We start from the raw sequence: 91,843 nt of genomic DNA on the forward strand, positions 1-91,843 counted from the left end.
GAAATATTCTTCTCTGTCGTGACTGATTACATTATTCAATCTGTTAAGGCATTTAAAACCCGTTTAAAACGGAAAGCTCGTAGAGGAAACAGGAGAAAAAAGCGAAGATCTTAGGGACACCGACCGAGGCGCAATGAAAAAAAGAGAAACAAGCCCTTAGCGTCCACCTCTGAGATACCTCACTGAATGGACGACTTTGGACGCGGGTTTCGCTTTTTTTCATGGAGCCGGGCAGTCAATCCCACAGGGGGTGGCCCTAGAAGCTGAGCGTTTTCTCCTGTTTCCTCCCCACCACGACAGCCCGACCAACGCATGCTTTTAAAAGGTTGCCTAGTTAAAGTTTAACCTAAAGAAATAGTTGCCACGGAAAGAAAAACATCGTATAGTTTTCATGTGATAAATTTCGTACACGAAATATTACTTAAGAAAGGAGTGCGCTATGAATAAATCACTGCATATTCGGGACTTGTTAAAACGGTTGAACAAGACATTTGGAACAATGGCCACAAAAGAACTGTCCCAATATGGTGTGACTGTCCCGCAGCTAATGGTCATTCGAGAAATACATCCTGATCCCAAAACGATCGGTCAGATAAGCAAAGCCGTGGACTTATCGTACAGCACCGTTTCTGGCATCATTGATCGTTTGGAACGTGAACAACTCGTAGAACGTGTACGTGATGAGAATGACCGGCGTGTTGTCTGGATTCGTAAAACACCGAAGATTTCCGAGCTGTTCGCAAAGGTTGATTTTTTCTCAGAGAACTTTTACAAGCGTATTTTCCATGGATTTTCCGATGAGGATTTAGACATCATTATTCAGTCGATGGAAACATTGATTGCGAAACTAGAAGAACGAGAAAGTTGAGGAGAAACCATGAAGCGAAAACTGGTTTTGTATGTCATTTTGCTCCTGTTCGTGGCAGGTGGTGGAGGAATCGGTTACTACTATTGGTATCAAGGTGCACATTATGTGACCACACAAGATGCCCGGATTACGGGAGACATTTATCGCGTCATGCCGAAAATGACAGGCAAATTGACCGGACTCGCTGTCAAAGAAGGCGACACCGTTATAGCGGATCAAATCGTAGGGCAGCAAGATACAACCAACGTAGCAACAACGATGCTGGAAAACAGCGTGTTGCGTTCCCCCATTACAGGGACGGTAATTAAAACGCAGGCAAAAGAGGGAGAGATTGTTTCGACAGGGCAATCGGTAGCTCTCGTGATTGACGAAAGCAAATTGTACATCTCCGCCAATTTGGAAGAGACTGAAATCGAACGGTTGAAACTCGGCCAAAAAGTCGATTTTACGGTTGACGCTTACCCAGGTAAGAAATTGGGCGGTCATTTGATTGAGATCGGAAAGGCGACGAATTCTACATTTTCCTTGATGCCAGCGACCAACACGAGTGGGAACTTCACCAAGGTAACCCAGCGTATCCCGATCAAAATCGCCATAGATGACACAGCAGGCCTGGACCTCGTAGCCGGATTGAACGCCGAGATCAAAGTGCACGTGAAGGAGATGTAATCAAGCATGAAAAAAACAACACAATGGAAAACAATCGCTGCAGTCATGGCGGCCGTTTCGCTTATTGCGGCGGGCTGTAGTGAGACATCTTCTGCATCGCAAACGAGCGAGAATGTCCCTGTCGTGAAGACGTGGAAGGTGACCTCTGCCTCTACGGGTGTCATTGCCAGTGGTAAGGTGGCGGCATCTGAGGAGATCCAAGTCGTTTCTAAAGTATCTGGAAAAGCAGCGAGCGTGAATGTAAAAGAAGGCGCAGTCGTCAAGCAAGGAGATGTACTGGTCACACTGGAGGCGGCCGATTTTCAGCAGCAAATCAATCAGGCACAGGCAGCCATTGCAGGCGCTCAAGCAAAGCTGAGAGATACGAAAGCAGGTGCACGCAATGAGCAGCTGACACAGCTTGGAAGTATTGTCACTCAGGCAGAAGCCAGCCTGAAGGTGGTCGAGAGCAACTACAATCGGATGAAAGCTCTGTTTGATGCAGGCGCATTGTCCCAAGCTGAGCTGGAGAAATCTTCTCTGGAATTGGAAAAGGCGCGCACAGGTCTTGAACAGGCGCAAGCCCAATACGATCTGGCAAAAGCAGGCCCAACGGCCGACACGGTAGCGGCTCTGCAAGCAGAAGTAAGCCGTTTGGGCTCCAATCTGGAGCTGGCAAAAAGCAATTATGACAATACCATTATTCGTGCGCCAATCACAGGTATCGTCGCCAAGCGCTCGGTTGACCCGGGAGAAATGGCAGCAGCGGGGACACCTCTCATGGTGCTAGTGAATATGGCAGATGTTAAAGTAGAAGCAAGCGTACCGGAAAACCAAATCAACCAAGTTAAGGTTGGCTCTACTGTTGATGTGAAGGTAGGCAGTCTGGGTGGGAAGGTGCTGAAAGGTACCGTTGAGTTTGTTTCTCCGATTTCGGATACCAACAGCAGTTCGTTCCCAGTCAAAGTGAAGGTAAATAATCAGGACGGTTTGCTGCGCGCAGGTATGGTAGCAGAGGTCATGCTCCAAGGCCAGGCAACAGCAGGAACAAAATTACCGACGTCAGCCGTGCTGGAAAAGGACAGCAAGCATTACGTCTATACTGTAGACGACAACGTTGTACATCAGGTGGAAGTTGCCGTAGAGAATGCAAGCGGCGACTGGACAACTGTCACGAATGGCGTCAAAGACAATGATCAAATTGTGCTGAACCCGACAGACAAACTGTCCGAGGGCAGCAAGGTGATCGCAAACTAACGGGGGTGTTGACACATGGCGGAAGCGGTGGCACACCGAGAGGAGAAAAGCGGAAACGGCGGCATGTGGCTGTCTCTTGTCGCCATCCTCTCAGGAACCTTCGTTGCGATTCTGAACAATAGCTTGATTAACGTTGCCCTGCCTGCCATGGTCAATATTTTTGGTTCAACTACTGAGACCATGCAGTGGGTATTGACCGGATATATGCTGGCAAACGCCGTCATGATTCCTATGAGCGGCTCGTTGTCCGCAAAATTCGGGGCGAAAAAAATATTTGTACTCTCCTTATCCGCATTTACTTTTTCGTCCATCCTTTGCGCCTTGGCGTGGAGTGACTCTTCGCTGATTGCCTTCCGTGTCGTGCAAGGTGTCAGCGGGGGGATGATTATGCCAATCGGGATGTCGATGATTTACATGATCGTTCCGCGTGAAAAAATCGGAATGGCTTTGGGGATATTCGGGATTGCTTCCATGACAGCCCCTGCGTTGGGTCCGACATTGGGTGGGTATCTCATCGAATTTTTAAACTGGCAATTCCTTTTTCTGGTTGGTGTACCCTTTGGTATTTTTGCGGTGATCATGAGTATCGTTCTGCTCAAGGAAACGCCGAAAAAGCCAGAGCTGAAGTTCGACTTTTTGGGAGCATTTCTTGCCATCGTCGGTTTCGGTACGCTGCTGCTCGCCTTAAGTAAAGGGCAAGCAGAGGGCTGGACCTCCTTTTTCATCGTCAGTCTGTTTTTCATTGCGGTAATGAGCTTGATCCTGTTTGTTTGGGTCGAGCTGGGCAAAGAAAGTCCGTTGCTCGATTTGCGGCTTTTGAAGATTCCTACCTTCACCATCAGCATTTTCACTTCCGGCTTCGTCATGATGGGGATGATGGGCGGTATCTTCCTGATGCCGATTTTCCTCCAAAACATTCAGGGCTTAACGGCGATGGAGTCAGGAATCCTGCTGATGCCGCAATCAATTGCCATGGCGATCATGATGCCAATCAGCGGAAAGCTGATGGATAAATACGGGATCGGTCCGATTGGATTGATCGGCTTGACCATCATGAGCGTCACGACGTATGAGCTGCACAATCTATCTGCTGACAGCATGCACTCGTGGATTGATATGATCTTGACCATTCGCGGGATTGGAATCGGATTGTGCATGATGACGCTGTCTACTGTAGGGATGAACGCCGTTCCGCGTGCAAGTGTGGGGGATGCTTCTCCGCTGTCCAACGTATTGCGTCAGGTCATGAGCTCGTTTGCCATTGCGATTTTGACCGTGATCATGCAGGCGCGTCAAAATTTCCACATGGCTTCCATCTCTGAAAACTTGAATACGGATATGGCGATGCAGTTTATCAGTGGTATTTCAGGAATGTATGGGCAAGTAGGGGTAGATGCGGCGAGCGCGTCAGGGGGAGCCAGCGCGATTTTGTATGGAATGATGGCAAAAGAATCGTTGGTCCAAGGTATCGGGGATACTTTCCTCGTCTCCGTTATCCCTATTGTTCTCTCGATTCCACTTCTGTACTTCCTGCATAAAAAGCCGAAAAAAACGCAACAGGTGCCAGCAACCGAGAAGGCAACAGCCTAATAGCAAGGGGCAAATTCCGCAAGTCTTATTGAAGACTTCATTGGAATTGCCCCTTTTGTCTGTCAGGACATCATTTTAAATAACCAGTACAAAATCCGTCCTGCAATGTAGCCAAGCAGAATCGTCCAGCCAATCTTCGCCCAAATACTCAGTCCCTTGACGAATTCACGCAAGCTTTTTCGGTTCTCCGGTTGCTTGTTCAATGGAGGACACTCCTTTAGCAGGTTGGTTAAAACGAATGAACACATAAATGCCGGAGATAATGATCAAGCCGCCGATCCATTGCGGAGGCGTTACCACTTCACCCAAGATGAAGTAAGCGAGAATCGCAGTCCCGATCGGTTCTCCCAATATCCCCATGGATATCGTCGTCGTATTGAGCCACTTAATGATCCAATTAAAAATAGAATGTCCAAGCAAGGTCGGGAACAGGGCGAGACAGAAGAACCAGCCCCAATCGGCCGCAGGGTAACCGATGAGTGAATATCCGAGAGCCAGGTCATAGGCGACCAGAATCACGCTGGTGGCCGTATAGACGACGAGTGTATAGGCAAAGGAGGACATATGCTGGCGAACGTACTGCCCGACCAGCCAGTAGCCCGTCACGGTGACAGCTCCCATCAATGCGAGGAAATCACCCCACAGAGCCATGCCGCCTACTTGAAAATCTCCCCAGCCAATCACGAAGCTGCCTGCAATCGCCAGCAAGCCGCCGGATAGAGCCAGAAATCGAACTTTTTCTCCAAAAAAGAAATAACCTCCAATGAAGGCAAATAATGGCTGCAACGTAACGAGCACAGTCGAACTGGCTACAGATGTGTAGTTCAGCGATTCAAACCACAACAGAAAGTGGCTTGCTAAAAAGGCTCCGGATAAAAGACAGAGTAGCCACACTTTTTTGGACATTTTTCCAATCTCTGCAAGGGCACCACGATTCCAGAATAAAAAAGGAAGCGTTAAGAGAACGGAAAAAATCAGGCGATACGTAGCAATAATCGGAGCAGGCGCATCCGATAGCTTTACAAAGATCGCAGAAGAGGAAATGGCGATTACCCCGATTAAGAGAGCCAAATACGGGGGGAATAACGGTTTTTCTAAAGATTGATTCATCAGTACACCTTCTTATGCGGGTAAGGTCATGGTTCATTATTGTAATTGTACAGTTGGATTAAAAAATTCACAATGTTATGTGTACCTCGCAGCTTGAAAGGTTTCTTTTCAATCCGGTTATCCTACTGGCATGAGAAACTTACATGCTATTTTCCGTATCGCTTTCATGCTTATCCTCATCTGTATCCCGACACGGAGCGAGGCATTGCCGCTCACGCCCTTTCATATTTTGATTGATGTTGGACATGGAGGTGTAGATTCGGGAACATCTTTTGGGGATTTGTACGAAAAAGACATCAATCTGCAAATTGCCAAAAGACTGTATCAACAATTGACAGCAGCGGGATACACCGTGGCTTTGAATCGGAACAAGGATGTTGCCCTGAGTGATGACAATCGTTGGTTGGACAACCGATCGCGGCATATACGAGACTTGGCACAGCGCAAAAACTTGGCAAAAGAAATCGGCCCGCAGATGATGCTCAGCTTGCATGTAAACTGGTCACCCAGTCCTCGGCGCAGGGGAGCGATTATTTTGCATCAAAATACAGAAGAGAGCTACCTGTTGGCAGAGCTGCTGCAAAACTCGCTGAACAAGCTTACAGGAACAAACGAAAAGCCAGTCAGGGGCAAGACGTACTATATGCTCCGTCATAACTACTGTCCGTCTGTCATCGTAGAGATGGGGTTTATCAGCAACGCGCAGGACCGCGAAATGTTAACGAATCCCAAAGCACAAGAAAAAATCGCTCAGGCCATTACAGAGGCAGTGAGCGAATACGTAAAGCTGTCGGGAAGCAAGAAAACGGAGACGAGCGTTGAGGAGAGCTGGTGGCGAAAATTAATGAGCAGTTTGCTGGATAAGCTTTGAAATGGTTACAAATTCGGCCTCCTTCTGAATTCGCGGGATGTACTGGCGCAGAACGGAGGCTGTTTTCTTGCCAGGGGGTCCGACATGGCCAATCGCGATACATATGGGATGGTTTCCGATTCTTTGGCAGATTTTTTCCATTTGCTTGGTAATATGGGGGACCGTATAGATATCATCCAGAAAATATAGATTTTCTGCAAAAGGCACGCCCATTTCAGCTGCAACCTTTCCTGCAACGCTCTTGTCGGTCGTTTTGCTGTCCAAATAGATCAGCCCGCGTTCTTTGACCACTTTCATAATGATGCGCATGATCCGCTCATCAGCCGTTATTTTTGAGCCCATATGATTGTTCATGCCAATCGCGTGAGGCACATCGTCAATCGCTTTCTCGACGCGACTGCGAATTTCTTCGTCGGACAGATCAGCGGTAATGGCACCAGGACCAAGCCAGGAGCGTTTTCCTTTCATCGGCTCCATCGGCATATGCAAGATGACATCATGACCTTTTTGATAGGCGAGCTCGGCATCCTTCTTTGTACTTGGCAGAAACGGCATGACGGCGATAGTCAGAGGGACGGGCATCGATAAAATTTCCTCTGTCCCTTGCATGTTGTTTCCGAAATCATCGATGACAAATGCGATCGCCTTTTTTCCAGCGGGTTTGTGCTCCCCACTAGGGTTGGCCGTCGCTGGCAACGAGCCAAAGGATAGTAATAAGGCGAGCAAGAGAGGCAGCGATTTCCTCCAATTCATCGAAACACCTTCCTTGTCTATTTTTTCATAGTCTGTTCAATCACCTTGTGCTTTACCCGCCATATCTACGGCTTGGCTTTGATGTTTGCCCTATGTTACGATTAAAGATAGTAGTTTTGTAACGAGAGGGGTCGAATTCCTTGAGTCATTTTGTGTTGATTGATGGAAACAGTGTTGCGAACCGGGCGTTTTATGCGCTCCCTTTGTTGTCTACATCGGCAGGACTGCATACGAACGCAGTGCTGGGCTTTACGACTATGCTGTTAAAAGTGTTGGAGGAAATGAAGCCAACGCATATTATGGTTGCTTTTGACGCGGGAAAAGTCGTGTTTCGCCATAGCGAGTATGCAGAGTACAAAGGGGGACGCAGCAAAACTCCGCCGGAGCTGTCTGAACAGTTTCCACTGATTCGGGAGCTGTTGGATGCCTTCTCAATCAAACGCTTCGAGCTGGAAGGCTACGAGGCGGATGACATTATCGGTACGTTGACGAAGCAAGCAGATGAGCAAGCGTGGAAAACGACTGTCATTACCGGAGACAAAGATATGCTGCAACTCGTGTCCGAGCATGTATCTGTGGCTTTGACGCGCAAGGGAGTCAGCGAAATCGAGCTGTACACTCCGCAAGAAATTCACGAAAAGTACGGCCTTAAGCCGCTGCAAATAATTGATCTGAAAGGCTTGATGGGCGATTCGTCCGACAACATTCCAGGTGTACCTGGTGTCGGGGAAAAAACAGCGCTAAAGCTGCTGCACGAATACGGCTCTGTCGAGCAAGTACTGGAAAATATCGATAAAGTATCAGGCAAAAAGCTGCAAGAGAACCTGCGTGAGAATGTAGACAAGGCGAACATGAGTAAAGCCTTGGCAACCATTTTGCGTGAAGCGCCTGTGGAGCTGGATGTGCAAGAGACTGGCTTTGAAGGCTATGATGGCGTACCTGTCAGCGAGTTCTTTAAAAAGATGGAGTTCAAATCGCTCTTGTCCAAGATCAAAGTGGCACAGCCAGCAGATGGAAGCGGACAATCAGACGCCAAGCCGTTTTCGTTTGAGAGGATTTCAGAGGAAAACAAAGCGGCGTACGAGTCCAAGCTGACTTCGCCAATGGCTCTTTACATCGAAATGGACGGGGAAAACTATCATCATGCGCCTTTCCTCGGGATTGGACTGGCTGCGGAAGATACAGTGATGTTCGTTCCATGGGACGTAGCCAAGGAATGGAAGGTGCTCTGTGAGTGGCTGGCTGATCCGGCGAAGGAGAAGTGGGTATTTGACGGCAAGCGAGACACGGTTGGACTCGCTTGGCATGATTTGGCGATAAAAGGCATCAGCTTTGATGTGTACCTCGCTTCTTACCTGCTGAATGCGGCTGAGAGCAACCCGACCTTGGATAGCATTGCGTCACAATACGCACAGACACGGGTATTGTCAGATGAAGAGGTGTACGGCAAGGGTGCCAAGCGTCTTGTTCCTGAAATGGACGTGCTGAGCGAGCATGTGGCACATAAAGCGGCAGCAATCTGGCAGAGCGTGCCTGTATTGCGCGAGCAGCTGGCGGAAAACGAAATGGAAAAGCTGCTCGGTGAATTGGAAGCCCCGCTGAGTATGGTATTGGCTCTCATGGAAAAGCAAGGCGTGAAGGTAAACAGTGAGCGTCTCATGCAAATGGGGGAAGACTTGGATAAAAAGCTCGCGGGTCTGACAGATCAGATTTACGAGCTGGCGGGTGGGGCATTTAACATCAACTCGCCGAAGCAATTGGGTGAAATTTTGTTTGACCGCTTGTCTCTGCCTGTATTGAAAAAGACCAAAACAGGGCCTTCTACCAGTGCGGATGTATTGGAGAAGCTCGCCCCTTACCATCCGATCATCGATGCGATCCTGACCTTCCGTCAGCTCGGCAAGCTCCGCTCTACGTATATTGAGGGCTTGACCAAGGAAATCCATACGAAGACGAGCAAGGTGCATACGCTTTACAACCAAGCGACTACGGCGACAGGGCGCCTGTCCAGTACGGACCCGAATCTGCAAAATATCCCGATCCGTATGGAAGAAGGACGCAAGATTCGCGAGGCGTTTATCCCGTCAGAGGATGGCTGGTACATGCTGGCGGCCGACTATTCCCAGATTGAGCTGCGGATTTTGGCCCACATTTCACAAGACGAAAACTTGATTGACGCCTTCCAAAAGGGAATGGATATTCATACCCGCACCGCCATGGACGTATTTGGTGTGAGTGAGGAAGAAGTGACCTCGCTGATGCGCCGTCAGGCCAAGGCGGTCAACTTCGGGATCGTATACGGCATCAGCGATTACGGTCTGTCGCAAAACCTCAATATTACCCGTAAAGAAGCCGGGGACTTCATTGAGCGTTACTTTGATGTCTTCTCCGGTGTGAAGCGCTGGATGGACGAGATCGTCCAGCAGGCGAAGGCGGATGGCTATGTGACGACCTTGTTGAACCGCCGCCGCTACCTGCCTGATATTCGCAGCAGCAACTTTAACCTGCGTTCGTTTGCCGAGCGTACTGCGATGAACACGCCGATCCAGGGGACTGCTGCTGATGTGATCAAGCTGGCGATGATTCGCATGCAGGAGGCAATAGAGGAGAAAGGTCTCGCTAGCCGCATGCTTTTGCAGGTGCACGATGAGCTTGTATTTGAAGTGCCAGAAAATGAGCTGGAGGTCATGCGCAAGCTGGTACCGGAAGTGATGGAGAGTGCGCTGTCCCTGAACGTGCCGCTCAAGGTAGACGTTAGTGACGGACGCACCTGGTACGATGCGAAGTAGGCATGCCTGGAACATAAAGATGGATAGACAGCGAGAGGAGGAGGGCATATGCCAGAATTGCCGGAGGTAGAAACCGTCGTACGGACTCTGCGTGGCTTGGTTATGGGAAAAACGATCGAAAGAGTCAGTGTTCATTTGGCGCGTATCGTGCGTCAGCCAGATGACGTGGAAGCTTTTAAATCTCTCTTGGTAGGACAAACCATCCAGGATATCCAACGGCGGGCAAAATTCATTCAGTTTTTCTTGAACGAGGACGTACTCGTGTCCCATCTGCGCATGGAAGGGCGTTATGGTGTGTATCAGGCGGATGATCCCGTTGAGAAGCATACCCATGTCGTCTTCCATTTTACGGACGGAACAGAGCTGCGATATCGGGATGTTCGCCAGTTCGGGACGATGGATCTGTTCCCTAAGGGAAAGGAAACAACCGTCGGACCTTTGGCAAAACTGGGGGTAGAACCGCTAGATAAAAGTTTTACTCCTGAGGTTTTGGGGAAATTGTTAAAAGGACGGTCAACAAAAATTAAGCCGCTTCTCCTAAACCAGGAATGTATTGTAGGGTTGGGGAATATTTATGTGGACGAGTCACTCTTTAAAGCAGGCATTCATCCGGAGAAACCAGCAGGAAAGCTGACCGATAAAGAAGTTAACCGACTGCACGAAAGCATCGTCTCCACTTTGCAAGAAGCGGTAGAACAAGGTGGCAGCTCCATCAAGTCGTATGTGAACGGACAGGGCGAGATGGGAATGTTCCAGCAATCTCTATTAGTTTATGGACGAAAAGATGAGGCGTGTACGAAATGCGGGACCGAAATCATTCGGTTTGTAGTCGGTGGCAGAGGGACGCATATTTGCCCCGATTGTCAAAAGCTATAACAGTTCGACCAAGGGAGGAGGATGGGCATGATACTAGGGTTAACAGGCGGAATTGCCACTGGGAAAAGCACGGTGACAGGTATGCTTCGAGAGCGTGGAATTCCTGTCATTGACGCTGACCAAATCGCCAGAGAGGTCGTAGAACCAGGTAAATTGGCCTATGAAGCGATCGTGCGCCATTTTGGAAGAGAAATCCTATTGGAAGATGGTCAAATTGATCGAAAAAAACTAGGTGAGATCGTGTTTTCGGACGAGTCCGAGCGTCAAAAGCTGAACGCCATCGTCCATCCCGAGGTACGCCGCGTCATGCGGGAAGAGGCCGAATTAGCGGAAGCGAATGGAGCCGAGATCGTCTTTATGGATATTCCTCTGCTGTATGAGAGCAAGCTTACACATATGGTAGAAAAAATCGTGGTCGTCTATGCCCCCTACGAGATGCAATTGGCGAGAATGCTGGAGCGCGATGAATTGGAAGAAGAACAGGCACGAAAAAGACTGCGGGCGCAGTTTCCCATTGATCAGAAGAAGCAGGGCGCAGATTTTTTGATCGATAATTCTGGTTCACGTGAAGAAACCGAGCGTCAAGTGGAGGCGGTATTAGCCGCGATTCGATCGGAGCGTCAATCATGAGTTTTGGCAAACGTGCAGCATTAATCGTGCTCGTTTTGGCGAGTGTATTTTTGCTGCTAAACACGCCATTGGTGTGGAAATGGATGTACCCGATCAAATATGAACAGCAGATTGTGACGGCTGCACTGAAATATGAGGTGGACCCTCAATTGGTATTGGCCGTCATTCGTTCCGAGAGTGGGTTTGCGACAGATCGCGTTTCGAAAAAGGGTGCGATCGGGCTCATGCAAATCATGCCAGAAACAGCGCAATGGATCGTCAAGGAAGCAGGCTTCCTTCCAAAGGACAGTCAATACTTGTACGACCCTGTCATGAACATCGAGATTGGGACATGGTATCTCGATTTTTTGCTGTCCCGCTATGATGGCGATATCGTCAAAGTCATTGCCGCCTACAACGCCGGTCCGGGAAAAGTAAACGGATGGCTCGCGAGTGAGCAATGGAACGGAACTCGAGAGACGATTGAGGACATTCCATATGGAGAGACCCGTCAATATGTCCAGCGAGTGCTCTATTATCATGATCGGTACAAAAATATATACGACTTTCAATTACGTTAAAAATCATGAAAAGCCGCTTCTCTTACGGATTAGAGAGCGGCTTTTTTCTCTTTTTTTGGGTAGGGTAAATCGTCCAAATATTTATTTTTCAGTAAAACACATTGATAATTGTGTCATACTTATTATAATAAAAGTATCAGATAAGCGTAACTCAATTCGAAAGGGGTTTCTATATATGACAATTAAAATCGGTATTAATGGTTTCGGACGTATTGGCCGCATGGTATTCCGCCGCGCTATCCAGGACCCCAACATTGAAATCGTTGCAATCAACGCCAGCTATCCAGCGGAGACGCTTGCACATTTGTTGAAATATGACACAATCCACGGACGCCTGCAAAATAAAGTGGAAGTCCAAGACAACAAGATTATCGTAGATGGAAAAGCAACAGTTGTACTGTCTGACCGTGATCCGCTGAAGCTGCCTTGGGGTGACCTCGGAGTAGAGATCGTTGTAGAAGCTACAGGCAAGTTCAACAATCGCGAAGGCGCTGGCAAGCACCTGCAAAGCGGTGCGAAAAAAGTTGTGATTACAGCACCAGCGAAAGAAGAAGACGTGACGATCGTGATGGGTGTAAACGAAGGCACCTACGACCATGCCAATCACCACATTATCTCTAATGCTTCCTGCACAACCAACTGTCTCGCACCTGTGGCAAAAGTGCTCAACGATGCATTTGGTATCGAACAAGGTCTTATGACTACCATTCACTCGTTTACAAACGATCAGGTGAATCTCGACAATCCGCATAAAGACCTGCGTCGTGCACGTGCAGCTAGCGAGTCCATCATTCCAACGACGACAGGAGCTGCTCGTGCAGTAGGAATCGTTCTACCAGAATTGAATGGCAAGCTGAACGGTTTTTCCTTGCGCGTACCGACTCCAAACGTTTCTGTAGTAGACTTGGTGGTCAATACGAAGAAGCCAGTTACATTGGACGAAGTAAACCGCGTCCTGCGTGAAGCGAGCGAAGGCAGCATGAAAGGCTACCTCGAGTTCTGCGACGAGCCACTCGTTTCCAGCGATTTCAATGGCAACGATCACTCCTCGATCATCGACGGTCTGTCTACGATGGTAATGGGAGACAATCAGGTAAAAGTGATTGCATGGTACGATAACGAGTGGGGCTACTCCTGCCGTGTCGTAGACCTGGTCCGCCACGTATCTGAGCAGAACAATCAAGCTGCAACAAAAGAAGCTGCTGCTGTTGGTGTAAAATAAAAAGCATAAACAAAACCCCTTTGCCGAATTTGGAGCAAAGGGGTTTTTCGTTGCTTCGTGTTTACGATGAGGTAGGAGATTCTTCTAATGAGTTCACGTTAAACAGATCATCATCTTCAAAGCCCACAATAAACAGTCGGATGTTCGCCTTGAGATCGAGGTCATAAGGGCTAGGGACGTCGTTTCCTCGGCCGTCTTTTATCACACGCACAGTAGGACGATGCGAATAATCCGGATCAACCCGACTCACTACCCCGACTTCTCCGGTATTTAAAACGACGCTGCTTCCAATCGGGAAGATAGCAATGTGCTTGATAAAGGCATTTACTAGATGGTGCTCGAATAGCGTACCTCCAGAACCAAACAGGTATTCCACAGCATCCTGTGGCATGTACCGCTTGCGCCATGGACGCGGGGAAGTCAATGAGTCGTAAATATCACAGAGACCGACGATTTGCGCGAATTCGTGAATTTGCTTGCCGGATAATCCTTGTGGATAGCCACTTCCATTTAGCCGTTCATGGTGCTGCAAGCAGACGTGGGCTGACAAAAGCGAGATGTCATGCTGCTTTCGCAACAAATTAAAGCCAAGCATCGTATGTTGTTTGGCGATTTCCTTCTCTTCGTCCGTCCAACGCTCTGTTTTTTGCAACAGCTCTTCAGGCAGGCTCACTTTGCCGATATCGTGCAGCATCGCGCCTATCCCTAGGTTCATGAGCTGTGTGCGATTGTAGCCCAGAGACATGCCCACAGCAGTCGCCAGCACAGCCACATTCACGGAGTGATGGTATAACGATGGCGAATGAGAAGAGATCGTCGTCAAATGGCCAACCATTTGCTTGTTTTGCATCAGGTCGTCCAAAATTGAGCTAAAGGCACGCTGAAAATGAAGGCCCATTTCTTTTAAGGAAATTTTCCGGGCCAGCTTGTTTGAATTTGTAATTTGTTTGATCGTCTTCTCGATGGCTTCTACAGCTACTTGTCTGGTTTGTGGGCGAATCACTTCTTCCACAACGATGTCATTGGTACGGGGATCATCGATATACACCGAATCAACGCCAGCTCGCTCTAATCCGGAAATGAGTCGTTCCGTTAATTGCATACCGGTTCCAAGTAGCACCTTTCCATCTTCCGTGAAGACCGTACGTCCCAATTTCATTCCAGGCTGTAGGTGTTTTAAAGATACTAAACGCATGACTATCCCTCCAACAGTACCATAATTGTACTCCATTCGACTTATGCTTTAAATAGGTACAAGGATTGACTTGACTTCTGACAGGAATATGAGGGACACTGTAGACAAGTATTGTCAGTATTGGAGTTGATTCTGATATGCGTTGTCCATTTTGCGAATATAATGGGACTAGAGTCCTGGATTCACGTCCTTTCAATCATAATAAATCCATTCGTCGCCGCCGTGAGTGCGAAGCCTGCGAACGCCGTTTTACTACCTTTGAAATGGTAGAAGAAACACCTTTGTTAATTGTGAAAAAGGACGGAACACGCGAGGAATTCAATCGAGACAAGATATTGCGCGGGTTGGTGCGCGCTTGCGAAAAGCGTCCCGTACCGTTGGAAGTGCTTGAAAATGTCGTGAATGACATTGAAAAAGAATTGCGCAGCTGCGGGCAAGCAGAGATCCCGAGCAATGACGTTGGGGAGAAGGTCATGGAGCGTTTATACCATGTCGATGAGGTCGCCTATGTGCGCTTCGCTTCTGTTTACCGCCAATTCAAAGATATCAATGTATTTATGAAAGAGCTGGAGGAGCTTTTGGCTCAAGCGCGAAACAGCTCGTTTCCAAAAGAATAGACAAGCTTTTCTCTGCCAGACTCGCAACCTCTCCCTCGCTCTTGCGGCCAATCCGCCAGGGCTTCTTTGGCTTTCCAGCTGATTTTTCCGCGAATGAATAGGTAGTCGTGCTATAATAAAAGAATCGAATTTTGTCAGGAAGGAAAGATCTGATGCGTCGTTTAGTTTGGAACGAGTTGTTGCCGAAGGATCGTTATCTGGTGCGGATGGCAAGACCGATTGGCTTTGCCGAAATGGGCTTTGTTACGCAGCTATACTTGCCGATCATCGGTGTCGAATCGTACGCTCTCTACCAACTGCTCGCTCATGGTGTGCAGGAGGTGAGCGGAGCCTCCTCGGAGGGGACCCATCGCAGTTTGATGCTGACGACTTCACTTTCTCTGGATCGGCTATTGGATGCGCGTGAACGTCTGGAGGCAATCGGGCTAGTCGAGGTGCGCCGCAGGGAAAATCAGCAGCGTGACTATTATTACGAGTATTTGATCAAACCGCCGCTTAGTCCGGCTGAGTTTTTTGCAGACTATGTACTGTCGTTGATGTTGTTAAACAAAATCGAAAACGTTCGCTATTCGCAACTGCGCCAGCATTATGCAGATACGCTCGGCAGTCAGTTGGATCAAGAATACACCATTGTGGAAAACGTCACGAAGGACTTCCATGATGTGTTCCAGTCGTTGAAGCCATCGGAGCTGGAAGTGAAAAAAGGATCGGAGCGGGATCAGTTTTTAACCGAGATGGACACCAGCTTCCCGCAAGCGCCGATGAAATCTGGCTACGAGGCACAAGTCAACCATTCGCTGAGTGTATCGTCCTTGCGCCTGTACCTGCCGGATAATGCCGACTCGGTTAAAGTTTTGGAAGGCAAGAGCATGGAGCTGTTGTTCTCACTATGCCATTTCTATCAGCTGGACAGCTGGGGGATGGGGCAGGAGCTGCGTGATTGGACGTTGTACAAATCGGATCGGAGTTTGGACGGAGAAGTTCTGCGCAAGCGTTTGGTACAACGCTACACGGAAGACAAGCTATACCGAACGGCACCTGCAACCGACACGGCAGAGGAGGGCTTTGGACCTGGCCGCTTGCCAGAGCCTGGCAGCGAAGCCTTTATCCGTGCTTGTCGCCAGCTATCTCCGGTGACCCTGCTGGAAAAGGTCGTCGGTGGCAGAATCAGCAAGGTCTTTTTGGAGCGGGCTGAAACGCTTGTTTTTACAGATGGGATGCAGCCGGAAGTCGTCAATGCGCTGCTGCTCCATACGCTAGCCAGCATGCAAATGGAACTGCCAAAAGCGTATATGGAGACGATTCGTGACAGCTGGAAAGCGAAACGGATTGCAACAGTTGATGAGGCAGTCAAGCAGATCCTCGAACGTGCGGATCAACGGGCACAAACAGCCGAGAAGGCAAAAGCGGGCAAGAAGGAATCGACCCCTGTCAGACGGAACGGTAGAGCCATCTTGCAGGACAAGCTGCCGGCATCTGTCGAGTGGCAGCTGTCGCAGGAGAAAACCGCACCAGACGCTGAAAAGAAACAGTCCATTCAGGATTTTCCAGACTTGCAGAAAAGACTGGAAACCTTGCGAAAACGGAAATAAGGAGTGTGAGGGAACGTGGAATCTATCAGTGAGTTCATGCAAGAGCTCGCCAAACGAACGCCGCGTCAGTTGCTGACACCGGATCAGCAGTTAGATAAAATGTTCCGTTCGTCAGCGTATTTAAAAGCATTTCAACAAGAGCATCCCGCATTGACCAGAGACGATTACCTTCGCTCGCTCTCCAACATCTATACGGCAGTCAAGGAGCAGTATTGGTGTGAGCGTTGTCCAGGTCTTGGCGAATGCCCGAATCTGGTCAAGGGGCATAGCACGCATTTGGAGCTGGTTCACCAGCATATTATCAGCTCGATGACGCCCTGTTCCAAGCAGCTGTCGCACGAGGAAGAGATTCGCCGCCGCCGACTGATGCGCAGCTACTACGTTTCCGAAGAGACCTTGAACGCGAGCTTTGAGGGCTTGGTCATTGACTCCGGGAATTTGGCTACCGTAGATGCGGCGATTCAGTTCTGTGAAAAAGTCGGAACAGGCGAGCGGGTAAAAGGACTTTATTTACACGGTCCGTTTGGTGTTGGAAAAAGCTACATCATGGGAGCAATCGGTCGTGAGCTCTCTGAGCGCAATGTCGCTTCCTTGCTGGTGTATGTGCCTGACTTTATCCGGGAGATGAAGGATTCTATCTCAGATCAATCGTACGCGGGGAAGCTGGAGCTGCTGAAAGAAGTGCCGGTCCTAATCCTCGATGATATCGGTGCGGAGAACTTGACGCCATGGGTTCGGGACGAGATTTTGGGGGTTATACTGAATCAGCGGGCAAACAACCATTTGCCTACGCTGTTTACTTCCAACTACTCGCTGAATGAACTGCAAGAGCATTTGTCTATCTCCAACGGAAATCGGATCGAACAAACAAAAGCGGCTCGCATCATGGAGCGAATCCGCCATTTTGTCGATGTGTATGAAATTTTACGCGAGAACCACCGTTCCTAGCACTTGTGTAAAGAGGCGAGAGAGCTCCCAATATGTGAGAGCGAGTACTTCTCTCGCCTTATGATACGGTCCGAATAGGACGTGTGATGTCGTCCCTACAGGAGAGGCGACAATTCCCAGTGAATCAGCCATGATCATGGCACGGGCCAAATGATAGTCGTGGCTGATGATCAGGGCGTCCTGAATATGATGTTCCTCCAAGACCTGCTGGCCGTACAGCAGGTTTTCGTATGTACTGGTAGACTTGCTTTCTAGCAAAATGTCCTCTTCGGGAATTCCCTTGGCCACCAAGTAATTTCTGCTCACAGCAGCCTCCGTGATCGTTTTGCCTTCACCAAGGCCGCCTGTAACCAACAGCTTCGATACATAGCCTTCTTCATACAGGATCGCCGCCTGCTCCAGGCGTTCGCGCAGACCAGGACTAGGTCCCTCACCCCAGACCGCTGCACCGAGGACAATGCCGACGGTTGCATGGCGGGCGTTGGCCTTCTTAATTGTCTGTTCGATGCGGTACCAGTTGTAGCCCGACCATATCAGACCGAGCAGCGTGACAAGCCCCAACACGATCCATATCCCGCGCCAGCAAGGACGCTGTGCGTTTATCGTTCGATTTTTCATTCTTCGAAATCTCCCTCGTAGTCGCTCTCTTTATTTAGACGTTTGAAATGGGAGCTAGTTACAAACCTTGACACACGCCTGACACGAAAAACTAGTAAATTGTTCCTTGCACTTTGCCGATATACTAATGGTGGAATGGTTTCGAAGAACAGCAAATTTCATACTTGCGAGGGAGGCTAGCAATGTTCTGGAAAAAAACGATGCTCTTGTTTCTGGCCGTCCTGCTATTAGTGGGGACAGGAAACGCAGGGGTAGGATTGGCTGCCGATGAAATCAGCCGACTCGTTCTGTCCAAGAACGAGGTAACATTGGAAAATGGAGATTCTACCAACCTGACGGCTACCGCTATTTATGTGAGCGGAAAAACGGAAGACGTCACCGTCAAGACAGAATGGACGACACAGGATGCCAATATCGCTTCTGTTTATGCCGGACAGATCACAGCCAAATCGGTAGGGAAATCTACCATTACCGCTACTTACATGGGTAAGCCTGTGGTAGTGGGTGTGAATGTTACCAAAAAGGTAAAGGCACTGACAACAGAAGATCAAACGTTGAACGTACGGATCGGCAGCACGGCAAACGTAAAGCTGACAGCTGTATACAGCGATGGGACAACAGAAGACGTAACGACTAAAGCAGACTGGTCCATCGATAATCCTGCGATTGCGACAGTAGTCAACGGTGCAATCAAAGGTCTGAATTCAGGATCAGGTACTGTGACAGCAAAATTCGGAAGCCAGTCGACAACGATCTCTGTAAACGTCGAGATCGCCCACAGACTGGAGCCTAGCAAAAACCAGGTGTCACTTTTGCTGAACGGCGAAGAAAAAATCAAGCTCAAGGCCATTTTCCCGGATGGAAGCGTAACGGAAGATGTATCTGACAAGGCTGATTGGTCTTCAGACAATACCGCTGTAGCCGATGCGCTCAAAGGCACGATCAAGGCTTATGGTGCAGGTACAGCAACCATTACGGCGAAGTATGGAACAAAAACAGCGACGATCAAAGTCGATGTGGATACAACGCAAAAGCTGGAACTCAACAAGCAAAACATTTTCATGAATGTAGGCAAGGAAGAAGACATCGAGCTGAAGGCAACCTATGCCAATAACGGCGGTTCCACAGTAGTGAACGATAAGGCCGAATGGTCCTCCGATCGCGAGGATGTTGCTTACTACAGCAACGGAAAAATCCATGCGGTGAAGTCCGGTGAAGCGGTGATTACTGCGAAATACGGAAACAAATCCGTTCAGGTACGTGTAGATGTAGAAGTACCTCGTTCCTTGTATATCGTTCCTGCTTATTTGACGATGAAAAGCGGATCAACGAAAGACGTAATTGTAAACGCGTCCTTCGCAAATGGTACGAGTGAAGACATCACTTCAAAAGTTGAGTGGTCTTCGGACAATGCAGATGTCGTATTTGCAAGCGGCAAGACCGTATCCGCCTACAAGGCTGGAACGGCGAATGTAACGGCTAAATACGGTGGGAAAACAGCGACACTGGTTGTCGATGTAGATGTACCACAAAACTTGACCGCAGATATCACGACAGTAGCAATCCCGGTGGGTGGCGCGAAGCAAGTGACGGTAAAGGCTTCGTATCCAGATGGAAGCTCTGCCGAAGATGTCACACAAAAAGTCGTATGGTCATCGAGTGCACCTAACGTAGCAAGCGTGCGTCAAGGCTTGATCACAGGTGTGTCCACAGGTGCAGCGACTGTAACAGCAACATACGGAACACGAACAGTAAACATTTCCGTATCCGTTGGCGTCATGCAGACATTGACGGTAGACAAGAAAAAGATCGTGCTAGGCAATGGCAAGTCCGAAACCGTTAAGCTGACAGCAGCTTACGCAGATGGAACGACCAAGGATGTAACAGATACAGCGACATGGAGCACAGCTTCTGCTGCTGTAGCAGAAGTAATGAACGGAAAGATCACGGCGACAGGAGCAGGGAAAACGACCGTAACAGGTACCTTTGATGGCAAGTCGGTTACCATTGCAGTAGAAGTAGACCAAGCGACCAATCTCTCTGTTGATCCTCGTATGCTGATCCTGAACGTCAATGAATCAAAAGACATCAAGCTGAGCGCAACAGACTCCGCTGGTAATTCGGACAATGTGACCAACGATGCAGAATGGTCCTCGTCCTCGCTGAAAGTAGCGGATGTGGTAAACGGCCGCGTAACAGGTCTCTCAAACGGACGTGCTACGATCACCGCGAAATACGGCGGCAAATCGATCAGCATCCCGGTAGAAGTCGGAATCGTGAGCAAGCTGGAAGCAAACAAGCGCTTTGTATCGACGAAGTCGAACAGCAACGTACAAGTAAGCTTGACCGCTACCTTCTCCGATGGCCGCACTATGGATGTGACCAATCTGGCTGACTGGAAAACGAGCAACTACAAGGTAGCTGACGTAACCAAAGGCCTCGTTTCAGGACGTGCCTACGGAAAAGCTACGATTACAGCGAAGTACAACGACAAGAGCGTGTCCATCCCAGTAGATGTTGATACGTTGAAATACTTGAAGACAGATGTCGTTCAGCTCGTGATGAGCAAAGGTGAAACAAAGCAAGTGAAAGCGATCGCGACGTACATGGATGGCTCTGAGCAAGATGTCTCCAAGCCAGCTCTCTGGACCACTTCTCGCTTGTTGGTAGCCGATGTGAAAGACGGCGTGATCAAGGCGACAGGGTCGGGTAAAGCGACGATTTATGTGCAGTATGGTGGAAAGAAGACACCGATTGTGGTGACGGTGAGATAGTGGGTTGATGGGGAAAAGAGGAAAGCCAACCGGGTGGGATCGGTTGGCTTTTTTCGAGGTTTTTTTCAGTAGGGACGGGGATTTATCAGTTTTTTTCGCTTGCAGTGTACGGCGGGCGTATGCTATACTGATTTCACTGAGGCGGTAAACGCTGGAAGTACTATACATATGGGCCCTTAGCTCAGCTGGGAGAGCGCTACACTGGCAGTGTAGAGGTCGTCGGTTCGATCCCGATAGGGTCCACCATATAAGTAACTACGGAAACGGCAGAGATGCCGTTTTTTTGTTTTGAAGTTATGTTTCTGAATTAAATAACAGATGTGGAGTGCTTTGAGTTGCTAGTAAGAAAGTAGTGTCTGGATCCATATTCCAATACTATGTCAGGGTTCAATCCCTTAGTTACATTCCACTATAAAAATTTGGAAGAAACTTGACAGTCAGTGCTCTTTTTGAGGCGCTTACAGGCAATGCTCCATATTACAGTAGTAAGGGAAAGATAGCGATAAGGTACATATGATGAATATTAGTTGTCGGAATTTGTTGATTTAATTTCGTTACTATTTAAACTACCATGATATACTAAGTCTAAAATACTAAGCCTAAAGTGCGATAATTATATCACATATAACGTTAGGTGATTATGTAAATAAAATGGAGGGTAGTCAATGAAAATTAGCGAAATTTTCAATCTTGGAGTACAACAAGTTCAGCTTGATTTTGTGGATATCAATCTAAAAAAAGATTACCCATTGTACATAGATCCATACTTAATTTCAACTAGAACTGATCCATGGTCTATAGAGGTAGATCGAACAATAAAAAGTTTTTTCTCAAAAATAGCAGAACATATTCGAAATGATGAGCATGCTAAAGCAATTGAACTGTTTCAATTTATGTCAGAGCCTAAAGAGACTTGCCTAGGTATCAGCCGTACAGGTACTGATAACGGTAGGGGAGTAGGTGAAGAAAATGCAACTGGAATAATAAAGGAGATTATTAGAAGTAAAGCAATTGAAACGGGTGTTGTTCAAAATATTGAAGATATTATTGTATTCGTTGATGATGTAGATAAAGATAAACTTTCTGATATGACCACAAATATTATCAGGAAGCACTTGATAGATTATACAAAAGAACAATGTAAAATATGGGGTATCCCTTTAACAATAAACGAGTCTTTACCTTACTGGGATCCTATTGAAGAAGATTGGGTTACTTGCCAAGATGAATTGCTTTTCTATAAAGGACGTGAGTTAGTATTAGTTCCAAAAGCGATCGTGTCTTATATCTCCGAGTATAACGCCCAGAAGTATGGCTGGCACTTTGTTATAAGCGAAGAGCGTGATGAACAGTTAAGACGAAGAAGTGCTCTGGTAAAATTTAAGAAATACAAAAACGGAAAAGAAAAGTATTTTCTTCCAAAGAAAGATGTCGACAAAGCAATTAGTAAACAAATTGCCGATGGTGAGTTTGAAAGTAGAAAAGATTTTTTAAGACAGTACACTCAAAATAAGCCAGAGCTTTTTGAGAGGTTCAGAAAAACACGAACAGGGACAGTGAAGTCTCTGTCAAACGATGAAATAATGCAATTTACAGGGCATGAGGATATAAATAAAATTATTGATGCGTTAGTAATGAATCTTAAGAGTATCCCAATTGGCACAAAACATGCTTCAGAGTATCACAAATTTATCAGATCAGTATTGGAAATACTTTTTTATCCTCATCTTAACAACCCAACTATTGAAGAAAAACTTCATCAGGGAAGAAAACGAGTAGATATTGTGATGAACAATATTTCTTGTAGCGGCTTCTTTTATAGGCTACAAGACATAAATAAGATTTTTTGTCCTTATGTTTTTATTGAATGTAAAAATTATGGAAAAGATATCGCAAATCCGGAATTGGATCAGTTGTCTGGGAGATTTGCCTTTAATAAAGGTAAATTTGGAATATTAATGTGCAGAACTATAGTAGATAAGAAGTTACTTTATCAGAGATGCTCAGACACCTTTAAAGATGATAGGGGTTTAATCATTCCTTTGGACGACAATGATATAATTGAAATGCTTGAATCAATAAAAAATGAAGAAAAAGATGGGATCGAAAAATCTCTCGAAATGATTAAAAGAATAATAATCTTAAACGGGTAGTTCTAAAACAATATTCCTGTTTTTTTATCCAGTCGATCTAAAGCTACTGTTCCAACCGCAGCCAACACTTCAATCAAATCGTAACTAAAATAAACTGTTCAAAAGTATTATGCATACTACGTAGTCAATTATGTAAATTGGCAATCTTGTGTGCGTCCGGCATGGGTGATAGTTGAGAGTCCTGAAAGGGGAGTTTATTTGTGAATAAGGATATGGGCCAGAAAGGAATGACAATCACACAAATTTCCAACGGAGTTGGGGAGAGATCTAAAGACAATCCGTAACTGACTGAAAAAAGCAGAGGCAACAACCTACTAAGGAAAATCTGCAATCGGATGTATTTACCCCCTTTCAAAACTTATATTCGTTAAAAGAAAAGTATGTCTGTAAGCGATGGTGCTGTTAGATGAAATCAAGGGACAAGGATATCCTGGAGAAATAACTACACTACGCCTGTCCATGAATCCAATTCGACATACTTTTATGGTTGATTTTTTAAGAAGGGCTCCATTAAAAAGATTATATAAAGAGGGTGTGATTCTACTTAAATCATACCCTCCTTCTGTTAAAATCAATTTGCCATTCGAATAATATATTTCTCAACTTCATACTTTTTCCAAATTGGAAATAATAAACTCTTTAGCTCATCTAAAATAGCTTGATTTATGGCTAGAGACGGCTGTCTTATAGTATACCTAATGACCTCAAGAATGCATCTACATATTAAATCAATAGTGATTTCATTATATTCATGTTGATCAATGGTGTTTATCTTATGCTTGAGAAATTGAAGTATGCCTGATTGAGTTCGAATTTTATCACAAGATAATTTCCCTCCTATATAATCATATGCATAATCAGGTAATAATGTATGGAGAACTAATAAGGAAAGGGCTTCGTAAGTTTTTTTTGCTTCGATAGGAGATATATAAATGTTTTGATTACTAGTGAAAAAGACTTGTAAATTTCCAACTAAACTATTTAATTCAGAAAGGTTAGTTATTGTCCCTAAACTATGTTCAAAATGAGCGAAACTTGAGAAATTGATGTATTGATTTATATCAAATTGATTTTGAAATTCGGCATATGTAATAGTTCTCTTAAACGATTTCTTTTTTTTTACGATCTCAGTGTAATAAATTACATAAGGAATAAACTTTTTCGTCATCCATAAGTAAGCCTCTTTAGCCCCCCAAGCAGTTTTCATATTTATTAAATCTGGCTGTTCTATTGGTTCCCAAACAATACAAACCGATTCATCTAAGTGCATAAAAGAACTATATACGTTATTTTCAGAATGAACGGGATAAAAACGTGATAGTATTGTATTATTTGGATAAATAACAATAGTGCCGTTTGTTGCATTAAAAATATGCCACTCTGTATTACCTTTAGCATAATCGAATTCCCATGAAAATTGAACAAGCAAATTCCAAAGATGTCGATTCATTTCAAACATGTTAACAGAGAAATTTATTGGGTTAATTTTATTGAAGTTGCAAGTTTCGTATTGTTTCTCTAGAGACTTAAATTTATTAATGTATACGTTAGAAAATTCATCGACTATTTGACACAATTCCTCAACTTCATTTTCTAATAATGTAAACCGATTATTTCCTATTTGAACATAATAAATATTCGGGGAGTACTGATTTATAAATGGGATAAAGCCTCTTTTACCCAATTGTGGTTTAGTGTTAAGACCTTTAAAAAGTTGTTGAATAATTTGATGGTGATTTAATGTAATCATACAGTCACTCAAAAATAGACTGCGAAACATCAGCAAACAACAACCTTGTTCCTTAAATGATCTAGGTAAATAAGCATCTAAACTTACTGAAGGCAGGCTGAGTACAAAATGATCATCTGAGACGAAATGCTTTTCTTCAAAGCTATCTCTTTCATTATTAATAAACTCAATTAACTTTGATATTTCTTCTCTGGGATTAGTAGAAGAAATCACATGGTTGCTAATAATGGCAAGAGATCTTTCAATGTTTTTATACGTTTTAAGTTGTTCTATGCGTTTTGAAATTTTTTGAACTTTAGATTTTGCTTGTTCTATATAGTGCAACACTGTATTAACATCATATTCTTTATCTCCTTTGGCAGTATTAGCATCAAAACTAGACGGGACTAAATTATCAAGATTATTAATATCAAACTCCCCAGTATAATTTTTGATATACTTCAATAAGATGTCAGATTTATTCTCGAATGACTGAGGTATGATATGGTCTATGGTACAATTTAATAAATTCAATCTTTCTTTAGTATAGAAGCAAACAAAATTGTGAGCCTCAAGTATTGCAAATTTTACTATAGGATCTCTTGGATTTACTTTCATCTTTTCACCAGCCTTAATTAATAGTGCTTTAATTAATTTAATTATAATTTTTGGAGGAACATCTCTATTTTAACAGTTCAATCGAAAGTAGTTGTTAAGTCTCAATTTTTGATCAAAAGGTTTACCATTTTCCATATATGAAATGAAAAAACTTTATCAGGTTTAATATCGTTTCTTTTAAAAATTGATATTAATAAAGGCTGAAGGAGTCTGATATTAATGCATTACTTAAAATTCAAAAGAGAAAAAATAGATAGATGTAATATATGTAGTCAGATAGCTCAACTAACATGGGATCACGTTCCACCACAAGGAGGATATAAAGTTACAGAAGTAGAGCAAGAATCTATTATTCAATATTTAACTGGCGGAGCAAAAAAGAGTTATACATTTTCACAAAACGGTGTAAAGTATAGGAGTATTTGTGGAAGCTGTAATAACGGACTACTTGGTTCAAGGTTTGATACTGTTTTGAATGAATTTACGACTGACATTATGTTAATGGTAAAAACATCCATTCAATTACCTAAAGGTATTATAAGAGTTAAAACCAGGCCCGGGCTCTTAGCAAAGGCTGTTATTGGCCATATGCTTTCAGCATCTGGAGAGTACGGAGAAAGTAAATTTGATGACCGATTTAGAAAATATGTGTTAGATGATTCGCTAATATCTCCTGAAGGGCTAAGAATTTTTTATTGGATTTACCCCTATTCAAGTATAAAAATAATAAGAGATGTGGGGATGCCAAAATACAGGGGATCTTGGGAGGATTTCAAAAGAGGCATTGGAATTTTTAGTATAATGAAGTATTTCCCAATTGGTTTTATTGTTTCTGATGTGGAAAAATATGAGGGACTTGAAGAGTTAACTCAATACTGTGGAAGTAACTTGAGCGATGAAGCATTTATACGGATTAATTTGCATGATGTTAGAGAGGAATATTGGCCTGAGGTTGGGGATGATAATATTTTGTTGGGTGGTAACGGATTAGGGAACGGAGTTTCCGCACTTCCGAGAAGACGAAAGAAAAATTGAAATAGGAAAAAGAAGTGAGTAGTACTAGAAAGACCTATATAGAAGAAGTCTAGGTCAACTAAATAAATTCGTAAATATTAATAAGCAAAACAGGAGATTGTTATAAGAATGGTAGAAGAACTCATTAAATATTATAAAGATAATGTATCAGCTTATGCATTGGTCTTTAGACATTTTAAAATAACATATACATTTAGTGCCATTATGCTGATTTTACTAATATTAACAGGGTATTTAGCAATAATAACAGTTCCACTTGTTTTTATCAGTATCTGGATTTTTTCTTCTATAGTTGTACTATTCTTGGCTACATTAGCCGTTACTATAATAACTGTAAGCATACTCGATTTAAAGGCAAAAGATGTGGTGCGGAGAAGATATTCAATTAGGCCAAAGAAAGGTATGTGGAGAACGGAAGAGTTTAACAGGATACAAGATCAAATCTTCGTCGATTATCTAAAGGAAAAGGGTCTATATACTAGTGATAAACTCGAACTACTAATAAAGTATATTGATAAAGATATTGAACGAAGCAAGTTACCTCCATTAGTAGCTCCAGGTATATTTATTGCACTTTTTGTGCCAATTTGGTCTCAGTATGTAATTTTATTGTTTAAAAAGATAGCAAGCAATAATGCTGAAGAAACCTTACTCCTTATTGTTTTTTTGGCTCTAGGGATATTATTCATAGCAATATGTGTAGGTTTTTTTAAGCGGATTTCCAATTTTATTTTGGACAATTTAATAGTTAATGTAAATATAAAAAAGAGACTACTGGAGAAACTTGAAGATAGTTTGATTAAATTTAGAGATGAATCCGATAAAGTATGAAAATAAGTAACTCATTAATGCTCATAGATCGTGGTTTCGTGGCGTCTTGGGTAGTAGTGAGACTGCCTATTTCGGGAGAGCGCTACACTGGCAGTGTAGAGGTCAGCGGTTAAATCCCGCTATGCTCCACCATATGAAAGACATTAAAACCCTTGATAAATCAGGGGTTTTCGTCATTCTTGGGGAAGGTAGCCAATACAGAGGATTGGGGACGGATTTTTTCACCTTTCTTCAACCCGCTGAACACGACTGTAGCTCTTTTGTTCATTTTCTGGCAAGGAAGTGAGTATACAGTTCCCCTGTGATCCGGATATTGGAGTGACCAAGTAGCTCCTGGATCTCTGTTAGCTAGTAAACTTTGAAAAGTAGATATGTTGCATAACTGTGACGCAATCCGTGAAGAGATCACGTTTTTGTGATTGAGTCCATGCCGCTTGAGAAATATACTAAACCAGTTAAGTGGAGAGTCAGGGTAAGTGGGTAGGCCGTTGTCTTGTCCAAAGAGCAGCATTTTGTCGTTTTCCTGCAAACCGGTACCGAGTATAACTTATTTTTCTTTACCGCATTAGTCAGCTTCTGGATCAGTGGAACAACCTCGGGAGGAACAGCGATGGAGCGTCGGGATTTTTTTTCTTATCGTCCTTGACGATATAACCTGACGTGCAGCTTTTGCTACTGATTCACGAACCTCAATGAAAAGTGTTTCCTCTTCATCAACCATCTCTCAACGTATCCCCATAGTTACTGCAGGCTCCAATGAAAGTTCTCCATTTTAATGGCTCGTCCGACAGCTCTCTCAAAAACATACGAAGTATTCGGTGTACATAGCGCCGCGCGATGCAGACATTTTTGAATATCACTAAAAAATTTAAAAAAAGAGAAACAAAATACAATTCTTAAACGTCTAAGATAAGGATTTTCAAAAATACCACATTATGGCATAGTGATTTTCAAAATAAATAAAATGAAATTATCTAAAGAGGATATTATGAGAAAAAAGCCACTAATAATTGGTACTGCGTTTGTTCTTTTTATCTTTATACTACTACTCTACATGAACAACGAAAGTACGGAAAAACCAATATTGCAGTCAAATGAATCCACTTTTGAATTTGGAACAGTTGTGGAACAGAAATATCAATTCAGGAATAATGACTTGTATTGGATAAAAAGAATCGAAGCACACAAGGATTCTTCCCCATATGTTTTCCATTTAAGAGTTCCTGGTAATAATGCGGTGTTTAGATATAACGAATATCAAGATAATAAATTTGAGAAAAGTGTCTGGAAGATAATAAAACTAAATGACGTTCAGTTTTTGCCATTGTCAACAGGTTTCATTGAAACCGAAAATAGAAACATTTGGATCAGCATGCCAAATGTGTATGCAAATTTGGGAAAAGGCACGATTGAAGAAAAATTTGATCTGCAAGAACAGATACAAGTAATAAAAGATGAAGAAGGATACTTATTAGAGATTACCTTACCAGTTTATCAAGGGTTAATTAGTGAAATTTGGGCACTCGAATCTAATGATAAACTTGTTCGTTGGGATTATGGACGGATGTCAGACATCTGGCTGACTTTAGATTTAAATAGAAAAGGGAAATGGTCCTATGATGGTTATTATGTCAAATCTCCTTCGACATATTTACCATATAATAAGAATTCATTTTGGAGGATTCCAGAGAATTACATCTTAAAATCATTCATATACACCGGAGAAAGTAGAATTGCCGAAGATATGGGATATGTAATGTTGGAAACAGCATTGAAGAATCAGGAAGCGGAAGGGTATTGGAAATCCTTGCCGGCCTCTACTTGGCTCCAAAACGATTATGGGATCCAAGACGGTTTTTTCGATACCAGGTTTAATATAGGGCAAGCTGACCTGTTATTAGAAGGATGTAAAAAATATCAAGAAGAGAAATTTTGTAAAGCAACACAAAGATTCGCCGATTATTTCAGTAATCACGCAGAAAAAAATCATTTTAATGTATTAGGTGGTAAAGTTGGTTGGCTTGTAGAAGACTATGCCCACCCAAACGGAAATTGGCCAACTCATGTTTCTCTAAATCACCAATTAGCAGAGATTAATTACTTGTATAAAATGTACAACCATTTTCATAATGAAAATTATAAAGTCCTTGCCGAAAAATTATTGTACGGTATAGAAAATATAGGAGGGAAATGGATTACAGAAAGCAGTGATTTACATTATGCGTATTTTCCAAATGGTACGCTAGGAAGGCCAGATTATCCATATCTGACCTTTAATGATTTGCAAGAAACCCAAAAGTGGCAGCGTGAAATTTATGGTACAGAAAATGATAAGCTCAATCAGCTTATTCAAAGCAAGAAAAAATGGATGCAAAGTAACAACATAAAAAATCCATTTGGTAGACTTTGAAAAAATACCTAGGCTGCAAGCTGAACTGCACCCCAAGTGTTAGACACATCTAACAGTTGGAGGTGCAGTTTTTTGTTTAAGTTTACTGTAAAAGATCATTATTAGCAGTTCTCCATACAAAAGTATGGGAGTTGAGGTATGCAATGCGAGAAACACGGTCCCCCAAACTCACAAATTCATCAAACCCCGAAACGCTTTCATCTTCCCCCTGCTAACAGGAATATCCGTCTGACTGTCATCATTCATCTTAATCAAATACGTATTATTAAACCAAGGAATGATTTCTTTAATCTGCTTCACGTTCAAAATATAGTTCCGATGACTTCTAAAGAAAGAGCGGGACCGGTTCAAAATCTCCTCCAGCTCATTTAAGGACAAATCACACTTGTCGATGCTCTCTTTTGTCGCAATATATAAATCTCTCTCCCGCACAAACGCAAAGTAAATCTGACCTACAGGGATCGGGATGATCTTGTTGGTCTTGCGGATGCAGACATGCTCTTCCAGCGGGGGAACTGTCGGGGTGCGGTCTTTCATGGCCGAACGGTTCCTCAGTGTCCTCACTTTTTGGATCACGTCGTCCAATTTCGATTCCATGATCGGTTTGGTCAAATATCCCACAGCCAGCGTGGAAAAAGCCTCCAGAGCGTGTTCATGATAGGCAGTCGAAAAAACGATCAAGGGGGGATTGGACATCTGATTCAATGTTTTGGCAAATTCAAGACCATTCATTCCGGGCATCTGAATATCGAGCATAAGCAAATCAGGCTCGGAATTGATGATATGAGGCAATGCTTCCAAGGGATTGGTATAGATGGCGTCCACCTGGATATCAATATATTTTTTCAGCAAATATTCCAATTCGGAACAAATTGCTGGCTCGTCATCAATGATGATCGTTTTCAGGAGCATCTGGATGCACTTCCTTTTCAAATGCGGATAACGGAGCGACAAAGGATACGACTGTTCCCAAACCAGGCTTGCTTTGAATCGTGAGGCCATATTTTTTGCCATAAATAGATTGCAGTCGTGAATGGACATTGACAAGGCCGATGCCTTTCATTTGGCTGTTCCAGATTTCGGCCAAGCGTTCTTCACTGATTCCGACTCCATTGTCTTCAATGCTGATTTTCACTTCATGGTCGTACGGTTCCACTCGAATCGTGAGCAGACAGTCGCTAACTTTTGGAGAAAGTCCATGGTGAATGGCATTTTCCACGATCGGCTGCAAAGTCAGGACAGGCAATTTGCTCTCCAGCAGAGATTCGTCGATCTCCATGTTCACCTTTAATCGGTTGCTGAATCTGACCTTCTCAATTTCTAAATACGATTTGATTCCGTCCAGTTCTTCCCGCAGGCTGTGATGATTTCCCTTGCTTTTCAAATTGCGCCTGAAGATGTCACTTAAATGACCGATCAAGCTTCTCGCCTGATCAGGGTCTGTACGACAATAAGACATAATCGTCCCCAAGGTATTGAACAAAAAATGCGGGTTGATTTGTGCTTGCAGGGCGCTCACTTCAGCCTGCTTCCGCATTTTCGCTTGATGCTCGATCTCCGCCAGTTCAATCTGGACAGACAGCAGCTTGGCCAGGCCGTCCACTAGCTTCTCGTTGATCTGGGACGTCTTGGAGGAAGAGGTTTTATAGTAGAATTGCAGCGTCCCGATTTTCTGGTTTTGATGGTACAACGATGCGGCGCTGATCGATTTTAGGCGAGGCGGACGCGGAAGAGCAAAATCTTTGTCGCACCATACCCCAGTAGGGTGGGTCAAAACAGCCTCCGCTACTCGTGCGCACAGCGTCTCTTTCTGCACATGATTCTCCAGTTCATGGCCTTTTGCGCTGAGCAGCTTTTCGCGGTCGGTAATGGCAACTGCATCCACCCTGGCCATTTCACAGATCAGTTCAGCGGTTTTTTTCGCAGAATATTCATTTAGCCCCGTCCGCAGATGAGGCAACGTCTGGCTTGCAATCGACAAGGCCAGGTTTGCCCCCAATGCGCCGGACTGGTCTTGCATCATTTTGAGATTTTGGAAAACGCGCGTGAAAAGCAGCAGTCCCGCAATGGTCATAATCGTGGTCGGGATCGCGATTTTTACTTCCAGTTCGAGTGCCGCAGAAAAAGGCTTGGCCATGATAAGCACCAACACTTTTTGAATAAGCTCGGCTGTAATGCCAATCAGTACGATATGCTGCCATTTCAGACGCAGCATATTCATTTTCGTACTTACGATTCCGGCCAAGTAGCCGTTCAATACGGTTGAGATGGCACAGGCGAATGCGGTAAATCCACCTAGCGAATAGCGATGAATGCCTCCGATAAGGCCGGCAAAAAATCCAACAACTGGCCCTCCGATCAACCCGCCCGCGACGGCACCGACAATGCGCGTATTGGCGAGTGCGTCATTGACCCGTAGCCCATTCTCCGTTCCGATTACCGACAGGAACCCAAACAGCGTAGAGAGGATTACGATCCGCATCCAGTTGTTTTTCCCGTACACAATGTTCCGAAAGTAATCTAGTTGGCCGATGATAAGGGCGATGACTGCAATTACAGAGATGTTTTCAAGCAGTCCCAGTAGCATAGTGATTGTCATAACAGCCGCCTCCCTATGGAAAAGGGTAGCCCGATCCGAGCGAAAAATCAATGTAACTCAACTGGGTTTTTCGGCAGCTCAGATGCTGTTTTTGCACATCTGGAAGTATTCAATAGATTCTAGCAAAACAAACAACTTAGAATGAAAACAGTTCTTCGAGAATCCATCCGGGTAAATATGTAACCCCTTTCAAATGGATTGTTTCTTTTGTAAGCGGTTAAACGATCCCAATTGCGAATGGATTCGGGTCAAACATAAGGAGGGGGCAGCAATGAAGCCAACGAGTGATCGTGAAAATACGCGGCGCATCACAAGCAACATCTTTAAAGGTTCACTGGGGAACCTGATTGAATGGTATGACTGGTATGTCTATGCAGCTTTTGCGGTGTATTTCTCGTCTCAGTTTTTTCCAAAAGGAGACCCTACCAGCCAGTTGCTGAATACGGCCGCTGTTTTTGCTATCGGATTTTTAATGAGACCGATTGGGAGCTTGCTCCTGGGTCGATACGCTGACCGTCATGGGCGCCGTGCCGCGCTGACGCTGTCTGTTACCATCATGGCAGGTGGTTCTCTGGTGATTGCCGTAACACCAAGCTATGAAACCATCGGCGTGTTTGCACCTATTATTCTCGTTCTTGCCCGCCTGCTCCAAGGTCTTTCGCTTGGCGGGGAATACGGAACATCTGCCACGTACCTGTCCGAGATGGCTTCGAGTGGTCGCCGAGGGTTCTATTCTAGCTTTCAGTACGTCACGCTAATCAGTGGACAATTGCTGGCACTGGGTGTGCAAATTATCCTGCAGCAAATGCTTACGGAAGAAGCGATGATGGCATGGGGCTGGAGAATTCCTTTCATCATCGGAGCATTTGGTGCAGTAGCCGTGTTGTGGCTTCGCCGCAGTATGGACGAATCAGAGCAGTATACCAAAATGGAGTCGAAAAACAAGGAGAAGGCGGGTACGCTTCGAGAGCTGATGAAGCATCCAAAGGCGGTGCTGGCAGTCGTCGGCCTTACACTCGGGGGAACCATTGCCTTTAACACCTACACGACCTATTTGCAAAAATTCATGGTGATTACGGTAGGGATGCCGAAAGATGTAGTCAGCTGGATTAACTTTACCGCATTGCTCGTATTCGTCGTCTTGCAGCCGCTTGCTGGTATGCTGTCCGACCGAATTGGACGGCGTCCGCTGTTGATTGGCTTCGGTATTCTTGGAACATTGTGGACTGTACCGATGTTTATGCTCCTGGAACAAACGACTAGCCCTTATGCCGCTTTCTTGTTAATGCTATCGGGACTTATCATTGTTACCGGCTATACGTCCATTAACGCGATCGTGAAAGCCGAGATGTTTCCTACCGCGATTCGCGCTCTGGGCGTAGGCTTTCCATACGGGGTGACCGTCGCGATTTTTGGTGGTACAGCGGAGTTCATCGCGCTATGGTTCAAAAGCATCGGGAACGAGTCTCTGTTCTATTACTATGTAGCAGCTTGTATTGCCATAAGCCTCATCGTTTACTGGCGCATGGGTGAGTCGTCGAAAAACTCCCAGATCGAAGCTGAGCTGAATACTGTAAAGGACTAGATTGGAGAATAGAGGGGCAACGAAAAACGGCAGAGATGCCGTTTTTTTGCATGTACCGGACTAGAAAAACTCAAAAAAACGAGGTCCCCCAATTCCCCGCACCAAAGAACAATACGAACAAATGAGCAACGCAACCAGTGACAACATGCCTTCGCGCTACAGCCCAGCTTATCAAAGGAGGTCAGTCACTTGGCGAGCCGGACTCTTTTTGAAAAAAGAATCAGGTACATAAACAGAAGTTAATAGAGTTGGAATAAAAGTTCGATGAGCAAATCAAGTCGTTTTGTAAGCAGATATGGCACTGGTTTAAGAGCAAGAAGGAGAGATTACGGTCATACGCTGAGAGGTAAGAGAGTGTATGACTAGCCCAATGACTCAAGAGGAACTTGCTTGAATCGACTTGCCACCTAAACCTCAACAAAAGAGTGGATCATTGGCATAAATGTTACAACGATAAGGTTATGAAGATAAGCGCGGCCATAGCTGCGGAATTATTCATAAATATGACGATAAACCCTTACATGCATATCAGGGGGAAAAAAGCAACATCTCCAGGAACAAGTTTCAGCTAATCTGACGGATGTTCTCCACGAGACCAACTCCTTTGTGGACATTACGCTACGAGGAGACAGGAACAAAAAGAAGAAGACTGTCGAAAAATCGACAGTCGAAATCTCAATGCCTGAACTTACACCATAAACGAAATTAAAACCAAAAACGCCAATTGTCATTTTGTTTTGCTTCAAAATCTTTATACCATGATTGTCCGACTTGATTACCGTACTGGTCCAGAGCACGAACCATAATACTGTAATAATTTCCAACTTTTAAGCTGCGAGCCGAAAAGTCTGTAGCTGTTTGTCGGCTTTTTTCCAAAACATAGCCATCTGTAATATTTGTAACAATAACTTCAAATCTTGTTGCAGTTGGTGGTTGATTCCAATATAAGTTTATGGTGACAAACTCAGCGAAAGGCTTTACCGCTTGTTTATCAGACGCCTTTTTGGTGCTGGCAACATTGGCTACTGGTGCAAGCTGCTGTCCTTCTTGCGCAAATGCAGGTGTCGCTGAAGTCAATAATGCCAGTGTTGCGAAACCAGTAATAAACTTCTTCATTCTAACCACTCCTTCTATTTTCTTATCGCCCGATCCAAAACTAGTTTGATTGGACAACCTTAATATACATGTTTTGCCAATATATGTAAATATATGGGATTTTTAATTTTTTGTTACAATTTCTTTTTGCGTAATATTTTCCAATAATCTCTGAGAGTGTGTAGAATAGTTTAGCTGTCCAAATTTACCATGACTTATAACCAGTTAAACGCTATCCGAGCTTGTATCGGAATGCCAAACCAACAAGCATTGTGGCTGATGATGAGCAATATTACCGCAATGCGTTGAACGAGAGAAATTATACAAACTCTCGTTTTCTCCCGATTTCTTCAAAAGTACTCCTCCCGTAACAAATATGGTAATGTTAATAACAAAACAAAGGAGGATCTGTAGATGATGGAAAAATACATAAAAGCACTGCTATTTATCCTTCTATTTTTTGTAATCGTTGGTCTTCTTAATTGGGGTATTGATTTAAAGTAAATAGCATAAAGTACTCTCTTGGTAGTTGCCGAATTTAAATTCCCAAGCGCTTGGGAATATCCTTTCTATGCCCTTATAGATTCTTGTCTAGGGCTTTGACCCTCTAGTTCCATCCTAGTTTTCTTCTGGTACAATAGCGTTAGTAGCTCTTTTTCAAGGTATGGTTATCGTTGTGATCGGGGGCGTTCCCGATCTTATGATTATTGTAAAAAGGAAGGATGGAGCTCTGCCCCATCCTTCCTTTTTTACCCTTGCCCTACAATCTTCTTCAAGCGTCCCACCAGCGGGATAACAATAACCGCTGCTACAACCACCTGCAAAACATTCCCCGGAATGGAGCCAAACGGCTGAATCCAGTTCCCGTAAAGAATAACCTCAACAAAGTAGTAGCCCACGATCTTAATCACCAATGCAGCGACAACTGCCAGTGCGTACACAAATACCCGATTGCCAGGCGTCTTCTCGGCGATGAGGCCAGCTACATAGCCCATTGCACCTACGATCACGAAGGTAAACGGCGCCCATGCCGTCCAACCGGAGATAAGGTCAAAGAGGCCCATACCAAAAGCTCCAGCGATAGCTCCTGTTTTTCTGCCATACACAAAGGCTGCGATTAAAAGAGGCACGTTACCGAGATGGATGAGGCCGCCGTTACCCATGATCGGGAGTCGTAAATTGATAAACATGGTGGCTGCGAGAGTAAAAGCGATAAAGAGTGCGTTAATAACTAAGATTTTCGTCTTTGATGCTTTTCTTGCTGAAAAAGTAGAATCCATACGATAGCCTCTTTCTTATAATTTTACTATTATCATACTCACAATCAGCTACATAATAAATACACTTTGCACGATTTATTTGCCTAGGTAAATCATTCCAACGGGAAAGGTACGCTGGAGAAAGGCTAGGAAGCAGGTGCAGTACAGTGGCACATTTGGATAAACTAGCTTATCCGCTGCTGAAAGATGGCCCCGTATTTAGCCGCATGAAGTTTTAAGAATGTGTGCAAAAACACCTCGATAAGTAAAACAACAGGAAAAACTCAAGCTGAAATAGCCTTGAGTTTTTGTTCTGTCGCTCTGTCCCTGCTTTTTCATCGTACGCTTAGGCAAGCCTCTCCCCAAGCTGTTTCACTTTCTCCAGCCACTTCTTGCGCTTTTCCTCCGCCGAGGCATTCACCCCACTGATCTCCGTAACCTTCACATGCTTAATCCCGCAAAACTTCAAAATGTTGCGTTTCATCACGAGATGTCCGGCTTGCCAGTAGATCAATCGGTTATACCAAGACGGAGTATCCATGGTCACAATCAGATGCGCGGTTTTGCCCGTTAACAGCTTATCCCATAGAGGAGAGCCTTCCCGATATTTATAGGCGAATCCGGGGAGTAAGACACGATCGAAAAATCCCTTCAAGATAGCGGGCATCGTGCCCCACCAGGTCGGATAGACAATAACCAGATGATCCGCCCAACGGATGAGATCCTGCGCCTCTTTTAAGTCATCCTCCAGCTCCGTTCTTTTCCGATATCCGTACTTCAAATTTGGGTCGAAAGCGATTTGGCTCAAATCAATGGTGCGAATCTGTGCTGCTTTCCCTTTCGCTCCTTTCATATAGGCATGCGCCAACGCAGAGCAGTAGCTCTCGGTATCTGGATGTCCGATAATAACGAGAATGTTCATTTTCATATCCCCCTGTAGAGTTGATTCCATAAGCGACAGATCGTGGTAAACTGAACTGTATTCAGCATATCGTGTGGAAGGAAACAGAGGAATGATCGAGAGCGCATAAATGTTGTGGATTCACGCAAAGGAGGTTCCGTACTTGGAAAATGCGCATGGGTTTGCGATTTCGATGGTGTATCCGATTATGAAGACAATTACTCACAAGAAGCTTGATTTTGAACGTTTTTGTGAGCATATTTCTTTCGATAGCAGCTTGCTAAAAGATGTAGAGGCGCGCATTGATGAAGCGGAGCTCGAGCGTTTGATGAAGGAAGCGGCCATTTACACGCAGGATGATCATCTCGGACTGCATCAAGGGCAGTTAACCGATATTGCCGATCTGGGCATTCTTGGCTATGTCATGATGCATTCGGAAAAAATCGTCGATGCATTGAAGGCTTATCAGCGGTATCACGTGATCCTTTGCAGCGGGTACGAGCTGGATTGGGAAGAGCGGGGGAACCATGTTTTCCTGCGGTTTCATAGACAAAGCCCTAGGAGCGTTTCTCGACATTGCATGGAGGACATGGTCAGCTCCTTGTACCACTTGATCGTTCGTATGAGTCATCGGTCTATTCCGTTACAGGCGATACATTTCACACACGACGCTACGGATGATATCGCTCCGTATTTGAATTTGTTCGGAATGGAGCCTCACTTTGGTGAAGAAGAAAATGGGCTCTTGGTAGGCAAAGAAGTTTTGCAATACCCGATTCTGTACTCGGATGTCCGGCTGCGTAAAGCTTTTGAACCAATCGCGGAAGAAATTAGGGAGAAGCTGATCAGGGGGCGGGAATTTTCGGACCGCGTGTTTCAATGGATGATGGGATGTATGCCTGCGGCTTTTCCGACTTTACAGCAGACTGCTGCTGCTTTTCATATGAGTACGAGATCCCTGCAAGCGAAACTAAAGGCTGAGGATACTTCCTATCATGAATTGTCCACGAATGTCCGTAAAGAAATGGCGATGGGGTATTTACAGCAAGCGGAGCATTCCATTGGAGAGATTGCGTATTTGCTGCATTTTTCAGATCCAAGTGCCTTTCAAAATGCTTTCAAGAAATGGACGGGGCTGACACCGGGGCAATATCGGATCAGTCGCCAAGCGATTGCCATGTAACGTCAGGATGGAACACGCTGTGTAAGCGTGTTTTTTGTGTTGTGGAGCCTCTTTATTTGACAGACTGGAAAATCATGGTGTACACTTTTTTTATTCCGACCGTACAGTATAAATAAATTGAGGTAAAATCATGCCCAAATTAGGAATGGAACCAAAGCGCCGAGCAGATGTCATCAACGCGACCCTCACTTGTATTAGCAAACACGGGATTGATGGCATGACGCTGGATAAGGTGGCGGAGTATGCGGACTGCTCAAAAGGTGTTGTCACGTATTATTTTAAGAATAAGGATAATTTGACGAGTGAAGCTTTTCAGGCATTCTTGGCCTACTATGGCTTGAAAATCGGGTCTGATATTGAGAACACCATGACCGCCCAGGAAATGATGGATGTAACGCTTACGCATATCTTGCCGCCATACGTGAACGACAAGGAAAAACGGATCAATGTTTCGCAGCTGGATGGCATCGCTGAGATGTACATCCCCCATGAAGATCAAGCAAGGCTCTTTGTCCAATTCTTCTCCAAAGCCGCATTGGACCCCAAGCTGCAAGAAGTGGTTGCGAACAGTTATGCGAGAGATTTGCAGGGCATCACCAAGATTTTTGAATACGGCAAGCAAACCGGGCTTATGTCCGTAGAGGATTCGCAAAGCGCTGCCTACGGGCTCATGGCGATGGTTGTGGGCTTGAGCTTCTTTCGAGTGGCGGGCGTTTCGCCAGCAAACAGTGAAGACAACCGATATATTTGTGAGGATTTTGTAAGGCAGATGACCAATAGAAGATGAGGAGGGTACACATGAATATTACAAAGGTAGAAGCTGGCGGGAAAAATATCGCCATTGTGAGTGGTAGCGAGGTAATTATTGAGGATGTGCAGTCTGCATTGGACCTGATTGCGACGGTACATTATCAAGCAGACAGTGAGCGTATCGTTCTCAACAAATCATTGCTGAACGAAAGCTTTTTCGATTTGAAAACGCGCTTTGCTGGGGAAATCCTTCAGAAGTTCATCAATTATCGGGTGAAAGTGGCAATTGTAGGAGATTTTTCGGTGTACACAAGTAAAAGTCTAAAAGACTTCATCTATGAATCGAACAACGGAAACGACATCTTTTTCTTGCCGACCGAAGAGCAGGCGATCGAGAAGTTAAGCCAGGTGAAGTAGAGATGGAATGGGGGGTTGCAAAATCCAAAAGAATCCATTACATTTATTTTAGTTAGATAATCTAATTATATGTAAGGTGGATCATGAGCAGAAAAAACAAGTGTGAGCATACATCCGATCAATTGCCGAAACTTGGTATTCAGCCGTATTTGAATCTGATGGAAAAAACAGCTCTGCAAAATACGGATCGCAAATTGGCTCATTTGGGGTTATTGATGCTATGGCTGGGGGATAACGCCATAGACGTCATTGATTTGAATTTGGAGAAATTCGGCATAACGGAGTGTAAATGGGACGTATTGCTGTTGCTTACGTTACATGAAGACAGAGAACTTATCACTCCCTCTTCGCTTGCAGACAGGCTGGGCATTCGGCGTGCTTCTGTTACAGCTTTGCTTGACTGGCTGGAAAAAAGGCACTGGATAATCAGGGAGCAAAGCACGCTGGATGGTCGCAAGATTCATGTCAAAATAACTCAAGAAGGCAGAGAATTAGTAGCCAGAGCACTGCCAGTTTTTTGGTCTGCATGCTCCTCCATTATGAGTGAATTAGAAGAGGAGGAACGGATGCTGCTGGAAAAAATCTTGATGAAGTTGAATAGTAGCATGGAAAAGAAACTGGGGGTGGGAAGATAAGATCATATTTTTTTGTGCATATAATTAGATAATCTAACTATAATGTGTGTACATATTTGAAAAAGAGGTGTGCGATGTCACAGCGAAACTACTCACTCATGACGGCAATCCTATGCTGGTCTGGAATCGTCGTTATGTCGAGCTTATACGTTACGATTCCCCTTATGACCATATTTGCCGATCTTTTTAGTATTACATTGACACAGGCTGCAGCAGTAGGCAGCGCATTTTCGGTTGGGTTTGCCATTGGGTGCCTGATTTATGGACCGTTGTCCGAAAAGTATGGCCGCAAGAACGTTATTGTGATCGGGATGATTGCCCTGGCTCTCTTTTCTTTGTTGCTTGGTAGTGCAAATGATTTCGCATGGATCATTGTCCTCAGGAGCTTGCAAGGTGCTGCCGCTGCTACGTTCTCGCCTGTTGCGCTCGCCTATGCTGTGGAAATGTTCCCTGCGGCAAAACGGGTAACGGCAATCGGATTTATCAGCACAGGATTTTTGGCGGCAGGAATCATTGGTCAAGTGATCAGTACCGTAATGAGTCAACAATACGGTTGGCACGCCGTATTCTATATGCTTGCTGCTATCTATTTCGTGACGCTGCTCGTGGTGATGAGGTGGCTGCCAAAAGAAGAGAGTCCCCTTGCTACCGTTCATATTTGGGAGCCGATTAAGCAAATTCCCTCCCTATTCAAACAAAAAAATATCGTCTTGGGCTACATAATTGCTCTTGTATTGCTTATGTCATTCGTTAATATGTATACGGTTTTGGGCAGTTATTTGGCGGGATCTGATTTTGGGCTTAGCAACAAGGAGATTCTGTTTGTTCGAACGATTGGCGTAGTGGGCATGCTCATTTCTCCGATGGCGGGCGGGCTGGCAAAACGGTTTGGTTTACGTACCGTGCTACGCTGCGGATTAGGTCTGGCAGTGGTCAGTATGGCTTCCCTCGGTATGATTTCTAACTTGTCTCTTTTAATCGGTACGAGTGTGCTTTTCGTTGCCGGAATTGCGTTATCCGTTCCTTCCCTGATCACGCTTATTGGACAGCTAGGGGGCAAATCGCGGGGAATTGCGGTTTCAGTTTATACGTTTATCCTGTTTTCGGGAACAAGTCTTGGGCCGATATTGTCCATACGTTTTATGAATTTTGGCAGCTATGGACTTACTTTTGTACTGCTTGCAATCGTACTAGGGATTGGTCTGTTGGCTGCATGCCTGATTCGCAGTGATTCTGCGCTTGAAAGCATTAGCACAAAACCTCCTTCGCCACTAGCTTAGTGGTTGAGGAGGTTTTGTTGTTACAAATGAAGGCTACTATTGATTATTTTATTGATTCAACAATCGTTCTCGCTGCTTATGCATGGCAATGAAAGCGGCAAACACGAGAAGCAAGCTTCCTGTGAACAGAAATCCTTCCTCGATGGAGAAGGGCAGCCAACCTAACAGGCCTGAGCCTACGACCACACCGAGAGAGAAAAAGGCGTATAAGTAACCGTGTGCTTTCCCCCGCAATTCTTGCGGCGTCGATTGAATGAGCATCGTATTGACAGAGGGAAACAAGAGAGCAAAGCCTATCCCATATAGTCCCAACATGCAGTACAGTGCCAATGTCGTGTTGGATTGACCAATAAGCAGCTGACTCACGCCCATGAAGCCAATTCCGATGGCCATCGTTTTCGAAGGGGCTACACGATCAAAAATCCGATTGGTCGGAAGCACGAAAAGCAGGACGGCAATCATCCCAAACGTGCTCATTAATGTACCGCTTAATTTCGAATCGTATCCAAGCGATTGCACATGCAAGGGCAACAGGTAAGCGATCACACCTTGTGAAAACATAAGCAAAAAGGCACCGCCGTAAGCCTTGATGATCCCGGCATTGAAGATCAAGGCTGAGGTTGGAACGTCCTTCTTAAGCTTCTCTTTCTTGCAGGCCTGAGTGGATTTCAGAAAAATAACGGACAGGATGGCTAGGAAAAAGCCCATAACAGCTACACATGTAAAGACAAAAGGCACGGAGGTTTTGCTTGCCATAATGCCGCTGAATGCAGGTCCGATAATCGCTGCGAGTCCCACAAAGGCACCGGTGAAAGCAACCTTTCGCCCTTGCTGCTCATGTGTAGTGTTATTCGCAGAGAAAGTAAAAGCAGCAGGAACGATCAAACCAGCGACAAATCCGTGAACGATTCGCACGATAATCAACAGAAACGGCTGATCGACGATGTGATACAGCAGCAAGGCACAGCTTGATAAAACCAATCCGATCAACAGTGGTTTGGATGGACCAACCTTATCTGTCAGCATGCCTGAGATAATATTGCCAAAGGTATTGGCTAGCGAATACAGACCGATGACAAAGCCTATAACAAATGAGCTGGCACCTACGGAAGCAGCAAATGTACTCATGACCGGAAGTTGCGAGAACAAATCAAAGAACGAGAAAAAAACGATGCCGTATACGAGCAGCACATTATTAAATGGCTTCAGAAGATACACATCCTGTGCCGTTTTCAGTCTGCGATCCAGAAAGAAGTTCCCAAACGGTACAAAAGCGGCGAGTAACGCAGCAAGAGACCAGAGCAGGCTCCATCTCACGCGAATGGCCGCATAAAGTATCGCCAGGGCATACAAGCAAAATATCCCGCCGTGAATACTTCCTATGATGGTTACGGCTTTGTCTAAGCCCCACACGTATTTCAAGGGCATCGCGATGCCCATCAATACTAATAAGGAAAGACCATCGAGTAGGCCTGTAAGACGTAAAAAGTAAATTGGATGTACCCGCACTTGTGACTCTCCTCATTTTTTATGAAGTGATGCCTCTATCCTAACATTTTTTTTGATGAAGAAAGTGAACAAATTCGGGTCATTCCTGTGTCGATATCATGAGGGCGGTGTATTTCTTTTGCCATGTTCTTAACTGTAATCTTCAATCAGGGAGACTTTGCCTTCTTTCATCATAAATATCGATTTCCCTTTTAATTGGAGCGTATCTCCAGCCTTGAGTCCATTTGGCAAATCAATCGCGAGGGTTCCTTCATAATCAATCTGCACTTCTGCTTTGTCATCCATCACGAGGCAGGTGAGAATAGTCTGACGCCGACTCGAGAAGATTTTCGCAGACTTTTCAGCTAGCTCTCTAAACGCTTCTATTCCTGTTGTTTCTGTGTCCAGTTCACCGTTGGAATAATTCCTGAACACAATATCCGAATGCAAGAGTTTCACCATACCTTCGACATCAAATGAATTATAGGCCCGCACATAATTTTCAATGATTCCTTTTACCTCTTCATTCGTCATGGTCATGCTCCTCTTCAGGGATATATCATGCGTATTCCTTAGATTTCGTTCGAATGCAGCTTTTCTCCTCTAAAAACGATAAGAGAACAAACCATCCGGCAATTACCTTGATGCAACGAAAGAGCTGTTAGCAGTTGTCATCCTTTATTTGATGGTCATGAAAAACCTTTAAAAAAGGAAACACGCCAATCTTGGGCGTGTTTTTTGTAGGATCATGGGATCAAAAGGCGTTCTGCGTAATCAGGGTCTTCCAAGAGAGGGCGACCAATCGCGACACTATCGACGAGTTGGTCTTCGAGAATTCGATTGGCGAGACTGCGGCTATATATTTTTCCCACGGCAATGACCGGAATGCTGAAATGTTGTTTGATCGCGGCTGCGTGAGGCAACTGATAAGCCGTGTAGACGTCACTAGGCTGGATTGGGAGCAGTCCCCCTGTAGAGACATCGATCGCGTCCAATTCGGGCTCAAGCGGCTTTAGCATTTGCACCCAGTCTTCTGGGGTTAGACCGCCTTGGACAAAATCTGTAGCGGAAACACGGATGATAACCGGATAATCCCGTCCCACTTCGGCTCGAATGGCCAGAAGTACGTCTTTCAGAAATCGTGCCCTGTTCTCGGGAGTACCACCATACGCATCCGTCCGCGTGTTGGACAAAGGCGATAAAAATTGATGAAGCAAAAATCCGTGCGCCGCGTGAAGCTCAATGCCATCAAAGCCTGCTTCGACGCTTCGCTTTGCCGCCAAACGGTATTCTTCGACGATGCCCTTCATTTCGGCAGGAGTCAGCGACTTAGGCGTTCCGTAGTAATCATCGTACGCAATCGCACTTGGAGCGACCAATTGCTTCGTTACATCAGGCGAAGCCTTCCTTCCGCCGTGTGACAGCTGGATAAAGATCGGGGTGTGCTGAGAGTGAACAGCTTCTGTTATTTTGCGCAAAGGCTCCACATGTTGGTCTGTAAAAATGCCGATGTCGTTGTGAAACAGTCTACCGTTGGATGAGACGGCGGTCGATTCCACAATCACCAGCGACACATGCTTGGCCCTGCGGCTGTAAAATTCGATATGATGGTCCGTGGCAAAACCTTCAGGAGTCCCCCTATACTGCTGCATGGGCGACATGATGAGCCGGTTTTTTAAGCGCAAGCTGCCAATGTTTATGGGGGCGTTTACGGTAAATGTCATGTTCTCATTCTCCTCTTCTGTTTATGAGTGACATTTTATGGGAGATCGCATACAATTTACATAAGCTTTTGAAGGGATTTCAAGTCATATGCCTTAGAAATTCATTTGTTTTAGGTATTCTACTTTCGAAAAGTGAGGTGTTGTGTGGATGGACCAAATCGATCATAAAATTTTGTCGGTGCTTCACGATCATGCCCGGATCCCCATTTCCGAGTTGAGCCGCATGATCGCGATGTCGCAGCCAGCTGTAACGGAGAGAGTGCGAAAAATGGAGGAGCAAGGCGTCATAACTGCTTATCGGACGGAGCTTTCTCCCCAGAAGCTCGGCAAGCACACAACTGCATTTGTCCTGTTTAAAACGAGTGTGTGTAAGGATTTCATTGCATTTTGCGAACGAGCACCTGAGATTGTCGATCTCTACAGAATCAGCGGGGAGTACAATTATTTGATGAAGGTGCTGACTGAGACGACCGAATCACTGGCTGCCTTTTTGGATACATGCCATGCTTACGGATTTTCAACACCTTTAATTGTGCTCTCGAAGACATTCGAGAATAAAAGTTTGGTTCCAAGTACGGAGTAAAATCAAACAAGATTGGCGAGGTGTCCCGATGAAGGATCAAAAAACCGAATCAAGCAAAATCGTTGGACAAACGGCAGCGACAGGCTTCCAAGTAGGTGTACGCAGGACGATGCCCATTACCCCAGAACAGGCTTGGGCGTTTTTAACCTCGTCCGAAGGGGTGAAGTTATGGCTTGGACATGTATCGAATCTTACCTTTAGCGAGGGGGAGACCTTTACTTCCAGCGATGGAATATCGGGTCAATTTCGTGTTGTAAAGCCGCTCCAGCAGTTTCGTTTAAAGTGGTCGATGAAGGAATGGGAAAAGCCGTCCACATTGCAAATCCGGCTGCTATCCGACAAGCCTGACCGAACGACAATTAGTTTTCATCAAGAGAATTTGGATCACATGAACACAAGGGAGCAAATGAAGCTTCACTGGGAAGAAGTTCTGAATGAAATCAGGCAAAAAGTCTCCATGATATAGAGGGAATAAGCTTATAAACTGCACCTTTCGTTTATGTGTTTCACAATGGGGTGCAGTTTTTTTGCGTGGTCGCACATGATGAAAATACGACTTCTTTCCAGACAATGATGAAGTGGCGGGTAAGCAATTCGATCCAGATCGCAGCACGCCTGCTTCTGAAAGCTTCCTCTGTTCATAATGGGCAAGCGAATGCACATAGCTTAATCAGTAGCGGGCGGATAAGTCCTTGCTGGTGAACGAAGTGGGGGGAGACAAATGAGCAATGAAATGATAAGGAGTGAAATAGAGAGCAACCTGAAGGCAAAAGTAGCTTCTGATCCACGACTGCACAATGTGTATCTGTTAATCCATTCCGATAAGCTGGATATCCACTGGACAATAGCGGCTGGCAATACAGATGGAGCGACAGCCAACCCGAATCAACCCTATCACACGGCTAGCGTGGGCAAGGTTTTTACGGCTGTTATCGTATCGATCCTAGCAGAAAAAGGTCTCGTTACGTTTGAAGACCCCATTGCCAACTATTTACCCACTGAGATTCGAAAAGATCTCCACATCTGGAAAGGAAAAGATTACACAAACGAAATTCAGATCAAGCATCTACTCAACAATACTTCTGGATTACCTGATTTCTTTGAAGAAAAGCCGAAGCGGGGGAAAGGTTTCCTTGAAGAGATTTTGGAGGATTCCTCACGATATTGGACGCCGCAAGAAACCATACAATGGTCGAAAAAGCACTTACAGCCGCGCTTTGAGCCTGGGAAACGCGTTCATTATACAGACACAGGGTACAATCTGTTAGGGCTCGTGATTGAAAAGGTGACTGCCAAGCCCTACCACGAAGTTCTCCATGACTACATTTTTAAGCCCCTACAAATGAATTACTCTTATTTATCGCAGTATTCCAAGCCCGTCATCAAAAGCGAGCATCCGGTAGCCCATCTCTATTTGGATGGGATAAAAATAAACGTAGAAAACTACCGCAGCTTCAGCAGTTTTTACTCGGGAGGGCAAACCGTAAGTACAATGGAAGATCAGCTGCGTTTCATGAAAGCACTCGTCTACAATCAGATGATCAAAAAAGAAACGCTCGAGATTATGCAGCAGTGGAACAACATGCGGATCGGCATGGATTATGGCTATGGACTCATGCAGATGCGTTTTCTTCCGTTTACGCAAAAGTATACGGGGTGGGGACACTTAGGGGCGAGTGGCAGCTACATGCTTTATTTTCCCAACTTGGAGGTATATCTGATCGGGAGCTTCAATCAGACTGCCTATCAAGCAAAAGGGATGAACTATCTCTTTTTTCACGTTCTGCGCAAATTAGCGAAGGCAAAACCTCGTGAAGTTTCCAATATTGACAAGTAGAAGAGAAATGACTATAGTAGTTGAGTGATTGAGATTGATAATCACTATCGTAAAATTAGTATCAGGAGTAAGGAGATCGCTTACCATGAAAAAAGCATTCATTCCTTTCATTATGATGTTCATGCTCTTGCTTGGCGCTTGTGGGTCTCAACAGGCTCAACCTGCACAGCCCGCGACACCAGCGGAAGGCAACGAAGCGAAAGAGGGAACCGTAATTTACAAATCTGAAAAAGGACCTGTTGAGGTTCCGGCACAACCGAAACGAATCGTCGGACTTACAAATGCCCCGAATATTGTATCGATGAAGGGTACACTTGTCGGAGTAGATCAATGGACGAAGCAAAATCCGCTTTTTACAGAAAAATTAAAAGATGTGGAAGTCGTATCGGATGCAGATTTGGAGAAAATTCTTGCTCTGAAACCTGATCTGATTGTAGCGGGATCGGAAATGAAAAATCTTGATCAGCTTAGCAAAATTGCGCCGACTGTCGTGTTTACGTGGGGCAAGCTGGATTACTTATCGCAGCAGTTGGAGATCGGCAAGCTGTTGAACAAGGAAAAGGAAGCCCAGGCGTGGATTGATGATTTCAAGAACCGTGCAAAAACAGCCGGTGAACAAATTAAAACGAAAATCGGTGAAAATGCAACAGTATCTGTCATCGAGTATGACACGAAAGATTTTTATGTTTTCGGAAATAACTGGGCGCGTGGTACGGAAATCCTCTATCAAGCGATGGGCTTAAACATGCCGGACAAAGTAAAAAAGGACGTTCTCGGTCCTGGTTACTATAAGTTGTCGACGGAAGCAATTCCGGAATATGCTGGTGATTATCTCGTCCTTAGCAGAAGAAACGGTAGTACCAATGATTTCTTGGAATCTGCGACATGGAAAAACATTCCGGCTGTCAAACAAGATCGTATCATTGAGATTGACACAGAAGCTTCCACTTATAGTGATCCGATCACACTCGAATATTTGCTGAAAATCTTTACGGAACAGTTTCTTGCCAAATCTTAAATGCTTGGGAATCCAAGCATTTTTCTTTTTGCTTTTTGTTCATTTCCACTGTATCTGGAAATTGAAGTAAAATAGATGAGGAGTCCTATGCTTTGAACAAAAACAACAGAAAAAAAGAGGTGTGACGATGGTAGAAGAGTTGTCCAATTACCTAAAGGAATGTGACATAGAAGTGGTTGCTGCGGAAGAGTTCTCGGTACCTGCTACAAAGGCAGATAAGCACAGCATCTTGGTCCTGCCTAGCTATAATATACTAGAGATGATAGAAGAAGCAGTGGACGAAGAGGGATCACTCTCTGATTATGTACATAACCAGCTCGAGGAAGTTCACCGTTTATCCGTTGAGGATGTCTTTCGGCGAATTGTGGAATCTCGCCTTTTGTATACAGACATTGCATCTGAGTTGAAAAGCTTGGAAGGAAAGAACTTTGAAGGCATCTATAAGGCATATTCCCTTATATGGGAAGGGAATGAACTCCTCAATGAACAACTCAGTGAAACAGAGACGGAGTCTTTTCTCATAAGTGAAAAATGGGTGCAGGATCGGTTAGAAGATGATGCCCTGATTGTCATGGAATTGCCGTTAGCATCCGGTTATGAAGCACCGTTGTGGGTCCCAATGGGCGGCTACAATGAATGCCCATTACCCGTTTACCAGTCGGTGATCGTGAAGCACTGGCAGGAGGCGTATGGAATCAAGATTCTCGCTGTGACAGAAGATACTTGGATTTTTCAAGCCGGTTCAAGACCGCAGACCTACGAGGAGGCCTTAAAGCTGGCGCAAGAGCATTTCATCTTTTGTCAGTACGTCTTGGATGAGTTGCCTTCATTAGGGCATTACGCTGATTATTTAATGAAACAGGATGTTTGGTATTTTTGGTGGGATTAACCTGCCATATTCCTGAAATATCTCCCGTGTTCCGACAATAAACATAACAAGATACCAAAGAACACTGGGGAAGGAATGAGCAATCATGCCTCAAGGAATACATGATGTGGAGCTGAACTTGCCCATCGGGGCGGTATGGCAGTTTGTGAGTATAGTGGAGAATTGGGTTCCACTGGTACCTGGCTACATCAGCCACGAGGTAATCAATGAACGTCGTGTCGCTTGGACGTTTACAGGAGATATCGGCATCATGAAGAAGACGATCAGCCTGCAAGTGGATATCACCGAATGGACGCCTCCGACCGAGGTGAAGTTTACCTTGACGGGGATAAGCGGGAATTTTACTGGACATGGCTACTTCAAAGCAAAAGCATTGGGGGAGGCACGTACGAAAATGACGGGGTGTCTCGACATCACTGCCCATGGTGTGAAGGGCCCCATGATTAACTCCATTCTGAAATCCAATCTTCCCAAGACAACAAGAGAATTGGTGGAAGCGATCGCCAAGCGCCTCCATTCCGTTACCAGGTAAAAAAACACGCCTTCGAGGCGTGTTTTTTGCTTGTCGAGACACGTTCACTCACGGACAACAGGAAGTGCTGGCAAAAACACCGAAAACGTCGTACCTTTCTCTACCTCGCTATGTACTTCAATCCACCCGTGATGCACGAAGATGTTTTGTTGTGCGATCGCGAGCCCAAGACCCGTTCCGCCGCTTGGACGAGCTCTGGAATGGTCTGCTCTGTAAAAGCGGTTAAAGATAAGGGGAAGGTCCTCCTCCGGTATGCCCGTTCCGTTATCTTCTATCATGATTCGGACATACTCATTCTGGCGGTCTTGCCTGTACACCCGGTCAACATGCAGCTTTACGTATCCCCCTTGGTTTGTGTAATGGAGGGCATTGATCAGGAGATTGTAAAGAGCTTGAAGAATACGTTGCTTCTCTACGGACACCTCAATGACTTCCTCTGAGATATGCGTAATGAGACAGATGTGCTTATCTTCCGCCAAGAATTGGGTCTTTTCCACCAATTGATTCAGAATCATGACGATATTCTCGGTTTTTGGATACAGTTGCGTGCCGCCAGCCTCTAGCTTGGACAGATCCAAGACTTCATTCACCATGCGTGATAACCGCAACACTTCATCGAGAAGAGACGATTGCTTTTCAAAGGAAAGCGCGGTCCCCGTATCCTGGGCGAGCTCCAACTCCCCCTGAATAATCATGAGCGGCGTTTTCAATTCATGAGTGACATCGGATAGCAACTGCTTTCGGGATCGTTCCAGGCTTGCGAGGCTGTCGTTCATCTCCTGTAAAGCTCGCGAGATCGCCCCGAATTCATCCTTTCTGTGAATGGGAAAGGAAACCTCTTGATTTCCGCCTTTGATCAAATCGATTCCTTTGATAATCTCGCGTATTGGTTTGGTCAGCCTCCAGGACAAAATGAAAATGGTGACCAAAGCGGCAAGACAAGTGAAGAGGATCGATACTCGGGCGATGGCAGGTAGAATACTGTACCACATCGTTTTGAATTCGTACGTCTTATATTGGGCGTCATTCATGACAAATAGCCGGCCGATTTTCTGCTCATTGTTACCGTATAACGTCAATTTATAGCCTTGGTCCCGAAGGTCACGGAGATGTAAGCTCCCTTGCTGATAAAGCATCTTATCTTCTATAACTAATCCAATTTCGACAAAATCACGGCTGTGCTCGAATGCTCCGGCCTGAACCCCAATCCCATCCCAGGATTCACCGTGATTCACATAGTATTGCTCGAACTCATCCCGTAACGAATCAAAAAGTGCTTTCTCCTCCAAATAAACAAGATCGCGATCAATGTAAAACTGAATGTGCGTGACAGCGAGTAGGCTGAGCATGATGAAGACGATCAAAATGCTCATCGACAGCATCAGCTTCGTTCTAATTTTCATGGTTTGCTCCGAACCGGTATCCAAAACCGTAAACCGTTTGGATGTACACGTTATGGTCGGCATCGTCCTCTATTTTCTTGCGCAGCTTGCTTATATGAGAATCAACCGTTCGTTCGTCGATGACGAATTCTTCCTCGAAGGCGTGTTGAAGTAATTGCATTCGACTGTATACCCGACCAGGCTTTGATGCCAGCAGGTGAAGGAGCTTGAATTCGGTTGGAGTTAACCGCAGTTCTTGTTTGCCTTTAAATACTTGCAAGCTTTCCTCGTGAATCGTTAGTTCGCCTCTTCGGAGGACAGAAGGCAGCTCGTGGTTGTTTCCACCCTTGTTCATTCTCCGTAATAAAGAGCGGATTCGGGCGGATAATTCTCGCAGGCTGAAAGGTTTCGTCAAGTAATCGTCCGCTCCCATTTCCAAGCCAACGATTTTATCTGTTTCCTCTGTTTTGGCCGTGACCATGATAATTCCCGGCTCGCCTTGCTGTCTGAAGTGACGACATACATCCAGACCGTTCATATGGGGGAGCATCCAATCCAGGATGACGATTTCCGGCTTGATTTGGGTAAAAAGCTGTACAGCGGTTTTCCCGTCCTGTGCGGTAAAGATATCGTACCCTTCCGACTGAAGGAAGGTTTCCATCAGCGACAAGATCTTCTCCTCATCTTCCACGATCAAAACCTTGATCCCCATTCTCAAACCCCTATCTTTTTTAATTTTTTCCTATTATACAACAGGTAAGGAGCGTACATAGAGTCATCATAACCTCTCCAGATCATCACCATAAGTTCGCAACATTTTGGTGGTAGCATCAACAGCAAAAGGGGAGGGTGGGAAAATGAAATACAGATTCTCGATCAAACAAAAGCAATGGATGATTACGATTCATGTTCTGTCAGTTGTATGTTGGCTGGGAGGGGCCATTTGCATGTTTGTCCTTGGCTCTTACATGCTCATGTCTGGTAATGGAGAGCAGCTATATTACACTCTCGACAATATGCATTTGATCGATGTGGTCTTGATTCGATATACGGCGTTGGTCGCTTTAGTATCAGGGATTGCCTTATCCATATGGACACAATGGGGGCTCTTCAAACATTACTGGATTGTCATCAAGCTCATTTTGACGGTCTTCTTGATTTTGTTTGGAATCAAGTTCATGGGCAACTGGTTATCCACTCTCATTCAAGGGGCAGATCAAATGAGAATTGTCGCCCTGACAGATGCAGGGTTTCTCACGACGAGCTATTCCTTGCTCGGGGGTGCCATTGCAAATATCGCGGCACTTGTCTTTATGACCGCCATTTCCTATCTCAAACCGTTCGGTAAAATCAAAAAACGAGGGGAAAGGAATGAAAAGCAATAGATGCGATGCTTGAAACGATTACAGGTATCATCGTAACTCTCGTGATGACGGTGCTATGGGGATGGGCCAGCTTGATTGTGACGATGCTCCCCACTTCGAAAAACAATCAAAGACTGAAAAGCAGGAAAACCTTGCTCGTATGGGTGAGCTGTATTGCCTTTGTAGTCGATCTGATATGGTGCCTCTTGGTCGTGAGTCAGTTTGTACGGTATGGCTGGTTTTTCGTCGAAGGCATCATCAAAGTGATCGTCCCAGTCATGCTGATCGGTCATCTCCCTGTTGCCATGTACGTTTTGCCTAAACTACGAGGCATCCAGCCAGCACAACAAGAAAGCATATCCGTAGACACGCTCGCCAAGGTCTCGCATCCTGCCATGGTCATCCCGTTCTATGCAGCAGCAATAACATCTGTCATGAATGTCTCCAGTCACATCTTCGCCCAACCGGTTATGCCCAGCATGTATGAACTCGTCCAACTCCCTTTCCTGCTCTTGCTGATTTTGTTCATTCCGTTCCTTTTCCTAAAAAGAAAATATCAAGCTGTTCGCAGAGGCGAATTCGTCCAGCAAAAAAGAGGGAGAGAGCTGCTCAGATTTGGGCTGATGAGTGTGATAACCGCCAGTATTGTCATCACGGTCATGGTTGTACAAGTTCTCGCAGGAACCCAGTCGTCCAAATTACCGGAAGCCTCCGATATGATGAATCATCATTGGATAGACGAAGGCGGCGGAGTCCCTACCATGCTCTCCCACCATCAAAACCATGGGAACCAATCCAATATGGTGGAGGTGGCGGCACTCACAGGGGATATTTTTGCTCCGGCAGATAGCAAGTTTGAGCTGGTTGCACAGTGGAAGGAGGTAACACTTGCATCCGGTGCTAAAATCGATGCCTGGACTTACAATGGAGAAATCGCTCCTGAGATACGCGTGAGGCAAGGAGATATTGTTGAAGTGAAGCTGATGAATAAGGATATCGACAAAGGAGTTACGATTCATTGGCATGGCTACAATGTCCCAAACGCAATGGACGGTGTACCGGGCATGACCCAAAATGTCGTCAAACCCGGGCAAAGCTTCACGTATAAATTCCAGGCCAAGCAAGCAGGTACGTATTGGTTCCACTCTCACCAGCAAGCCGCAGAGCAAGTAGTAAAAGGCCTTTTTGGCTCGCTCATTGTCGACCCTCGTAGTGAAACAGAGGCATATGAGCAAGAGTTTACGGTAATGAATCATAGATGGGATACAGATCAAGGAAAAAAGACAGCTATTGGGTACGAGGATCAAGCACAATGGAAGCAAATTCAATCAGGGAAGAAAGTAAAGCTGAGAATCATCAATACGCATAATCAATCGCAAAAATACCTGCTGCAAGGAACTGACTATCAAATCACGAGCATTGACGGTGTACCGATTCAAGACCCGGATCGACTATCGGACCGAACCGCATTCCGTTTGGGATCAGGTGGAAGATACGATGTCACCTTTACGATGCCTGACAGACCTGTTTTGTTTAAGATTGGCGACTATCAGGATGATAAAAAGCCGAGTATAATTTTTTATTCGGATGCTCCCCCTGCGAACCCGAGCTTTCAAGCAGAATCAGACATGTTCGATCCGTCACAATACGGGAAGCCAGCAAAAAATGAGATAACTCCCGCAGCTGAATTTGATCGTGAATTCAAGATGATACTTGGCAACAGGATGGGTTTTTACAACGGTCAAATTCATTTTCTTTGGACGATAAATGGAGAGGTCTACCCCCATACCCCAACGTTCGTTGTCAAACAAGGAGAAAGGGTGAAAACCACCTTTGTGAATAAAAGTCTGGCCGAGCACCCCATGCATCTCCATGGGCACCATATGACGGTGTTGAGGAAGAATGGCAAGCAAGTAATGACGCCATGGCTGACTGATACATTAAACGTGATGCCAGGAGAAACCTACGAGGTTGCTTTTGTCGCAGACAATCCAGGCATGTGGATGGACCACTGCCATAACCTGGACCATGCTGCTACAGGGATGGTTTTGCATTTGATGTACGACCACGTACGTCCTTCGTATGAAGTAGGGACGAAATCTGGAAACTTGCCAGATTGACAATCGATGACTTGTGGCGCAGGAGTCCATCGACACTTTATTGACGCTGTAAGAGTGCGATTATTATAATTCCAGTATGATGATGCCAATGATAACCACAAAAATATTCATGCAGCTCATCGAAAAAGGATTATCGAATCGTGACATTGCCCAGCAGCTGTTCCTCGCACTCAGCACGGTGAAAGGGCATAACCGGAATATCTTTGACAAGCTGCAAGTTCAGCGGCGTACGGAAGCAGTCGCACGCGCTCGCCATTAAGTATCTGTATACCAATACCGTGCTCCCGCTATACTCATGGCAAGCACGATAGGAGGATGTCAATGAGAGCCGTGGTATGCACAAAATACGGATCGCCCGATGTTTTGGAGCTAAGAGAAGTAGAGAAGCCTATCCCTAAGGAGAATGAAATCCTGATAAAAGTGCATGCAACAACGGTTACATCAGGAGACTGTAGAATACGCGCCTTCAAAAGTCCGTTCTTGCTCTGGATTCCCATGCGCCTCGTGCTCGGTTTCACAAAACCGAGAAATCCGATTCTCGGTGTGGAGCTATCTGGGGAAGTCGAAGCGATCGGAAAACATGTAAAACGATTTAAAACAGGCGACCAAGTCTATGCATTAAGCGGGATGCGATGCGGTGCGCATGCGGAGTACATCTGTCTGCATGAAAACGCAATCGTGGGGTTAAAACCGACAAATGCTACACACGAAGAAGCCGCCGCGATTCCTTTTGGGGGAACGACCGCCTTGCATTTTTTTCGAAAAGGGAAGCTGCAAAAGGGACAGAAAGTGCTAATCTACGGGGCTTCTGGATCGGTCGGGACCTCCGCGGTGCAGCTTGCCAAGTATTTTGGCGCTGAGGTGACCGCGGTATGCAGCTCTGCCAATTTTGATTTGGTGAAATCGTTGGGAGCCGATACCGTCATCGATTACACGAAAGAAGATTTTACGAAAAAAGAAGAGCGGTATGACGTTGTATTTGATGCCGTTGGGAAAGCAACAAAGTCCCATTGCGTAAAAGCACTGGCGCCCAACGGGATATTCCTGACAGTGGATGGGCAAGGGATCGCAAAGGTGCGGATGGAGGATTTGGATTTCCTCAAAGAGTTGATGGAGGAAGGACAGATAAAAGCGGTTATTGATAGACGTTATTCGCTGGAACAAGTACCGGAGGCACATAGGTATGTAGAGACGGGGCGGAAGAAGGGGAATGTCGTGATTAGGGTAGAAGAGGTTAAAAAGGAAAATTGAAAAAGAGGAAATAACTGTATTATGATAGTTTTAGGGAAGGCGTTCCTCGCCTTCTTTTTTTATTGTCTACTACTTGCGAAGGATTAGGAGAATGATATGGGGGCAATAGGTAAAGAAATCACACGGTATTTCAGGAGCGTAGTCGCGGCGAATACTCATACTGGAATTGATTTTAAGGTGGACCCATTTTATATTTTGAATCCAATTGAGCTTATCAACGGACAGTTGGAAGCCGACGTCTGTAATAAAATCTTCTCGGAAGGAAACAAGGGTTTCGCAAATGAAGAAAACAGGTCTCAAAAGGACACTATCAATGTCCTGATTTGTGCCAAAACAGTGAAAACTGTCTTTGAGGCTTATGTCAAGATTCAAGAAGAAATAGAAGAATTGACTGGCCTATTTTTTATTCCAGCGATTCTTCATAGAGATGGAAAGCTAAGGTATGATAGCAGCGATAAGAAACTGCCATGGTTTCCAAGAGAGTACCTTCAGCCCATGGTGGAGCCAAAGCTGTCTGTTGGCTATGCGGATGAGGTTGACCAATTTATTAGTAACCATGTAGATCGAATAGAACAACTCAAGACTTGGTCTGATTACGTTGAATTTTTCAAAGCGTTTTATGAGTCTATTACCGGAGCTAAATTCGAACAAAACGAAATTCCAAATCGAGGAGGCGATGATTTACCGATCGAGTTGGAGAGTAACGTGTATCTTTTTGTTGATAACACTGTAAATTCTACCTATCATGTCATGAATTTGTACAATCATTTGTTGGAAAATGATCTACCTAAGGGTCTATATGAACGTTTCATTTCAACCAAGCCTGCTAAACTTGATTCACTAATCGAGAATAGTCTGTCGAATATGAAGCTGCACGCTGGTCAAATGGGGGGAGAATTTCCTTTATCCCCTTCGCAAAGAGAGGCAGTCAATCATTTTAATCACATGAGAGACGGCGATATTCTGGCAGTCAATGGGCCACCGGGTACGGGGAAAACGACCCTCTTGCAATCTATTGTTGCCGATATGTATGTCAAAAGGGCAATAAAAAAAGAAAAAGCGCCGCTTATTGTAGCGACATCGACGAACAATCAAGCAGTTACGAATATAATCGCTTCATTTGGAAAAATAAATAAGGTTGGGCTTTCTAATCTAGAGGAACGTTGGATTGAAGGGGTAACTAGTTTTGCTACATATTTTCCATCGGGACAAAAAGAAAAGGAAGCACGAAATAATGGTTATCAATTCACGAATTCTAGAGGAGAGCATTTTGTTGCCAATGTTGAAGCGAGAGAAAATCTCGAAAAATCAAAGAGCAAACTGCTACAAAATTGCAATAAATATTTTGAAACTGAATATGTACAAGTAGCTGACTGCCAAACAAAGCTACACGAAGAATTATTGTTTTTTGAAGAGAGAAAACAAGCCTTACTGGTATTGTGTGACACGTTAAATCAATTTGAATGCAATGGAGAGAGAATAGATAGTTACCTCAATTTGTTGGAGGAAGGGATCGAGCAGATTCAAAAGTCGATTCGAGACATTCCCAAGAGAGTTAAGGAGTGGGAAGGGTGTTACAAAAGGATTCCATTTTTCTTTAGATGGTTCTCGAAGCGTGTACAAACAGAGTTCACGCTATTCATGAACGAAGAAGAGTGGACTTTCTTGCAAGGCACTATGAAGCTAATCGAAATCAAAGAAATTTACAGCGTGCGCCTTGCTGAATGTAATCAAAAGCTTGCTGATCTCCAAAAGAAACGAGATGCTGTAAAGAAGTGGATCGAGCGGTATGATAACGAATTAAAGCTATTAAATCAACATGGAATCGAATTGCATGATGATGAAGCAAGCAAATACGATGTTTCAATTGACAAGATGAACGAGCTGATAGATAAAAAGATTCGATACGTAGAGTTTTGGCTAGCCGTTCATTATTTTGAATGTCGGTGGGCAAGCGGGGAAGATGCATTAACCGAGAAGCAAGTTGGGAAATCTTTTAAAAATGTTTTGGAGAAGTTCTATAACCGTCTTGCGATGATTACTCCCTGTCTGGTAATGACTTTTTTCATGCTTCCGAAACAATTCTTAGCATATGGCGACCAAACTAATTTTTTTCTTTATAACTACATCGATTTGCTAATTGTGGATGAGGCGGGGCAAGTATCCCCAGAAATCGGTGCAGGTGCATTTGCACTGGCAAAAAAAGCGATCGTTGTTGGGGACGTCTATCAAATTGAGCCAGTGTGGAGCATAAACCGGGCATTGGATAAAGCACTTGCCCTTTCCAGTGGAGCGATTAAAGAATTGGGCAGATATGAACAACTAGAATTATGTGGATTAAATGGATATGGCTCAAGTGTGATGAGAGTGGCCGCAAAAAGCTGCCGTTATCAAAAATATGAAGAGAGGGGATTGTTTCTATCTGAGCATCGTCGCTGTTATAACGAAATAATTGATTATTGTAACAAGCTGGTTTACAAAGGGAATTTGGAGCCGAAACGAGGAAAAGGGACGGAACATGCAGGGCGAGCCTTAAAACAGTGGCCTCAAATGGGATTTCGACAGATTAACTCTGAAAACTCTAGCAAGCAAGGAACGAGTCGATACAATCGACAGGAGGCAGCCAAGATAGCTGAATGGTTGAACGAGCATTTTGCACTCATTCAGGCTGCATATCCAAAGGAAGCAGAGCACAATTTGATTGGAATCATTACTCCGTTTAAGGCACAGGTTCGATGCATCCAAACAGAAATTGGAAAGCAAGCTCCTCATTTACGTTCGAAGATAAGTGTCGGTACCGTTCATACTTTCCAAGGTGCCGAACGAAATGTCATTCTCATGTCCACCGTATATGGAAGGAATGAAGGTTGCTTTTTTATTGATGCAAACAAGAGTTTGATGAATGTTGCTGTTTCTAGGGCTAAAGATCACTTTTTTGTATTTGGCGATAATCAGTGTTTGAAAGACGAGCCAAGTAGTGCAAGTGGGTTGCTTATGGCAAGTCTAGTGGGGAATTCCATATAGAAGTTCAAGAAGCAAGAAAAAGTCGCTTAGGTATTATCTTTCAATACCTGAGCGACTTTTTATGTTCAAGCCCTATTCATTTCTCCACGCAAGTGCCAATGTCCCCATCCCAGCATGCGCCCCAATCGTGGAGCTGATCGGCCCAACCAACACCTCGACATCGGAGTATTTGCTCTGAATTTTCTCTTTCAGTTCCAACGCTTTTTCCAAGACGTTGCCATGCAAAATCTGCACGTGCTTCACGGAGTAATTCTGTTTGGCGTTCTCCAGCTGTTCCAGCATGCGCTTGACCGCTTTCCCTTCGGTGCGAACCTTTTCATATACTTCAAACAGCCCGTCTTTAATTTGGAAAATCGGCTTGATCTGAAGCAGATTGCCGATGAAATATTGCAAACCGGTCATTCGGCCGCCCTTGTAAAACTGGTCGAGACTGCCGACCAGGATGTAGTTCTCGAAATTTTTGTACTCTTCTCGCAAGGAAGCCGCGATCTCTCGATAGCCTTTTCCTTCTTTGGCTTGCTCGATTCCGTTTAAGATAATCGAGGTAATCGGGTACGACATCAGCTTGGAATCTACCGACTCGACAGGGAAGTCTACCATCTTGGCTGCTGTTGCGCTTGTATTGTAGGTCCCACTCAGATTAGAGGAGAGGTGGACAGCAATCGCGCATTCATACTCTTCCTTTAATCGTTCGTAGAGCGTCACAAATTTTCCTAAGCAAGGCTGCGACGTTTTGGGAGCATAATTGGCCTGCACAATTTTTTGATAAAGATGTTCAGGCTCTAAATCAATGCCGTCTTCATAAGTGCCATCTTCAAAGATAATCTCCAGTGGAACGACGTAGATGTCATGCTCTTCCATGATGTGATCAGGTATGAGTGCGGTACTGTCTGTAACCCAGGCAATTTTTTTCTTCAAGGAAACATGTCCTCCCCCAATTTAGTAGAAACCTTGCTATCTCTGTACTAGCGAAAGCTTTGGGTCATAGTGGTCCGATCCTGACGGTCTATAAGCAAACTCGCATATACTATCATAATACGGAAACTGTCGTTTTTTGTCGTAAATAGAAGAAGTTTTATTGAACAAATGAAAAATCCCATGTTTCTTCGAGAGGAAGAGACATGGGATTTGTATCGTCTACTCAACCAACGGCTTGATTTTGGGAAACACCTTCAATGCTGTCTTGTAAAACACATCCTCGTGATACTCCACGGGGATCAGGTCCTGGACAAACTGGATATACGGCTTCACTGGTGCCAACGGCCAATCTGTTCCGAACAAAAACTTGTCGTAATGATCACAATAGGTGATCGCGTGGCGCAGATGGGAGAAGAAGAGAGGGGATTCGGCAAGTCGCTTGCAATTGGCTGCGTCACCGACCATTAAGCCGGAGAGATCTGCAAACATATTGCGGTTTTTATAAACAACTTCTGCCCCATCGAGTACCCACGGGTCGCCAAAATGGGCCATCATGAAATTGACGTCTCGATGCTTCACCGCCACCTCGTCCAGTGTGAGAGGGTGGGAGTATTTTAAGAGTCCGCGCTCCGAGTACGTATCGCCGGTGTGGAAGACGACAGGCATCTGGTATTTGGCTGCGAGCGCATAGACGGGATCGTAGACGCAATCATAGGCGTAGAAGGGATAATAGCCTAGATAGATTTTCAACCCGACCACATTGGGCTTTTGCAGGTTAGCTTCCAAGCGTGCCACTGCTGCTTCATCCAGTTTAAACGGGTTGATTCCTAGACAATAGACGAACTGCGGCGGCAGCTCGTCTGTCAGGTCTAGTCCCATAGGAGTGACAGCTTCCACATCGGGAAAGCCGTCTGGCTGAGTCTCTGTCAAGCCCATGCCGATCCCGAGGACTACGCCATTTTCGGCATATTCTTGCAAGAGACCAGCGGCGGAGTAATCGACAAACGACTTTTCTGCCGCCGTCCGCTTGAATTCCTCGATATGGGATAAATGCATGTGCGCATCAATGATTTTCATTGTGAAGCCCTCCCTTATTTGGCAAAGCGTATTGCACGTAAGTCAGATAAGGCATTGGATGGAAGCGTGTTGTCGGCAAACAGGAAAAAGACGGGCGGAGTAAAGGCAGTGCTGTTGTTTGGCAGATTCAGCTCGCGTATGACAGAAGCTACGGCCACTTCCTTGTTTGCGTATACTTGGAGGTCCGCAGTATCGAGGTCAGTAACGATATGCATCTGATCCTTGCTGTTAGCTCGCCCGAGGACATAATCGGAAACTTCAAGGACATCCAATTCACCTTGTGCCAGCTTGTAGCTGAGCTCCTCGCCATTCGTACCGACGGTTTTCAGCCATACCACATCGTCCTCGGTTCCTGGCTGCAACAAAAAGATGTCCGTGGACAATTCCTTGCCAGCAAAGTACGTTCCGGTATTCTGCTCGATCTCAACGGTATGACAGAGGACAGGTGCTCCTGGCAGCAGCAAGTAATACTGGTGGCAAGTCAAACCGCGATACTTCTCCTGCTTTTTCACATGGTAGCTGACCTTGATTCCCTGCCACGCATTTTGCTTGTTGTCGACTAGCTCGACAAAGGAAGCCGTACGTTCTTCCTTAACCAATGAAAACGCGCTTAACTCCTCAATATAGTTGCCAATTCCACCTGTCCACGGATTCCACCAAGATTTCGGCTTTCGCTCAGGGAATGAGCTGTCCAGCCACTCCTGCCCATTGCTTGTGAGCGAGTAGAGTGTCGGAGCAAAATCTGGAGCGGCTTTGATCCGCAATCGTCCATTGTCGGCGATATAGACCTGCTGTCCCTCTTCTACTGTTTGCTCCTGGATGATCTTGCCTGGACCGATTGGAAAAATCGCACTTTGCAATTGCGATACATGCGTGGCAAAACGTCCCTCTACTTGCACGAGGTCATATGGTTTTTCCGGCGTCTTGAAGGTAAAGCCAGATTCCGTCTCTTCCTCATCTTCTGTAAAGCTCTGCGTTTGTCCGGAAGCTGACTCGCTCAAAAGAGATGCCATCAGTTCTCCGTCCAAATATTGCTGCTTGTATTCTTTTACTTGTACACCCAGTTCCTTGCTTGTGACAAACGGATTTTGCCCATTCGCACTCAACTCCAGATGAGAGGTCAAGCTCAAGTCTGCTGGTAGTGGTTCTTTACGGGCAAAGGCGCGGAATTCTTTCCAGTCGGCATAGCTGCCGTGCGAGAAGTGAATCGGGCCAAACGATTTTTTTTCCTGCGGAGCAAGCATGCCGAGATTGGTTTCAAGTGTGACGTACCAGCCTTGAATGTCCAAACGGTATTCAGGAGGCCAGCACATTCCCCATGGGGCCGTTTCATCCTGTGTAAACAGCCAGTTTTCACTGACTAACTCAGCATCCCAATAGTCCATATCGCTGCCGTAGGACGACGGTGTTTCCACAAAACGGCCTTGGTACGGCACAATGGGGCGATGAAAACTGTGATGAAAGCCTTGGTTTAGCCACAGCTCAGCAGCCAGCTTGTCAGCAGAGTGGTTTTCTATCTCCAATCCGTGTTCTACGGTACCATCTCCGAACAGGAGCGTTTTGCTAATCAACGCAAATTGCGGGTATGCACCGGAGCGGTACGTTGCCCGGATTCCGATGGCTCCCCTTTCTGAGATAAACGCAACTTTCTCGGCACGTTTCTTCGAGAACTCGCTGGAAAACGGTTTGCCGAGCTTGGGATAGAAGAGATTGGTTGGCTCCCCGCCTGTCCCGCTGACAACGGTCATCTCATTATCTTCTTTGTTCAAGTAGAGCGAATGGCGGCCATGGTGAACCTGCCAAGCCTGTTCCGTTTCTCCCGACACCATCGCACCGAGTCCCGTAAAGGCAGCTCCGATTTTTTTGGCAAAAGAAACCGATCTGGCATCTGCGAGCTTTGCCTCCACCTGTACGTTGGCTTCGTAAAAGCCGTGTTCATACAGATCAGCTTTAAGCGGAAGCGACATGCGCTCTTTGCCAGACAGTTTGAAAGTGTGGCGTTGCTCTTGTAAGCCGAAAAATGAACATGCGGGCAGCTCGAATGAAAATTCGGCTTCTTCCGCAAAGTTGTTTTCCACGTCCAAATAAAACAGTTTTGTCTGTCCCGGATAAGAGAGGCCAGGTACATGTAAGGAAAGAGTAGCAGGGAACTTGGGAAGGATTCCTACCTCAAACAGCGCTGCCTTGCCGTTGATCAGCAGGTGGGTGCAGACACGCGGATGCGTACGCCAGATGCTTTGCTCTTCTGAGATTGGATAGACAAAAAAGTTTGCTGACAGTGTGGTTTCCCCTGTTACAGCCAGCTCGTGCTGATAATCAAAGCGGATCGTGTCGCTCGGCTGCCCGTTTAACGAAATCTGTAACGGCTTGCCTGATTTGTTGACGATTCGGTAGTGAATCCGATACTCCCGTCCAAAGACCAGCTCCAGCTTTTCCACTTCGGCAGACACGAGATAATCTTCCGTCTCGATGAGGCGCATGCCTCGACCGCGCCGCTCAAACTCCACGCGCAAGCGCTTTTCTCCTTTTGCCCAGGAGTAGGTGAAGTAATCAAAGCCATTTTCCTTGCGTCCGTCTGGCTCTACGACGATCTCCCGCGTGGAGTCCTGATACCAGTCAAGCTCCTCAAAATAGTGGGCGATCGCCTCGGTACGGAGCACAGAAGGAATCATATTCATTAGATGGGTGGCGTCGTCCCGGTCTTCCCAGAAAAAGCCGAACTTCTTATACAACGGAACAGCCTTCGTGTTTCCTGCCCATGTATACAGATCGAGTCGCGGCCAGCCGAGCTCAATCGTTTTCTCCAGTGCGCATGAAAGCAGCATCCGGCCGACCTTTTTTCCGTGATAGTCAGGACGTACATTGAGCAATGGGATGTAGAGGGCACCGGTATCTTCCCGATATTCGGCCAGGCTGCAATAACCAACGACCGTTTCGCCTTCCATTGCGAGATAGACGGTGATAGCGTCAGAGGCTGCTTCTTCTTGTCTGATTTGTTCGGCTGTCGTAATCGAATTTCCGCCTCCCCAGCTATCTCGGCTGGCATTCCACATATCTGCGACTGCTGCGGCCAGCTCAGGGCGGTAGGTGACAATTGAGATTGATGCTTCCATGCTTGTTTAACACCTCGATTACATTGTTAAATGATGGATCTTCTAAGAGTAGTACGTTTGATCCATAGAATTGTTGCTAGTTTTCGGAAAAAGAATCTGAATATGAGATAATGAGAGTAAGCAGGAAGGAGGTAGCTATGAAACGGAAACTTATTATTGGTGATATCCATGGATATTTTCATGTACTTAAGCAGCTACTGGAAAAAGTAAATTATAGGCCTGTACAGGACCAAGCTATTTTTATTGGAGATTATATAAGTAGAGGACCTGAATCTTTAAAAGTTGTTTCGGAGATAAAGAGAATGGTGGAGGAGGAAGATGCAATTGCTTTAATGGGGAATCATGAATATTCTTTGATTGAATTTTTGGACTCTCGGAACCCTTCCTTTGATTTGTTTTTTCTACATAAAATGGGTGGCATGAACGCAATAGAGAGTTTTCTTCAAGGTGTTGATGATTCGGTTTTTAACGACATAGAGCTTGTTAAAAGAACACTCAAAGTAGAGCGCGAAGAAGAGATTGATTTTATAAATCATTTACCTTATTACTTTGAAGATGAAGGACATATTTTTGTACACGCAGGAGTTCGTCCAAGGAATTGGCGAGAAACAACACCTTCTGATTTTGTCTGGATAGGTGAGGATTTTATAGAAAGTCCAACAGGCATTGACAAAGTTGTGGTATTTGGACATACCCCAACTTCTAGAATAAAATCGAATCCAGAACCCAATCAAATTTGGTATTCAACAGAAGGTGATAAAATAGGAATAGATGGCGGGTGCGGCTATTCTGGTGGACAACTAAATGCGTTGGAAATCAATACGGAAGGATACAGGAATCACTTTGTCAAATGCTAAAATACACAGCCCCTACCCTAGTTAAAAGGTGGGGGCTGTTTGATGCTTCTTGCCAACTAACCGGCCATTTCCCTACTTTACAAGCCCCTTCAGGTAGTCCAGGAGCAGCGGATAGAAATGAGGTTTGAAGTGAACGCCGTTGTCCGCGTATTGAATCTTGTTGGCGGCGAAGAGGGGTGACAAGTCCACGTAATCGACTTTGACTTCGCCAGCCAACTGTTCAAGCGCTTGGTTGAAGTCCGTAATGTTCGCATACTGCGGCACTTTCTTCAGGGTTTCCTCGGCGACTGGCGGGATCGACAGGATGTGGAGGTTGGCCTTCGGCAGCTTGCTCCGGATGCTGTCGATCAGCTGGCGATATTGCTCGACGAATTCCTGCTTGTCCGACAATTTAATGTCATTGCTGCCCAGCAGAATGAATACATGCTCCGGTGCCCGGCTGGCGAGTTTCTCGACATTCATGAGGGCGAGAGAGAGCGTCGCGCCGCTCGGGGCGATAACGTTCGCCGTATCCACTTTGTTCAGATAGGACAACGCCCCCAGGATGGAATCCCCCAGGAAAACAGTGTGCTTGAACGCTGCTTTGTAGGCTTCGTTCGTATCGGTGACCGCCGGACCGCGCGGCTGATTGGCGAGATCCGTCCGCTCCTTCAAATAGCCCAGCAGGATTGGGTAGAATGCGTTCTTGAAATGAGAGCCGTCTTCATCGTATTGAATCTTGTGCTGCTGGAAAATGGGGGCAAGGTCAATGTAGTCTATTCCCTTCTCCTTCGCCATCTTTTGCAGGGCTGTGTTGAATGTTTCAATCTGCGGGTTCATGGATGCACCGAACGGTGATGCGGCATCTACCGGCGTAATCGACAGCATGTAGACGCGGGCTTCCGGTAGGAGCTCCCTTATACGATCGACCAGCCGAGTGTATTTCTGTATGAATGTCTCCGTCGCTTCCTCCAGCGGTTCCCCGAGATCGTTCTGTCCCATTGATAGGAACACATGCGAAGGCTTGCGGCTCATGATCTCTTCGACGTTGTCCAGCGTAGATTGGACCGTTGCGCCCAATCCCCCCATGACATTCGCTTCAGGCAGCAGGTCATCGTTCGTCAGTCCTCCGATAATGGAGTCGCCTACGAACAAGCTGCTGTCGAACAATTCTTGGACGCTGCCTGTAGCCGCCTGTGTCGTAGCGAGCTGAGTCTGCCCCTTGTCGTCGGCCGCACCACAGGCGACGAGGGCCGATAGCATCGCCACTGACAGAAAAATACTTACCCATCGTTGTACCATCTTCATACGCAATAACTCCTTCTTACAAGATAGCCATATCATAGAATAGAGAAATCAATATCGGGTGCAGATGAGATCAATATTGGGTGCATACGAGATCAATATCGGTTGATAATGTAACAAGCATGCAATTGGCTGGCTGTAGTAGCTTTTAGGGAAAAATTGGTATACTTGCAGAGAAATCATACAAGATTTATGATGCGATGTTTTATGTGGGAGGAATGACTATGAATTACATCATCTTTGACCTGGAGGCTACGTGCTGGGAAAACGACAGGACGAAGCAAAATGAAATCATAGAAATTGGGGCGGTAAAGCTGAATGAGAACCTTGCCGTGATCGGTGAGTTTCAAACTTTTATCAAGCCGAAGCTAAACCCCATTCTCTCAGACTTTTGCAAAAAATTAACATCCATTTCTCAAGAAGAGGTGGATCAAGCACCGAGCTTTGGTGAAGCAATCAGCCACTTTCAAAATTGGATAGGCAGTGAGTATCACCTTTGTTCATGGGGCTTCTACGACAAGAAGCAATTGAAAATGGATTGTGAATTACACCATGTGCCGTCAAGCTGGATTCGTCACCATATCAGCATCAAGCATCAACACGGAAAAATGATTGGAGCCGAGCGCGGTGTCGGGATGGGGAAGGCATTGCAGATGTTGAATATCCCACTTGAAGGTACGCATCATCGTGGAATGGATGATGCCAGAAACATCGCCAAGATATTCGTCGCGATATTTGATCGGTTGAAGTTCTCCTGATCGTCCACCATACGCAAGCCACGATAAATGTGAAATTAAGGTAACGATAAGGTGCGATTTAGAAGCCATTAAGCTTAGCTCGTTACAATCAGGCTTGAGGTGATAGTCATGGAGCTAAAGCAGAACCGCGTTCGCATCATCGATGGCTTGCGGGGATTTAGTCTACTAGGGATTTTGATGGCGAATATGCTGATTTTCCAGTATGGGATTTGGGGAAGCCAAGAAATGGATTTGTACGCCCTCCCCGATTATGAAATGACTGCTTACAAGCTTGTGAAAATAATTGTGGAAGGCAGCTTTATGCCGATTTTTACTTTCATGTTTGGGTTTGGCATGATCAAGATGCAGCAAAGCTTGGCTGCCAAAGGCTTGAAGCAAAAACGCTACCTTACCCGCAGGTTTTTGATGCTGATCGGACTTGGTTTCCTTCATTCGTACTTCCTGTGGGAAGGGGATATCTTGGCTTTTTATGGCATGATGGGCTTCTTTCTGTTGCTGTTCATGAACCGTAAACCGAAAACTCTGCTCATTTGGGGGATTGTCTTACTCTGCCTCATCAGTTTAATGGGGCTAGCTCCAGATGATCCGAATGATCCTGCCAGTATTACCGATCCTGCCCGTATGGAAGCTTATGTGGTCAAAACTATGACCGTCTATGGCACGGGAACATACGAGGAGATCGTGCATCACAGAAGCAGTGAAGATCCGCTTGGTTTGCCAGAATACATGATGTTTGTTTTACTGTTGATCGCGCCACTTATGAGCGCACCCATGTTTCTTTTTGGGATGTATGCTGCGAAGCGCAGGTGGTTCGAGAAGCCAGAGGAAGAACGAATCTCGTATCTCCGAAACACGCTGATCTTCTTGCCAGCGGGACTTTTGTTAAAAGCGCTACATGTGTATCTGCCGGGACGTTGGTGGAGTGGCGTCGGTGAGATATCGGGGGGAACCATTCTTGCCATCGGTTACATTTTCGCCTTTGTTTGGTTCTTTTCCAGAGGCAAGGAATCAACTTGGCTGCCAAGGTTTGAAGCCGTGGGGAAACTCTCTTTAACCAATTACCTTATGCAAACCGTCATTTGTACGACGATCTTCTATGGATATGGACTCGGATGGTTCGGAAAGATCGGGGTATTGGCTGGTTGTGGATTAGCGATCGTGATTTATGTGGCACAGCTTTTCTTAAGCCCGCTGTATCTAAAACGATTCCGTTATGGTCCAGTGGAACGACTATTGCGTATGTGGACGAATTTTTCGTTCTCCGGCAAGGCAAAGCAACGCCCGGAAAAACCTATTTCTGCTTAGTACCAGGAAATAAAAACCAAGCAGCTGCTCTATTGGCTACTTGGTTTTTTGTTTTTGGCCTCTAAAAATATGAATCCTCTTATTGGTTTCCATCATATGATGTAAATGATTGGAAAAAGATGATCGAATGGGTCATCGTAAAGAACGGAGGATGGGAATTGGGACGTTTTCAAAGAGCCGTAACGAGTCTTGTTTTCTTTAGCCTCTTTTGCTTGATCTTCCAAGCATCCATATTCGTGCCTGTAAGCCAAGCAGCAAGCGCAGAGGAAACACCAGCCGCGGTAGAATCCACTGTAGATCTTCGTCACTTACAAGGAAAAGTCAATGAAATTAACGCCGAGAATTTGGTTCAGGAAAAATATACGCCCGACAGCTGGAGTAAGCTTGTGTATGCGCTGGATGCTGCAAAAGCCGTACTGACGAAGTCAAACGTCACCCAAGCAGAAATCGATGGTGCCTTGTCTGTGTTAGTCACAGCAAGAGAAGGGCTGAAGAAGCAGGAAGGCACCGTCGACAAGAGTAAACTGCAAACGAAAGTAGAGGAAATTGCAGTGGAAAAGCTGCAAGAAAAAGATTACACGAGGACCAGCTGGAAAGAACTGCAGAATAGGCTGGAGCAGGCTTACTTTGTCCTGGATGATCCGAATGCGAGCCAGATTGTCGTAGATGTTGCCCTTGAGAAACTGATCAAAGCGAGACAAGATTTGAAGAGGCAAGATGACGCGGTCTATAAAAGAGAATTGAGAGCCAAAGTGGAAGAGATCGAGGACAAAGACTTGGATGAAGACGACTACACCAGATCAAGCTGGCGTGATTTGGAAGATGCACTTAAACATGCATGGGATGTCATCGACGACCCACATGCCACGCAGTCGGAGGTAGACGACGCTCTGTACGATTTGAAGAAAGCATGGAGAAATCTAAAGGATGACGATGATCGGGACAGAGACCGGGATCGGGACAGAGACCGCAAAAAAGATTCCTATACCACGCCGACAAACAGCTTTTTCACTGGAGGCAGCTCTACAGATAAGAAAGAGGAGCGTCCTGCAACCAATAAGAAAAGCAAGAGCCAACGTGGCTATATCAATGGCTATCCAGACGGAACGTTTCAACCGGATCGCACAGTGACACGTGCGGAGATGGCTGCCATTTTACTGAACGCTGAAATGGTGAGCCAGTCTTCTGCGAATAAGGGAAGGTTCTTCGATGTAGCTGACAACTACTGGGCAGTAAATCCGATTCATCAAGCAAGTGCAGCGGGTATGATGAGCGGCTACCCAGATGGCACATTCCGTCCATCGGCCAACATTACCCGAGCGGAAATAGCTGCGGTCATCTATAAATACAAGGCCTTGCAAGGTGCGGGAGGGGGCACAGCCTTCTTTGATGTGAGGGGAGATCACTGGTCATCTCCAATCATTGCAGCGGTTGTTTCAAAAGGCTACATGGCAGGTTATCCTGATGGCACCTTCCAGCCTGAAAAAGCGCTGACGCGTGCTGAAGCCGTAACGATTCTCAATCGCGTGCTGAATCGCGTGCCAGAGAACCAAGCTGGCCCGCAAAGATGGCCGGATGTCGTACCTGGTCATTGGGCGTATAAAGAAATTGAAGAAGCATCCATGAAGTAACGATTTCGAAAAAGGACTCACCCTCCTGTAAAATAAGAGGGTGAGCTTTTTTAATCCTGACACACATGATGTCAGGATTCGTGCATTATGATGATGACAGTTACCGAATAGGTGATGAACATGAGGAGTGTAAATAGATGAAGCTAGATCGATTACTTGCCATCACGATAGAGTTGATTACGAAAAAACGGGTGACTGCAACAGAGCTTGCAGCCAGATTTGAGGTCTCTGTTCGAACGATTTATCGTGATGTTGAGTTAATTAATCAAGCTGGCATTCCCGTCGTTTCATTTACGGGAGCAGATGGTGGATTCGAGCTGATGGAAGGTTTCTTCCTAACGAAGCAGCACTTCTCTGTGAAAGACTTTTCGGTCATATACAATCTCTTAAAAAGTACGGAAGGAGCTATCGGAGGAAAATATTCGACACTTGTTCAGAAGCTGGGTAGCCTGCAGCCTGCTCTACTGAATGGGGGAAGTGACGAATCCATCATTTTTAACCTGAGTACAGTAGAAGATGAGAAGGCCACGATTCACCCGCTTTCAGAGGCGATCCAGCAAAATCGAGTCACGACTTTCTTGTATAGGAGTGCATCAGGTACGGTCTCAGAAAGACGAGTAGAGCCGCTCCGTCTATTTTGGGAGCGTGGAGCGTGGTATCTTCAGGCGATTTGCTTGTTGCGTCAGGCGAATCGGATCTTTCGCCTTTCCAGGATGACCGCGATTGAGGTGACAGATGTCATTTTTCAACCAAGAAAAGATCAGACAAGCCAGGAAGAAGAAACGCAAGACTTTGAAGGGACACTCGCGCATCTCCGTTTTGATCCGTCTGTAGGGATACGTGTGTTGGAGCAATTCCCGGGAGAATGCACGCATCACGGTACGCATATCGATTTGCACAAAGTTTTTTATAAACGAGACTACGCGATTTCAGTCGTATTAAGTTATGGAGCAAAGGTGGAGATCATCTCTCCTGATGACCTAAAGGAAGACGTATTGAAAGAAATCAAAGAGATTCAGCAACGCTACCAATAATTTGAGGAGGATGTACAAAATGACGATTTTAGTAACGGGTGCAACAGGTACGGTAGGGAGACATGTGGTGGATCAGCTTTTGAAAAAGGGAGTCAAGGTGCGTACCATTTCGCGAAATCCGGAAAAAGCCGACCTACCAGCGGGAGTAGAGGTTGTGGCAGGAGACCTTGCTATACCGGAAAGCTTGGAAGCAGCACTGCAAGGTGTAACGGCTCTGCACTTACTTGCATCTAGCTACAACTTTCAAACCGATCCGAAGGTAGTCGAAATGGCGGAAAGAGCTGGTGTGAAGCGCGTATCCGTCTTGGTGAGCGACACCGAAGGGCCTGTGGAAGAAGCATTGGCAAACAGCGGGATGGAATGGACTCTCCTGAAGCCTGTGGAATTCATGTCCAATGCGATTGTCGATTGGCAGGAATCGATTCGTTTGGAGGGAGTTGTGCGGGAGCCTTTTGGCAATGCCTTAAGCGCGAAAGTACACGAAGCAGATATCGCGAGTGTTTCTGTGGTGGCATTGCTTAAATCGGGACACCATGGGCAAAGCTATTATCTCACTGGCCCAGAGGCGATTACGCGCATTGAATCAGTTCAGATAATTTCGAAAATTTTAGGGAGAGAAATTCGGTTTGAGGAGCTTACGGAAGAGCAGGCGCGACAGAATTGGAGAGATCAGGGCTACGAGGAGGGAGATATCGAATTTTTCGTAGCCATGGGCAAAAATCCACCTGAAGTAGGCTACACGGTCTTGTCTACAGTGGAACAAGTGACGGGAAAGCCTGCAAGGACGTTTGCCGAATGGGCATCCGAACATAAAAGCTATTTTGTATAAGGAGTGGCCGCTATGTCATTTGCCATTGAAGTCACGAATCTTAGGAAATCGTTTGGGGATCATGTGGTGGTCAAAGGAATTGACCTGCATGTAAAAAAAGGAGAGCTATTCGCTTTGCTCGGGCCGAATGGCGCTGGAAAAACGACAATCATCCATATGCTTTCCACGCTCCTTGCGCTAGACGGAGGGACGGCGTTGGTAGCCGGCTGCGATATCGTGAAAAATGCGCAGGCTGTGCGCAAGAAAATAAGTCTGACGGGGTAGTTTGCTGCCCTGGATGAAGGATTAACTGGTTTGCAAAACTTGATCCTGATTGGCAGATTGTTTGGCTACTCCACGAGGGAGGCCCGTACAAAAGCAAGCGAGCTGCTTCACGCCTTTGGGCTTACAGATGCCAAGGATCGTACGGTAGAAAACTATTCTGGCGGGATGCGGCGACGGTTAGATATCGCCGCTAGCGTCCTCACACAGCCAGAGCTTATTTTTCTGGATGAGCCAACCACGGGTCTTGACCCGCAAAGTCGGCAACAAGTATGGGAAGTCGTCCGTACGCTTTTGAAATCAGGCACCACTGTGCTATTAACGACTCAATATCTCAAAGAAGCAGATCAGCTAGCAGACCGGATCGCGGTGATCGATAAAGGAACGATGATTGCAGAAGGGACACCTGAGCAGTTAAAAGCCTCGGTGGGAGGAAAGACGTTGACGGTTCGATTGACCGAACATTTGAACAAGGAACGGATAAGCCGTCTTTTGGAAGAACATCTTCGGTTGCCGATTTATCCAGATCAAGATAACCCGCATTTTTTCAGAATCCCGGTAAAAGAAGCGAGTCTGGCAAACCAAGCAATCGGGTTGCTTCTGGCTCATAATGTTTTCATCGAGCATTTTTCCTTGAGTGACCCGAGTTTGGAAGAGGTGTTTTTGGTCCTGACTCGTGGCGAAAAGAAGGAGGCCTTCTCATGAACGCAAGTCATACGCCCAGTACCTTTGCGGCGATCCGCATCTTTATGTGGCGCACATGGCAAAACACACAGAATAACCTTTTCACAATTTGTATGGACGCTATCCTCTCACCTGTGATGATGTTGCTTATTTTTACTTATTTGTTTGGTGGAGCCATCGCTGGTTCTACGGCAGCGTATCTCCAGTTTTTTCTGCCAGGTGTTCTTGTGTTGACGATCATTCCAATGACGGTCTATAGCGGGACGACCATCTGCCAGGATATAGCGAAGGGCGTGTATAACCGTTTTCGTACCATGCCTTTTTGGCAGCCGGCGTCTGTCATAGGCCCATTACTGACAGACGGCCTACGTTATACGATTGCCATACTCGTCGCCTTTGGGACAGGAATGCTGCTGGGGTTTCGTCCAGAAGCCGGCATAGTCGGTGCGGCACTCGCTATTTTGTATATTATTTTCTTTGCCTTTAGTGTGAGCTGGATTTTTTCCATGATCGGTATTTTGGCAAAGCGACCGGAGACAGTATCGGGTTCGAGCATGTTTTTTGTGTACCCGTTGCTTTTTGCTAGTACGATCTTCGTAGATTCTTCGACCATGCCTAGATGGATGGGGACAATCGTTAATCTAAACCCGATCAGTATCGCAGTAGGGACGGTTCGAGGATTGATGGGGGGAACAGCAAATCTGTCTGATGTTTTGGTTGGAATCGGATTATGTCTACTGATGATTGTCATATTTGCTCCGTTAACAATGCGTCTGTATTTGACCAAACCGAATCGATAACTTGCGGATCACAGGGAAAGCGTCGACGATCAATGTCGATGCTTTTTATGTATAGTGAAAAAGGTCGTATTTTCTATTCTTTTCTATCATTCGGTTATCTCTTCCAGAATATTGTGGTATAATCTACCACTAAGACAGAATGGCACAAAATCATTCAGCTTAGAATCGAGAGGAGAAAGTTTCATGAAATTAAACAAACGCTGGAGTAGATTGACTCGCTGGGCGGGTACAGGTGCACTCAGTTTGGCGCTTTTGCTAGGGTATGTGCTTCCAGTCCACGGGCAGACTCCCGTAGCTCCCATAATCAGTCCTTGGTCGGTGACCACGTTGAACGAAGGGGAGAAATACGGAATTTTTCCACTGGCGTGGTATGAAGAAGGTTCTTTTCAGCAATCGATTCCTGCTGACAAGTTTATTACCTTGATGGAAGGAACGGCGAAAAAGCTGGATCATCTGGGACTGAAGAAAAAGAACGCTTCCTTGTCCTTCCCGACTGATAAGGTCATTACGAGAGAAGCAGTCATTACTTCTTTGTACAAACTCCTGGCAAACTACGAACTGCCAGCAGCATTCGAAATGACCGGGGATAACCCGATTGACTATATGAAGAAAAAAGGCTTGGTCAAAGGGACAAGCGCAGGTCTCGAGCTGAACCAGCCAAGCACGGTTGAACAAGCGACGGTGATGGCGAGCAGACTGGTCGAGTTCGCATACGATACCGTGGGCGGCGGTGCCGAAGGTCTCATGTGGAAAGTGACCAACGGCAAAAACACCATGTACTTGCTTGGCTCGATTCACATGGGGATTGCAGATATGTACCCGATGCAAAAAGACATCCGTGAAGCGTATGATGAGTCGGATGAACTGTGGGTCGAAGCCGATATTATCAATGGTGATAATGACTATTTAACACAAAAGATGGTATTCACGGATGGCACCACATTGAAGGACCACGTATCCGCGGAGACGTACCAAAAGGTGCAAAAATTGCTTGCCAAGCTGCAACTGCCAGCCAATTCCTTTGACACCTACAGACCATTTGCTATTTCGTTGTCTGTGCCAACGCTTGGCTATGTTGACAGTGAAACGGATGTTCAGTTCGCGATGCTAACGGGTATCGATAGGTACTTCCTGACAAAGGCGATGCTGGATGAGAAGCCGATCAACGAGCTGGAAGGCATTAAGCTGCAAGCGGATTTGCTGTCAGGTGTACCGGCAGAGCAGCAGGAAAAAGAATTGAACATTATTTTAGATAGCGCTATGTCCGAAAAAGGGCTGGAGGACGGCACAAAGCTCTTAAAAGACATGCAGACGGAATGGGTAGAAGGCGATCTGAATGGCTTTATCCAGATCATGACGACGCATGGCGATTTCGGTGAGGGCGAAGTTAACCAGCGTTTGCTCGGTGAGCGAGACAAAAACATGGCTATGAAACTGGCAGAAGTGTTGGAGAAAGAAGGGGAAACGACTTCTTTTGTCGTGGTCGGTGCTGCCCACTTCTCGATGGAAGGCATGGTTATCGATCATTTGAAAGCCAAGGGCTATCATGTGCAGCAATTGCAATAAGAGCTGGAATAGGAAGTGTCGGCACGCATGCTGGCACTTCTTTTTTGTTTACCGAAAAATTGCTTACCCGGACAACTGTTGCTAACATTCTCCAGCTGGTAGTAAAATTATACTATCTTGGCATACATAGGAGGTATTTTGCGTGGGCTTGTTTGATATGTTTAAGACAGACAAAGGGGAAGAAATGACCCCTCATTTTGGATTCGCATGTTCCTTGCTCTACATGATGAAATCAGATGGAGAAATGGACCATGAGGAAATCGGTCAATTGCTCGCTGTATTGGGCGGTGAAGAAAGCAACGGCGTGATTGGCGTAGGTGCGAATAACAGACAGTTGCTCGAAAATGCAATGAAATATACACGCAATAACTCCATCGAGAAATTCTTGAGCGAAGTAACTCCATTGCTCACAGATGCTCAAAAAATGTGCATCCTGGTTAACCTGATCGATTCTTCCCTGGCAGATGGCCAACCTGAGCGTGAAGAGCAAGAACTGTTTGGCAAGTTCTTGACTGCATTTAATATTTCGGAAGATCGTTTCCGTCCATTCTTTGAAGTAATCGTGTTGAAAAATGACCGTGGTGTGTTCGTGAATCAAAATCATCCAAAGAACCAACCAGGTTACAGAGTTACCCTTCCCGTTTAATCCATGATACGAATTCAAAACCTTCTCATTTGAGAAGGTTTTTTTCGTTTTTCGAAAAAGACATCTCCCCAAAAGAGCAATACAGAAGAAATGCTACCGCTGTGATTGTGCTACGATCTGCTTAGGAAAAAAATGAAAGGTGGGACCCCCATGCGGAGTCAAATTTCCAAAACGCGTTTGTGGATTGCACGGATTATGAGCGGACTTGTCATTCTTTTTATGCTTTTTGACGGCGTATTCAAACTGATCCAACCTGCTCCTGTTGTAGAGGGAACCCTCGTACTCGGCTATGCGGAGCATCATATTGGCGTGATTGGAATTCTCGCCCTTGTATCAACAGTGTTGTATGCTATACCACGGACAGCAGTTTTGGGTGCGCTTCTGTTGACTGGATTTTTCGGTGGTGTCATTGCGACCCAGATCCGTGTCGATGCGCCACTCTTTTCCCATACGCTGTTTGCTGTCTACCTCGCGATTTTGATGTGGGGCGGATTGTGGCTGCGGGATGAGCGGGTGCGAAAACTGTTGTTTGTTGCAAAAGGGGAAAAATGATGTTCGAGCAACTGCTAGACGCAATCGCACAAAGCTCGAAAAAGAGCGCTACACTGCTCATTGGGATCGATGGTGGTGGAGGCGCTGGGAAAAGTACCTTGGCTGAAAAAATAAAAGTGGCTTGCGATGACGTGACGATTGTTCACATGGATGATTTCTACTTGCCGTCTTCGCAACGAATCGACACAAAGCCCGCTAACAAACCGATAGGGGCGGATTTTGATTGGGAGCGTCTGGCTAGCCAAGTACTGGAACCGCTACTTCAGGAAAAAACAGGACGTTATCAACGGTATGATTGGGAGACAGACACATTAGCCGAGTGGCATTCAGTTCCGGTCGGAGGAATTGTAGTCGTGGAAGGAGTATACGCGATTCGAAGGGAACTGGCCACGCATTACGATTTGACGATTTGGATCGAGACGCCAAGAAGCACGAGGCTGTTGAGAGGGCTTGAGCGAGACGGGGAAGCAGCTCGTGATCTATGGGAAAATCAATGGATGGTGGCAGAAGATTTGTACCGAGAGCAACACGAACCGCATAAGAGAGCGGACTTCATTATTGATGGAACCCCGTGATCAACAACTACTCAAAAAGAAGCTGTAGCCACTTTCCGGCTACAGCTTTTTCCATGATCCTATTTGGTTGTAACCGTGAATCTCCGGTATTCGTTGGGCAACAGCCCGGTGCTCTTGCGAAACAACTGGGAGAAGCGACTGGAGTTGTGGTAGCCCACGATATACGCAATCTGATTGATGTGTAAATCGGTGTTCGTAAGCAGTTGCTCGGCGTGAATCATTCGCTTGTTTTGGATATATTCGGTAATGGTGCATTGGTTCGCTTGCTTAAAGGTGTATTTCAGCTTGGTGAGTCCCATGCAGGCGATCCGGGCAAGGTGCTCCAAGTGTATTTCGGAGGCAAAATAATCGTCAATGTAGGCGGTCACAGCTGTCAGGCCGTCCAAATCCTGCCGGGATATGCTTTTCGTTGGATGCGATTTTTGGTGTGCTTTGGCCTTTTCCACGATCAGTGATACTGCTTCTGCGACTTTCCCCTCGTAGTACAGCTTTGCGGCAATTCCCGTTCCCCGAAAATTCCGTATCTGTCTGAGCAAGAAAACAAGCTCCGCGAAATTCGTCATCCCATCTACCGTAATAAAGGACGAGCGCAGGTCCTTATACTCTACTGGATATTTGCTTTTCAAATAATCCTCGTAATACTCCGGCATGATTTCAATAGCTGTCGAGCGGATGGGAATGTTTTTGCGATAGCTGGCCCGATACACATTGTTATAGCCGAAATGGACGCGGATGCAGCCGCTTGACAATCGTTTATACGGATTGAATTCTTCTCCAGAGACGGAATCGTAATAATTGAAGCTCAGGTACTTGGGTTGCTGGAATTCCAGAAACAAATCCTCGTAAAAGACGAAATCTTGGATCGAAATCGAGAACAGGTTGTCGCGCGTATAAGTCCAGTAGCGACCCTGCCCTTTCTCTGGCAAAACAGAAAAGCAAACACCTTCGGGATTGTATGGACCGTGGTCGTCGTCAGGATAAAAGCCGCATTGCATTAAACACGGCGTATGTAGTTCCGTCAGAATATCTTTCATTAAAGTCACCACCCATGCCGTGATCGGACGAAAACATACCATGAAAAGACGTATGTCTACCTGTCGTATTGCTAGAGATTATGATCATCATTATCATTACGATTTGTAAGGGGGAATGCTGCGTGCTTCTTCTCCCCTTAATAAGGTTGTGTGTGATCTCGGTTGTAGGGGTGTCTGTCGAATGAAGGAAGAAGCATATGAAAAAGAAACAACTCGTACGAGACGGCTCGGTCCCAGAACGCATCTGTTGGTGCTGGTTATAGCGAGTATCTTGGCCATGACCGTTCGTGATGATATGCAGGTGCATCTACTGGTGGCACTAAGTGTAGTGTACTTGGTATGGAATCACCTGTCCAGAAAGGCGTTTCAACTGGTCGTGTTCTATTGCGTGTGCATGGCTTTTGTGTTTTTCATGCCGAATGCGTTGGCGTTAGGAACGATGAAGCTCATTGTCTACACGATGGTGAGAATGATGCCTGTCATCATGATTGGCGCAGTTCTGATCTATACGCCACCTGGCAGTATCATGAGTGCGTTTGAGAAGATGCATGTCCCTAAGCCGATTTTGGTAATGATTTGCATTTTGATCCGATTTTTCCCCGTGGTCATTTTGGAAATGAAAGCGATTCGTGACGGAATCCGCGCCAGAGGGATTTTTCCGCATTGGTACAGCGCACTGAAGCATCCGGCCATGGCCTACGAATGTTTTTTTATGCCATTGGTCGTCCGTTGCCTGAAGCTGTCGTCAGAATTGGCGTCGTCTGCTGAACTCCGCGGTATCGAGTGCACAAACGCGCGGACCTCTATCTACCCGGTTGGCTTCAAGATCACAGATGGCATCGTCGTAGGGGTGTATGCGCTGATAGGCTCGGCAATTTACTGGACGGGAGGGATGATTTCGTGATTGAGCTGAACGACGTCACGTTTCATTATGGACAGGATGATGGAGGACACGATACTGAGACCGGCGTGAAAAATATCAGCTTATCTATAAAAGCCGGACAGTGTGTCGTGCTATGTGGGCGATCGGGTTGCGGCAAGAGTACGATTATGAGGCTGGTCAATGGTCTTGCACCGAATTTTTATGCCGGACGTCTCACGGGTGAAGTAAGCATAGGCGGCAAAAGTCCTGCAAGCATGTTGCCCGAAGAACGGACACGGCTAATGGGCGTTGTATTTCAAGACCCCCGTAGCCAATTTTTTATGGAAACCGTCCGGGATGAGCTGGCGTTTTCCGCAGAAAACATTGGCATGGCACCAGACGAGATTCGAAGCCGGATGGAAAAACAGGCGAGCCAGCTCGGGATTTCCCACCTGCTCGATACCTCTTTACATAAGCTGTCCAGCGGGCAAAAGCAACGGGTGGCTATAGCGGCCGCATCCGTTTTGACACCACCACTTCTCTTGCTGGATGAGCCTACTGCGAATCTGGACGCTTCCTCTACGCAAAACCTGATTGAAATCTTGGGCAAGCTCAAGCAAAACGGTACCACCCTGCTCATCAGCGAGCATCGGCTAGTTCCTTTTTTACCCGTTGTCGATTTGTTTGTCTGCATGGAAAATGGCCAAATCGCACGGACGTGGACCAAGGACGAGTTCTGCCAGCTGTCTCATGATGACGTTCGTATGTACGGTCTGCGTCATCCTGACATGAGGCTTCCCGAGACCGCAAAGAAACGGGAGCAGCCAGAGATGTCCGAGTTCATGGTGGAAGGAAGAGGGCTTAGCTATTTTTATAAAAAGAAAAAAGACGGCATCACCGATATCAACATCTCGCTTCCGCAGGGGAGCGTAACAGCGTTGACGGGAGAGAACGGTACGGGCAAGACGACACTATGCAAAATTTTATGCGGTCTTCTTCGTGAGCGAAAAGGAACGATTGTCCACCAAGGTCGTAAACTGTCCGTCAGCAAAAGGCGAGCTGTAAGCTATTTGGTGATGCAGGATGCGGACTACCAGCTCTACGCAGACAGCGTCGGGAACGAAATCGTGTTGGGGAAAATTTTGAATGAAGAGCTCCGCGATAAGGCGTATGAAGCGATGGATGCTTTCGGTTTGCGTGAGCTTCGCGATCGGCATCCTGCCTCACTATCCGGTGGAGAGAAGCAGCGGGTTACGATGGCAGCCGCCTATTGCTCCGAGGCAGAACTGATCGTGCTGGATGAACCGACAAGCGGACTTGACGGCGATGGAGTGCTGAAGGTGGCCGCATGGGTGAAAAAGCTGGCCGAAGCAGGCAAAACGGTTGTCATTATCACGCATGACCAGATTCTTTCCAAGCTGGCATGTGATCAAGTAGTTGAGCTGCGGTTTACCCGGGATGTTGAGACGATTTTTGCAGAGCCAGGGCTTCGAACAACGATTGAAACTGCCAATCGTTGACAGATGAAAAAGCATGTGATAGGATGGTCACAACTTATCAGGGACGGAGGGTTACGTGTGGCAAATTAATTTTTCGATACTTTATTCGCACAACACAATCGATGAAATAGTGAGAAAAGGCTATGTTGTGTGCATACGAATCGGAAAATGGATTGCCGCTACGGTAACCCAATTGAACCATGGGCAAATAGGAGTGAGGAAGGCGAGCAAGCGAGATGCCCCCCTCTATTTGCATGATCTGCGAAGAGAATGGAACCAATCCTGTACAATCAGATGCTGGTATCTGATGTTCATGGTTTTCGTTTCTTTTCCTTTTTCGATGACGTAAGCACAGGCAGCCTAGCCTGTGTTTTTTTATTTCAGTTCGTTGAGGAGGAAAACTTGCAATGGCAGAACAGATCTTAAAAGTAAATGGTGTGGAAATATGCGCGGAAAGCTTTGGGAAGCCCACAGATCCGGCGATTTTGCTGATTATGGGAGCCCAGATGTCCATGCTTTGGTGGGAGGAAGAATTTTGTCAGCGAATAGCCGACGCCGGACGCTTTGTTATTCGTTTTGATAATCGGGATGTCGGACGCTCCACGACCTACGAGGTTGGCCAACCGGGTTATACGTTTGAAGATATGGCGGATGACGCTGTTCACGTCCTTGATGCATTCGGCGTACAGCAGGCGCACTTCGTTGGTATGTCAATGGGCGGAATGTTGACACAAATGATTGCATTGCGACATCCCGAAAGAGTTCGTACCATCACATTGCACGCAACGTCCAATTTTGCTCCTGGCCTACCACCAATCGATGAGAAGCTGATGGAGTTTTTCAGCAAGATGGGGGAGATCAACTGGGAGGATGAGCAGGAGGCGTTAGAGGCGGCGGTTGCGAGTTGGAAAGTTCTCAGTGGTTCCAAACATCCTTTTGACGAGCAGCGCGTTCGTGAATTGGCCCAAATGGATATCGCCAGAAGCAACCATTATGCGAGTAGAAACAACCACGCCTTTGTGACAGCCAGTGAACCGTACCTGTTGCGGACAGCGGAAATCGCTGTACCAGCTCTCGTGATTCACGGTACAGAAGACTTGCTCATCCCTTTCGCGCATGCCTTACATCTTGCGAACACCATTCCGGGAGCAGTCTTGCTCACGTTGGAAGGGACAGGGCATGAGCTTCCACGTGGGGATTGGGATGTCGTCATCGAAGCGATTTTGAAGCATACGCAAGAAAAGGAAGCGTAATGACACTTCCTCCTCGTCGCAGAGCGCAAGGTTAAAAACCGAAGAGGGTAACGAAAAAAAAACGGAGCGGAAAACAGGAATGAACCCTGCTTTCTCTCCGTTTTTTGTAGCGGAATGGCGTATGTCCTTCTGCGGAAGGACATAGCACGATATTTATGGAATCGTTTTCGGTTATGCTCTCGGGCTAACGAGAATTTTCACCTGGTTTTTCTCTTTCAGCAGAGCTTCAAAACCGTTCTCCATGATGTCGTCGAGCTTGATGCGCTGGGTGACCAGCTTGTCCGCCGGGAAGAAGCCCTTTTCCATCAGGCTGATGACGGCAGGAAATACGTCGCGGTAGCCAATGATGCCTGTCATGCTGCGTTCTTTCATGACGATGTGATTCGGCTTGATTGGCGCTTCTCTTTCGAAGATGCTGACGATCATGATTTGTCCAGCGATTTTGGTAGATTCGATGGCTTGCGTAAGGACAGGAGGCACGCCTGTGACTTCAAAGGCGATATCTGCGCCGCCGTTTGTCCGGTTGTGAATTTCCTGGACGACGTCGTATTCTTTCGGATCGATGACGATAGCTCCCAGCTCAGCTGCCTTGCTTTTACGTTCAGGGGACAGCTCTACTGCATAAATCTCAGCTGCACCTGCTGCTTTCAGTGCTTCGATAACAAGCAAGCCGATAGGACCAGCGCCGAATACGACAGCTTTGTCACCAGCTTTCAACTGACTCGAACGGACTGCATAAAGGGCCACGGCAGATGGCTCAACAAGAGCGCCTTGCTCATAGGAGAGACTGTCTGGGATTTTGTGGACCATGTGCTCATCGCAAGCCACGTATTCCGAAAAGCCGCCGCCACCGCCGGCCAAACCGAGGAAGCCCATTTTTTCACAAAGATTGTATTTGCCTTGTCTGCAGGCAGCGCATGTTCCGCATGCGAAAACTGGCTCGACAACGACGCGATCTCCAACCTTGATGGTGTTCACGCCTTCGCCGATTTCCACTACTTGTCCGGAAAATTCGTGCCCCATTACGATCGGGGCTTTTTCGCCTGTAAGTGGATGTTCAGCTCCCTGTGGGATGAAGATCGGGCCAGCCACGTATTCGTGCAAGTCGCTTCCGCAAATCCCGCACCACTCGACTCTGATTTTCACTTTACCTTTGGTCGCAACCGGTTCCGAAATGGTTTCCAAACGGAGGTCTTTCAAACCGTGCCAACGTAATGCTTTCATATCTGCCATCTCCTCGTTCGATTTGGATTCTATATGAAATTCAGCAAGTAAAATAGGAAACGTTTCCGAAAAATAATATGTCATAAGTTTGGTATCTTGTCAATTTGATTTGCCGGGCGGGGTGTGCAATTGGCAGAGGCGAAGAGGTTGATTCTAGCTAGGTTGAGACGATATATAGGTGTTGTGCAACAGGTGCGGAGTTGCCTGCCATGTTTTGCTCACGCCTCGTTACCAGCGGTTTTATGTATGCTATAATAGCGGTAGGAGAATACATTTTAGCTCGGAAACATAGAAAACGATTCCGATATGGAAAGGAAAGCAAGGCGTTGGATACAAAAAATAAAGTGACAATAGAAGACGTAGCGAAGAAGGCAGGCGTAGGAATCGCAACGGTATCGAGGGCCATCAATGACAGCGGGGGAATCAGTCCGAAGACGAAAGCGTTGATTCTTGAGGTGATTGACGAGCTGGGCTTTATTCCAAACACTTCCGCGCAAAGTCTAAAGGTGCGCCAAACCTATCAAATCGCACTGGCTGTCCCTGACATTCGCAATGCGATCATTCCGGATATCGCCTGGTCGGTCGAGCAAGCGGCCAAGCAGCATGGCTATCGTGTCGTACAAATTAATACAGCGGGAAATGCCCGAATGGAGCTTGAGACTGTGCGCGAGGTCAAAAAGCTGCATGTAGACGGGCTGATTATCATGCCGCTCGCCTATCCGAAGACGTTGGTCCAGATGATTAACAAAGCGAGTGTTCCGGTTTCGATCATTAACTACGGAAAAAAGCTCGAAGACAATGTGAGAGCGGATGTGGTCAGCATGGCCCGTCAAGAAGGTCGGCTCGTCATGGAGCATTTGATCAAAATTGGCCGTACGCGAATTGCTTACGCAGGTGCGCCGAAGGACAAGATCGAGGAGCGGTATTTTGCCTATGAGGCGTCGCTTCAGCACATCGATCCTTCGCTGGTGTACTTTGGTGAGGACTTCTCGTTTGAGACGGGCCTTCGTGCTGCTGATTACTTTTTTAGCCTGAAAAACATGCCGGACGCTATCTATGCGGTCAATGACATGGTGGCAATCGGAATCGTGAATCGGTTCAAGGAGCTCGGAGTACGTGTGCCAGAAGAGGTTGCGGTCGTAGGCATTGACAACAATGTGTGGACGACGATTACGACCCCGCAGATCAGCTCTGTTTCGATTATGGGGGAAGAAGTGGCACGGCTGGCGACTGAGCTTTTGCTGAAACGGATTCGTGAGCAGGGGGCAGGAGCGTACGAACGCGTACAGTTCGAGCCGCGGCTGATTGTCAGGGAGTCCAGTGTAGCGATTATCCGTAAATCCTCATTGGATACGTAGAGCATTTTCAGATGAAAAGCCGAGTGAAAGACAGGTGATCGGTGATGATACCTGACGTTTACTCGGCTTTGGCTTTAAGGCAATATGGCAAACGAACGAACAGGAAACCCGGAGGCTTTTTCAGGCTTTGGTGTAATGTTTACGATGACAGCACCTTTTGCCGGGAGCTTATCGAGATTTTTGAGCAGCTCTACTTGATAGGTGTCTTGATCGAGGACGAAATATTCACCCAAAAGTGCTCCGTTTTTCCGGTAATCGATCGTCGCATCCGTATCGAAGGTTTCGTGACCGACTGCTTTGATTTGTCTTTCCTCGAACAAAAATTTCAAAGCCTCCAAGGACCAGCCAGGAGCGTGATTGTTGCCATCTGCATCCTTATTGTTGAAGGCCTCCACATCTGGCCAGCGCTTGCTCCAATCTGTACGCAAGGCGACGAAGGAGCCGCTCTCAATTTGACCATGCTCGGTTTCAAAATGCAAAATGTCTTCCACGGATAGCGAATAGTCGTTGTTGGCTTCGGCTTCTTTTGATTTGTCGATGACGACGAGCGGCAATACGAGTTCCTTCAGCTCGATCTCGTCCAAGTAACGCTTGTTGCGCACAAAGTGAATCGGTGCATCCAAGTGGGTACCGTACTGTCCAGGAAAAGAGAAGCGTTGGGCAAAGAAGCCGTCGTCATGTGTGAACAGCGTTTGGAATTCGGCGGCGTCAAAGGCGTGGAAGTGCGGGGACTCCGGACCGAATGTGTGCGTGAGATCTACCCATTCTTTTTGTTTTAACAGGGTAATTGCTTGAATTAAATCGTTTGCCATGTGCCCACCTCGTTACCGTTTTTAGAATTTTCACGCTCGTGCAACCAAGTTTATCCAATACTTTATCGCTTCTAATTCCGAGTGTCAATATCGCAATAATATGAATGAATGGTTTAACAAATAATAGCAATCGGGAAGAAGCGTTCGAGCATGATTCTGCTATTCTTAAAAGGAGAAGAATGAGTATCATCTATACAAAACGTGAAGGAGAAATTCCCATGACAAAAGAGCTTTGGATCAATTTGCCTGTCAAGGATCTCGAAAAGTCCAAATCGTTTTTTGCCGCACTCGGATTCTCTTTTCATCCCCGCCATGAGAATAGCAAAGATGTAGCGGGCCTATTGATTGGTGAAAAAAACCTATTGGTGATGCTTTTCCCAGAAGCTGCCTTTCAATCGTTTACGCAAAATGAGCTGGCAGATACGAAGCGCGGAACAGAAGTGTTGTTTTCGATCGATGCCGAGAGCAGGGAAGCAGTGGATGAATTGGTGAATCAGGTGAAAGAGGCTGGGGGCACGGTTTTCAGTGAGCCGCGGGAGCATGGTCCGGGGATGTACGGGGCGGGCTTCGCTGATTTGGATGGTCATCGGTGGAATGTACTGTATATGGATAGGAGACTGATATCGACAGAATAGAGAATCGTGCCCCTGAGAAATCAGGGGCTTTTGCATGAACAAGCAAAAAATTCATGTTCTATTAAGGTTGTATAGAAATGCGATTAAGATTGGTCGTTTACTCTTCTAGAGAAGGAAATAAGGATAAAGGAGAGGAGCAGCCTTATGAAAATGTTTTCGAAGTTACAGACATTAATGGCGACTGCACTTGTATTTACTATGAGTGTCAGCCTTGTAAGCGGAGTTGTTTCTCCATCAAAAGTGTTCGCATCTTCTGTATCTGGGCCGGATGATCCGAGAGAGGTAGAGCAATTTGCTGATGAATTTTTTAACCGGTCCGAAATTAAGAACAACATGGCAGGAGCTGCGTTTGTAGTTGTAAAAGGAGACAAGGTCCTTTTTAAAAAAGGGTATGGATATGCGGATGTAGAGAAGAAGATTCCGGTCAATCCTGATCGCACCGTATTCCGTGTAGCGTCCGTATCCAAGGTTATTACAGCTACAGCCGTTATGCAATTGGCGGAGCAAGGAAAAATAGATTTGAACAAAGATGTATCCGCATATATGGGGGGTGCCCGGATTCCGAATAATACAGGCACTCCTCTAACAATGGAACATCTGTTAATGAACGCCACTGGATTTGACTATGGAGACACTTCTGACTCTTCAACAACCGACTTGAAACGGGAGGTTTCTTTAAAGAAATACGTTATGGACAATCTCCCAAATGTCATTCGCAAGCCAGGAGAGTTTTACAGATATGACAACCTCGGCTTCACTATTCAAGGTTATGTTGTAGAACAAGTAGCAGGAAAACCATTTGGTGAATACGTGCAGGAACGCATCTTTAAGCCACTTGGCATGGAAAATAGTGATTTTCGACTTACACCATCAATAGTCAAAGAGTTGGCTGTGCCTTATAATCTTATCGGACAGCCGATCCCGACTTATGCAACGGTACCAACTGAGCTTCCTGATGGTGGAATGCTCTCAACTGGTTCTGATATGGCTAAATTCATGATTGCTCATCTCAATAAAGGAAAGCTTGGGAATGCGACGATTATGAAAGAAGAAACGGCGGCAGAAATGCAGAGACCTCATTTTTCCGTGCATCCAAAGCTGAATAACATGGCGCTTGGTTTCGAATATTCCAACCAGCAAAATTACAATGGACATTATGTTATTGAAAAAGCAGGGGATTTACAAGGATACCATACCGGGATGTGGTTGATCCCGGAAGAAAAAGTGGGAGTATTTGTTACAGTCAATAAGGACTTCGAAATTCGTATGCCTTTGATTGAAGCGTTTATGGATCATTACTACCCGAAAAATGAGCAGAAAAGGGGAGCGTTTGCGTTAGCGAAACAAGAACTCACCAAGTTTGAAGGGACATACAGCGATTTGCGAAACCGGATGTGGACGACTCGTATACGTGCTGAAGGCGGCAAGCTCATTGTAAAAGACCCGCTGGGAGAACATGTCCTATATGAAGTAGAGCCACTATTATTCCAGGATGAACAAGGTATTAGAGCTGCTTTTAAGCTGAACGATCACGGAGATGTGCAGGCTTTCTATTACGATTCAAAATCAGATAGTTGGGCAGAAAAATTGCCTGAGCCGCAACGTTATCAGGATGTGGAGAATGACCATCCATATGCGTCCTATATTTATCACCTGAGACAGATCGGTGTCTTTGCTGATATGGAAGGAGACAATCGCTTTTCGCCCGAACAACAGATAACAAAAGGAGAGTTTGTTGGCTGGTTCATCAAGTGGAGTGGCATTGCCCCATCAAAGCATAAACCGATTTACACGGATCTTTCAGGTAACAAGTATGCTCGGGAAATTCAAGCAGCTTACGAGTTAGGTTTACTAAAAGCATCTGCTGATGGCAAATTTTATCCGAACGAGCCATTGACACGTCAAGAAGCAGCAACCATCGTATGGCGTATGGCATTTGGCTATCTTCATGCAGAGCCGAAAAAAGCCAAATTGAGTGGTAGGACAGATGCTTGGGCTTTAGAGGGAGTCCATTTCGTAGTGGCAAAAGGATTATTCGGACCAGAAGTGGTGAAAGGCAGAGATGGCAGTGTCGATTATAAATCAGAGCAGCTGATGGTAAGGAAAGAAGCGGCTGCGTTACTATCTCGGTTCGCAGACCAATTATTTTAGTGTACAACAAGCCGTGACTTCTTGTTTGTGCTTCGTTGCGACATGAGGCGATGGAGGGAAATACAATCAAAACGATACTGATCATCGACGATGAAGCACAAATTCGTGAACTACTCAGTATTTATTTGAAAAATTACGGGTTTGCTACTTATGAAGCAGGTAATGGGGTTGATGCGCTGGCTGTATTCTCAAACGTGCAAATCGATCTGGTTATTGCTGATATTATGATGCCGATGATGGATGGATACGAGTTATTAAAAAAGATGCGACATATTTCCGAAGTTTCGTTTTTGTTCCTGTCCGCGAAATCGGACGATATGGATAAAATTATTGGACTTCAGCTTGGCGCTGACGACTATGTGGGGAAGCCCTTTAACCCCATAGAAGTCGTCAGCAGAGTTCAAGCGTTATTCAGAAGAATGGATGTATTTTCCAAAGGTGAAAAGCAGAACCATGAAATCATACAAATTGGCGATGTCATGCTCGATTTGGTGAGCTGTAAGCTGTACAAAAATGGACAGCAGAAAGAAGTGACATCGTACGAGTTCAAGATTTTATCTTTACTGATGAAGCATGCGGGGAGAGTTTTTACAAAAGCATCCATTTACGAGCATGTTTGGGGGCAGGAATACATAGGGGATGAAAACCTCATCATGGTCTATATTAGCAAACTCAGGGAGAAGATTGAGGATAATCCAAGAAAGCCAGTTTATCTTATTACGATCAGGGGGTTAGGCTACCGTTTTGAAAAAAAATGAGAGCATCCCCGACAAGCGGCCGTTAAAACAACTGTTTTTTCGGCACTATGTTGTGATAAGCGGTTTGTTCTTATGCACGATTATGATTGCTCTTTTGGGGACAGACCTGTTGATGGACAACTATTTTGATAAATCGCCTGATTTGGCCCGAGTGGACGGCAGTAAAATATACCAGTACCCTTTTAAAAAGATGGATGGTCGGTTGTTAGACGAGTACGGCGGCTGGTTCGAGATCGTAGATGAATCGGGGACAGTCATCTATGTAAAAGGCAACAAGGAAGACAATATCATGACATATAGCGATGGAATGCTGTACGCTAAAGTGGACATACTGCGAAACGATGATTCAATTTTCTACCATGCCTATCGAGTGCAAGGGCCAGAGGGTGAAAACTATGTTCTGTTATGGAAAATTCCTCAGCGGTTGGAAAATATATCATTGGCGCTTGGTATCTTAACAGCGTTGTTTGTCGTTCTGTTGTTCATCGCTCTTTATTTCTATACCCGGTACTCCGTCTTGCAAATGAAGAAGCCTCTCCGGCAAATTGTAGAGGGCATTAAAGAGATGGAAGGCTTCAATTATCAGAAGAGGCTTACATTTTCTGCTGAAATGGAATTTGCAGAAATCCGAGAAGCATTTAACGAAATGGCAGAACGACTACAGCAGACCTCGGCAGAGAAAGAAGCGGTAGCGAACAACAAAAGAAACATGCTGCTGCATTTGTCTCATGATCTGAAAACGCCGATTACCTCCGTATTCGGTTATTCTCAGTTGTTGCTGGATAGGCCGGAGCTAGAAGAAGAGCAAAGGCGTCAGTATGTTCAATATATTAACGACAAATCGTCTTATATGGCCCATTTGATTCAAAATTTGTTCGAGCTGGCAAAGCTGGAAGACCAGCACGTGAGACTGGATCAAGAAAAGGTGAATATTAGTAAGTGGTTTATGCAGCTTGTTGCGGAATTTTATCCGGAGATAGAAGATAGGGGATTTCAGCTGGATGTGAAAATTCCAGAGGAGCCGCTGTTCGTCATGTTCGACAAAATGCATATGAACCGCGTTATTACGAATTTGATCGGTAACTCACTAAAACATAATCCTCCGGGAACGCAGCTATTCGTTTCATGCGAGAAAATAGAAGCTGACGTTGTTCTGTGGTTAGGTGATAACGGTACAGGCGTTCAAGAGGATGTGAGGGAACACATTTTTGAAGAGTTCATAAAAGGGAGTAATCCTGTGAAAGATAGCACTGGACTCGGTCTAGCCATTTGTAAAAAAATTATAACGTTACATCAGGGGACCATTCATTTGGAAAGGGATCAACGGTATACGACTCTATTTAAAATAACTTTGCCTCTTGAATGAGCGGTACTGTCGGACGAAGCTTATTAAACAGCTTATGAACCATAACGGTTAATTCGGCTCTGTCAATCGCCTCATTTGGCCTGAAGGCTCCATTAGAATAGCCGCTTAATACACCTTTTTTCACCATGAAATCAACTGATTCCCGAGCCCAATGTCCATCCGGGATATCGCTGAACTGACTGGCTTGTACAGGCACGGGAGTTGAAAAAAGAATAGAAACGAAGAGAGCCAAGCATAAAATGATATTTTTCATCATGTTCCTCCTTTTCCCTTCCCTATTGCTTAAACATTGGAGCTATACACAGACTGATGTCAGAAAGAGATGCAAATGGTATGCTGGAGGGGCAGGATTGGAGAAGGGGATGGTGTTATGAAAAGGACACGCAAAATCACCTCCTAAAATCATGATGTTTTCGATTTTAGGAGGGATATCCAATGAAATTTCAGCGAATCGATCTAGATAATTGGAGCAGAAGGTCTTATTTCGAGCATTATCTGAACCGAGTGAATTGCACCTTTAGTATGACGGCCAACATTGATATATCGGAATTGCTTCCTGCCCTACGGCAAAAGGGGATGAAGCTGTATCCGGCTTTTCTGTTTATGGTGACGAACGTTGTCAATGCGCATCGCGAATTTCGAACTTCCTTTCATACGGATGGCGAGTTGGGCTATTGGGAGAGCATGATACCCAGCTATACTTTTTTTCACCAGGACGATCAAACTTTTTCTACGATGTGGACGGAATTCGCAGACGAGTTCCCTGTGTTTTATCAAAATTACGTAGCGGATATGAAAAGGTACGGGGACAACAAAGGTTTTGTAGCAAAAGAACCGGAACCGCCCTATACTTTCCCGGTCTCGTGTATTCCCTGGGTTAGCTTCAGTGGATTTAATCTGAATATTTCGGGAGATGGGCGGTATTTGCTGCCAATCATTACAAGTGGAAAGTATTTCGAGCAAGAAGGCAAAACGTTGCTGCCAGTTTCTTTGCAAGTCCATCATGCGGTTTGTGATGGATATCACGCCAGTTTGTTCATCAATGATTTGCAAAAATGGGCAACAAATTACAAGGAATGGTTAGGTGTTGAGTGAATTGGCTCGTTTGGTATGCTTCTCCTTCCTAATCTCTTCCAATCATTTATAATAACGGTAGGAGAACTGGGAGGAGAAGGAATGAACAAAGAAATGGTAGGGAAAATCTTCGGCTGTATTGTTTTGGGTGCGATCATCACGGTGATCGGAGTCGTGGCGATGGTGATGACTGCTCTGAACGCCCAGGGAAGAGTTTATTGCCTTCTCGTCGCTGTCACGACGTTTGTTTTTATCATCTACATCATCGGCCAAATGTTCGCCCCGCAAAAGAGTCGGTTATGGAACCGAGCCCTTTTTGTCTATTTTCTCTTTTGTACGCTGCCAGTTGCAGGATATGAGATCAGCAGCTATTACCATAACAGCATTCCTGTGGTCAGTGAGGCAGAGGTCGATCTGGAACAGTATAAACCGTTTGGAGCAGGCTCCAAAATTCAAAAGCTTGATCGACCAGCGACACTGTCATTACAGTCTGATTTGCCCAAAATAGATGGGGCGACCGCCTTGTATCCTCTTTACGCTTCCTTTGTGCAGGCTGTTTATCCAAAGAAGGATTACGACCTTTACGACAGCGAAGTCATGGTAAGCAAGACGCCAAAAGCGTACGAAAACTTACTGGATGGCAAAGTCGATGTCATCTTTGCGGCAGCTCCTTCCGAGGAGCAGCTTCTGGCAGCAAAAGAAAAAGGCGTAGAGCTGAAGCTGACGCCAATCGGAAGGGAAGCCTTTGTCTTTTTTGTTCATGCAGAGAATCCTGTTCAGGGACTCACTACCAAGCAGATTCAGGACATTTATGCGGGAGACATCATTTCCTGGGATGAAGTCGGTGGCAGCTATGAGGTCATTCGCGCCTTTCAGCGTCCAGAAAATAGCGGGAGTCAGACGATGCTGCAGAAGATCATGGGAGATAAAGAGCTCATGACCGCACCACAAGAAGACGTGGTAACAGGAATGGGTGGAATCATCGAGCAAACAGCCAACTACAAAAATTATTCGAATGCCATCGGTTACTCGTTCTTGTTTTATGCCACGGAGATGGTGCGAAACGGAAGCATTCGTCTGCTCGCGATTGATGGGGTAACGCCTAATAAGGAAACGATAAAAAGCAGAGCGTATCCGTTTGCGGCGGAGTTTTACGCCGTGACAGCTGGGACAGACAATCCGAATGTAGAGAAGCTGATCGAATGGATTTTATCTCCGCAAGGACAAGAATTAGTAGAAAAAACGGGCTATATTCCGGTGAAATGATTAGGAGCAAGCAAAGGAGACCCTTGGGCAATTTGAAGTGCACCCCTTAAA

General features: G+C 45.7%; 80 protein-coding genes, 1 tRNA gene and 2 pseudogenes. 59 read left to right on the forward strand and 24 right to left on the reverse strand.

Going from position 1 to position 91,843, the window contains the following annotated elements:
* The first annotated feature begins 439 nt into the window (after positions 1-439).
* The 4 genes from C7R91_RS24200 to C7R91_RS24215 are packed head-to-tail and all read left to right on the forward strand — an operon-like array spanning position 440 to position 4,363.
* On the forward strand, positions 440-868 hold the full coding sequence (locus C7R91_RS24200) for a MarR family winged helix-turn-helix transcriptional regulator (protein ID WP_012685124.1): 429 nt from the start codon (positions 440-442) through the stop codon (positions 866-868).
* Positions 869-877: 9 nt separating this feature from the next.
* A complete protein-coding gene (locus C7R91_RS24205) occupies positions 878-1,537 on the forward strand; it encodes an HlyD family secretion protein (RefSeq protein ID WP_047070629.1) in 660 nt (219 codons plus the stop codon).
* Positions 1,538-1,543: 6 nt separating this feature from the next.
* Positions 1,544-2,773, forward strand: a complete 1,230-nt coding sequence (locus C7R91_RS24210; protein WP_047070630.1) for an efflux RND transporter periplasmic adaptor subunit — start codon at positions 1,544-1,546, stop codon at positions 2,771-2,773.
* A gap of 15 nt (positions 2,774-2,788) precedes the next feature.
* Entirely contained in the window at positions 2,789-4,363 is a 1,575-nt protein-coding gene (locus tag C7R91_RS24215; RefSeq protein WP_047070631.1) for a DHA2 family efflux MFS transporter permease subunit, read from the forward strand.
* A gap of 62 nt (positions 4,364-4,425) precedes the next feature.
* On the opposite strand, the gene C7R91_RS29490 is transcribed toward C7R91_RS24215, so the two are convergent.
* Both C7R91_RS29490 and C7R91_RS24220 read right to left on the reverse strand, forming a co-directional pair.
* A complete protein-coding gene (locus tag C7R91_RS29490; protein WP_157966774.1) occupies positions 4,426-4,566 on the reverse strand; it encodes a hypothetical protein in 141 nt (46 codons plus the stop codon).
* Positions 4,529-5,473, reverse strand: a complete 945-nt coding sequence (locus tag C7R91_RS24220; RefSeq protein WP_047070632.1) for a DMT family transporter — start codon at positions 5,471-5,473, stop codon at positions 4,529-4,531. The genes C7R91_RS29490 and C7R91_RS24220 overlap by 38 nt, the downstream gene beginning before the upstream one ends.
* Before the next feature lie 130 nt (positions 5,474-5,603).
* Between C7R91_RS24220 and C7R91_RS24225 the strand changes: the two genes are divergently transcribed.
* The gene (locus tag C7R91_RS24225; protein ID WP_047070633.1) at positions 5,604-6,344 is read left to right on the forward strand and encodes an N-acetylmuramoyl-L-alanine amidase family protein; all 741 of its coding nucleotides are present in this window, start codon (positions 5,604-5,606) and stop codon (positions 6,342-6,344) included.
* On the opposite strand, the gene C7R91_RS24230 is transcribed toward C7R91_RS24225, so the two are convergent.
* Positions 6,315-7,097 (reverse strand): divergent polysaccharide deacetylase family protein, encoded by a 783-nt coding sequence (locus C7R91_RS24230; protein ID WP_047070634.1) that lies wholly within the window; start codon positions 7,095-7,097, stop codon positions 6,315-6,317. The two genes, C7R91_RS24225 and C7R91_RS24230, sit on opposite strands and share 30 nt — an antisense overlap.
* Before the next feature lie 140 nt (positions 7,098-7,237).
* Between C7R91_RS24230 and polA the strand changes: the two genes are divergently transcribed.
* The 5 genes from polA (at position 7,238) to C7R91_RS24255 (ending at position 13,174) form a co-directional block, all read left to right on the forward strand.
* A complete protein-coding gene (gene polA / locus C7R91_RS24235) occupies positions 7,238-9,886 on the forward strand; it encodes a DNA polymerase I (RefSeq protein ID WP_047070635.1) in 2,649 nt (882 codons plus the stop codon).
* Positions 9,887-9,934: 48 nt separating this feature from the next.
* Positions 9,935-10,762 (forward strand): DNA-formamidopyrimidine glycosylase, encoded by an 828-nt coding sequence (gene mutM / locus C7R91_RS24240; protein WP_047070636.1) that lies wholly within the window; start codon positions 9,935-9,937, stop codon positions 10,760-10,762.
* A 21-nt stretch (positions 10,763-10,783) separates the two neighbouring features.
* Positions 10,784-11,392: a dephospho-CoA kinase gene (coaE, locus tag C7R91_RS24245; protein WP_047070637.1), complete on the forward strand. Its 609-nt coding sequence runs from the start codon at positions 10,784-10,786 to the stop codon at positions 11,390-11,392.
* Positions 11,389-11,952: a lytic transglycosylase domain-containing protein gene (locus C7R91_RS24250; RefSeq protein ID WP_047070638.1), complete on the forward strand. Its 564-nt coding sequence runs from the start codon at positions 11,389-11,391 to the stop codon at positions 11,950-11,952. Before coaE ends, C7R91_RS24250 begins: the two co-directional genes overlap by 4 nt.
* Before the next feature lie 175 nt (positions 11,953-12,127).
* Positions 12,128-13,174 carry a glyceraldehyde-3-phosphate dehydrogenase gene (locus C7R91_RS24255; protein WP_047070639.1) on the forward strand — a complete coding sequence of 349 codons (1,047 nt, stop codon included), beginning with the start codon at positions 12,128-12,130 and terminating at the stop codon, positions 13,172-13,174.
* Between the two features lie 61 nt (positions 13,175-13,235).
* Here the strand turns inward: C7R91_RS24255 and C7R91_RS24260 are convergent, their stop codons facing one another.
* Positions 13,236-14,369, reverse strand: coding sequence for an HD-GYP domain-containing protein (locus tag C7R91_RS24260; protein WP_047070640.1), 1,134 nt, complete (start codon positions 14,367-14,369; stop codon positions 13,236-13,238).
* Positions 14,370-14,506: 137 nt separating this feature from the next.
* On the opposite strand from C7R91_RS24260, the gene nrdR reads away from it, so the two are divergent.
* From nrdR to dnaI, 3 genes are all read left to right on the forward strand, one after another.
* Positions 14,507-14,986: a transcriptional regulator NrdR gene (nrdR, locus tag C7R91_RS24265; RefSeq protein WP_017250777.1), complete on the forward strand. Its 480-nt coding sequence runs from the start codon at positions 14,507-14,509 to the stop codon at positions 14,984-14,986.
* Between the two features lie 152 nt (positions 14,987-15,138).
* Entirely contained in the window at positions 15,139-16,578 is a 1,440-nt protein-coding gene (locus C7R91_RS24270) for a replication initiation and membrane attachment family protein (RefSeq protein WP_047070641.1), read from the forward strand.
* Between the two features lie 15 nt (positions 16,579-16,593).
* Positions 16,594-17,526 carry a primosomal protein DnaI gene (gene dnaI, locus C7R91_RS24275; protein WP_047070642.1) on the forward strand — a complete coding sequence of 311 codons (933 nt, stop codon included), beginning with the start codon at positions 16,594-16,596 and terminating at the stop codon, positions 17,524-17,526.
* On the opposite strand, the gene C7R91_RS24280 is transcribed toward dnaI, so the two are convergent.
* Positions 17,503-18,144 carry a YdcF family protein gene (locus C7R91_RS24280; protein WP_047070643.1) on the reverse strand — a complete coding sequence of 214 codons (642 nt, stop codon included), beginning with the start codon at positions 18,142-18,144 and terminating at the stop codon, positions 17,503-17,505. The genes dnaI and C7R91_RS24280 overlap by 24 nt on opposite strands.
* Before the next feature lie 182 nt (positions 18,145-18,326).
* Here C7R91_RS24280 and C7R91_RS24285 point away from each other — a divergent pair, with 182 nt between their 5' ends.
* The 3 genes from C7R91_RS24285 (at position 18,327) to C7R91_RS24295 (ending at position 23,071) form a co-directional block, all read left to right on the forward strand.
* Positions 18,327-20,918, forward strand: coding sequence for an Ig-like domain-containing protein (locus tag C7R91_RS24285; RefSeq protein WP_047070644.1), 2,592 nt, complete (start codon positions 18,327-18,329; stop codon positions 20,916-20,918).
* Between the two features lie 170 nt (positions 20,919-21,088).
* Positions 21,089-21,164: transfer RNA gene (locus tag C7R91_RS24290), tRNA-Ala, on the forward strand.
* A gap of 419 nt (positions 21,165-21,583) precedes the next feature.
* Entirely contained in the window at positions 21,584-23,071 is a 1,488-nt protein-coding gene (locus C7R91_RS24295) for a DUF8370 family protein (RefSeq protein WP_047070645.1), read from the forward strand.
* Between the two features lie 571 nt (positions 23,072-23,642).
* Here C7R91_RS24295 and C7R91_RS24300 read toward each other — a convergent pair.
* On the reverse strand, positions 23,643-25,418 hold the full coding sequence (locus C7R91_RS24300; RefSeq protein ID WP_047070646.1) for an HNH endonuclease: 1,776 nt from the start codon (positions 25,416-25,418) through the stop codon (positions 23,643-23,645).
* A gap of 219 nt (positions 25,419-25,637) precedes the next feature.
* Here C7R91_RS24300 and C7R91_RS24305 point away from each other — a divergent pair, with 219 nt between their 5' ends.
* The 3 genes from C7R91_RS24305 (at position 25,638) to C7R91_RS24320 (ending at position 29,694) form a co-directional block, all read left to right on the forward strand.
* Positions 25,638-26,453, forward strand: coding sequence for a hypothetical protein (locus C7R91_RS24305; RefSeq protein ID WP_106784860.1), 816 nt, complete (start codon positions 25,638-25,640; stop codon positions 26,451-26,453).
* Between the two features lie 108 nt (positions 26,454-26,561).
* Positions 26,562-27,284, forward strand: a complete 723-nt coding sequence (locus C7R91_RS24310) for a hypothetical protein (protein ID WP_047070647.1) — start codon at positions 26,562-26,564, stop codon at positions 27,282-27,284.
* Positions 27,285-28,272: 988 nt separating this feature from the next.
* Entirely contained in the window at positions 28,273-29,694 is a 1,422-nt protein-coding gene (locus C7R91_RS24320) for a hypothetical protein (RefSeq protein WP_052773409.1), read from the forward strand.
* A gap of 168 nt (positions 29,695-29,862) precedes the next feature.
* Here C7R91_RS24320 and C7R91_RS24325 read toward each other — a convergent pair whose 3' ends face one another.
* Both C7R91_RS24325 and C7R91_RS24330 read right to left on the reverse strand, forming a co-directional pair.
* A complete protein-coding gene (locus C7R91_RS24325; protein WP_047070648.1) occupies positions 29,863-30,606 on the reverse strand; it encodes a LytR/AlgR family response regulator transcription factor in 744 nt (247 codons plus the stop codon).
* Positions 30,581-32,293 (reverse strand): LytS/YhcK type 5TM receptor domain-containing protein, encoded by a 1,713-nt coding sequence (locus C7R91_RS24330; RefSeq protein WP_047070649.1) that lies wholly within the window; start codon positions 32,291-32,293, stop codon positions 30,581-30,583. The genes C7R91_RS24325 and C7R91_RS24330 overlap by 26 nt, the downstream gene beginning before the upstream one ends.
* A 271-nt stretch (positions 32,294-32,564) precedes the next feature.
* On the opposite strand from C7R91_RS24330, the gene C7R91_RS24335 reads away from it, so the two are divergent.
* Positions 32,565-33,878 carry an MFS transporter gene (locus C7R91_RS24335; protein WP_047070650.1) on the forward strand — a complete coding sequence of 438 codons (1,314 nt, stop codon included), beginning with the start codon at positions 32,565-32,567 and terminating at the stop codon, positions 33,876-33,878.
* Positions 33,879-34,583: 705 nt separating this feature from the next.
* Here the strand turns inward: C7R91_RS24335 and C7R91_RS24340 are convergent.
* From C7R91_RS24340 to C7R91_RS24350, 3 genes are all read right to left on the reverse strand, one after another.
* Complete coding sequence (locus tag C7R91_RS24340; RefSeq protein WP_052773410.1) at positions 34,584-34,994, reverse strand: hypothetical protein; 411 nt, start codon at positions 34,992-34,994, stop codon at positions 34,584-34,586.
* Between the two features lie 728 nt (positions 34,995-35,722).
* Positions 35,723-36,253, reverse strand: coding sequence for an ECF transporter S component (locus tag C7R91_RS24345; RefSeq protein ID WP_047070651.1), 531 nt, complete (start codon positions 36,251-36,253; stop codon positions 35,723-35,725).
* 325 nt (positions 36,254-36,578) lie between these two features.
* Entirely contained in the window at positions 36,579-37,154 is a 576-nt protein-coding gene (locus C7R91_RS24350; protein WP_083995103.1) for an NAD(P)H-dependent oxidoreductase, read from the reverse strand.
* 142 nt (positions 37,155-37,296) lie between these two features.
* Between C7R91_RS24350 and C7R91_RS24355 the strand changes: the two genes are divergently transcribed.
* From C7R91_RS24355 to C7R91_RS24375, 5 genes are all read left to right on the forward strand, one after another.
* Positions 37,297-38,316, forward strand: a complete 1,020-nt coding sequence (locus tag C7R91_RS24355; RefSeq protein ID WP_047070653.1) for an AraC family transcriptional regulator — start codon at positions 37,297-37,299, stop codon at positions 38,314-38,316.
* A 130-nt stretch (positions 38,317-38,446) separates the two neighbouring features.
* Positions 38,447-39,103 (forward strand): TetR/AcrR family transcriptional regulator, encoded by a 657-nt coding sequence (locus tag C7R91_RS24360; protein WP_047070654.1) that lies wholly within the window; start codon positions 38,447-38,449, stop codon positions 39,101-39,103.
* Positions 39,104-39,114: 11 nt separating this feature from the next.
* Positions 39,115-39,483, forward strand: a complete 369-nt coding sequence (locus C7R91_RS24365; RefSeq protein ID WP_047070655.1) for a DUF4180 domain-containing protein — start codon at positions 39,115-39,117, stop codon at positions 39,481-39,483.
* Between the two features lie 83 nt (positions 39,484-39,566).
* Positions 39,567-40,118 carry a MarR family winged helix-turn-helix transcriptional regulator gene (locus C7R91_RS24370; protein ID WP_047070656.1) on the forward strand — a complete coding sequence of 184 codons (552 nt, stop codon included), beginning with the start codon at positions 39,567-39,569 and terminating at the stop codon, positions 40,116-40,118.
* A 74-nt stretch (positions 40,119-40,192) separates the two neighbouring features.
* The gene (locus C7R91_RS24375; RefSeq protein WP_047070657.1) at positions 40,193-41,398 is read left to right on the forward strand and encodes an MFS transporter; all 1,206 of its coding nucleotides are present in this window, start codon (positions 40,193-40,195) and stop codon (positions 41,396-41,398) included.
* Positions 41,399-41,446: 48 nt separating this feature from the next.
* On the opposite strand, the gene C7R91_RS24380 is transcribed toward C7R91_RS24375, so the two are convergent.
* The 3 genes from C7R91_RS24380 to C7R91_RS24390 form a co-directional block, all read right to left on the reverse strand.
* Positions 41,447-42,907, reverse strand: a complete 1,461-nt coding sequence (locus tag C7R91_RS24380) for an MFS transporter (RefSeq protein ID WP_047070658.1) — start codon at positions 42,905-42,907, stop codon at positions 41,447-41,449.
* Positions 42,908-43,036: 129 nt separating this feature from the next.
* Complete coding sequence (locus C7R91_RS24385; RefSeq protein WP_047070659.1) at positions 43,037-43,420, reverse strand: nuclear transport factor 2 family protein; 384 nt, start codon at positions 43,418-43,420, stop codon at positions 43,037-43,039.
* Between the two features lie 212 nt (positions 43,421-43,632).
* Positions 43,633-44,610, reverse strand: coding sequence for an oxidoreductase (locus C7R91_RS24390; protein WP_047070660.1), 978 nt, complete (start codon positions 44,608-44,610; stop codon positions 43,633-43,635).
* A 148-nt stretch (positions 44,611-44,758) separates the two neighbouring features.
* Here C7R91_RS24390 and C7R91_RS24395 point away from each other — a divergent pair, with 148 nt between their 5' ends.
* The 6 genes from C7R91_RS24395 (at position 44,759) to C7R91_RS24420 (ending at position 49,469) form a co-directional block, all read left to right on the forward strand.
* Positions 44,759-45,193, forward strand: a complete 435-nt coding sequence (locus C7R91_RS24395) for an Lrp/AsnC family transcriptional regulator (RefSeq protein WP_047070661.1) — start codon at positions 44,759-44,761, stop codon at positions 45,191-45,193.
* Positions 45,194-45,221: 28 nt separating this feature from the next.
* On the forward strand, positions 45,222-45,659 hold the full coding sequence (locus tag C7R91_RS24400) for an SRPBCC family protein (protein ID WP_047070662.1): 438 nt from the start codon (positions 45,222-45,224) through the stop codon (positions 45,657-45,659).
* Between the two features lie 255 nt (positions 45,660-45,914).
* Positions 45,915-47,030 (forward strand): serine hydrolase domain-containing protein, encoded by a 1,116-nt coding sequence (locus C7R91_RS24405; protein ID WP_047070663.1) that lies wholly within the window; start codon positions 45,915-45,917, stop codon positions 47,028-47,030.
* An 85-nt stretch (positions 47,031-47,115) separates the two neighbouring features.
* On the forward strand, positions 47,116-48,048 hold the full coding sequence (locus C7R91_RS24410; RefSeq protein ID WP_047070664.1) for an iron-hydroxamate ABC transporter substrate-binding protein: 933 nt from the start codon (positions 47,116-47,118) through the stop codon (positions 48,046-48,048).
* Positions 48,049-48,175: 127 nt separating this feature from the next.
* Positions 48,176-48,937, forward strand: a complete 762-nt coding sequence (locus C7R91_RS24415; protein ID WP_047070665.1) for a DUF4253 domain-containing protein — start codon at positions 48,176-48,178, stop codon at positions 48,935-48,937.
* An 85-nt stretch (positions 48,938-49,022) separates the two neighbouring features.
* Positions 49,023-49,469, forward strand: a complete 447-nt coding sequence (locus tag C7R91_RS24420; RefSeq protein WP_047070666.1) for an SRPBCC family protein — start codon at positions 49,023-49,025, stop codon at positions 49,467-49,469.
* Between the two features lie 44 nt (positions 49,470-49,513).
* Here the strand turns inward: C7R91_RS24420 and C7R91_RS24425 are convergent, their stop codons facing one another.
* Entirely contained in the window at positions 49,514-50,872 is a 1,359-nt protein-coding gene (locus C7R91_RS24425; RefSeq protein ID WP_047070667.1) for a sensor histidine kinase, read from the reverse strand.
* Positions 50,862-51,563, reverse strand: coding sequence for a response regulator transcription factor (locus C7R91_RS24430; RefSeq protein ID WP_047070668.1), 702 nt, complete (start codon positions 51,561-51,563; stop codon positions 50,862-50,864). The genes C7R91_RS24425 and C7R91_RS24430 overlap by 11 nt, the downstream gene beginning before the upstream one ends.
* A 145-nt stretch (positions 51,564-51,708) precedes the next feature.
* On the opposite strand from C7R91_RS24430, the gene C7R91_RS24435 reads away from it, so the two are divergent.
* The 5 genes and pseudogenes from C7R91_RS24435 to C7R91_RS24455 all read left to right on the forward strand — a co-directional run bounded on the left by C7R91_RS24435 (position 51,709) and on the right by C7R91_RS24455 (position 58,610).
* Complete coding sequence (locus C7R91_RS24435; RefSeq protein ID WP_047070669.1) at positions 51,709-52,236, forward strand: hypothetical protein; 528 nt, start codon at positions 51,709-51,711, stop codon at positions 52,234-52,236.
* A gap of 5 nt (positions 52,237-52,241) precedes the next feature.
* Positions 52,242-54,335, forward strand: coding sequence for a multicopper oxidase family protein (locus tag C7R91_RS24440; protein WP_047070670.1), 2,094 nt, complete (start codon positions 52,242-52,244; stop codon positions 54,333-54,335).
* A 109-nt stretch (positions 54,336-54,444) separates the two neighbouring features.
* Positions 54,445-54,594 (forward strand): annotated as a pseudogene (locus C7R91_RS24445) (response regulator transcription factor); the annotation flags it as partial.
* A 62-nt stretch (positions 54,595-54,656) separates the two neighbouring features.
* Complete coding sequence (locus C7R91_RS24450) at positions 54,657-55,586, forward strand: NAD(P)-dependent alcohol dehydrogenase (RefSeq protein WP_047070672.1); 930 nt, start codon at positions 54,657-54,659, stop codon at positions 55,584-55,586.
* A 96-nt stretch (positions 55,587-55,682) separates the two neighbouring features.
* Entirely contained in the window at positions 55,683-58,610 is a 2,928-nt protein-coding gene (locus tag C7R91_RS24455; RefSeq protein WP_047070673.1) for an AAA domain-containing protein, read from the forward strand.
* A 72-nt stretch (positions 58,611-58,682) separates the two neighbouring features.
* Here the strand turns inward: C7R91_RS24455 and C7R91_RS24460 are convergent, their stop codons facing one another.
* The 3 genes from C7R91_RS24460 to C7R91_RS24470 all read right to left on the reverse strand — a co-directional run bounded on the left by C7R91_RS24460 (position 58,683) and on the right by C7R91_RS24470 (position 63,718).
* Positions 58,683-59,528 carry a DegV family protein gene (locus C7R91_RS24460; RefSeq protein WP_047070675.1) on the reverse strand — a complete coding sequence of 282 codons (846 nt, stop codon included), beginning with the start codon at positions 59,526-59,528 and terminating at the stop codon, positions 58,683-58,685.
* Positions 59,529-59,747: 219 nt separating this feature from the next.
* On the reverse strand, positions 59,748-60,605 hold the full coding sequence (locus tag C7R91_RS24465; protein WP_047070677.1) for an amidohydrolase family protein: 858 nt from the start codon (positions 60,603-60,605) through the stop codon (positions 59,748-59,750).
* A 14-nt stretch (positions 60,606-60,619) separates the two neighbouring features.
* Positions 60,620-63,718: a GNAT family N-acetyltransferase gene (locus tag C7R91_RS24470; protein WP_047070679.1), complete on the reverse strand. Its 3,099-nt coding sequence runs from the start codon at positions 63,716-63,718 to the stop codon at positions 60,620-60,622.
* A 137-nt stretch (positions 63,719-63,855) separates the two neighbouring features.
* Here C7R91_RS24470 and C7R91_RS24475 point away from each other — a divergent pair, with 137 nt between their 5' ends.
* Positions 63,856-64,575 (forward strand): metallophosphoesterase family protein, encoded by a 720-nt coding sequence (locus tag C7R91_RS24475; RefSeq protein WP_047070681.1) that lies wholly within the window; start codon positions 63,856-63,858, stop codon positions 64,573-64,575.
* Between the two features lie 72 nt (positions 64,576-64,647).
* Here the strand turns inward: C7R91_RS24475 and C7R91_RS24480 are convergent, their stop codons facing one another.
* Positions 64,648-65,862: a GDSL-type esterase/lipase family protein gene (locus tag C7R91_RS24480; RefSeq protein WP_047070683.1), complete on the reverse strand. Its 1,215-nt coding sequence runs from the start codon at positions 65,860-65,862 to the stop codon at positions 64,648-64,650.
* 221 nt (positions 65,863-66,083) lie between these two features.
* Between C7R91_RS24480 and C7R91_RS24485 the strand changes: the two genes are divergently transcribed.
* From C7R91_RS24485 to C7R91_RS24535, 12 genes and pseudogenes are all read left to right on the forward strand, one after another.
* Entirely contained in the window at positions 66,084-66,617 is a 534-nt protein-coding gene (locus C7R91_RS24485; protein ID WP_047070685.1) for a 3'-5' exonuclease, read from the forward strand.
* Positions 66,618-66,725: 108 nt separating this feature from the next.
* Positions 66,726-67,922, forward strand: coding sequence for a DUF418 domain-containing protein (locus C7R91_RS24490; protein WP_047070687.1), 1,197 nt, complete (start codon positions 66,726-66,728; stop codon positions 67,920-67,922).
* A gap of 158 nt (positions 67,923-68,080) precedes the next feature.
* The gene (locus tag C7R91_RS24495) at positions 68,081-69,553 is read left to right on the forward strand and encodes an S-layer homology domain-containing protein (protein WP_236697892.1); all 1,473 of its coding nucleotides are present in this window, start codon (positions 68,081-68,083) and stop codon (positions 69,551-69,553) included.
* A gap of 137 nt (positions 69,554-69,690) precedes the next feature.
* Positions 69,691-70,587, forward strand: coding sequence for a helix-turn-helix transcriptional regulator (locus tag C7R91_RS24500; RefSeq protein WP_047070691.1), 897 nt, complete (start codon positions 69,691-69,693; stop codon positions 70,585-70,587).
* Positions 70,588-70,606: 19 nt separating this feature from the next.
* Positions 70,607-71,416 (forward strand): NAD(P)H-binding protein, encoded by an 810-nt coding sequence (locus tag C7R91_RS24505; protein WP_047070692.1) that lies wholly within the window; start codon positions 70,607-70,609, stop codon positions 71,414-71,416.
* A gap of 12 nt (positions 71,417-71,428) precedes the next feature.
* Positions 71,429-71,992, forward strand: a pseudogene (locus tag C7R91_RS29920) (ABC transporter ATP-binding protein); the annotation flags it as partial.
* 72 nt (positions 71,993-72,064) lie between these two features.
* On the forward strand, positions 72,065-72,382 hold the full coding sequence (locus C7R91_RS29925) for an ATP-binding protein DrrA1-3 family domain-containing protein (RefSeq protein ID WP_307723652.1): 318 nt from the start codon (positions 72,065-72,067) through the stop codon (positions 72,380-72,382).
* Positions 72,379-73,161, forward strand: coding sequence for an ABC transporter permease (locus tag C7R91_RS24515; protein ID WP_047070694.1), 783 nt, complete (start codon positions 72,379-72,381; stop codon positions 73,159-73,161). The genes C7R91_RS29925 and C7R91_RS24515 overlap by 4 nt, the downstream gene beginning before the upstream one ends.
* A 183-nt stretch (positions 73,162-73,344) precedes the next feature.
* Complete coding sequence (locus tag C7R91_RS24520) at positions 73,345-74,727, forward strand: TraB/GumN family protein (RefSeq protein ID WP_047070696.1); 1,383 nt, start codon at positions 73,345-73,347, stop codon at positions 74,725-74,727.
* A gap of 142 nt (positions 74,728-74,869) precedes the next feature.
* Positions 74,870-75,373, forward strand: coding sequence for a tellurite resistance TerB family protein (locus tag C7R91_RS24525; protein ID WP_047070698.1), 504 nt, complete (start codon positions 74,870-74,872; stop codon positions 75,371-75,373).
* Between the two features lie 150 nt (positions 75,374-75,523).
* A complete protein-coding gene (locus C7R91_RS24530; RefSeq protein ID WP_047070700.1) occupies positions 75,524-75,925 on the forward strand; it encodes a DoxX family protein in 402 nt (133 codons plus the stop codon).
* Positions 75,922-76,500, forward strand: a complete 579-nt coding sequence (locus C7R91_RS24535; protein WP_047070702.1) for a uridine kinase family protein — start codon at positions 75,922-75,924, stop codon at positions 76,498-76,500. The genes C7R91_RS24530 and C7R91_RS24535 overlap by 4 nt, the downstream gene beginning before the upstream one ends.
* A 59-nt stretch (positions 76,501-76,559) precedes the next feature.
* On the opposite strand, the gene C7R91_RS24540 is transcribed toward C7R91_RS24535, so the two are convergent.
* Positions 76,560-77,534 (reverse strand): helix-turn-helix domain-containing protein, encoded by a 975-nt coding sequence (locus C7R91_RS24540; RefSeq protein WP_047070704.1) that lies wholly within the window; start codon positions 77,532-77,534, stop codon positions 76,560-76,562.
* 181 nt (positions 77,535-77,715) lie between these two features.
* Here C7R91_RS24540 and C7R91_RS24545 point away from each other — a divergent pair, with 181 nt between their 5' ends.
* The 3 genes from C7R91_RS24545 to mleBRB all read left to right on the forward strand — a co-directional run bounded on the left by C7R91_RS24545 (position 77,716) and on the right by mleBRB (position 81,148).
* Entirely contained in the window at positions 77,716-78,438 is a 723-nt protein-coding gene (locus tag C7R91_RS24545) for an energy-coupling factor transporter transmembrane component T (protein WP_047070706.1), read from the forward strand.
* Complete coding sequence (locus C7R91_RS24550) at positions 78,435-79,916, forward strand: ABC transporter ATP-binding protein (protein WP_047070707.1); 1,482 nt, start codon at positions 78,435-78,437, stop codon at positions 79,914-79,916. Before C7R91_RS24545 ends, C7R91_RS24550 begins: the two co-directional genes overlap by 4 nt.
* A gap of 386 nt (positions 79,917-80,302) precedes the next feature.
* On the forward strand, positions 80,303-81,148 hold the full coding sequence (gene mleBRB / locus C7R91_RS24555; RefSeq protein ID WP_047070709.1) for a BRB family alpha/beta fold macrolide esterase: 846 nt from the start codon (positions 80,303-80,305) through the stop codon (positions 81,146-81,148).
* Between the two features lie 171 nt (positions 81,149-81,319).
* Here mleBRB and C7R91_RS24560 read toward each other — a convergent pair whose 3' ends face one another.
* Positions 81,320-82,372: a 2,3-butanediol dehydrogenase gene (locus tag C7R91_RS24560; RefSeq protein WP_047070711.1), complete on the reverse strand. Its 1,053-nt coding sequence runs from the start codon at positions 82,370-82,372 to the stop codon at positions 81,320-81,322.
* A 326-nt stretch (positions 82,373-82,698) separates the two neighbouring features.
* Between C7R91_RS24560 and C7R91_RS24565 the strand changes: the two genes are divergently transcribed.
* Positions 82,699-83,730, forward strand: a complete 1,032-nt coding sequence (locus C7R91_RS24565) for a LacI family DNA-binding transcriptional regulator (RefSeq protein ID WP_047071270.1) — start codon at positions 82,699-82,701, stop codon at positions 83,728-83,730.
* 74 nt (positions 83,731-83,804) lie between these two features.
* Here C7R91_RS24565 and C7R91_RS24570 read toward each other — a convergent pair whose 3' ends face one another.
* A complete protein-coding gene (locus tag C7R91_RS24570; protein ID WP_047070713.1) occupies positions 83,805-84,542 on the reverse strand; it encodes a cyclase family protein in 738 nt (245 codons plus the stop codon).
* 218 nt (positions 84,543-84,760) lie between these two features.
* Between C7R91_RS24570 and C7R91_RS24575 the strand changes: the two genes are divergently transcribed.
* From C7R91_RS24575 to C7R91_RS24590, 4 genes are all read left to right on the forward strand, one after another.
* The gene (locus C7R91_RS24575; RefSeq protein WP_047071271.1) at positions 84,761-85,177 is read left to right on the forward strand and encodes a VOC family protein; all 417 of its coding nucleotides are present in this window, start codon (positions 84,761-84,763) and stop codon (positions 85,175-85,177) included.
* A gap of 144 nt (positions 85,178-85,321) precedes the next feature.
* Complete coding sequence (locus C7R91_RS24580; RefSeq protein ID WP_047070714.1) at positions 85,322-87,328, forward strand: serine hydrolase domain-containing protein; 2,007 nt, start codon at positions 85,322-85,324, stop codon at positions 87,326-87,328.
* A gap of 50 nt (positions 87,329-87,378) precedes the next feature.
* The gene (locus C7R91_RS24585) at positions 87,379-88,086 is read left to right on the forward strand and encodes a response regulator transcription factor (RefSeq protein ID WP_174769395.1); all 708 of its coding nucleotides are present in this window, start codon (positions 87,379-87,381) and stop codon (positions 88,084-88,086) included.
* Positions 88,073-89,452 (forward strand): HAMP domain-containing sensor histidine kinase, encoded by a 1,380-nt coding sequence (locus tag C7R91_RS24590; protein WP_047070718.1) that lies wholly within the window; start codon positions 88,073-88,075, stop codon positions 89,450-89,452. Before C7R91_RS24585 ends, C7R91_RS24590 begins: the two co-directional genes overlap by 14 nt.
* On the opposite strand, the gene C7R91_RS24595 is transcribed toward C7R91_RS24590, so the two are convergent.
* Positions 89,427-89,705, reverse strand: a complete 279-nt coding sequence (locus tag C7R91_RS24595) for an S-layer homology domain-containing protein (RefSeq protein WP_047070720.1) — start codon at positions 89,703-89,705, stop codon at positions 89,427-89,429. The genes C7R91_RS24590 and C7R91_RS24595 overlap by 26 nt on opposite strands.
* 182 nt (positions 89,706-89,887) lie before the next feature.
* Here C7R91_RS24595 and catA point away from each other — a divergent pair, with 182 nt between their 5' ends.
* Together catA and C7R91_RS24605 are read left to right on the forward strand one after the other, a co-directional pair.
* Positions 89,888-90,547, forward strand: a complete 660-nt coding sequence (gene catA / locus C7R91_RS24600) for a type A chloramphenicol O-acetyltransferase (protein ID WP_047070722.1) — start codon at positions 89,888-89,890, stop codon at positions 90,545-90,547.
* A gap of 81 nt (positions 90,548-90,628) precedes the next feature.
* Positions 90,629-91,792 carry a PstS family phosphate ABC transporter substrate-binding protein gene (locus C7R91_RS24605; RefSeq protein ID WP_047070724.1) on the forward strand — a complete coding sequence of 388 codons (1,164 nt, stop codon included), beginning with the start codon at positions 90,629-90,631 and terminating at the stop codon, positions 91,790-91,792.
* The last annotated feature ends 51 nt before the right edge of the window (positions 91,793-91,843 follow it).

This window comes from Brevibacillus formosus, assembly GCF_003013405.1.
Classification (GTDB): Bacteria; Bacillota; Bacilli; order Brevibacillales; family Brevibacillaceae; genus Brevibacillus; species Brevibacillus formosus.

What these genes read in the sequence shown, in the direction of transcription:
- C7R91_RS24450 (WP_047070672.1), top strand. Translation starts at nt 54,657, where the DNA reads ATGAGAGCCGTGGTATGCACAAAATACGGATCGCCCGATGTTTTGGAG.
- C7R91_RS24350 (WP_083995103.1), bottom strand. Translation starts at nt 37,154, where the DNA reads ATGAACATTCTCGTTATTATCGGACATCCAGATACCGAGAGCTACTGC.
- C7R91_RS24225 (WP_047070633.1), top strand. Translation starts at nt 5,604, where the DNA reads ATGAGAAACTTACATGCTATTTTCCGTATCGCTTTCATGCTTATCCTC.
- C7R91_RS24440 (WP_047070670.1), top strand. Translation starts at nt 52,242, where the DNA reads ATGCTTGAAACGATTACAGGTATCATCGTAACTCTCGTGATGACGGTG.
- C7R91_RS29925 (WP_307723652.1), top strand. Translation starts at nt 72,065, where the DNA reads ATGATTGCAGAAGGGACACCTGAGCAGTTAAAAGCCTCGGTGGGAGGA.
- coaE (WP_047070637.1), top strand. Translation starts at nt 10,784, where the DNA reads ATGGGCATGATACTAGGGTTAACAGGCGGAATTGCCACTGGGAAAAGC.
- C7R91_RS24560 (WP_047070711.1), bottom strand. Translation starts at nt 82,372, where the DNA reads ATGAAAGCATTACGTTGGCACGGTTTGAAAGACCTCCGTTTGGAAACC.
- C7R91_RS24250 (WP_047070638.1), top strand. Translation starts at nt 11,389, where the DNA reads ATGAGTTTTGGCAAACGTGCAGCATTAATCGTGCTCGTTTTGGCGAGT.
- C7R91_RS24215 (WP_047070631.1), top strand. Translation starts at nt 2,789, where the DNA reads ATGGCGGAAGCGGTGGCACACCGAGAGGAGAAAAGCGGAAACGGCGGC.
- C7R91_RS24280 (WP_047070643.1), bottom strand. Translation starts at nt 18,144, where the DNA reads ATGAAAAATCGAACGATAAACGCACAGCGTCCTTGCTGGCGCGGGATA.
- C7R91_RS24500 (WP_047070691.1), top strand. Translation starts at nt 69,691, where the DNA reads ATGAAGCTAGATCGATTACTTGCCATCACGATAGAGTTGATTACGAAA.
- C7R91_RS24605 (WP_047070724.1), top strand. Translation starts at nt 90,629, where the DNA reads ATGAACAAAGAAATGGTAGGGAAAATCTTCGGCTGTATTGTTTTGGGT.
- C7R91_RS24375 (WP_047070657.1), top strand. Translation starts at nt 40,193, where the DNA reads ATGTCACAGCGAAACTACTCACTCATGACGGCAATCCTATGCTGGTCT.
- C7R91_RS24310 (WP_047070647.1), top strand. Translation starts at nt 26,562, where the DNA reads ATGGTAGAAGAACTCATTAAATATTATAAAGATAATGTATCAGCTTAT.
- C7R91_RS24535 (WP_047070702.1), top strand. Translation starts at nt 75,922, where the DNA reads ATGATGTTCGAGCAACTGCTAGACGCAATCGCACAAAGCTCGAAAAAG.
- catA (WP_047070722.1), top strand. Translation starts at nt 89,888, where the DNA reads ATGAAATTTCAGCGAATCGATCTAGATAATTGGAGCAGAAGGTCTTAT.
- C7R91_RS24340 (WP_052773410.1), bottom strand. Translation starts at nt 34,994, where the DNA reads ATGAAGAAGTTTATTACTGGTTTCGCAACACTGGCATTATTGACTTCA.
- C7R91_RS24285 (WP_047070644.1), top strand. Translation starts at nt 18,327, where the DNA reads ATGTTCTGGAAAAAAACGATGCTCTTGTTTCTGGCCGTCCTGCTATTA.
- C7R91_RS24405 (WP_047070663.1), top strand. Translation starts at nt 45,915, where the DNA reads ATGAGCAATGAAATGATAAGGAGTGAAATAGAGAGCAACCTGAAGGCA.
- C7R91_RS24255 (WP_047070639.1), top strand. Translation starts at nt 12,128, where the DNA reads ATGACAATTAAAATCGGTATTAATGGTTTCGGACGTATTGGCCGCATG.
- C7R91_RS24210 (WP_047070630.1), top strand. Translation starts at nt 1,544, where the DNA reads ATGAAAAAAACAACACAATGGAAAACAATCGCTGCAGTCATGGCGGCC.
- C7R91_RS24540 (WP_047070704.1), bottom strand. Translation starts at nt 77,534, where the DNA reads ATGAAAGATATTCTGACGGAACTACATACGCCGTGTTTAATGCAATGC.
- C7R91_RS24205 (WP_047070629.1), top strand. Translation starts at nt 878, where the DNA reads ATGAAGCGAAAACTGGTTTTGTATGTCATTTTGCTCCTGTTCGTGGCA.
- C7R91_RS24515 (WP_047070694.1), top strand. Translation starts at nt 72,379, where the DNA reads ATGAACGCAAGTCATACGCCCAGTACCTTTGCGGCGATCCGCATCTTT.
- C7R91_RS24410 (WP_047070664.1), top strand. Translation starts at nt 47,116, where the DNA reads ATGAAAAAAGCATTCATTCCTTTCATTATGATGTTCATGCTCTTGCTT.
- C7R91_RS24480 (WP_047070683.1), bottom strand. Translation starts at nt 65,862, where the DNA reads ATGAAGATGGTACAACGATGGGTAAGTATTTTTCTGTCAGTGGCGATG.
- C7R91_RS24370 (WP_047070656.1), top strand. Translation starts at nt 39,567, where the DNA reads ATGAGCAGAAAAAACAAGTGTGAGCATACATCCGATCAATTGCCGAAA.
- nrdR (WP_017250777.1), top strand. Translation starts at nt 14,507, where the DNA reads ATGCGTTGTCCATTTTGCGAATATAATGGGACTAGAGTCCTGGATTCA.
- C7R91_RS24490 (WP_047070687.1), top strand. Translation starts at nt 66,726, where the DNA reads ATGGAGCTAAAGCAGAACCGCGTTCGCATCATCGATGGCTTGCGGGGA.
- C7R91_RS24465 (WP_047070677.1), bottom strand. Translation starts at nt 60,605, where the DNA reads ATGAAAATCATTGATGCGCACATGCATTTATCCCATATCGAGGAATTC.
- C7R91_RS24475 (WP_047070681.1), top strand. Translation starts at nt 63,856, where the DNA reads ATGAAACGGAAACTTATTATTGGTGATATCCATGGATATTTTCATGTA.
- C7R91_RS24385 (WP_047070659.1), bottom strand. Translation starts at nt 43,420, where the DNA reads ATGACGAATGAAGAGGTAAAAGGAATCATTGAAAATTATGTGCGGGCC.
- C7R91_RS24545 (WP_047070706.1), top strand. Translation starts at nt 77,716, where the DNA reads ATGAAGGAAGAAGCATATGAAAAAGAAACAACTCGTACGAGACGGCTC.
- C7R91_RS24345 (WP_047070651.1), bottom strand. Translation starts at nt 36,253, where the DNA reads ATGGATTCTACTTTTTCAGCAAGAAAAGCATCAAAGACGAAAATCTTA.
- C7R91_RS24335 (WP_047070650.1), top strand. Translation starts at nt 32,565, where the DNA reads ATGAAGCCAACGAGTGATCGTGAAAATACGCGGCGCATCACAAGCAAC.
- C7R91_RS24595 (WP_047070720.1), bottom strand. Translation starts at nt 89,705, where the DNA reads ATGAAAAATATCATTTTATGCTTGGCTCTCTTCGTTTCTATTCTTTTT.
- C7R91_RS24520 (WP_047070696.1), top strand. Translation starts at nt 73,345, where the DNA reads ATGAAATTAAACAAACGCTGGAGTAGATTGACTCGCTGGGCGGGTACA.
- C7R91_RS24390 (WP_047070660.1), bottom strand. Translation starts at nt 44,610, where the DNA reads ATGACATTTACCGTAAACGCCCCCATAAACATTGGCAGCTTGCGCTTA.
- C7R91_RS24305 (WP_106784860.1), top strand. Translation starts at nt 25,638, where the DNA reads ATGCATTACTTAAAATTCAAAAGAGAAAAAATAGATAGATGTAATATA.
- C7R91_RS24260 (WP_047070640.1), bottom strand. Translation starts at nt 14,369, where the DNA reads ATGCGTTTAGTATCTTTAAAACACCTACAGCCTGGAATGAAATTGGGA.
- C7R91_RS24425 (WP_047070667.1), bottom strand. Translation starts at nt 50,872, where the DNA reads ATGAAAATTAGAACGAAGCTGATGCTGTCGATGAGCATTTTGATCGTC.
- C7R91_RS24575 (WP_047071271.1), top strand. Translation starts at nt 84,761, where the DNA reads ATGACAAAAGAGCTTTGGATCAATTTGCCTGTCAAGGATCTCGAAAAG.
- C7R91_RS24295 (WP_047070645.1), top strand. Translation starts at nt 21,584, where the DNA reads ATGAAAATTAGCGAAATTTTCAATCTTGGAGTACAACAAGTTCAGCTT.
- C7R91_RS24585 (WP_174769395.1), top strand. Translation starts at nt 87,379, where the DNA reads ATGGAGGGAAATACAATCAAAACGATACTGATCATCGACGATGAAGCA.
- C7R91_RS24230 (WP_047070634.1), bottom strand. Translation starts at nt 7,097, where the DNA reads ATGAATTGGAGGAAATCGCTGCCTCTCTTGCTCGCCTTATTACTATCC.
- C7R91_RS24530 (WP_047070700.1), top strand. Translation starts at nt 75,524, where the DNA reads ATGCGGAGTCAAATTTCCAAAACGCGTTTGTGGATTGCACGGATTATG.
- C7R91_RS24395 (WP_047070661.1), top strand. Translation starts at nt 44,759, where the DNA reads ATGGACCAAATCGATCATAAAATTTTGTCGGTGCTTCACGATCATGCC.
- C7R91_RS24415 (WP_047070665.1), top strand. Translation starts at nt 48,176, where the DNA reads ATGGTAGAAGAGTTGTCCAATTACCTAAAGGAATGTGACATAGAAGTG.
- C7R91_RS24220 (WP_047070632.1), bottom strand. Translation starts at nt 5,473, where the DNA reads ATGAATCAATCTTTAGAAAAACCGTTATTCCCCCCGTATTTGGCTCTC.
- C7R91_RS24300 (WP_047070646.1), bottom strand. Translation starts at nt 25,418, where the DNA reads ATGAAAGTAAATCCAAGAGATCCTATAGTAAAATTTGCAATACTTGAG.
- C7R91_RS24360 (WP_047070654.1), top strand. Translation starts at nt 38,447, where the DNA reads ATGCCCAAATTAGGAATGGAACCAAAGCGCCGAGCAGATGTCATCAAC.
- C7R91_RS24330 (WP_047070649.1), bottom strand. Translation starts at nt 32,293, where the DNA reads ATGACAATCACTATGCTACTGGGACTGCTTGAAAACATCTCTGTAATT.
- C7R91_RS24485 (WP_047070685.1), top strand. Translation starts at nt 66,084, where the DNA reads ATGAATTACATCATCTTTGACCTGGAGGCTACGTGCTGGGAAAACGAC.
- C7R91_RS24320 (WP_052773409.1), top strand. Translation starts at nt 28,273, where the DNA reads ATGAGAAAAAAGCCACTAATAATTGGTACTGCGTTTGTTCTTTTTATC.
- mutM (WP_047070636.1), top strand. Translation starts at nt 9,935, where the DNA reads ATGCCAGAATTGCCGGAGGTAGAAACCGTCGTACGGACTCTGCGTGGC.
- C7R91_RS24270 (WP_047070641.1), top strand. Translation starts at nt 15,139, where the DNA reads ATGCGTCGTTTAGTTTGGAACGAGTTGTTGCCGAAGGATCGTTATCTG.
- C7R91_RS24400 (WP_047070662.1), top strand. Translation starts at nt 45,222, where the DNA reads ATGAAGGATCAAAAAACCGAATCAAGCAAAATCGTTGGACAAACGGCA.
- C7R91_RS24435 (WP_047070669.1), top strand. Translation starts at nt 51,709, where the DNA reads ATGAAATACAGATTCTCGATCAAACAAAAGCAATGGATGATTACGATT.
- C7R91_RS24470 (WP_047070679.1), bottom strand. Translation starts at nt 63,718, where the DNA reads ATGGAAGCATCAATCTCAATTGTCACCTACCGCCCTGAGCTGGCCGCA.
- C7R91_RS24505 (WP_047070692.1), top strand. Translation starts at nt 70,607, where the DNA reads ATGACGATTTTAGTAACGGGTGCAACAGGTACGGTAGGGAGACATGTG.
- C7R91_RS24455 (WP_047070673.1), top strand. Translation starts at nt 55,683, where the DNA reads ATGGGGGCAATAGGTAAAGAAATCACACGGTATTTCAGGAGCGTAGTC.
- C7R91_RS24430 (WP_047070668.1), bottom strand. Translation starts at nt 51,563, where the DNA reads ATGGGGATCAAGGTTTTGATCGTGGAAGATGAGGAGAAGATCTTGTCG.
- mleBRB (WP_047070709.1), top strand. Translation starts at nt 80,303, where the DNA reads ATGGCAGAACAGATCTTAAAAGTAAATGGTGTGGAAATATGCGCGGAA.
- C7R91_RS24580 (WP_047070714.1), top strand. Translation starts at nt 85,322, where the DNA reads ATGAAAATGTTTTCGAAGTTACAGACATTAATGGCGACTGCACTTGTA.
- C7R91_RS24365 (WP_047070655.1), top strand. Translation starts at nt 39,115, where the DNA reads ATGAATATTACAAAGGTAGAAGCTGGCGGGAAAAATATCGCCATTGTG.
- C7R91_RS24420 (WP_047070666.1), top strand. Translation starts at nt 49,023, where the DNA reads ATGCCTCAAGGAATACATGATGTGGAGCTGAACTTGCCCATCGGGGCG.
- C7R91_RS24200 (WP_012685124.1), top strand. Translation starts at nt 440, where the DNA reads ATGAATAAATCACTGCATATTCGGGACTTGTTAAAACGGTTGAACAAG.
- C7R91_RS24325 (WP_047070648.1), bottom strand. Translation starts at nt 30,606, where the DNA reads ATGCTCCTGAAAACGATCATCATTGATGACGAGCCAGCAATTTGTTCC.
- C7R91_RS24570 (WP_047070713.1), bottom strand. Translation starts at nt 84,542, where the DNA reads ATGGCAAACGATTTAATTCAAGCAATTACCCTGTTAAAACAAAAAGAA.